This window comes from Shewanella algae (genome assembly GCF_009183365.2).
GTDB lineage: Bacteria > Pseudomonadota > Gammaproteobacteria > Enterobacterales > Shewanellaceae > Shewanella > Shewanella algae.
The window spans coordinates 906,374-1,021,716 of the sequence record NZ_CP068230.1 but is presented as its reverse complement, the minus strand read 5'-3'; the positions used below and the strand labels follow the sequence as shown (position 1 = coordinate 1,021,716).

Here is a 115,343-nt window from a genome sequence, read left to right as displayed (position 1 = left end):
TAGCGGTGGATGCATCATTGCAGCGCCTGGGCGTAGACTGTATCGATCTCTATCAAATCCACTGGCCCCACAGAAACTGTAACTTCTTCGGCGAACTCTTCTATGAGCAGCAGGAGCAGGAGTCGATGACCCCCATCCTGGATACCCTAGAAGCCTTGAGCGAAGTGATCCGCGCCGGCAAGGTGCGCTATATCGGGGTTTCCAACGAAACCCCATGGGGCCTGATGAAATACCTGCAACTGGCAGAAAAACATGGCCTGCCGCGAATTGTCAGCGTCCAGAACCCCTATAACCTGCTGAATCGCAGCTTTGAAGTGGGCATGAGTGAAATAAGCCACCGCGAAGAGTTACCACTGCTGGCCTACTCGCCATTGGCCTTCGGTACTCTCACAGGCAAGTATCTCGACAGTCAGTGGCCAGCAGGCGCCAGGTTGACCCTGTTCAAGCGCTTCGCCCGCTATACCGGCACCGAGTTGGCGCTTGAGGCCACCGAGGCCTACGTCAAGCTGGCCCAAAAATTCCACCTGAGCCCGGCACAGATGGCACTGGCATTCGTCAACTCCCGTCCCTTTGTGGGCAGCAATATCATAGGCGCCACCAATCTGGAGCAGTTAAAGGAGAACATTGCCGCCTCGCAGCTTAAGCTGAGTGATGAACTGCTCGGTGAAATCAACACGCTGTCGAGCCGATTTCGCCTGCCCTGTCCTTAAGGGCTGAGATATTTCGCCTTGCATTGGGCGCACAAATCCATAAAGATCTGTGCGCCCTTTTGATTGAAGATCCACAGCAATGAGCACTCCACAGTTGCGCGCCCAGTTTCCCGCGCTCACCCAGATGTTGGGGGATTATCCCCTGGTCTATCTCGACACGGCCGCCACCAGCCAAAAACCCCGGCGGGTGCTGGAAGCTATGGCGCGTTTTTACCGTGAAGATTGCGCCAATGTGCACAGAGCGGCCCATCAGCTTTCCGCCCGGGCGACCCAGGCCTACGAAGCTGTGCGTGATGCCTTGCAACATTTTATCCATGCCGCCCGGCGGGAAGAGATCATCTTCACCCACGGCACCACCGAAGCCATCAACCTGCTGGCCTGGGGCCTTGGCAAGCGCTTTGGCAAGGATGACCTCATTCTGGTCGACAGCTGCGCTCATCACGCCAATCTGCTGCCCTGGCAACAACTGGTCAAACGCAGTGGTGCCAGGCTGGAACCCATTCCGCTGGATAAAGATCTGCGCCTCGATAAGGCGGCCTTTAGTCTGCTGCTCCAGCAAAAGCCCAAATTGGTGGCCCTCAGCCATGTTTCCAATGTATTGGGTACGGTCAATGACATACAAGCCTTGTGTCAGGATATTCGCGCCGCCGGCGCCATCAGTGTGGTGGATGGTGCCCAGGCCGTCGCCCATCTGCAGTTGGATATGCAGCAACTGGGGTGCGACTTTTATGCTTTTTCCGGCCACAAGATGTATGGCCCCAGCGGCATAGGCGTACTCTGGGGCCGCTATGAATTGCTCGACACCTTGGAGCCACTGCTGACCGGCGGTGAGATGATAAAAACCGTCAGTTTCCAAGACAGTACATTTGGCGACTTGCCCAACCGCCTCGAGGCCGGCACCCCGCCGATAGCCGAGGTCATAGGTCTGGGAGAGGCCGTTGCCTTTCTCGAACAGCAGGACAGACAAGCCCTGGCACTTGCCGAACAAAAACTGCTGAACCAGCTGCAACAGGGGTTATCCGCCATTGCCGGGGTCGAACTTTACGCCGCCCACGGGGATAATCTGGGCGCCGTGGCCTTTAACCTCAAGGGTGAGCATCACCAGGATGTAGGCATACTGCTGGATCAACAAGGCATAGCGGTACGCTGCGGCCATCATTGTGCCATGCCACTGATGTCGCTGGTGGGTATCAAGGGCTGCTGCCGGGCCTCTGTGGGGATCTACACTGATGAGCAAGATATCAAACGTTTTCTCGATGCCCTGAGGGCAAGCGCCGAGCTACTGGGATATTGAACCATGACAGAAACACTCACTGCTGCCGACTTTATCCAATTTACCAAGCAAACCCAGGCGCCCCTGGCCAACTTATTTGAAGCCGTCTCCTCGGCCAATAATTGGCAGGACAGATACCGCCAGTTGATGCAAGGAGCCAGGCTGTTGCCGGCCCTGCCACCCGAGCTGCAAACAGAAGCCGCCCGGGTACGCGGCTGTGAAAGCGCCGCCTGGCTCTACCACTGCCAAGTCGAGGGCAAGCATCTGTTTATTGCCGACAGCGAGGCCCGTATCGTCAAGGGGCTGATTGCCTTGTTGCTGCATGCGGTGAATAACAGCGACAACCAAACCCTGGCGCAATTTGAGCCCAAGGCTTATCTCAAACAACTGGGTTTGGAGGGGCAACTGAGCCCATCCCGCAGCAACGGCCTCTATGCCCTGATAAGCAGAATCATCGAGCTCAGCCAGTGCTAATAGCATGCTGATTTTTTCAGCGCTTCAACTATCCAGCTCACATCGGAGAATAATTTTGCGGCCTGGTTGGCATTTTTCCAATTAAGCTTCACTTACCATCTGATTCCAGAGTCGGAGCGTAGCTCAGCCCGGTAGAGCGCTGTCTTCGGGAGGCAGGGGTCGCAAGTTCGAATCTTGTCGCTCCGACCAATCAAACCGCTACCCAAGCGGCACAAAGACTCAAGGGCAGGTTCATTGAACTTGCCCTTGTTGTTTCTGCTCCGTCACACTGCCACAACCATCATCAAGCCGGCCAGCAACAAACAAGTGCCGAGCACGTATTGCAGCTGCTTCTTGGCCAGCACTTTACAGGTTACCTCCCCCACCATGCTGAGGATCAATACTGTCGCGCCTATTCCCACCAGATAGCCCAAAAACAAATTGGAACCACTGAGGGTCCAGTCGGCCACGCCCAGATTGGCGCTGCCCAGGGTGTAGCCATGGGCGAATGCCAACATGGCGACCATGGCCGCGGCGATATGGGTAGCAAAACAGATATTACCGGCAATCAACATGCCGAGCACAAACATGGACAGGAGGACAAAGGACTTGCTGACGATAAGCGCCACCGAGGTTTGTGCCATCAGGGTACCGGCTAACATCACCAGCACAAACGAGAGCGGCACCGCCCACAAGGCTTTACCGCCAAGCTGCGCTGACCAGACACCGACGCCAACGGCCACCAGCAGACTGGCTACCAGCATCAGGGGGTTGAGTTGCATCACCTGCTCGGGAAAGCGTCCCACAACCCCCAGCGACAACAGCAGACTGGCGCCAATACCCAGGAACAGCCAAGATCTGCCAGCAAACAAGGACCGCATCATAAGCACCTCTCACTTGCCGAGTGACTACGCTTTAACCTTATACCTTACGGTAAAAAAATGCTTGACCTGGCACAAATTCCTGACAAAAAACCGACCTTTAATTGACTTGCATAACACAGACTCAGGACTTACTATCCTTGGGTCTTTAAATGTATTTTTGATTAATCCTATGTATTCCCCAATCGACTCATTGCTCATGCAACAGACTTGGTGGCGCAGCCCAAACCGGCGGTGTCAGGATTAAACATAGGTAAAATCATATCTTCCGGGCCGCCATAAGGCGGCCTTTGTGTATCTGTACGTCTTATGGCTCCGGCAATTTCAAGGAGAACAAGATGAAACAGATCATACTCACAGGCGACAGACCCACAGGCAAACTGCATATCGGCCACTATGTCGGTTCGCTCAGGCAAAGAGTCCAGGTTCAGGACGAATTCGATCAGAACGTAATGATCGCCGACTATCAGGCTTTGACCGACAACGGCCATAACCCGGCCAAGGTGACCGACAATATTCTCGAAGTCATGGCCGACTACCTGGCGGCCGGGTTGGATCCGGCCAAGACACGTTTTTGCCTGCAAAGCGCGCTACCGGCGCTGTCGGAACTCACCTGTATCTACTTGAACTTGGTGACGGTTGCCCGGCTTGAGCGCAATCCCACAGTCAAGGCGGAGATCCAGCAAAAAGGCTTTGAGCGCAGCCTTCCGGCGGGTTTTCTGGTCTACCCCGTCAGTCAGACCGCCGATATTACCGCCTTTCGCGCCACTCATGTGCCTGTGGGTGAAGATCAGTTGCCCATGCTGGAGCAAAGCAATGAAATCGTCCGTCGCTTCAACAATCTGGTGGGGGCTGAAGTGCTCAAGGAGTGTCAGGCAATTCTCAGTGACACAGGCCGCCTCCCAGGCCTCGACGGCAAGGCCAAGATGTCCAAATCCCTTGGCAACACCATAGAACTGGGAATGAGCAGTGACGAACTCAAGCAAGCGGTGTTTTCCATGTATACGGATCCCAACCATCTGAGGGTGGAAGATCCGGGCAGAGTCGAGGGCAATACGGTGTTCAGTTATCTCGATGCTTTCCACCCGGACAAGGCGCTGGTAGCCGAGCTCAAGGCCCATTATCGCCGAGGTGGCCTCGGGGACATGAAGTGCAAACGGATACTCAATGACTGCCTGCAGGAGTTACTCGCGCCCATGCGTGAACGGCGTAGTCAGGCTATGGCAGACAAGGGGCAACTGCTGGCGATACTGCAGCGGGGCACGGAAGAAGCCAGAGCCATCAGTGATGCTGTACTGCAAGATGTCAAAGCCGCCATGGGACTTAATCTATTTCGCTAACCAATGGGTCACTCAGCTGTACTAGCTCAACCCAAGGGGCCATAAGCCCGCCCCTTGGCTGAGCCTCTCGCAGCGCAATCGGTCGGACTTTTCGCTGGCCGGCATTGCCCGCCAAGATGCAACACACTGTCACTGTCTGAGTGACTAATCCCGGCATGACTATAGGGTTAAAATAACCAAGTACAGCGATATTCCCTCTGTAATACCCCTTAAGGCATTAAATCCGACTGGCTTGAACCAGCTGAACCTGACCACTTAGTTTACTTTTACCAGCAAATACAGTTTGGTTTGGCACAGGCTAACAATTCCATTTTTTAGAAAATTAACTCGCTTTTATTGCGATATTTTTTCTAATTTTACGGATTTAAACTGCCGACATTGATTCGAGAGGCAGAAACGAGATGAAACACTCACAGAGACTATTCCCCCTTCTGACACTCATGCTCAGCTTGATATTGCCGGGCTGTTTATTGCCGGGAGATGCCAACGCCGCCGAACAGGGCATGGCAATCAACTATATCCATGGCGAAGGCCAGGCCAACGGTATCAAACTGGCTTATCAGCTGTATCTGGATACCCTGAAACCTATCAGTGAAGATTTGGAACTGACCCTGGAAGCCAGTATCAACTTTTGGGAATACGGCGAGGATAACCAGCATGATGTCAATCATGTGCTGGCCATGTCACCCATATTGAGATACCCGCTGATGAGGGGGCAATGGCTGGACTTTTATCTCGAGGCCGGGATCGGCTTTGCCCTCTTGGATGACAGCCAATTTGCCGGTAAGGATGTCGGCTCACACTATCAGTTTGAAGACAGATTGGGCTTTGCCTTCAAATTTGGCCGTCAGCGCAAACAGACTGTCTCCATCACCTACCTGCATTATTCCAATGCCGGCCTCAGCAAGCCCAACCCAGGGCTCGACTTTGTCAACCTGGCCTACAGCTACCGTTTCTAACCCCCTTTTAGGGAGTCGGGCCAATCAATTTACCGGATGATTGGCCCGAAAATAGGTCCACTCTTCCACAATGCTGCCATTCGGCAGGTGACAATAGCCTACAGTGCCCTTTTGTTCCTGAACCAGCTCCAGCTTACCGCCGGATTCGACACAAAATACCGCTGCCGGATTAGGGCTTCCCACAGTATCTTTCAGACTCTCGGACTCGGTTTTTGCCGCCTCTTCAGAGCAGCCCGCCAACAGTAACAGAGTGCCCACAGTCATTACAGTTAATACTCGCATCTTAGCTCCTTACTCAGTCCCTTGGGCGCGCTCAATTGCCACCGCAGACTTTCCAGTATCAGCTCAAACAAACTCCAAGCTACAAGGAGATAGCAAGGTCTGCAAGCGAATGAGTCACTTATCCAAGTTAATGATTTGAAAGTTATGAATATTGTTAAAAGTAAACAGCAATTTTTGCCAGGCAGATCGTGATTTTTCCAATTTGATCAGGCTTGTTTTTTGGTGTTTGACAGTAAAGCGGGTAAAGTGTCGCGGTTATCACCTTTTTTGATACAAGGCATTAGCCTGCAATTGATAAAAGACCTACAAACATAATAATACAGACAAGGGAAGAGTATGAGCGACTCCAACTCCTGTGCGGGCAATGACCTGCGCGAAGTCAAGCAACTGGGGATGTGGGCTTCCATCGCCAGTTTAAGCTATATCTTCTGGCTGGTCGGCGGTATGGAACTGGTTGAACGTATCGCCTACTACGGCGTTAAGGCCAGTGCCGGACTCTATGCCAAGGCACCGGCTTCCGAAGGTGGCCTAGGTATCAGCCTCAGCGATTACGGTATCATTATTTCAGTCTGGGCCTTACTGCAGACCTTTGTGCCGGTATTTACCGGCGGGATCTCAGATAGGGTCGGCTACAAAGAGACCATCTTTGCCTCAACCATTATCAAGATCTGTGGCTACCTCTGTATGGCCTTCTTCCCCAGCTTCTGGGGCTTTTTGTTCGGCGCCATGTTGCTGGCGGCCGGTACCGGCATCTTCAAGCCCGGCATCCAGGGAACGCTGGTGCTGTCCACCAACCGTAACAACACCTCCATGGCCTGGGGTATCTTCTATCAGGTTGTGAATATCGGTGGCTTCCTTGGTCCCTTGGTGGCAGTGCATATGCGGCAGCTGTCCTGGGACAATGTGTTCTACGCCTGCGCCGCCATTATCTCGCTCAACTTCCTGTTCCTGCTGACGTACAAAGAGCCGGGTAAAGAGCAACGCCTGGAGCGGCAACGTAAGATCAAGTCCGGCGAACTCAAGCAGGAAATGCTTTGGAAAGATGCCTGGAGCGAGCTGAAAAAGCCGGTAGTCATTTACTATATGCTGGTGTTCTCCGGCTTCTGGTTCCTGTTCAACTCCCTGTTTGACGTGCTGCCTATTCATATCGCCGAATGGGTCGATACCAGCGTGATTGTCACCAGCCTGTTTGGCCCTGAAGGCACCAGTAATGGCATACTGCAATTCTGGCTCGGGCTGAACAACGAAGGCACCAAAGTCATGCCGGAAGGCATGCTCAACCTCAACGCGGGTCTGATTATGACCAGCTGCTTCCTGATAGCCGCCCTGACCGCCAAGTACCGTATCACCAGCGCCATGCTGGCCGGCTGTCTGCTGTCTATATTTGCCTTTGTGTTGATCGGTGCCACCCATGCGGCCTGGTTTATCGTGTTGGCAATCGCCATGTTCTCTCTCGGCGAAATGATGATAAGCCCAAAGAAGAACGAGTTTATGGGTAATATTGCCCCCGAAGGCAAGAAGGCCATGTACCTCGGCTTTGTGATGTTGCCACAGGGCATAGGCTGGGGCCTGGAAGGCTATTTCGGCCCCAAACTCTATGAAATCTTTGCCTCCAAAGAGATCTTCTCCCGTGAGATGCTGCTGGATAAGGGCATGTCACAGAAGGATGTGGCCGCCATTCCGCAGGGGGAGGCCTTTCATAAACTGGTTGAGTTCACCGGCCAAAGTGGCCGCGAGCTGACCGAGATCCTCTACCAGAGCCATAACATAGGCATGGCCTGGTACATCATAGGCGCCATAGGCACCATTTCCGCCGTCGGCATCTATATCTACGGTAAGTGGCTGCTGAGAATGCAGCAGGCCCAAGCCTGATTTGATACGCCACCTCAGGGTGGCGTTTTTATATATTGATTGTAAATGAGAGCTTGATCCCGCCAAGGGAACGGGCCAAAGTCTATGCTTAAAATAGCCATAAATAGAATGCAACTATTTGTATCCAAGGAAGTTTTATGCTTTTTAACCATCGTCTTCACCGGCAGATAGATTCATTGAAACAACGGCTCGAGGAACAGGGCCAGCAGCACCAGACGACACTGGAGCAATTGCAGTTGCAACTGGGGCAGCTCAAACAGGAAAGGGACCAGGCACTGGCGCAAAACCGCGACTTCGCCGCCATGCTGGCCTGCCAGAACCAGGGCGGACTCATGTTGCAATCGGTACGCGAGGCCATGGCCGAAGACGCCGGACGTCTGCTTGAGGAGCAAGGTAAGCTGGAGCAGCTCAACGCCCTGTTCGAGCAAACCCGCAGCGCCGTTGCCAGGCTGGGAGAGCGAGCCCATCTGCTCAGTTCACAGTCACAGCATAGTCTGGGGACAGTGGCGCAGCTGGATACCAGTACCCAAAGCATCAGCCAGTTTGTCAGCGCCATTCAGGGTATTTCGGCACAGACCAACCTGTTGGCGCTCAATGCAGCCATCGAAGCCGCACGCGCCGGAGAGGCTGGTCGCGGCTTTGCCGTGGTGGCCGATGAAGTCCGGCAGTTGGCGGCCAAGGCCAGTGACGCCAGCCAACAGATAGAGCAGTTGGTGCAGCAGATCATCACTCAGTCGGAAAGCATACGAACCCTGACAGATGACAACCAAGGCTGCGCCGATGAAGTGGCCAGCTCAGCGGTGCAGATAGACACAGTGGTCACTCAGGTATTGGCGCAATCGGCGCAGATGCAGCAGGTGATCAGCCATGCCGCGACTGTGTCTTTCCTCAACACCACCAAGCTGGATCATGCGGTATGGAAGCAGAATATCTATGAACTGCTGCAAAACCAGTGTTTTGATCAGCCGGTAAACAGCCACCATGACTGCCGTTTGGGTAAGTGGTACTACGAAGGACAAGGCGCCAGCCTCTATAGTTCACTCCCGGGTTTCCGCGAGTTGGAAGCGCCGCATGCATTGGTGCACGAGAGTGGCCGCCTGGCGCTGGAACACGCCGCAGCCGGCGACACCACAGAGCAGGTAATGGCGCTGCAACGGATGGAAGATGCCAGTATGCAGGTGGTGCAGGCCATAGATAGCATTATCGCCGCAGTTCAGTAGCCGTCAGTAAGCGACCGACTCCACCTCTTCCCGGGTCAACTCTCTGGCTTCGCCCTCGGCCAGAGAGTCATCCAGCACTATCTGAGCTATCTGGCTGCGATGCAGCGCCAGCACAGGGTTACGAAAGCGGCCGAACATGCGTTTTATCTGGTGATATTTGCCCTCAGTGAGTATCACATCGGCCTCATGGCTTGCCAAAATTCTCAGTTCGGCCGGCGCTGTGATGACGTTTTCAAACTCAAAGAAAAATCCGTCCCTGAAAGCCTCGATATAAGTGTCATCCAGCGGATTGGCCAGACGCACCCGATAACGCTTGGCTTTACTCGATGAAGGCAGGGTCAACGCCTGGGTCCAGCGGCTGTCATTACTGAGCAGCACCAGCCCGGTACTCTGCTTATCCAAGCGGCCGGCGATATGCAGCCCCGGCACCAATGCCGCCGGGGGCAGGCAGTCGAGTACGGTTTTATGCTCGGGATCTTGGGTGGCGCTCACTACTCCGGCAGGCTTGTTCAGCATCCAGTAGACAGGGTCTTGCCGCTGCAGCCATTGCTCATCGAGACGAATATGACTGAACTCATGGATAAGCCTGTCTGCGGCAAACACCTGCTCGTCATCGAGCCAAACCCGGCCATCGGCAAGCAATTGCCTGGCCTGTTTGCGGGGAATATTCAGCTGCCCGGCGAGAAACCTGTCCAGCCGCCCCCTCTTACTGCGCATCGTTTAAGGCGCCTTTAGCTTCAATCCGATAAGCACAGCGACGTGAACCATCCAGAATGTGTTCGCGGCGACTGACTTCCACCTCAGGCCCCAGCAGCTGCCGGAACAAAGCCAGCTCAGAGCGACAAAAGTTCTGGCAACTCGTGGCCGCCGCACAAATGGGGCAATGATTTTCCAGCAGCCAAAAGCCGGTACAGTCCGCTTCAATCTGCGCCATATAGCCTTCACGGCTTCGGATCTCTGCCAGGCATTCCAACTTATCGGCCAGGGAAGCGGCAGCGGCCATCTGGCTCGAATAGCTCTCGAGGCTCTGCTGCTCCCTGTGACTGATGAGTTTATCCAAGCCCTCGTCACCAAAGACCTGACGCACTGAAGTTATCAGTTGCAGGCTCAGCTCATCGTGACGGTCGGCAAACAGCGAGCGACTCTGCTCGGTCAGCGTCCAATAACGCGCAGGTCTGCCGCGGCCTTCGGCCCTGTCTTCAGTCCGCACCAGCCCCTCGGCTTCAAGGGCTTGCAGATGTTGACGTACCCCCATACTGGTCAGCCCCAGCTCTGCGGCCAGGCTCTGGGCCGTCTGGGCTCCGTTCAACTTGAGAATGTCGACTATCTTGTCTGTGGTCTTCATGGCACCTCCAGCGCTGATTATGCCCGGTTCAGGACGCCGCATCCAGAATAAATAAACTTTTTTATTTATTTTATCTTTACATTATTAAGTAAAGCACATACCTTATAAAACAATAAATAAACAAAAAGGTTTACTTAACATGAAATACCTAGTCGTCAGCGCCAGCCAACGTTTCCAATCCCAGAGTGCCAAGGTCGCAGAATTCATCACCCGGGAAATAAAGACCAAGCAACTCGCAGAGGCGGAGCATTTGGAGCTCTGCGGTTTCTATCTTCCCTTCTGGGATGGTGAGCAACGAAACAAGGGAGCCGACTGGCAACGGATAGAAGCCAAGGTGACAGCAGCCGATGCTCTGGTGCTTATCACTCCGGAATGGGGCGGCATGGCGACACCTTTGTTGAAGAACTTTCTGCTGATGTGTGACAGCCAACATACGGCCCATAAGCCTGTGCTGCTGGTTGCAGTTGTCTCAGGCATAAGCGGCGCCTATCCCATCAGTGAATTGAGAATGAACGCCATGAAAAACAACAAACTGGTGGCCGTTCCGGATCATTTGATCGTCCGCGATGTCGAGAAAATGCTCAACCCCGAATGCGACAGCATCCGCGATGCCAGATTAAGAGAAAGGATAGGTTATAGCCTGCATATGTTGGCCCAGTATGCAGCAGCACTGGCACAGATACGTTTTGCCCACAGGGACGCCCCCTTTCCCAAACAACAGGAATATTGCTACGGCATGTAAACAAAGGCCCAAACAGGCGTAAAAGGGACAAATATCAAGGAGAACGCAAATGATACAACTGGAACATCTGAACCTGGTGGTCGCAGACCTCCCCAAGACCCTGGATTTTTACCGCGCCGCCTTTCCTCACTGGCAGATCCGCTGCCAAGGAGAAGGAAGCTGGTATGGCAAGCCACGAAAATGGCTCCACTTCGGTGATGACTATCAATACCTGGCTTTCAGCGATAACGGTGAAGGCAATAACCGCGACTTGAGCGGTCATCAACCCGGGCTGGCCCACTTCGCCTTTGTCACTGCAGACATTGACGGGGTGATCAAGCGCCTGCTGGACGCAGGCTATAGCATAGATAAAGACGGTGCCGACGAGCCCTGGCGCCGCAATGTGTACTTTATCGACCCGGCCGGGTTTGAAGTGGAGTTTGTCCAGTACCTGAGCGACCTGCCAAAACAGCGCAATCGCCCAAGCTAAGGGCTGTCATAAATAACCTTACAGGCTCCCTCGCCTTCGCTCACTGGGTGGGGGAGCCGCCTTGATTCACTTCTTGGCAAACAGACTGTACAACCAGCCTAGGGTGACGGCACCTTGCCGTAAGACCGAATTCAAAGTAGACCGGCATAAAGACCCAAAAGCCGCTATTGACGGGCATTTCAAGAGCAAAAGGATCTGATGACGTGGCGCGGTATGGCTAGACTTATACGAAGCCAATATTAGACTTGGCCTCGAGGATAGAGTCATGAGTGTATTTACACGCTTGCTGGCCGTTTCGGACGACAGTAACAGAGGAAAACTGGCCCTGAGAAAAGCGGTGCAACTGGCCAATGCCAGCCATGCCGAGCTCACACTGCTCAGAGTCAAAACCCCTAAATATCAGGGTATTGGTCAGTGGCTACAACAAAAAGTGCATCCACAGCCCTTGGTTTCCCATCTAAGGGAAAAGCGTCCACATTACCCATCGAGGGAACTGAACCTTTGCTTGAAGCAGTGTCAGGCCAAGGATCTGCCAACCGCCATTCTCACCGAGCTAAAACAGGCGCATTACGATCTGCTGTTGGTAGAACATCACAGCTACTCAGCCCTGCAGTGTGAATTGGGTCATACAGATGACTGGCAACTGCTGCAACGGGTGTCCCTGCCGGTGATGTTTGTCAGCGACTCTCCCTGGGAGCAGCAAGGGTCGTTACTGGCGGCTTTGGAGCTGGATGAAGACACGGAAGATCATTCCCATTTCAATCACAGGTTGCTGCAACAGGCCTTTGATTTTGCCAGTTTGCTGCAACAAAGGCTGCATCTGCTCAACTGCTATCAGGAAGCGGACATCAGTATGGCCTTCGATAACCAGCAACCCGGCTGTCGCTCTCAGAAAGACAATCAGTGGCAAAAACTGCGGCAGGTCGCCAGGCCTTTGGCCTTGAGTGACGAGCAGTTGCATCTGGCCAGCGGCATGCCGGATCATGTGGTACCGGAGGCCGCCCACAAATGGCACAGCAACATAGTCATCATGGGCGCGGCAGAGCACAGAGGGTTGCTGAGCGAACTCAACGGCCACGCCTCTGAGCAGATGCTCAATCAACTACAGTGCGACGTGCTGGCCTTAAAGCCCAGTTGTCCCTTGCTGCATTGAATCACTTAAGCGGCCGCCCACCATCGAGTGACAGAGTGCGGCCCGTCATATAACGGCTGGTCATCAGATACTTCACGGCGGCCAGCATCTCCTGCTCGCCGCCCTCTTTGGGCAATAATGCCTTGGCAAGCGCCTTTTGCCGGTAGGCGCTATCATCCTGCTCATTGAACAGCATCAGTGCCGGCGCTATGCCGTTGACCTTGACGCCCGGCGCCAACTTGGCGGCAAATGACAGGGTCAAATTATCCAGCGCCGCCTTACTGGCGGCATAGGCTATGTGCTTCTTACTGCCCTTCTGCGCCACATAGTCGCTGATATGAATGATATCCCGGCTGCCTATCTCATCAGTTTCCAGTAGCGGCGCCAGTGCCAGATTCAACTGATAGGGCACGGAGGCGTGGATCTGCATCATGCTGTCAAAAACCTCTGCGGCATCTGTGTCAGGCCGCTCCGGCATCCAATCCGAGGCGTTGTGAATGATTGCCCGCAGAGACTCATGCTTGCTTTTTACATCGGCAATAAAGGCTTTGATCTCGCTATTTTGCAAGAGATCCACTTGATGCAACTCGGCGCCCGCGGCCTTGAGCTCGTCGATGGCGGCGTAATGGCTGCGATAGGTGCCGATGAGTGGATAGCCCTGAGCCATCAAGTCCCTGGCCATTGCCAGTCCCAGACGCTTTCCGACGCCGGTGATCAAAATAGGCTGCATGTGTTTTCCTTCCATTTGTCCGTCGCGCTATTGTTTCACGTTCGGCCGCACTCTGGCCAGTCTCGCCATCCGGGGACCAACAGCTGAGTATCACCTCTTGGAAACCCTATTGAAAATAGACAGATAATCTTGATTAATCGGCAAAATGCCAACCAGCTCGCATATTGGGATTTCAATGCCCTGAATACTTGAATATCGCTTCAGGCTTCAATAATATCGCAACATTAAATAATAACCATTCTCAACAAATTATATTTAACTACAAAGGTTACACCCATGCGTATCAATCAGTTAATCCTGTTGGCAGCCCTGTTTACCCCTCTGGCCTTTAGTGCCGACAGCAAGTTCGGCGAACCGGTCGATCTGAATATCTTCGTGCCCATTTCCACATTGATGGCATCGCCGAATGACTATGTGGGTAAGGAGCTCACGGTAGAAGGCACCATAGTCTCAGTGTGCAGCAAGCGGGGCTGCTGGATGGAACTGGCAACCGACGACAGCTTTGATCGATTGAGAGTCAAGGTTCGCGATGGCGAGATGGTCTTTCCCGTCAGTGCCCGTGGGCAAAAAGCCTATGCTACCGGAGCGTTAGAGGCAATTGAGCTGGATCTCGAACAGACCCGCGCTTATCTCGGGCATCAGGCCCAGCAACACAACAAGCCCTTCGATCCTGAGTCCGTAACTCAAGCAGTGACTTTCTATCAGTTGCATCCATACGGAGTCGAAATCCGTGATGCTGAGTAACAAGCTGCGCAAAAGGATCCGTTTATTGCACAGAGACATAGGGTATCTGTGCATAGGCATGACTCTGGTGTATGCCATTTCGGGGATTGCCGTCAATCACATCAATGACTGGAACCCCAACTACCAGATAACCCAGAGTGAGAGCCGTGTCGAAGGGTTGAATCCTTCACTGGGTAACAATGACATTCAAAGCCTGTTAAGCAGCCACTTTTCGCTGCAGGATAATATCCGCAGCGGTTATCGTGCCAGCGCCAATGAGTACCAAGTCTTTCTCAAAGATGGCAGCCAGCTGAGCGCTAACCTTATATCCGGCACAGTCTCAGCCGAGATAGTAAACAGCAGACCATTGCTGCAGGCTCTCAACTATCTGCATCTTAACCATGCCCGTGACGCCTGGACCTGGATTGCCGACATCTATGCCGCTATGCTACTGTTTTTGGCGCTATCGGCGCTGGTGATGTTGCGTAGTGGCAACCTGCTCAAGAGCCGCAAGACCTGGCTGACGCTCACAGGCGTCCTGCTGCCTTTGCTGTTCATTCTGCTGCGCTAACGCACTCTGAACAAAACGCTATCAGATAACAAAGAACCCGCTCATGGCCGGGTTCTTCTGTTTTCTGCCTCCTTGAAAGGCTTAGTGACCGAAACGGTATTCCACCCCCAGCCAATAGTTACGTCCCTCCTCGGGGAAGCCCTCACTATAGGCGTAGTTACGGTCAAACAGATTGTTGACCGAGGCATTAACACTCAGCCCCTGCCAGATGCGGTAGTCGAAGCGAATGCCGGTCACTCCGAAACCACTGGCGACCTGATTGCCATTTGAATTGCTGAGGCTGTCGCTGCGAGCTTCCTGACTCAGAATGATGTCCAGCTCCTCCAGCGGAGTCAGCTTAACCCAGGCAAAGAGTTGATGATCCGGCAGGCCGGTAACATCGAGCTGCTCATCCTCAACATCGGCGTGAATATAGCTGTAGCTCAGGCCAACACTGGCCCAATCGCTGAGATCACCATAAAGCCCCAGATCCAGCCCGCTGTAATCTACCCTGCCGCTGTTGCGGTTTTGGATAAGTGTCGGGGTGATGTTATGGGTCAAAATCGCATCGGACACCCGGTTATAGTAGACACTGCTGTCCAGTTGCCAGTTAGCGGCCAGAGTTGCCTGATAACTGAGCTCCAGGTTGGTCGCCCGCTCAGGCTCCAGATGCGGATTGACTATGGCGGTTTGGCCATAGGCGGGCCTGAAAGTGGTGTAGCGTTCTTTCAGCGTCGGAAAGCGGCTACGCTGGGATAGAGACAGTTGCAGTGTATCCAGGTTTGCCAATTCATAGCAGGCCATCACTTGCCAGTTGAAGGCGTGCTGCGAGTTGTCTTCATAGCGGGTCAGGCTGCCATCCTTTTCATGCTTGTAGCCTTCAAGGCTCTTGCGGGAGTCGTAGCTGATGCCCCCTACCAGATCCAGGTTATCTCTCAGTGCCCATTGATACTCCACTGCCGCCGATAGGGTTCTATCCTTGTACTTGTCAAACTCCCCGTCAGGCTCCCCTTGCTCCTTGTGCAGGTCTTCCTTCCAGTGAGCGGCAAACGACAAGATGTCGTCTTTGCGCATATCGATACTGAGCTGCAGGCCGGCACCATTGCTGGCATCGTCATAATGACTGTAGGGGCCTTTTTGTTGCTGCAGGTTTTCCAGGCTCTTGTATATCCTCAGGGTGTTTTCAAATTCATCGCGATAGAGGCGACTGTGCAGCACAACCCCAGGGCTGAACTCTGTATAGCCGCTGTAGTAAAAGCTCTGTTTGTCGTACTGCGGCCATTGCCAATAGGTAGGGCGAATATCGGCTTCTGTGCCGGCATAGGGCGGACTGTTCTTTTCCCCTTCCTGGCGGATATAGGTAAAGATGTACTCGTCTGTTTCATTGGGAGTCAGACCAAATTTGGCGGTACCGCGGCTATCGCTGTATGCCGAGTTGGCGCGTTTGCCGTCGCTGCCGGCGATCGGGTTGTCGTTGTCGTGGGACAGGCCAACAAAGTCTTTGTCCAGCTTGTTGCCGCTCAATTGGATAAAGCCCCAATCATTGCTGCCAGCCAGACTGGCATCCAGGCTATAACCGTTGTCCTCTCCGCGGGCCCAGCCTTGGGAGGCGCTCAGTTGTGCTTCAAAGCTCTTCTTGGGTCTGCGGGTCGTCAGGTTGATGGCACCGCCCATCATGTTCGGTCCCTGCAGCAAAGAGGCATAACCTTTAGAGACTTCCACCGAGGCCAGATCCGATGCCAGAAAACGCCCCAAGTCCAGATTGCCGTCATAAGGGATGTAAATCGGGATCCCATCAAAAAACAGCGGCACCTGTTTGCTGTCAAAGCCCCGAACCTTAACCTGAACCTCGTTACGACGACCGGATTTTTGCAGGCTGACCCCGGGAATAATATTCAGCGCCTCGGCCACGTTTTGCTTGTTCAGCATCTTGATGGTGTCTTGATTGACGCTGTGTTGATTGGCGGCAATTGGGCTACCCCAAACGCTGATCCTCTCGATTTTGGTGTCGGTTTTCTTCTCGGGCTCGGCACCACTGCCATTGGCAAATGCCAATGGCGAAACCAACATCAGCGGCAAAATAGGGTAATAACTCTTTCGTTTCATACTACAGACCTTCAACATAACATCGATATATAAACACCTATATATCGATACTTAAAAAATACCCGGATCCCTTGAGCAATCCGGGTATAAAAAACTCGACAATCGCCTCAGGCTAGAGCCACAGCGTCCCAATAAACCATGGCCCAACTGCGATCACCGGTTCGCAGCGGTTTACCCTGCTGCTTATGACGCTGATAATACTCCTGCAACCGCAGCTTTTCGGCGTCATCCAGAGGCCCCAGCGACCAGGCAACGTTGTCTTCAAACTGGGCGTAACTCTCGGCTTGGTTCATGCAACCACTGGACTCGATGAAGTCCACCTTGGGCTTAATGCCCATCTGCTGCAAAATATTCACCGCATACAGATAGTTCGGCAGAGTCACTAGCTTACGGCCTATGACCTGAATAATGGCGGGATCGATAAAGGTTGAGCTGACAGTATGAGTGGTATAAACCCGCTTGCGGGCCTGGCGATTGAGCTTTTCCAGGGCACTCTTGAGGCAGCCCACCAGAGTCGAGCGCGACGCCACTGCGATATCACACACGGGGATGTCGCTCCAATCATCTTCCCAGGCTCTTTGGATAAGAGTGACATTACTCAAGCCTTCCGCATCTGCGCGGCGCTTGGCCACTTCCAACATGCCGCTGCTGTAATCCAGGCCATAGACGGCACGCATCTTGTCGGCCAGCCCCAGACACACAGAGCCCGGGCCACACCCCATATCCAAAAGAGTGTCGCAATCACTCAAATCCATCAGCTTGAAAAAGCCCTCCAAGTAACTGTCCTTGGGTCTGGCGCAGTTCTCGGCCATCTTCTCGGCCCGTTTATCCCAGTGTTCGGCACTCTTGTGGCTACGTTCGGCCCTTTGCAGGTGCTCGCGGTACATGGCGGCAAAGTCCAGCTCTTCTATTATCATGAAATCACCTTGCTTAAGATTTAACCCTCAGCCGGCACCTCAAAGGTGCTCGGCAATCGCAGACTCACTGACGCCATAGAGCTGCGCCAGTCCTGATACCTGTAACTGCCCGGCCACTGCGCCTTGTCTCAGGCCATGACCGGGTTCCACCAAGGCCACGCTATCGGCCAACAGCTCGGCATGGCGTGGATGGTGAGTCGACATCAAGACTGCGATTCCCTGCTGTTTGAGTCGTTTAACCTGAGCCAGCAACTTGATTTGATTGCCGAAATCCAGGCTGGCGGCCGGTTCATCCATCACCAGCAATCTTGGAGATTGCAGCAAGGCCCTGGCAATCAACACCAGCTGGCGCTCGCCGCCGCTTATCTGATCCATGGCGCAATCGGCCAGGTGAGCTATATCCAGTTGTTTCAAGACCGCCAGCGCCCGCTTCTGCTCATTCGCGCCGGGCACGGCAAACAGTCCCAGCCGCGACTGGCAGCCCATGAGCACCATTTCCAACACCCGAAAGGAAAAACGGCTCAACTGTGCCTGTGGCACATAGGCCATCTGTTGTGCCAGCTCGCGCTGCGACCATTGATGAATTTGCCTGCCGGCTATCTTTATCTCACCGGCAAGCGGCACCAGCAAGCCAAGCAATGTTTTCAATAAGCTGGTCTTGCCGCTGCCATTACAGCCGAGCAAACAAACGATTTCAGCTTCCGGTAAGCAAAGCTCTACATTAGCCAGCAAAGGCTTACCGGCATAGCCCACTGTGACGCCTTGCATGCTGGCTATCATTGGCCACGGCCTCCGCCTCTTAACAGTAAAAACATAAAGAAAGGCGCGCCTATGCAGGCGGTCAAAATCCCCAGCGGCAGCTCAATCGGCGCCAGAGTGCGGGCTAGGGTGTCGGTCAGCAGCAACATAAAGGCGCCCAGCAGCATGGACATGGGCAACAGCCTTCTGAAATCGGCGCCCACCAGCATACGAGCGATATGCGGCACCACCAGCCCGAGCCAACCTATAATGCCGGCGATGGATACCGCCGCCGCAGTCAGCAGTGTGGCCGCCAGAATAAATATCAGCCGGGTTTTCGCTATGTTGAGCCCTAGGCTGCTGGCCTCATCGTCGGCCAGGCTTAACAGATTCATACGCCAGCGCAACAGCATTAACGGCACCAATCCCAGTATCATGGGCAGCAGGCTGGACTTGAGATCTTCCAGAGTGATATCCGACAACCCGCCCATCAGCCAGAAAGTAATGGAAGGCAGTTGGCTGTAGGGATCGGCCAACAATTTCATCAATGAAATACCTGCGCCGCACAAGGCGCCAATAGCTATGCCAACCAGAACCAAAGACAACACAGGATCGCCCTGACGACTGAGCCGCGCCAGCAGACAGACCAGAGCCACCACCAGCAAACCACCGAGAAAGGCAAACAGCTGGATGTTGTAAACCGATAAGTCCAGATAAATGCCCAATACGGCGCCCAGACCGGCCCCGGCAGAAACGCCCAGAATATCAGGTGATACCAGAGGGTTACGAAACATTCCCTGATAGGCGGCACCGCTTGCGGCCAGACCGGCTCCTATCATAAGCGCCGCCAAAATTCTGGGCAGCCGCAAATGCCAAAAGACACTGATACTCTTGCCGTCCAGGGCGGCCACATCGCCACCGATGGCATGCCAAAGCGCCTGCCCCTGCTGCGCCAGACTGAGAGGATACTGGCCACTGGCTGCGGCAAAACAGAGAATGCTGAGACAAATTCCGGTCGCCAGTGGGTATTTGATTCTGTCGTTCATTCGGGGCGCAGCAGATTGGCCGCCTGCTCCTCGCTAAGCTCACTGTGGTAAAAATCGCGGTAGAAATCCTTCACCAATGCTTGCTTGGCCTGCTCATCAGCGCCGGACAACAGCAACCTAAGGTAACTCATGCCCAACAGCCGGTTTATTCCCGGCGGCGAGTCAATCCAACCAAAGGGCTTGTTCGGCAACCAATAGACCCGCTTGTTGCGTACAGCCACCAGCGTGCCCCAGACAGGATCTTGGCGAATATGGCGGATAAAGGCGGGATCCTGGCTGATGATTAGCTCTGGCTCCCAGGCCATCAATTGCTCCAAAGAAACTTTGGCCAAACCGCGATAGTCTCCGGCCTTGGCTACATTCTTAAGCCCAAGCTGTTCTATGGCTTCGGTGTGAATGGAACCTGTGACCCCGGTTTCAAGACCCGTCGCACCGCGGCCGAAATAAAAAGAGATGGGCTCTTCCTGGCTAAGGCCAAACTCTCTGGCATCACTGAGTATTTCGGCCGTGCGCTGGGCAAGAAAATCTGCCCGTTCGTTAGCTCCCAGTACCTGCCCCAGTTTTCTCAATTGCGCCGGGGTGCCTGTGAGTGAACCATCGAGCAGCAGAAACGGCACGCCGCTGATGCGTTCCACCTTTTGCGCCATAGATAAGTAGTTTTGGCTGAGGTTGCCATAGTCGACGACAAGATCCGCATCCAGAGTCATCAGCTTTTCCAGCGAAAGGCTGGCATTGCGGCCCACCAAACGGCCCAGTCTCGGCTTTTGCCACAGGCTTAGAGCAAAGCCATGCTGTTGTAACAAGGCCGGCTTGAGGTGGGCATAACCGAGCAGCTTTTCCGGACTCAAGGCCAACAACAGCAGGTCCGCCGGCCCTCCGGCACTGACCACCCGCTTGATATCTGCAGCCGGCGGCAGCGCCAATTGTCCGTTTGAATTCGGCTCAGTCCCATAGGCCGGCACAGGATTGGCCAGCGCGGGGAAACAAACCAACAACCCAAGACTCAAGCCGGCCTTGATAACACTCCTTCTATCCAATCTTGTTTTTCCTCGCCGCCATTCGTTATATACAAAAATATATAACGCTTGAAATTACCTTTCTCCCCCCACTTTGGCAATGGATAGAGATCACAATTAAAAGATTTGCAACAGCAATTGCTTAAAGGCGATCAGCGACTGGCAGGATAGCGTTACTCCCAAGGCGAAAATTTACACAATAAATTTTTGGCCGCTTGCTCACTCCTGTTCTAAATTTTAAGCAGCCAAAAACTTTTGTGCTGTGTCACATCGAATGGAATTGGATGCTGTTTCTCTCAGCCGTTTGACAGGGAGTCAACCTATGCGCTTTACCACCAAAATCAAGCTTATCAGTCTGCTTATCGTGCTGGTTCCTTTAGTGCTGGCAACGGCATTGGTCAGTTGGCTCGCCAAAGATGAGCTCTATAATCAGGCCGAAGAAAGGCTGCTGGCCGTCAGAGAGATCAAAGAGCGCCAGCTCGATGCCATGTTTGCCAACTTCGGCAACAATCTGGATGCAATCGCGGCCGTGATCCAAAACAGTGAATCACTCAACAGTCTCAGCCAGTCCCGCCCCATGCTGGAAGCCCTCAACAAAGAGTTGGGCTTCTACGATATTTTCATCATCGAAGACTCAGGCTTGGTGAAAGACACTGTGACCCATGAAGCCGACTGGGGCAGTAACCTGCGAACCGGGCCTTATGCAGATTCAGGTCTTGGCCGTCTGTTCAGAAGCGCTATCAACAGCAACGGCGCAACTGTGATGGCCGATTTCAGCCCTTATGCCCCCTCGGGCAATGAAGCGGCAGCCTTTATCGGCAAGAGCATTCAATATCAGGGCCGCCCCTTGGTGGTTGCCGCCCAGCTCTCCATCGACAGGATCAATGGGGTGATGCAAATTCGCGAGGGTATGGGCCAAAGCGGTGAAACTTATCTGGTGGGTGCCGACAAGCGCATGCGCTCCGACTCTTTTCTCGACCCGGTCAATCGCACAGTCAAAGCCTCTTTTGCCGGTACAGTCAGGCAAAATGGCATAGATACCCAAGCGGTGGAACAGGCGCTCAAGGGTCAAAGCGGTGTCACGCAGCTCAAGGATTACAAAGGCAATCCAGTGGTTTCATCCTATGCTCCCATAGATGCCTTCGGGGTTCGTTGGGCGCTCTTAGCTGAAATCGATCAGGCCGAAGTCGCAGCACCGGCGCTGCATATGGTTTATGTCGGTGCCATGGTGTGCCTCGGCGCCATAGTGCTGGCACTGCTGGCAGCCAAGCTGGTCAGCAACTTTGTACTACGCCCCTTGGGAGGCGAGCCTGCCGACATGTGTCAGCTCACCTCAGTGATAGCATCCGGCGATCTCACCAGCACGCTGCAAGTAGCACAGAGCGACAGCCATCTAATGAGCTGGTTGGCCAGAATGCAGAGCAAGCTCAGGGAGATCATCGCCCAGCTCATAGGTATGGGACAGGAGCTGGAATCGGCAGCAGAGCAAAATTCAGCCGCCATCACCCAGGCCGATTGCAGCATTCAACTTCAGGCCAAGGAAACCGACATGCTGGCAACTGCGGTGGAAGAGATGAGCTATGCCGCCGCCGAAGTGGGCCAGAATACTGCCCACGCGGCCGATGAAGTGAACGCCTGTCAGGTCGCCAGTGAAACCTTGAGGCAAAACCTGGATCATACCCGCGCCAGTTTGGAAGTCACCCTCAACAACTTTGCCGAGATCCACAAAGAGGTTAACTCGTTGGAACAGGACAGCCAGAAAATAGGCACTGTGCTTGAAGTGATAGACAGCATTGCCGAGCAGACCAATCTGCTGGCGCTCAATGCTGCCATTGAGGCGGCCCGAGCCGGTGAACACGGTCGCGGTTTTGCCGTGGTTGCCGACGAGGTACGTCAGTTGGCGGTCAAGGTGCAGGAAGCCACCCAGGATATAGGCAATGTACTGCAAGGGATCCAGCGCCAATCCGGTTCTTTGGTCAGCCACAGCCAAACCTGCAGCGATGAAGCAGCCTCTACCGCCGAGAAAGCCGAAGGCATGCGTGAAGCGGTCGATGATATCAGTAACCGGCTACAGACACTCAAGTCCTTGATGAGCCAAACGGCTACGGCAGCCGAGGAACAAACGACGGTATCGGCAACCCTGGCCAAAGGGATTTCCGGCCTCAGTGCCGCGGCCGAGGAAAACAGCACCGCCATCAGCCAAGTGGCCATAAGCACCCGCAGCTTGCTGGGACTGGCGAATCAGCTTGGTGTCACCACAGCTCAGTTCAAGGTCTGAGGCAATTCAATCCACAGTATCGAGCAGTAACCCAGGTTTCTGCTCGATACTGTGAAATAGCCGCTATCTCTCTAGTTAAGGAAAGTGCGAAATAAGCCCCTTCTCTAAACCTGCCAATCTATTTCGGCTTGCTGCCACTGTTTCAGTTGCTGATTGATGGCCGAGAAATGGCCGCAGCCAAAGAAGCCACGATAGGCTGACAGAGGCGAAGGATGCGGGCCGCTTAAGATCTTGTGCTGCGGCGCCTTGATAAGCTTGCCTTTCTTAATGGCATGGCTGCCCCAGAGGACAAAAATAATCGGCTCTTCACGCTGATCCAGCAGTTGCAGCGCCCTGTCGGTGAAGGTTTCCCAGCCCGCCTTGGCATGGGAGTGCGCCTTGCCCTGCTCCACCGTCAGCACAGTGTTGAGCATCAAGACTCCTTGCTTGGCCCAGCTCAGCAGATTGCCATGATCCGGGATTGAGAATCCTGGGATGTCGGTCGCCAGTTCCTTATACATATTGACCAGCGAAGGTGGCGTCTTCACCCCGGGTTTAACCGAGAAACACAGGCCATGAGCCTGACCTGGGCCATGGTAAGGGTCCTGACCTATAAGTACCACTCTCACCTTGTCCAGTGGTGTCAGCTCAAAGGCGCTGAATACCTCGTCCTCAGGAGGAAAGATAGCCTTGCCGGCGGCGCGCTCCGCGGCAACAAACTCACTGAGTTGCTGGAAGTAAGGGGCCTGTTGTTCAGCGGCGATAAATGCCTGCCAGTCAGTGGGGAGCGCCATGGTGATAATCCTCTGTGTAAAAGAGGCCATAGCTTAAGAGTGCCGACTGCGGGATACAAGCGCCGAGTGTTGGCTCTGTGGCCTGGATTCAAAGGAACCTGAGTCGATTTTACAAGCCAACCTATTGAGGAGTAAGCCAAGATAACCCGCGGACACAGAATTGAGTGACAGCAACTGCAGCCACTGTTGAAGCGACTTTTTTCCCAAATGCCAGGATCTTGGCAAGCAAGCACGGGGATTCAGATCCCAATCGCCAATATTTTTCCTTGGCACAGCGCCTTTTTAGGTTAGAATCGGCCCTCAATCTTTGGCTTAGCAAGAGCGAATATAGTATGTCAGACGACAACAACCAAACCACCATATTCCAGTTAGCAGATCAGTTTATCGCCCTCGCCAATGAGCTGACCCAGCAAGAAGGCGACGTAGGTAAAGTCGGCACCGCCCTGAGATTTGCCGCCGCCCGCTTCAATGCTTTTGAAGCCGCTATCAAGTCTGCCGATCTGGGCGCCGAAAAAGCCAATGCTCTTGAGTGGTTTACCGCCGAATATCGCGACATGCTGGATGACAACCTGGAAGATCACATTGCCAACCCTCCAGTGGTCAACAGCGAAGAAGCTGCCGAACCGGCAGGCAACGCCGTGCAGCAATTCAAGATCTGAGTTTCCTGACAACTGCGGGGGCCTGTGTCCCCGCACTATTACACCATTTCGGCTTTCCCCTTCTCGGTCCCGTCAGCGCATCACCGTCTCTGTCCTTTCCTTTCTCCCGCGACACTTTCAAAATTTATTTGAATATCTGTCGATTACAGGCGTAAATAACAGCTGGGGTAACAGCAGGAAACAACTATCGGGAAGCACGTATGATACGAGCATTGCAGGACTTGAAAATATTCAGCGAAACCGCCAGACAGGGCAGCCTGTCGCGGGTGGCGCAACTGCTTGATCTGACTCCGGCCGCCACCAGCGCCGCCATCAAGCGCCTCGAAGCCCAACTCAACACTGTACTCTTTGTTCGCTCTACCCGCAGCCTGCGTCTGACACAGGAAGGTGAAATCTTTCTGCAGCACTGCAATGAAGCCCTGAATATTCTCGACGATGGTTTTCAGGCGATTCAACAAGGTCAGAGCCTGCTCAAGGGCAAGTTGCAGTTGTCATTGCCATCGGATCTCGGTCGCAACCGTTTGCTGCCGATATTGGATGAATTTATGGAACGCCACCCGCAGGTGAGTATCAGGGTGCAGATAAGTGATCGCCTGACGGATATCTACCGCCAACCCGTCGACATAGTGATCCGCTACGGGCTTCCGGCCGACTCGGCGCTTATCGCACTGCCGCTTTGCCGTCAAAATGACAGGGTGTTGTGCGCCTCTCCTGACTATATTGCCAGGTTCGGTGCGCCGGGCAGCCCAGAGGAACTGGCAAAGCACAACTGCCTGTGCTTTATGCTGGCCGATGCGACTCACAGCAGGTGGCATTTTCAGTCACAGTCGGACCAAATCACAGTGCAGGTCAAAGGCGATAGAGTCGCCGATGATGGCGAGTTGGTGCGGCGCTGGGCCGTGGCAGGCAAAGGCATAGCCTACAAGTCGCGGCTCGATATCAGCGAAGAGCTGAGAAACGGTCAACTGCTGCAACTCTGCCCCGAGTGGCGCGGTGAAGAAGCGCCACTCAATATGCTCTGCGCCGACAGACGTCAGCTCAGTCCTTTGGTTATCGCCCTCAGGGAACATCTCGAGCAGGCATTGCAGTCACAGCAGTGAATAGATCACCCGCCCGGCCAACAGGATAAGCACCAGGCCGCTGAGGCGGTCAATCCATTGCGCCTTTTCTCTCAACTTGGGCAACACCTTGGGTTGAGACAAGAGGAAGGCTATCAGGGTGTACCAGAGTCCATCCACCAGCATGGGGGTCAAGACTATGATGCCTCGTCCCAGTAGACTATCGGCGGCGGCGACAAACTGGCTGAACAAGGCCAGGAAAAACAGCAAAATTTTGGGGTTAAACAACGAAATGGCAATGCCGTCCCGGGCAGCTGTCAACATGCTCGTCGGCTTGCCGGCACTGAGTTTTTGCTGCATTCCACCCTTGGATTGCAGCGCCTGAACGCCTAGCCAGGCGAGATAGAGCGCCCCCAATATGGCGATGCCGTTAAACAGCAAAGGGGTGTGTTTCAGCACCACAGCCAAACCCAGCAGAGTGATAAAGGCGTAAACACCTATCCCCAAAGAATGCGCCCAGGCGCAGGTAATGCCCCGACTGCGCCCGCCTCCCAAGGTGTGACGCACCACCATGGCCAGGCTAGGCCCAGGTGACATGGCCCCCAGACACGAGATAGCCACCAGTCCCAACCAATCACTCCAATTCATTGTTCCCCCCTCAATGAAACACACCATTTTGCCCTGTCTTGTGCAAACAATTAGCCGCGAATAACAGACGCCATCCACAACAGGTTGGTCAATATACTCTATGATGCCAGCGCTTTCGAGCCGCCAATTTTCAATTAGTTTTAAGGCTTGCTCACTATACTGAGCGCCTATATAGCTCCCTAACCCCATTGAGGCCCGGATGATACTTACTCTCAGCATACTGGCTCTACTCAGCCTGATAGCGGTGATTGTGCTGCTGTTAATCAAAAAGCGTCGCGGCGCCAAGATCCCCATGGCGGTGATCCTGGTACTGGGGGGAATGGCTTTTTGTGTCGCCGCCGTGGTCAGCTTTGTGTATCGCGGTGAAGATTACGAGGCTTACCGGGAACTGCGCTGGCGGCCCCTAGACAGTCAATCAATCCCGGCCTTGGTGGCCGAAGGCAAGACTGTCTTTGTCGATGTGACGGCCGATTGGTGTCTTGTGTGTCAGGCCAACAAGGCCAATGTGCTCCATAGGGAGCAGATAGTCAGGGCACTGGCTGAGCCTAATATAGTGCTGATGCGCGGCGACCTCAGCACGCCCAATCCGGCTGTGGAAAGTTACCTGAGATCCCAAGGCGTTGTGGGAACCCCCTACAACCGCGTCCATGGCCCGGCTGTCCCCGAGGGGATCATGATGCCCAGTGTCCTGACGGTCAATGATCTGCTCAAGGTACTGGCTCATGTTCAAGCCAGCCAGTAAGGCACGATATATCGTGAATCTGTACTGACAAGCCCTGTAAGCGGCTCTATACTGGCGCAGTCATCAGTGCCGAAGGAGCCGCCCTTGTCTGACTCAAACAGCTTTTTACCCGAAAACCGCCTCTTGCTCAATGCCGTCAGTGAAGGCATTTATGGTTTTGATCTTAAAGGTAATGCCGTCTTTATCAACCCGGCCGCCGAGAAGATGACCGGCTGGAGCGCCGCCGAGCTATTGGGGCGCAAGATCCACGACTTTCACCACCACAGCCACGCCGATGGCAGTGTCTACCCCCACGAAGATTGCCCAATCTATCAGACGCTTAAAGATGGTAAAGCCAGAGAAATCACCACTGAGGTCTTCTGGCGCAAGGACGGCAGCTGCTTTCCCGTACACTATAGTTCCACGCCTGTGTGGCAGGACGGTAAGCTCAAGGGCGTAGTAGCGATATTTCGTGACATCAGCCTGCAAAAGCAGACTGAGTTGTCGCTGCGTCAGGCGCTGGAGCAGGTGCAGGCACTGTCGGAACAGCTGGCCTCGGAAAACTCCTGGCTGCAGGCCGAGCTGGAAGACAAGACGGGCACCCAGCAGATCGCCGGTAACAGCCCGATGATCCAAACCCTGCTCAAACAGCTGCGCCTGGTGGCCAATACCGACAGTACCGTATTGATCCAAGGGGAAAACGGCACAGGCAAGGAGCTGGTCGCCCGCCAGTTGCACCGACTCAGCAGCCGCAAAGACAAACCTATGATCTCGGTCAACTGCGCCGCCTTCTCTGCCGGGCTCTTGGAGAGTGAGCTGTTCGGCCATGAGAAAGGTGCCTTTACCGGCGCCAGCCAGCGGCGCAAGGGGCGCTTCGAACTGGCCCATAGAGGCACCCTGTTCCTTGATGAAGTGGCCGAGCTCAGTCTCGAGGCTCAGTCCAAGCTGCTGCGGGTTATTCAGGAGCAGGAGTTTGAACGCGTCGGCGGCAGTGACAGTATCAAGGTGGACATTCGGCTGATCGCCGCCACTCATCACGATCTGCAGCAGCGGGTGGAGCAAGGCCTGTTCCGGATGGATCTCTTCTACCGGCTCAATGTCTTTCCGCTCAAGGTTCCGGCACTGAGACAGCGGCGGGAAGATATTCCCGAGCTGGTACAACAACTGCTCAAGAGCCTGTCATTGAAACTGGGTAAACCGCTGGCGGGCGTTGATGGCGATAGTCTGCGGCGGATGATGCAATATCAATGGCCGGGGAATGTGCGTGAATTGCAAAACCTGCTGGAACGGGAAGCCATTCTTGCCCGTGAGCCGATACTGCATCTCGCTCCCTTGCCCAGCGATACGCCGCTGCCGGCCGTGGGTCAGACTCTGGCCGAAGTGGAAGCGGCCCATATCAAGGCGACACTGGACGCCTGCCAATGGCGAATATCCGGCCCAAGGGGCGCGGCGAGCAGTCTTGGAGTGCCCCCCAGCACCTTGAGATCGCGGATGCAAAAGCTGGGGATCCGCCGCCAGGGCAGTTGAAGCCGAGGCTGAAAACCAAAAACCACAAAAGTCACGATATATCGCCAACTCACGCTATGTCGTGATCTTTTCTTTATCCCAATGAAATAATATTAGATATGAATCAATAAGTTAAACATAAATTTTAACTGGCACGCCTCTTGCCATTGCCTAGCCGTGTGTCAGTCGTCATTCAGGAAGTAGCATGGTTCAACAGGCAAGACAGTCATCGGAAGCGATTCCGGTCACTTTTATCCCCTCCCCCCAAGACAAGAAAAGCAGCCACAAAGGCGGCAAAATCCACTTTCGTAGCCAACGCGGTTATTTTCAACGTTGGCGCAGCGGCCTCAACGCCCTGTTGATAGCCCTGTTTCTGTTACTGCCCTTTATCGACTGGCAGGGACGACAGGCCATCTGGTTCGATCTGGCCAATCAACAGTTTTACTTTTTTGGCAGCAGCCTCTGGCCCCAGGATTTTACCCTGTTGGCCTGGTTCTTTATCGCCGCCGCCTTTGCACTGTTTTTTGTGACCCTGTTTTGGGGCCGGGTCTGGTGTGGTTATCTCTGCCCGCAAACCGCCTGGACGTTCGGCTTTGCCTGGGTAGAAGAGAAGCTGGAAGGCAGCCGTAACCAGAGGATCAAGCTGGATGCCTCGCCCATGACGGTCAGTAAGGCCGGCAAGCGCGGCGGCAAACATCTGCTGTGGATTTTAATGTCTCTAATCACCGGCTGTGGCTTTATCGCCTACTTTGTACCGGCCAAGCAGCTGTATCCGGAGATTTTTACCTTCTCCGCCGGTTTTTGGGATAGCGCCTGGGTGTACTTTTTTGCCCTGTGTACCTATCTCAATGCCGGTTGGATGCGTGAGCAGATGTGCCTGCACTGCTGCCCTTACGCCAGATTCCAATCAGCTATGTTCGATTCCTTCACCAAGACAGTGACCTATGATGCCCAGCGGGGTGAGAGCCGTGGCCCAAGAAAGCGCAAGCAAGCCACAGAGCTTGGCGACTGTGTCGACTGTAATCTCTGCGTCGAGGTGTGTCCCACCGGGATAGATATTCGTAACGGCCTGCAATATGAGTGCATCAACTGTGGCGCCTGCGTCGATGCCTGCGATCAGACCATGAGCAAGTTTGGTTATCGCCCTGGGCTCATCTCCTATACCAGTGAAGAGTCGCTGACCGGGCAAACTCCGCCACTATGGCAGCGCAAACGCTTTATTGGCTATGGCGCCGCCTTGTTGCTCATACTCTGCACCATGGGGCTGGATATCTACTCGCGGGATCCTATCACGCTCAATGTGATCCGCGACCGCCAGAGCCTGTACCGGGAAACCCTGGATGACGGCATAGAAAACAGCTATCTGCTGAAAATACGCAATAAGACCCAGCAGGATAAGCACTACCAGATAGAGATCAGCGGCGCCCTGCCCTATAAGTTGTCGACCAATAGCGTTCACATCGCCGCCGGCGAGCAGTATGAATTGCCGCTGACCCTGACTGTGCCTGTGGCGCAAATCGACAACAACCGCAGCAATCTGCTGTTTAAAGTGACCGAGGCCGATGCACCAGATAATAGCGTCAGCCAGAAGTCGGTATTTTTTGCCCCTTGAGTTGCCTCAGGGCGGCGAAGTGTTTCACCCTGCTTCGCCGCCCGCTTTTTTATCCTTTGCTCTGCTGGGCAATCAGCCCCTGCAGTATGCTTTTCACCTTGCTCTGCTGGTAATCTCCCAGCAGAGAACCATCTTCGGTAAAGGCTTCGTGAGCCTTGGCAAGCGCCAACTGCTCGGGCAATACCTGCGCCCCCAGGTTGAACATCAGCTCGCGGACCGGGGTCAAGCCTCTGAGCCCTCCGAGTACTCCCGGGCTTGCCGCCATCAGGGCCACCCATTTACCGGCAAATACATTGCCCGCGGGCTGAGTTGCCGGGCGGGACAGCCAATCGATGGCATTTTTCAATGCCGCAGTTATGGAACCATTGTACTCGGGGCACACCAGCACCAGACAATCGCTCTGCAACAGCTTTCCCTTGAGTGCCACGGCAGCTTCGGGGGCGCCAAATTCGGCCTCGTCATCCTGATTGAGCAGGGGCATGGGAAACGCATTCAGTGTCAGCACCTCAGACTCCAGCCCCAGCTCGGCGGCCACGGCGGCGGCATAATGGGCTAGACGGGTGTTGAACGAGCCCTTTCTCAGGCTACCGGAAATAAACTTTATCCGCAGTTGCTGCATGTTTTTATCCTTAATTACAGTCGATTAACCCATTTATTGAACAGGATTTTTCATTCGCCACCATTGCCTTGGCCGTGCTTTGCCTCTAACCTGAATCCAGATCGTTGCAAAACTTTTTGGCGCTGCATTCAGCACAGCGCAGAAAGTCTCGGGGGAGACAGGGGCCAGAGTTAATATCAGGGCTAAATAAGCATTCAAAACCAAATAACAATAACAAATCCCAAAGGAAAAGGTGATGACAAGAGTGATACAGAATCAGGTATACGATAGCCAGACTCAGTTGGATTTTTCCCGCTATGACTCTCTTGCAGATATGATAGTCAGTAGTTGTGAGCGTTACGGCGACAAGAGCGCCTTTGCCTGCCTCGGCAAGGCCATCAGCTTTCGGGAACTGGAGAGGGACTCACGCGCCTTTGCCGCTTTCCTGCAACACAACACCCAGTTGCAAGTCGGCGATCGCATCGCCATCCAGCTACCCAATATCAGCCAGTTCGTTATTGCTGCCTATGGCGCAATTCGCGCAGGCCTGGTGCTGGTGAATACCAACCCCCTGTATACCGAGCGGGAATTGATCCATCAGTTCAAGGACTCCGGCGCCAAGGCGCTGGTGGTACTGTCAGATCTCTTGCCCATTCTGGCCAAGGTCGTTGCCAGCACCCCGATTGAAACTGTGATTTCCACCCACCCGCTGGATCTTATCGAGCCGCAAATTCAGCCCAGAACCGGCCTGAAAAATATCGAATTCACCAAGGTCCTTGAGCTGGGACGTCAGCTGGAATTCAGTGAAGTAAAGCTGACTCTGGACGATTTGGTGGCGCTGCAATACACGGGCGGTACCACAGGCCTTTCCAAGGGGGCCATGCTCAGCCACAGAAATCTGATTGCCAACGCCCTGCAATGTGAATCCCGTATCGGCGCCAACCTGGTACAGGGGGAAGAGATCTTCGTCGCCCCGCTACCCATCTACCATATTTACGCCTTTTTGGTGAATCTGGTGCTTTACTTCGAGCGCGGCGCTCTGACAGTACTTATTCCCAACCCGAGGGACATAGCCTCGCTGATCAAGACCTTGGCCAAATATCCCTTTACCGGATTTGCCGGGCTTAACACCCTTTTTGTCGGTCTGTGCCACCAGCAAGCCTTCCGTGAACTGGACTTCTCCCATCTGAAGATCACTATTTCAGGCGGTACCGCCCTCACCGAAGCGGCAGCCAAACTCTGGCAACAAACCACAGGCTGCACCATATCTGAGGGCTATGGCCTGAGTGAAACCTCGCCGGTTATCTCCCTCAACGCGCCGGGACTGGAACGTCTGGGCAGCATAGGCAAACCGGTTATCGAGACTCAAGTGCAAATTCTCGATGGCAATGACCAGCCCCTGCCACCGGGTCAAGCCGGTGAACTGGCGGTGCGCGGCCCTCAGGTGATGAGTGGTTACTGGCAAAAGCCCGATGAAACTGCGGCTGTGATGACAGAGGATGGCTTCTTCAAGACAGGAGATATCGCCATTGAGAGTGAAGATGGCTATCACAGCATAGTGGATCGCAAGAAAGATCTGATTATCGTTTCCGGCTTCAATGTTTACCCCAACGAAGTCGAAAACGTGCTGGCTCGCTGTGAGTTGGTACTTGAATGCGCGGTTATCGGTGTTGAAGATGAGCGCAGCGGTGAAGCCGTCAAGGCGGTAATAGTGCTCAAACCTGAGGTCGATGCCGCCAAGGCTCAAGCAGCCATAGAAGCACACTGCCGAGCGGAGCTCGCGGCCTACAAGGTGCCCAAGGTGATAGAGTTTGTCGCCCAACTGCCCAAGAGCACGGTCGGCAAGATACTCAGGCGTGAACTGCGCAAATAAGTCAGATAAAAATGCCGCTTAACAGCGGCATTTTTATTGTCAAAGCTTTTGACTTTCAGCGCCCTACTGACGAAAGAAGTCAAGCAGATGACTGAGGGCACAGATGGCGTGTACTACCAAAAAGCCAATAAAACCGTGGGCCAGATGTTTGTGCCAGCCTCGCCAGAACAGCGCATCACTGGAGCCTTGGGTCAAATACCAGAGCAGGCCGGTCAGGGCCACACCCAGCAGCAGCAACATCCCCAGCCCTTCTATCAGGCTGAACAGCCCCTTGCCTCCGGCGACCGGTAACTTGCCTTTGAACAAGCCGCCGATATCGGCGCCTATCTGACGCCAATCACCGATAAACAGGCTGAAATACTGGCGCCAGCGGCCCGAGGTGCAGTTGCTCACAAGAAATGTCAGCGACAAAGGTACGCACAGGAGCCCGAGATAAACATGGCTCAGATCCCAGAAGCCGGCACCGGCCCTGATGCTGCGGATCATCATCAGACTGCCACTGCCCAGCACCAGAAACAGGCACAAGAGGATTAACAACAAGTGTTGATGGGCACTATAGAAGCGCCAAAGACGTTGCAACAGAGCCATTTCAGCCTCGCTTTAACCCGCCCTGGAGATCAGAGTTTGCGCCGCCAATTGCTCGGCAAATTCCTGCACCTTGCCCCAATCTGTGTATTCGATGCAGGTATTGGGATCGGTCGGCCCCTTGGTGATCCACATGATGAAACGTATGATATTTCTGTCCATGGCCCCGTAGCCCTGGTAGTCCAGATTGCCGCCGAACACAGCCAGTTGCTTGGGCTTCCATTCAGTCTTGGCAAGAAACGCCTGCATGTAAGGGTTGGTTTCAGGGGTATTTTTTTCCGGCTTGCGCGCCACCAGACTCACGGAAAAGAAACCATTGGCCTTGCTTTCCAACTGCTGCTGATGTTGGCGGATATAGTCGAATACGGCGGGATTGTGTTTGCCGTGACGAATACTGGCTCCAATGGCAACCCGATCAAAATCGGCCAGATCCGGCGCATCATCAATCGCCGCCATGGTCACTTGCTGCCCCAGAGCGCCAAGTTGCTTTGCCATAACGTCACAGATCTTGCGGGTCTGACCATGCACGCTGGAATACAGCAGAAGAGTCTTGCTCACCTTAACCCCTAGTAGTTCAATCTCTTAGTACTGGTGTCATCTTAGGTGATCCATTAGCTTATTTACATGAAACAGATCACGGCCAAAGGGCGAAACGCTGTCCAAGCCGCGGAAATACCGGGTAGTTCACAAAAAATAACCGCTGTGGGAACCTTTGAGTAACCGCCCCTCAAGAAGCCGCTATGGCAGTGGAACCCTGGCGCTACAGTGGCTTTACAGGCGGATAATCTTTTTCAACAAAGTTTTCTGGTTATCTCCAGGTTCAGGCATTAGCATAAGCTGATACTCCCCAGCCATGTTCGAAACAAGATGCAGCAACCAACCCGCAATCCCCAGGCCTTGCTACTGTGGATGACCTTTGTCATGTCCTTGGTATTTGCCGTCTGGCAGGCCCTGCTGAACAACTTTGTTATTGAAAGAGCACAATTTACCGGCGCCGAAATAGGCATGCTGCAAAGCCTCAGGGAGGTTCCCGGGTTTCTGGCCTTTAGCGCCATTTTTGTGCTGCTGTTGATCAAGGAACAGGCCTTCGCCCTGTTGTCGCTGGCGCTGCTATGTATCGGGGTGGGCATTACCGGTTTCTTTCCCCAGGTATTGGGGCTCTATCTGACGACCATTTTAATGTCGGTCGGCTTTCACTACTTTGAAACCATCAATCAATCCCTGACCCTGCAATGGGTCGACAAGTCCCAGACAGCCGGTTTTATGGGAAAGGCCATGTCATGGCGCGCCGCGGCCGCCCTGGGAGGTTACGGCAGCATATGGTTGGTGATGACAGTATTCAAGCTGGACTATGTCTGGATGTACAGCCTCATAGGCGCCTTGGGGCTTTTGATGGTGATCACTCTCTACTGCTATTTCCCCAGGTTCGATACCGGCGAAGTTCAGCACAAGAAAATCATCCTCAGAAAACGCTACTGGCTCTATTACCTACTGACCTTTTTCTCGGGAGCCAGACGGCAAATCTTCATGGTGTTCGCCGGCTTTATGATGGTGGAGAAGTTCGGTTACAGCGTCAGTGAGATCACGGCTCTGTTTCTGATCAACTATGTAGTCAATCTGCTGTTTGCCCCGGCCATAGGTCGCTTTATCGGCCGCATAGGAGAAAGGCACGCCCTGACCCTGGAATATATCGGTCTGGTGCTGCTGTTTATCAGTTATGCCCTGGTGGAGGACGGCCACATGGCAGCGGCGCTCTATGTGATAGACCATCTGCTGTTTGCCATGGCGATTGCCATCAAGACCTATTTCCAAAAAATTGCCGATCCCAAAGACATTGCCGCCACCATGTCGGTCAGTTTTACCATCAATCATATCGCGGCCGTGGTGATCCCGGTATTGCTCGGAGTGCTCTGGCTCAGTTCACCGGCGGCAGTGTTTTATATCGGTGCCGGACTCGCCGCCTGTTCGCTGTTGCTGGCACGCCTGGTGCCCAAGGACCCGGCCCCCGGACGCGAACTCAGTTGGCACAAGGCCCTCGTTACAGAAACCCAACAGCAGGAAGCCGGCTGAATTACTGGACAACTAACTGAAAATTATGCATAAAGAAGCACAGTTTTCGCGAGAAGATAATCAAGATGGCAGAGGAAAAACTCCCCAGAGAAATAGAGGAACCCGGTCAGGCATCGGCCCGCAAGAAGGCACTGCGCCTCGGGCGCCTGCTGGGACTCGCCTCTGAGCAGGACTATAAACCCGCCAATGCCAGCGTCGCCGAACGGGCGGCCTTTCGCATCGACAAACAACAAGCCCAGTACCAACGCAACCTGGAAAACATCTACGCCATGGCACTGAGCTATACCCCGTCCGATGTGACCGGGGTGGAGCTGGATCCCGACTGGGTACATCAATTCTTCCAAATGGCCGAGCAGATCCACAATCGCAAGATGCAAGATCTATGGGCTCGGATACTCTCAAGTGAAATCATCAATCCAGGCAATTTCAGCCTGCGTACCCTGGCAACCCTGAAACAGTTGACCTTGAGAGAGGCACACATACTGGAAAAAGCGCTGGGAATGGCGGTCAAGGTCAACAATGAGAGCCGACTCAAGCTTATCAGTGGTTACAGAGTCAGCGGCGGCATAGGCCAGTATTTTCGTAAACACAGCGCGGTCAACCTGGGGTTGTCGCAATTCGGCATGCCCTACTCAAGCATACTCACCCTGGTGGACGGCGGCATACTGCACAGGGGCGAGTTCGAGACCGGCATATTGGACAGCAAGAGCTCGCTGCAACTGCAGATCCAACAGCAACACCTGAAGCTGACCCCAAAATCAGGCCACCTGCTGTTCAGCTACTACCGCTTTACCCCAGTGGGCGATGAACTGGCACTCTTGGTGCGTCCAAGGGAAGACGAAGCCTATATCAATGCGCTGAAGGCCTTGTTTACCAAAGACTTCAGCATCAGTTAGGCATCAACTGAGCCTCAGGCGCTGGCCTGTAATCGCGTCGACGGGATCACTTCCAAGGCAGAAAGGTAATCCAGCAATGCCTGCACCTGGGTATTGAGATCGCCCTTGCTGGTATCTATGGTCAACTCGGCAGCCAGCGGCTCTTCGTAGGGCGCCGAAATTCCGGTAAAGTCACGGATTTCCCCCTTACGCGCCTTCTGATACAAGCCCTTGGGATCGCGGGCCTCACACACAGCCAGTGGCGTGGAAACATGCACTTCGATAAAACGCCCCGCGGCAAACCGGCAGCGAATGGCATCACGCTCGGCCCGGGTCGGCGAGATAAAGGCCGACAGTACCAGCAAACCGGCATCCACCATCAGGTGCGCCACTTCGCCCACTCTTCGCAGGTTTTCATCCCTATCGGCGGCGCTGAAGCCGAGATCTTTGCAAAGACCATGACGCACATTGTCGCCATCGAGCAGATAGGTATGAAACCCCGCCTCGAACAGTGCCCGCTCCAGGGCGCCTGCCAGGGTCGACTTGCCGGCGCCGGACAGCCCGGTGAACCAGAGCAGCACAGGTTGTTGGCCCTTCTGGGCTGCCCTGGCCGCCTGATCGACAGCATGCTGATGCCAAACGATATCGGCATTGGGCTGGGTAGAATTCTTCATCGTCACTCCTTAAAGACCCGCATCAAAGGGGAACAGCATGGGCACCAGAAACAGAACTATCGCCGAGTAAAGCAGCGACAGCGGCAGCCCCAAGCGCACAAAATCAATAAAGCGGTAATTACCGGCGTTGAACACCATCAGATTGGTTTGGTAGCCATAGGGCGAAATAAAGCTGGCGCTGGCACCAAACACCACTGCCAGAATAAAGGGCCGACTGTCGACCCCGAAGCTGGTCGCAATCGCATAGGCCACGGGAAAAGCCAAGGCCGCCGCCGCGTTATTGGTTATGAGTTCGGTCAACAGCAAGGTCAACAAATAAACCCCGACAAAGGCGCCAAAGACCCCAAAGCCGGAAAAGGCGCCGAGCAGAGTATCGGCCATCCCTTTGGCCAAGCCGGTATCCAACATCAGATTGGCCAGACTCAGGGCGCTGCCGACAATCAACACCAGCTCCAGCGGGAACCGCCGTTTGAGCTCGCCCAGGGTCACCGCACCTATCGCCAGATAACTGAGCAACAAGAGCACCAGCCCCTTGGCCAGCGGCAGCCAGCCCAGCAGACTGGCAGCTATGGTGAGCACAAAGCCCGCCAGCACCCACTGACTGCGGCGACTGTCCAGCCTGACACTCAAGTCCAGGCCGCTGACGGCGGCAAAGTCGGTACTGAGACGCGGATTACGGCCAAAGCCATCGCCCGGAGTCAACAGCAACACATCTCCGGCCTGCAGCACTATGTCGCCCAAGCCGCCCTTGAGTGGATGATGGCCGCGGCGAATCGCCATTACGGCGGCATCAAACTGCTCCCGAAATCGCGAGGCCTTGAGCGAAGAGCCCACCAAAGCCGAAGACGGCGCCAGCACGGCTTCCACCAGATTCTGGCCCCTGGCCTGCTGCTTGCCGAACCACTCCAAACCATCGAATTGATGCAGCAACTCCACCGACTCCACCGCGCCGCTGAAGCGCAGCACATCCCCCGCGGCCAGCACGAGTTGCGGCGGCACAGGGCAGATGCGAATGCCGCTGCGCTCGAGCTCCGCCAGATAGAGCTTTTTCAGGGCCCTGAGTCTGTTGTCCTGCACGCTGCGGCCCACCAGGGTTGAGCCGGGCAGCACTTTGGCTTCCAACAGATAGGGCAGACTTTCATCGCCGTGTTGCTCATCGCCATCGGGCAACAGGTGTGACAGCAATACCAAAAGCGCGATACCGGCCACCACCACGGCCAGGCCAATCAAGGAAAACTCAAAAAAGCCCAGGGGTTTCAGCCCGGCGTTTTCAACAAAGGAGTTCACTATCAGGTTGGTCGAGGTGCCAATCAGGGTCAGGGTGCCGCCCAAAATTGCCGCGTAGGATAAGGGCAGCAATAACTTGGCCGGTGCATGCTGCTGATTGCGACGCACCACGCCAATCAGCGAGGCCACCACTGCAGTATTGTTGGTGAAAGACGACAGCAACGCAGTGGAAAACCCCAGCTTGGCCATGGTCAGCCCCAAGGAGCCTGAGCCTATGACCTGGCTGAGCCTACCGAGCAAGGGCGTCTTCTCCAGTGCCGTGGTTGCCAGCACCAGAAGCACCAGAGTCACCAGACTGGCGTTGGTAAAACTGCCCAGCAGCGACTCAAGCTCCAGCATACCCAAGAGGTAACTGAGCAGCGCCGCTATGGTAAACAGCATGGCCGGTGATGCCAGACCACTGACGAGTCCGGCCACCAGCGCGAGCAGTATTAACCCCAGGATCCAGGTTTCAGACAATTCAGTCTCCCCGAGCGCGGATATCCAGCGCCTGCCAATGGGGGAAATGCTTGCGGATCAAGGCATTGAGTTCCAATTCAAACTCACTGAAATGGGTCGTTTTTTCAGTTTCCTCAAGCGCCTGCTGCACCATACCGGCACCGACAGTGACATTGCTGATGCGATCGATAAAGATAAAACCGCCGGTATCGCGATTGTCACTATAGGCATCGAACACCACGGCCTCACTCAGCTCCAGCTCAACCAGGGCTATGGTGTTGAGGCTCAGCTCGGCAACACTGTCCTGTGCCAGGGTATTCACATCTATGCTGTGCAGTATGCGGCTGACACTGGCTGGCACCTTTTTGGTTCCCAGCTTGATGTTGTACTGCTTGCCGGGTGTCAGCGGCTGCTCGTGCATCCACACCACCTTGGCCAGCAGCCGGTTGGAAACGCCCACAGGGCTCTCCGCCGGCACTATCACATCGCCGCGGCTGATATCAATCTCATCACTCAGGGTCAGGGTCAGTGCCTGGCCGGCATAGCCCTGCTTGAGCTCACCATCGAAGGTGACAATCGAGGCGATAGTCGACTCTTTCCCCGAAGGCAGCACCTTGACCCTCTGGCCAACTTGCAGACTGCCGGAGGCCAAAGTACCGGCAAAACCGCGGAAGTCCAGGTTGGGACGGCTGACATACTGCACCGGGAAGCGGGCATCAAAGGCGTGGTTAAAGCCGGTCACAGGCGCACTCTCCAGCATGGCAAGCAAGGTTTCGCCCTGATACCAAGGGGTGCGCGCCGAGCGGTTCACCAGGTTGTCGCCATCGAGGGCCGACAGCGGTACAAAGTGGATATCGTCCAACTGCAACTGGCCGGCAAACGCCAGATAGTCGGCCTTGATCGCCTCGAAACGCTCCTCACTGAAATCCAGCAGATCCATCTTATTGACGGCCACGATGAACTGCTTGATCCCCAAGAGAGAGCAGATAAAGCTGTGTCTGCGGGTCTGGGTCTGCACCCCGTAGCGACCGTCGATCAGAATAATCGCCAGATCGCAGTTGGAAGCGCCGGTCGCCATATTGCGGGTGTACTGCTCATGCCCGGGAGTGTCGGCAATGATGAACTTGCGTTTCTCGGTAGAGAAGTAACGATAGGCCACATCTATGGTGATCCCCTGCTCGCGCTCGGCCTGCAGGCCATCCACCAGCAAAGCCAGATCCACGGCTTCGCCCGTGGTGCCATGGCTTTTAGAATCCTTGTGCAGTGCCGCCAGTTGATCTTCATAGATCTGGGCGCTGTCGTGCAGCAAACGGCCTATCAGTGTTGACTTGCCATCATCCACGGAACCACAGGTCAGAAACTTCAAAAGCGATTTATTCTGCTGATTTTCAAGATATTGCTCTATACCCAGCTCATTGACTTGTTGTGCAACCGACATTAGAAATACCCCTCACGCTTTTTCTTTTCCATCGACCCGGACGAATCCCTGTCGATGACCCGTCCCTGACGCTCACTGGAGCGGGACAGCAACATCTCTTCGATAATCTCTGCCAGCGTCGCGGCACTGGACTCTATGGCGCCGGTCAGGGGATAACACCCCAGAGTGCGAAAACGCACCCGGCGATACTCGGGCACTTCGCCTTCATTGAGCGGCATCCGCTCGTCATCAACCATGATCAGGCTGCCATCGCGCTCCACCACCGGGCGCTGCTCGGCAAAATAGAGCGGTACTATGTCAATGTTTTCCTGATAGATGTATTGCCAGATATCCAACTCGGTCCAGTTGGAAAGCGGGAAGACCCTGATGCTCTCCCCCTTGTTGACCTGACCGTTATAGGTGTGCCACAGCTCGGGGCGCTGGTTCTTGGGATCCCAGCGGTGATGGCGATCGCGAAAGGAATAGACACGCTCCTTGGCGCGGGACTTCTCCTCGTCGCGGCGGGCGCCGCCAAAGGCGGCATCGAAACCGTATTTATCCAGGGCCTGTTTCAGGCCTTCGGTCTTCATCACGTCTGTGTGCTTGGCCGAGCCGAAGGTAAAGGGATTCATGCCCATCGCCAGGCCTTGCGGGTTCTTGTGCACCAGAAGCTCGAAGCCGTACTTCTTGGCCGCCTGATCACGAAAACGTATCATCTCGCGAAACTTCCAGTCGGTATCCACATGCAGCAAGGGGAATGGGATCTTGCCCGGATAGAAGGCCTTGCGCGCCAGATGCAACAGCACGGAAGAATCCTTGCCGATGGAGTACAACATCACCGGGTTGTCGAATTCGGCGGCAACTTCGCGAAAGATCTGGATGCTCTCGGCTTCCAACTGTTCAAGGTGACTCAACACTGGCCCTGACATCTTATTTCTCCAATTGATTCAAAGTGCTGTAGCAGCATCATGTTGTAGTTGCAGGTCATTATTTGCCGCCTCGGGTTCAAACCAGCTGAGGCTGTCTGCCAGAGCGACGACTTCGCCTATGATCATCAGCGCCGGCATCACTACCCGCGGGTCCTGAGCCAGGGTTTGCAACTGCTCCAGAGTGCCGATAACAAGCTGCTGCTGTCTGGTCGTGGCCTTGGATACTATGGCCACCGGCGTCTGCGGGCTGCGACCATGGGCAATCAGTTGTTGCTGAATGAGCCCGGCATTGAGGATCCCCATGTACACCACCAGGGTGTTGGCCGGGTTGGCATAGCCTTGCCAATCCATGGGGCGGTTTTGCAGCTGGCAATGACCGGTAATAAAGCTGACCCCTTGGGCAAAATCCCTGTGGGTCAAGGGAATACCCGCATAGGCGGCGGTACCGCTGGCGGCCGTGATGCCAGGCACCACTTCGAAGGCGACGCCGGCCTGTGCCAGAGTCTGCAACTCCTCGCCGCCGCGACCGAAGATAAAGGGATCGCCCCCTTTGAGCCTGACCACGGTTTGGCGGGTAAAAGCCTTGGTCAGCAACAAACGGTTGATTTCACTCTGAGAAGCACTGTGCTCACCGGCCCGTTTGCCCACGGCGATGCGCTCGGCACCTTCGGGGATCAGCGCCAGGATCTCGGGACTGACCAAGGCATCGAACAGCACCACATCGGCGCGCTGCAGCAGGTGCCAGGCCTTGACGGTCAATAGCTCAGGATCGCCGGGACCGGCTCCAAGCAGATAAACTTTGCCCTTGGCCCGCTTGCCGGGCAGTGTCAGTAATTCCATGCGCTATTCCCCATCTTGCTGATGTAAGCAATATAGCGGCTAGTTATATTCCACTATAAATAGAGAATCATTAGTTGTTATTACTTTTAGATATATAGAAAGGAATCGCGGTAACAAGAAAGCGCCCGGAGACTGAGAAATCTGTCAATAAAAAACATTACTTTTTATTTTCAATAGATTACAAAATCAAAGTGGAAGTGGATTGCTGAAATTTCCTATTGTCTACTGCCGCTTTTGGCACTAACTTATGGCAAAAAATTATAGTTTTATCTCGGTGACAACGGCTTGGGATGGGAATGTGCACAGTAAAGCCGGGATGTTACACTCTCAAGCCAAAGCAACTGCCGGGCACTCCATCAAGCCTCAGAGACAACAGGGAAGAATATGTATACCAAAATCCGTTCCAGCCTCAGCGGCCTGACCTTGGCCCTGGCAATACTGCCGACCAGCCAACTCTATGCCGCCGAAGACAGCAAGCCTTCACTGGTCGATCAGAGGGTAAAAGAGGAATTGGAAACCTCAGAGCGGCCCTTTGTGATCACTCCACACAAGGTCAACTATATACTGCCGGTCACCTATAACCCGTCACCCAATATGACTCCCTTTGCGGCGGAAGCGGCTGAAGAGGGTTATACCCTGGACGAATATGAAGCCAAGTTTCAGATAAGCTTTAAATTCCCGCTGATGTACAACGTGTTTGGCGACAATGGTTACCTGTTTTTCGCCTATACCAACCAATCCTGGTGGCAGGTATACAACAAGGATATCTCCTCGCCGTTTCGGGAAACCAACCACGAACCCGAACTCTTTATGCTGTTCAACAACGACTGGAAAATAGCCGGCTTCACCAACTCCTTCTGGGGCTTTGGCGCCGTGCATCAATCCAATGGCAAGTCAGGCGATCTCTCCCGCAGTTGGAACCGCATTTACGGCACCATGGTGTTCGACAAGGGCCCTATAGCGCTGGCGGCCAAGGTGTGGTGGCGGATCCCGGAAAGTGAAAAAGAATATGAGGGCGATCCCCGTGGCGACGACAACCCGGATATCAGTGATTACCTCGGCCACTTCGAGCTGACAGGTGTCTACGGCATAGACGACCACAGATTCAGCCTGATGTTGCGTAACAATCTGCAAAGCCCCAACCGCGGCGCAGTGGAATTTACCTGGAGTTACCCCATCTTGGGTAACCTGCGTCTGTATGCACAATACTTCAATGGCTACGGCGAAAGCCTTATCGACTATAACGCCCATAACCAGCGTATAGGCATAGGTGTCGCCATCAACGATATTCTTTGAGCCGCCAAGAACAAACTCGATGACTGCCTCTGCGCCATCTCTTGGTTCAGAGGCTGATATCAGGGAGTGATATGAAGCCGGGATTCCGTGAAGTGGTTAGCTGTTTTATTCTCCTGCTGCTGATTTCCAGTCTGCAGTTGGGACGATTCCTGCTACCGGAACCACCGAAAAAAGAGCAGCTTAGCCAGAGGCAAATGAAGGCCGATCTGACTGTGCTGCTCAAACAATTGCAGCAGCATTCGGCCTTTATGGTGCTGGATCCGGACATTGAATCCCGGCTCGAGAAACGGCTGCAACGGCTGAAACAGGAATACCGAGACAGCATTGCCATCAACCGTTTTACCGCCGAAGTCAACAAGCTGCTGGGAGAGTTGAAAGACCCGGGCATTCGACTCAGCCAAGCGGCGCTGCCTTCCGGCGTCTTGCCCCTCAGGCTCAGGCCCATGGAAGACAAGTGGCTGGCCCTCAATGACAGAGACGAGCCCCTTCAAAGTGACACGCCTTTTATCAGCCATATCGACGGCCTACCCATCAGCCATTGGCAGAAGATTGCCAATCGCTTCCTGCCACCGGAGCAGCAAAATAGCGTGCAGATGCAGATGCCCTGGCTGCAACAGCTGGATCTGCTAAGGCGGGAGATGGGACTCAGGGTCAAAGAAGAGGTGCTGCTGACTCTCTATGGCGCCGATCTCCAGCCGCAAAATATAGAGATGAAAGTACCGCTGCAGTTTCGCAGTGCCCCTTTGTCCATTCTGGCCAGCTGGCAACAATTGGCGCCTGACACAGCCCTGTTTAGCCTGACGGATCTCAACGCAATAGAGACAGATCCTCAGCTGCAACAAGATCTGCTGCGCGCGATGAGCAATCACACCCTGGTACTGGATTTGCGCCACGCCCGAGGCTTCAGCGACAGCCTGCTGCAATTTCTCGGCAACTATCACAATGGGCTCAGCAGCCAACCTCTGGGCTATGGCCGCTACCGCCGCTCACCGCAGCTACGGCGCGACTTTCTGCGGCCACTGCACTTTGAGCCGCTCGCCCAATTCGCGCCGTTTCCGCCGGTGCGGGCCGCGCTGGACAACCAGCCCCTGCCCAGCCTGAGTAACTGGTATGCCCGCCCTATCCCCAAGCTGGCTGCTGCGCCTGTGCCTGACTCGGGACGCCTGGTACTGCTTATTGGCCCGGATTGCCGCCAGGAGTGTGAATGGATTGCCTATGCAGCCAAACGTTGGCGCAGGGCGCTGTTGGTCGGCGAGCCGACCCGTGGCGATCTGGGGCGTTTGCATCATTTCACCCTGCCAGCCAGTGGCCTGCAACTGAGTATCAGCGCCTCGCTTGGCTATGACGGCTATGGCCAGTTGCTTTCCGGCATCGGCACAGAGCCGGATCTGCAACTGCCAACAGATGAACCCTTGCAATGGCAGGGATTGCTGTCTCTCATCTCTCCGGAGCAAAGCCTGCAGCATTCTGCAGAAGGGCAACCCGAGAACACTCAGGCAAAAGACACTCAAGCAGAGAGCACTCAAGTAGAGGACCATCAATCAGAAAAAGATCAGCAGTAACAAGCCCAGCAGGGATAAAAGCCTGCGGGAGATTGAGTCAAAGAGGATTGAAGCAAGGAAGAAACAATTCCCGGATAGCCCCATGAAAGGGTGATCGGGCTATCCGGGACACGGAGAGTGCTTTGAAGCTGCGCCAGCAAGCCAATCAAAGCTCGGGGTCACTCGCGACCGACTGCTGAAAAACCTGGGCAACCGATGCCATAAGGGCGAGCCGTCTTGATGTGTATTGCCGACTTCACTGCCTGCCGCTAAGCCGATGTTTCATAAAAACACCCGATACAGAATGGCATATCACACTTTCCCCAGCGGGAACTTTGGATTATAAACCAGAAAAACATCCTGTGCATAACCCTGTGAACAAATATGTACTAAAGTATGAGTTCCGATTACCCAGAGGCACTAACAATCGGAATTGCCAAGGCTAATGCCCCAAGATGACCACAAGATGACAATCCTTCCAACTTGTCCACAGGCAGAAAAAAGCCACTGATGACAGCGGCCACAAATCAGATCTCGTAGTGCAATCCACATTCGCGTTTTAGCCCGTTGAAACGTGTCTCTTCTTCCGTCATCCCCAGTTCCAGGGGCTTGCTCGAATGGGTATCACCCACAGAGACATAACCCTGCTCCCAGAGGGGGTGATAGGGCAAGTCATAGCGCTTGAGATACTCATGCACCTGTTTGTTGTTCCACTCAATAATCGGCAGCATCTTGTAGCGCTTGCCGTGGATGGCCAAAATCGGCAACCCTTCCCGGGTCGATGCCTGGGAACGGCGCAAACCGGCAAACCAGGTGCCAACTTCCAGCTCAGCCAGTGCCCGCTGCATCGGTTCCACCTTGTTGATGCGGTTGTATTGCTCCAGCCCCTCAAGCCCCTGCTGCCAAAGCTTACCGAATCTGGCCTCCTGCCAGGCGGTACTCGTCTCGGCCCGATAGACTTTGAGATTGAGTCCGAGCCGCTCTGTCAGTTGATCGATAAAACGGTAGGTCTCGGGAAACAGGTAGCCGGTGTCGGTCAAGATCACTTGCGTGTCTTGCTGCACCGAATTCACCAGATGCAGCATCACTGCCGCCTGAATACCAAAGCTGGACGACAAGGCATGGCTCCCGGGCAGATAGGCCAGGGCCCATTGGATCCGCGCCTCGGCACTCAATCCGTCAAGATAGCCATTGATGGCAGCCAGGGCGCTTTGCTGCTCAGCGGCCGGCGCATCCAGCAAGGCCAGCAGCGCCTCGGCGCTGTGCAATAAACTTGTGGTATCAGCCATGAAAGTCCCTCGCTGCGTCCAATACAGGTTTTACTATTCCGGTGCGCACCGTGAAATCACCGAAACTCTCGCCGGTTTCGCGCTCGGCGGCATAGCGACCAAACAGGGCATCGAGCTCGCTGAGGATTTCGGCTTCCTGAATATTCTCACGGTACATCTTGTTCAATCGGGTGCCTTCGAAGCTGGCGCCCAGATACATGTTGTAGCGCCCGGGAGCCTTGCCCACAAAACCGATTTCGGCGGCAAAGGGGCGGGCACAGCCGTTGGGGCAGCCCGTCATGCGCACTACTATCGCCTGCTCGCTTATGGCGTGCTTGGCCTGCAGCGCATCCACATGGTCGATAAACTCAGGGAAATAACGCTCGGCTTCGGCCATGGCCAGGGCGCAGGTCGGCAGCGCCACACAGGCGATAGAATGGCCACGGGTTGCGGTGATCACCTGCCCCATCAGGCCATGCTTACGCGCCAGCGCTTCGATTTCAGCCTTATCCTCATCCGCCACTTTGGCGATGATGATGTTCTGGTTGGAAGTCATCCGAAAATCGCCCTTATGTATCTTGGCGATTTCCCGAAGCCCAGTCTGCAACAATTTACCCTGGGTATCCTTCACCCGGCCACCTTCGATAAACAGGGTCAGATGCCAGTGGTTGTCTATGCCTTTAACCCAACCGTATCTGTCGCCGCGATCCCCTATGACCACCTCACGCTTGGGGGCGAACTTAACCCCGGCGCGCTTCTCAACCTCGGCCTTAAAGGCCTCAAAGCCGTGATCCACTATGGTGTATTTGAGACGCGAGCGTTTACGATTGCTGCGGTTACCCCAATCGCGCTGTACCGTCATCACGGCCTCGGCAAACTTAATGGTGTCCTCGGCCTTGATAAAACCAAAGTCATCGGCCAGCCGCGGGAAGGTTTCCACTTCGCCATGGGTCGACCCCATACCGCCACCGGCCACCAGATTGAAGCCCACCAGCTCCCCCTCTTGCACCACGGCAATAAAACCCAGGTCATTGGTGTAAACATCCACGTCGTTGTCCGGTGGCACAGCTACCGCCATCTTAAACTTACGCGGCAGGTAGGTCTTGCCGTACACAGGCTCGACCTTGGCCGGTTGCTCGTCCTCTGTGCTGAGCAGCTTCTCCTCATCGAGCCAAATTTCGGCATAGGCACGGGTGTGCGGCAGCAGATGATCCGACAACTTCTTGGCCCAGAAATAAGCCTGCTGATGCAGCTTGGACTCTACCGGGTTGGGGTTACACATGACGTTGCGGTTCACATCACCACAGGCGGCAATTGAGTCCAGCGCTTCCCGGTCCAGCCCCTGAATAATGGTTTTCAGGTTGCGCTTGGGGATACCGTGGTACTGGAATGTCTGCCGGGTCGTCAAACGTATGCTGTTGGAGCTGGTCAGCTCCGAGGCTATCTTGTCCACGCCCAACCACTGCTCTGGAGTACAGACACCACCAGGCACCCGGGCCCGCAGCATAAAGCTGTACAGCGGCTCGAGCTTCTGCTCCTTACGTTCGTTGCGCAGATCCCTGTCGTCCTGCTGATAGAAACCGTGAAACTTGATCAACTGCTGATCGTCGTCGCTGAAGGCGCCTGTCACTTCCGTGCCCAGACCCTCACGTATGGTGCCGCGCAGATAGTCACTGTCGGTCTTGATATGCTCGTTGGCGGATAATTTCTGCTCACTCATGGCCTTATCTCTTTATTCCTAGGTTCTTCAGCTCAGTAGACATCTTTCTGGTAACGCTTGGCGCTGCGCAGTTCATCGAGAAACACTTCGGCCGCCTCGCTCGTCAAACCGCCTTGCTCCATGGCCACTTCAAGCAGTGCCTGGTGCACATCTTTGGCCATTCGCTCGGCATCGCCGCACAGGTAGATATGAGCCCCGCGCTCAAGCCACTGCCACAGCTCTTTGGCCTGTTGTTTAATCTTGTGCTGAACATAGACTTTCTCCGCTTGATCCCGGGAGAAGGCCAGCGAGATCCGGCTCAGGGCGCCACTCTTGAGGTACTGTTGCCACTCGGTCTGATAGAGAAAATCCTGCTCGAAATGGGGATTACCGAAGAACAGCCAGCTGTCGCCGGCCACGCCCTCGGCCACTCTTTGTTGCATGAAGGCCCGAAATGGCGCGACACCGGTTCCCGGGCCTATCATGATCACTGGCGTCTGTGGGTCTTCGGGCAGGCGGAAGTGCTTGTTGGGTTCCACATACACCCGCACCTGAGCCCCCTCCTCGGCCCGGGCCAGGAAGTGAGAAGCGGCGCCGAAACGGCGTTGGCCATCACGCTCCTCTTCCACCAGCGCCACAGTGAGATGCACTTCGGACTCCACTTCACTCTGACTCGAGGCGATGGAGTAAAGCCTTGGGGTAATGGGGCGAAGCTTGTCCAACAGAGCCTGGGCCGAATCCAGCTTGGCGTCATTGAGAGGATAACGTTTCACCAGGTCCACCAGTTGGTGGCTGAGAATAAACCGCCGGGTCTGCTCCTTGTCTTGGCTAATAGTAAGCAGCTCGTCGCTCTGTACGGTTTCGGCCCAAAACTGCACCAGACCTGGATAGAGTTGGGTCAGCTCTTTGTGCTCAATCAAGGCATCACGCAACCCCACAGACTCGGCGCCAAGCTGAACCCGGGTATCCGGCTCCAGCGCCAGCGCCTCGAGAATTTCGGCCACCAGAGCCTCATCGTTATGGAAATAGACCCCCAGCGCATCACCCGCCTGATAGCTGATGGCCGACTCGCCCAAATCGATTTCCAGATGACGGATATCCTTGAGTGAATCGCGGCCCGTCAGTTTCTGGCTGACTATCACTTCGGCGCTGTAGGGGTTTTGCTTGTCATACTCCAGGCCGGTATTGCTATTGATACCTGCATTGGCGGCATTGATAGACACTACATTGGTCGCAGCGCCATCGGCCACCTGCAACAGAGGCTTAACCCGCTCGAGGAGTTCGGTTTGCCAGTTGTCGCTCTGTGACTGATAGTCCACATCACAGTCCACTCTCGGCAGTAAAGGCTTGGCCCCGAGGGCACTCAAGCGGGCATCGAAGTCTTTGCCTGTCTGGCAGAAAAACTCATAGGAGGAATCCCCCAGAGAGAGAACCGCATACTGAAGCTTATCCAGCTTGGGGGCGCGTTTGGAGCCGAGAAACTTGTGCAGCTCAATGGCATCATCGGGGGCTTCACCTTCACCATGGGTACTCACTATGGCCACCAGCAGGGTTTCCTGCTTGAGGTTACGGACATTGTATTCGCCCATAGATGCCAGGTTAACGCCATAGCCCAGACTCTGAGCCTTGGCGGCCAACGCCTTGGCGATACCCCGGCCATTGCCCGTCTGACTGCCATAGAGTATGGTCAGAGTTTGCCCGCTCTGGCTTTGGGGGGGAGCGCCCTCCTGCCCCTGAGCGCTGGCGGCCAGATAACCACTGACCCATGCCAGCTGCAGCGGGCTGAGCTCGGCGGTGAGTTGTTTAAGCTTATCCACTTGTGGCGCTGATAGTGGCGAAGCCAGTGAAGAGAGTTCTTTCAGTAACATTGAGACGGCCCGGTGACAGAGTAATGTCAGCAAGCTTAGCCCCGCCATCGAAAAGCAAAAAAGAATAATATTTAATTTTTTATATCAATAAGGAATATGCATGGTATAAAAATTAAGCTACAAAAGTGTGGCCTGGCGCAAAGAATTTGCTCTGACCAGTGGAGAAACACACCACATGAAGAATATGAGCTTGTTTCCATTGAAAGACTTGCGACAATGCCAAAAGCACGCTAGGTGCCATGAAGGGAATATCTGTACCCCACACCCAGGATTTCATTCATGAGCGGGCTTGGTTCCTGAGAAGATTTCAGGAAGTCCCCAATGGAAGGGAAAGACCAGTCCCCGAGTCCAGGTCAACAGACTTGCATTCTTTCACTCTGCCATCGGAGTTTTGGCGGGGTGAATTTTGTTTATCAACCATCAGGGAATAGTCATGCAGATTGGAATACCGAGAGAGAGTCTCGCCGGTGAAACCCGGGTCGCTGCGACCCCGGCAACGGTAGAGCAACTTAAAAAACTCGGCTTTGAAGTGACAGTGGAAGCAGACGCGGGTGCGCTGTCCAGCTTCAGTGATGCCGCCTTCGAAGCCGCCGGTGCCAGTGTGGTACCGAATGTATGGCAGGCCGACTTGATCTTTAAGGTCAACGCGCCAACCGAAGATGAAATCAGCCAAATCAAAGATGGTGCCACCCTGATAAGTTTTATCTGGCCGGCCCAGAATCCTGAATTGGTGGAAAAGCTGTCACAACGCAACATCAACGTGATGGCGATGGACATGGTGCCGCGGATCTCCCGTGCACAGTCCCTCGACGCCCTCTCCTCCATGGCCAATATCGGCGGTTATCGCGCCGTGGTGGAAGCGGCCCACGAGTTTGGCCGCTTCTTTACCGGCCAAATCACTGCCGCAGGTAAAGTCCCACCGGCCAAGGTGCTGGTGATAGGTGCCGGGGTTGCCGGTCTTGCCGCCATTGGTGCCGCCGGTTCATTGGGCGCCATAGTACGCGCCTTCGATACCCGTCTGGAAGTGGCCGAGCAGATCGAGTCCATGGGCGGTGAGTTCCTTAAGCTGGACTTCGGCGGGGAAGACGGCTCTTCCAGCGATGGCTATGCCAAAGTGATGTCTGATGAATTCATCAAGGCTGAAATGGCGCTGTTCGCCGAGCAAGCCAAGGAAGTGGATATCATCATCACCACCGCACTTATTCCAGGCAAGCCTGCGCCCAAGCTCATCACCAAAGAGATGGTCGACTCCATGAAGCCGGGCTCAGTGATTGTGGACCTGGCAGCCGCCACCGGAGGCAACTGCGAATACACCCAAAGCGGCGAACTCTTTGTGACCGACAATGGCGTTAAAGTCATAGGTTACACAGATCTGCCAGGGCGTTTGCCGGCACAGTCCTCCCAGCTTTACGGCACCAACCTGGTGAACCTGATGAAGCTGATGTGCAAGGAGAAAGACGGCAACGCCAACATAGACTTCGAAGACGTGGTGATGCGCAACATGACGGTCGTCAAGGCCGGTGAAGTCACCTTCCCGCCACCACAGATCTCTGTGACCGCGGCGCCCAAGAAACCGGCTGCCAAAGTCGAGCCGAAAAAGGCTGAAGAGAAAGCGCCATCCAAGCTCAAGTATATTTTGGGCGCTCTGGGTGTGGCCGCCTTCGGTGCCGTAGCCTCGGTAGCTCCGGCTGAGTTCCTGTCGCACTTTACTGTATTCGTGCTCGCCTGTGTGGTGGGTTACTACGTGGTTTGGAACGTGACTCATGCGCTGCATACGCCATTGATGTCCGTCACCAACGCTATTTCCGGCATTATTGTGGTAGGTGCACTGCTGCAGGTTGGCCAGGGCTCAGCCCTGATGACCGCACTGGCATTTATCGCCGTGCTGATTGCCAGTATCAACATCTTTGGTGGCTTTACCGTCACCCAGCGCATGCTGAAGATGTTCCGTAAGGATTAAGGGGGTATATCGTGTCTCAAGGACTGGTAACAGCAGCCTATATCATAGCGGCCCTGTTCTTCATCTTAAGCCTCGCCGGCTTATCGAAGCAGGAGTCTGCAAAAAATGGAAACCTGTTTGGGATCATAGGGATGTCGATCGCTTTGATCGCTACCATACTGAATCCCGAAACCAATGGTGTTCACTGGATCATTCTCGCCATGGTGATAGGCGGTGCCATAGGTATTCGTCTGGCGCTCAAGGTTGAGATGACAGAAATGCCTGAGCTGGTCGCCATTCTCCACAGCTTTGTGGGTATGGCCGCCGTATTGGTGGGTTTCAACTCTTTCCTCGGCCTGCACCCACAGGCGATGAACGAAGTAATAGTCACTGTCGGTAATGACCTCAATGCCACTCTGGAAGCCGCCAGGGCAGCCATAGAGCAAGCCGCCGCCTCGGCAGCGCATGAACCCATGACGGGTGCCATGCTCAACATCCACCTGGTGGAAGTCTTCTTGGGGATCTTCATCGGTGCCGTGACCTTCACCGGCTCTGTGGTGGCATTCGGCAAGCTCAGAGGCATTATCTCCTCCAAGCCGATGATGTTACCTCATCGCCACAAGCTCAACCTGCTGGCGGTTGTGGTATCCCTGCTGCTGATGATTTACTTCGTCAACGTAGGTGGCAGCATCTGGCCTCTGCTTATCATGACACTGATAGCCTTTGCCTTTGGCTGGCACCTGGTAGCCAGCATAGGCGGCGCCGACATGCCGGTTGTGGTATCCATGCTCAACTCCTACTCTGGCTGGGCGGCCGCAGCGGCGGGCTTTATGTTGTCCAACGACCTGCTGATCGTCACAGGTGCCCTGGTGGGTTCTTCCGGTGCCATCCTGTCTTACATCATGTGTAAGGCGATGAACCGTTCCTTTATCTCTGTGATTGCCGGCGGTTTCGGTACCGATGGCGCCGTTTCCAGCGGTGATGAAGAGATGGGCGAATACCGTGAAACCACAGCCGAGGATGTGGCCGAGCTGCTGAAAAACTCCAGCTCAGTGATCATCACCCCCGGATACGGCATGGCGGTAGCCCAGGCACAGTATCCCGTGGCCGAGATCACCCAGAAACTGCGTAATCTGGGAGTTAAGGTGCGCTTCGGTATCCACCCGGTTGCCGGACGTCTGCCGGGCCATATGAACGTGCTGTTGGCCGAGGCCAAAGTGCCTTATGACATAGTGCTGGAGATGGACGAGATCAATGATGATTTCGAAGACACAGATACAGTACTGGTGATAGGTGCCAACGACACGGTTAACCCGGCGGCCACTGAAGATCCTTCCAGCCCAATCGCCGGCATGCCGGTACTGGAAGTGTGGAAGGCCCGCAATGTCATCGGCTTCAAACGCTCGATGAACACAGGTTATGCCGGGGTGCAGAACCCACTGTTCTTCAAAGACAACACCCAGATGTTGTTCGGCGATGCCAAGGCCAGCGTAGAAGCGATTTTGAAATCACTCTAAGCGGCCTATCGCAGCTACAGCCGATGCAAAGAGCTCTTGCCTACAGATACTAGATAAACTTTAGTGGGTTATTGAAATGCAACAAAAAGCGGGCTAAATGCCCGCTTTTTGTATTGAAACAATATCAATTGTTTTGAGTTTCTGATTCTTCGATATCCCAAGTATGCTTAGTAAGTGCTTTATTTTGGCAATGTGGACAAAATTGAAATAACTAATGAATATAGTGAATTACCTGCAACACCATAAAAGGCATTTTCAGCAAGTGTTTTTAAGCTCATTGCCTTACTATTATCAGTTACGTACTTTCTAACATCATCTTCGATTCGCTGACGAGCCTCATCAGGTATATTTTCTTTCAAGTTAATTTCTAATAGATGTATTAAATTCCGAGGTAATTCATCTTGATTCGACAACTGCAATGAAAGGTGTTCTTGAGATTGCGTTAAGCTACTGCCTATAACACGCTGAAGTTCATACATTTGCTCTTCTAATGATATAACCCTGTTTTTATAGCTGTTATTTTCACTCTGATAAAGAGTCAATAATCTTTCATTATGCTTAAGTTCCATAACCGCCATATCTAACTTCATTTGCAATCTTTCCACATCTAAATTTGATTTTAAAACTTCACTCGGAACTTTTTTACCAACAACTACCAAACCGAATTCATACAGCGACTTTTCAATTTTTTCGACATCTCCAGATGCTGTTTCTACAATTAAGCACACTTTATTCTCTGTTTGCTCAATACTAACTTTAGCTTCTATCCCTGAATACTTTTGATGAAGAAACTCGTTGAAATATGACAGTATAGACAACCCAGCACTAGCTTGATGAGGAGTAAATGTTATTGACTTAGAAAGTTTAATAAAATCGAAATTATTGTCTTGAATAGTCTTGTCAATTGGTAACTCAGGCAACCCTGTAATAATTGCTGTAACTCCCATTGTATCAGTCATATCAGGATCTATTACTGCGCCAACGACAACTGTTGCGTTTTCCGCAAAAAACTGTTTAGCAGTATTCCCAACAATTTCGAACTCCTCTATAGACATATCCATACCAGCAGTAATATTAATCAAGACTCCTTTAGCACTTGAAAGTTCGTAATGCTGTAATGCCGGAGATTCTAATAAATTCATAACTGCTAGTTCCGCTCGCTCTTCACCGCGTTGCAATGAATATCCAACAGTGCTTAATCCCATATTAGTAAATATAGTTTTTACATCATTGAAGTCTACATTTATTAAACCTGGTCGCAGAACAAGGTTGACCAATCCTTTAATTAGGGCACTAAAATGGTTATTGGAATCATAAAACAGTTCATTAATATCATTTAACGAATTATTTTTTAAATTAAACTCTAAAAAGCGATCGTTTTCGATACATACTAAAGCATCTATGTGCTTTGATAATGACAGGTATGCCTGTTGAGACCTCAGTTTCTTGCTACGACCTTCAAATGTAAAAGGAAATGAAAATAATCCCACGCACAAAACACCAAGCTTTTTGGCTATCCTAGCTACGTGCTGAGAAACTAGACTACCAGTTTCCCCACCTAAACCTGCCACTAAAAAAATGACATCTATGTTAGAAATTCTATCCTTTATTCCACATTCTAAAAAATGAATATGTTCATTTAGTAAAATTGATTCACTGTGTTCATTTGAATAACTATTTAAAGCTTCTTTTGACGAATGAATATATAGTTTATTAACTTCAGGAGGTATAACCTCCTCCCCCATGTCATTGACTATTTTGCAACCCACACTCCCCACACCAACAACTATGGCTGATAGTTTGTCAAGTGGCTCATCCATTATATGAAACACTGTCTTTCTCCCTTACTTAACTTAGAAATTTCGAGTTAGAACTTATAAGGATATAGTTATGATGATTTGTATCTATACCTAAGTCTTATTTTTAACCACATTAGCACAAGTAACTGTATTTAGTAGTTAAAAACATTACAACTGAACAAGGCGACATAGATTAATGAGTAGCCGCGTGTCGCCCAATATGTTTACTCACTCGTTCACCGCAAGTGATAGATAGCCATGAAGCATGCCTTTAAATCCACTAGTCATTCAACCAAAAGCTAAAAAAGCGTAATCAACCATCATTTAGCGATGCCAAGGCCAGCGTAGAAGCGATTTTGAAATCACTCTAAGCGGCCTATCGCAGCTACAGCATGACTAACAGAGGGAGCCTGATGGCTCCCTCTTCTTTTGTCTTGTGCTTGCCTCTGCCAGTGGTCGTGCCTATAGCCACTTTCCTCCAGGAGTTTATTCAGGTACAAAATTAAAAAACAACCAAGGATGAACCATGAAACTCAGGCTGCCGCTGCTGGCTTTATTGCCGGCACTTCTTTTAAGTTCAGTCGCCCTGGCCAAGCCAGAGCCTTTGCTCTATGGCTACAGTGATACTCTGGCATCCAAGGTCTACCAAAGCGAGCGGCGCTGGATGCTGTCCTTGCCGGAGCGCTACCATGCCACCCAAGACAGTGGTCGCCGTTATCCCGTGCTCTATATCGTCGATGCCGACTTCCAATTCCGCCATGTCTCCGCTGCAGTCAATAACCTCGCCAGAATGGGCAAGATACCGCCCATGATAGTAGTGGGTATCGCCATGCAGGGGCAAAAAGACTACCTCTACTCCACCACCTGGCCATCGGCTGAGGGCGCAGACTTTGGCGGCAGCGACAAAATGCTCGCCCACCTGCAACAGGAACTCGTGCCCTATATCGACAAACACTACCGCACCTCGGGCCACAATGCCCTTGCCGGTTATTCTCTGGGGGGCTTGCTAAGCCTGCAGATGATGTTGCAATCCAGGAGTCCTTTCAGTGCTTTTCTCGCCATGAGTCCCAGCATCTGGTACGACAATATGGCGCTGCTTGAGCGGGCCGCTCCTTGGCTGAAACAGCCTAGGCAGACATCGGCCTACCCCAGGCTTTTTCTCTCTCTGGCCAACGAGCAAGGCATGGGGGTGGATGAATTCAGAAAACTGCTCGCTGAGCAGGCGTCCGAATGGCACTTCGACTACCGTTTCTTTCCCTCAGAGACGCACTACAGCACCGCCATGCCGGCGCTGCTTGCCGGGCTGGAAAGCCTGACGCCAGGTTACTTTACCGATGTTGGCCTCTTGCTGCAGCTTGGCGATTATGAAGCGGTAATGGCGCACTTTGAGGCCAAGAAAACACTTTGGAGCGGCTTTCATTTCGACTGGCTGCAGGCCTACACCTTGGGAAAGTACCTCTATTACAGTGAGCAGAAATCAAAGATGGCCGAAGTGCTCGCCCTGGCCAAGAAGCAGTTTCCAGAGGATCTTGCAGAGCTGAGTGCCGGCTTTGCCAAAGTGCTCAACAACCGGGGCGAGTTTAAGCTGGCCAAGGAACTCTTGCTGATGACCTCAAAAGCGGGCGCAACCCAGGCTGATTGGCAGCAACAACTGAGCCTGGCACTGGCGGCTGAAGGCGACAGCCTTGGGGCAAAAGCAGCTCATGCCAAGGCGCTGGAGCTGGCCGAAGCCTATCAACTGGAAAGCTGGGAATGGTGGGAACTGCAGTAATAGGCCCGGCGCGCCAAGGCGACCGGACCTTTATCGATCAAAATATTGGAAACAGCGCCGAAATCAGGCTATCTGCTGAACCAAGCCATGACTGGTGTTTATCTGCCGCAGAATATTCAGCAGATTGCCGCCCTTGTCTTCCCTCAACTGGCCGACATTCAAACGGTGGCTGATATCGGCCAGGCTCAACAATCCGCGGATCTGATGGGTCTGGGTATCGACCACAGCAAAATAGTTCTCGCGGCTGTGACGCAGGCTCTGCAACACATCGGCGACACTGGCGTTGGCAACCTCATCATAGGCCAGTGCCTGCAGTTGCTCTCTTGGCAGCATCAAATCAAATACCGTCCAGGAGGAAGGTTGATGGGCCTTGTCGACAAGCTTGAGCAGATTGTCCGGCGCCAACAGCTCCTGGGTGATAATACCCAGCATTTCATGACGGGCATTAATGACAAAGTGCAATGCGCTGTGTTCACTCTGCATCAGGGCTGAGGCATCAGGCGCCGGCATATCGGCGCTGATGACCATACGCGCACTGTGGCTGAAGTCCATCATGGCCTCTAAGGCATTGTCATAAGGGTTGAGTTGATTGGCTAAAGCAGAGGCTTGCAGCCTGTCGTTGCTGGCAATCGCAAAAGGATGAAGTGTTTTCATATTGTTACCTCACTTGGAAACTGGGTTGCCGGGCTTCGCATTAGTGCGAACCCGAAAGACGGTTTTCAAATGAGGTCTAATGGCGGTGCGCGGGTCTGTGCCTGAGGAAATACATGCAGTGCATGGGATTGCAATGACTCCAGCGACGGCAAGCGCAGTACCAACTCGGCCGAAGGCGCCAGATGAGTAGATTTCTGTTTCGGAAGCGTCGGCTCCTGAGAATCTGTCAGCGTCTTGAGGAACAGGCCTTGGGAATTATCTCCCTGCACCGCCAGAGGTATTGAGGCTGAAACCGGTACCAGAGAAACCTGCTGAGAATGGGCCTTAGGGATAGCAGCAAGAGTGCCCGTCAGCAAAATACTGACCAGCAATAATGCAAACCACCTCTCGATTCGGCTCATCTGTGATCCAGATCTCAAAACACCCATTTGCCGACAATAACACTGCCTTGGAAAAAAGCGCAATATTTTTCAGCGGTAAAAAATAAACCCCGCTCAGAGAACTGACCGGGGTTTATTAGAGAAGGCCGACTTCGACAGGCCCCGGCATGCCTTCAGTCGGATGCCTTGAACGCCAATTGCTGTGCAAGCCACTCTCTGCATCAGAGAGTGCCACGAGGGCTTATTCGCACCTTACCTACGAACCTAACTGAAACTCAGCGACGGATCTTCACCTCTGGCTCATTAAGCATCGCCAGCAAGGGATTTTGCTGCATCACTCTGGATTTGAGGCCAAACCCCAGGATAAGTCCCATGGCAAAGCCACCGATATGAGCCCAGTAAGCCACGCCTTCACCGGCCATCATCAAACCAACCACGTTGAATACCAGCCAGATGGCAAAGAAAGCCATAGGCGACAGCTTCTTCTGGTAGATAACAAACATAAAGGTCAGGCTGGCATGACGGAACCACAATAGATACATGCCGAACAGGCCGGCAATGGCGCCACTGGCACCCACCATAGGGATATTGGAGCCGGGATCGGCAATAATCTGCACCGCCGCAGCCGCCAGGCCACAAAGCAGATAAAGCCCAAGGAATCTCATGCGTCCCAAGGCGTCTTCCAGATTGTCGCCAACCACATAGAGGAAGTACATATTGCCCGCCAGGTGGATCCAGTCGCCGTGAAGGAACATATGGCTGAACAGGGTCCATACATGGCTGCCGTGCAACACCTCATCGGCCCGCAGGGCAAAGTTGGCAAATACGGTGTCAGCTATGTCCAAGTCTGTGCCATAAGCGGCAAAGATCATGATATTGAGTGCCAGCAGCAGGTAGGTGATGGCGGGTTGTGAACGGGTTTTGAGATTAAACTCCACCGGCATTTGCGACAAAAACTGAAACAGCCAGGTCTTCACACTGATCTTGCCATTCAGCTCGGCCAGTAGCCCTTGCAGCCTTGGGGATTGCACCACCTTATCCCTTTCATCCTTGTCGACCCAAACCCCACTGCAACTGTGGCAGACATCCAGCTCTATCTGATAGCCGTCCATCAGATGGTATCTGTGCATCTGTTCTTCACAGTGCATACACTGGCGCTTGGAAAGCCCGAGGTGCGGCCCCAGCGACTCCTCGATGCGCACATGATCGTTGCCATTGTCGGCTGTTGACAGCGCACCGTTAAGCTCGCCGTTGTCAAACCAGATGCCTTCACATTGATTGCAGCTGTCCACCTGCTCACCGTAAAGCTCAAAGGTGCGCATCGACTCGCTGTGACACCCGGGACATTTTAAACTCATGGATTATTCCTCTGTGATATTCACATCCATGCCACTACGCTGCAACTCAAGCTCCATACGCTGGAAACTCAGTTGCAGCTTAGGCAGAGTATCGGCCGAAATCTTCCCTACCAAGGCTCTTAACTTGGTTGTACCGACACCGCGGCTCAACTCTTGCTTTTCCATTTTTTCAATCAGCTGGGCAGATTCAATTCTGAACCTGCGGATAGCGGTCAGGATCTCAGCCGGTGTTTCCAGTGCATTGGCCGAGTAATACATGTTTTGCCAGACAAAATCGCTAAGCTGGGGATGCAATGACCGCAAGTCCAGCGGTCTGAGTTTATCTATGTCCGCCATATAGGCTTCCAGCGTCTGCAAGTTATCCCGCACTTCGTCATACAAGGCACGTTGTAGATGATAGTTGTTCTGGGTATTGACCAGAGAATCAAACTTAATCGCCTGTGACAGCCCCTGCTGCGCCGCCAGATAAACGCCCAAAACCGTTGCCAGCACCATCAACAGCTGGCTCACCCAGAAGCTGGTTTTCACCAGCTCACTATTGTCAAAATGAATTTTACGGCCGTTTGATACCGGCTCAGATTTCCTTTCCATAGCAACTCCCAATGATGGTATTTAACCTGTCATTGTGAGTCCGGGAAACTCAGTTATCCGTCGGCCGATTCCCAAGCAACAACCGGAGTTGTCAGTTTACATCCATACCGGCACGTTTCAGTTCGTCGGCCATCTTCTTATAGCTCTGCTCCAACTTGGGCAAGGTCTTGGTTTCGACCTCTTCAATCAGCACTCTCAGTTGTTTGGTACCAAAGCTTGGGCCATAGAACTTACGTTCAATTTTGCCGACAATATCTTCAGAGCCCATGTAGAAACGACGGGCACCGGAGAGGATATCGCTGGGGGTTTCCAGGGTGTAGGCAGAATACTTCATGTTTTGCCAGACAAAGTCCGCCATAACTGGATGATATTCTTTGATATTATAAGGTTTTTCTTTCTCTATTCGCTCAGCATACTCTGTCATTACAGTGACATTGTCTTTCAGCTCTTCATAGAGAGAATGTTGCAGATGATAGTTGTTCTGCATATTGGTCAGGCTATCAAACTTAATCGCCTGTGACAGACCTTCCTGCGCCGCCAAATAAACCCCGGCAACAGTGGCGATAATCATAAAAATTTGGCTGACCCAAAAGCTGGTTTTTACCAACTCCTGATTATCAAATCTGATCTTTTTGGCGCCGCGACGCTGGCTCTGCTCTTGATTGACTTCCATTTCGATACCTCTGTGGAACTGACTGAATTTTCAAGGCCGCCATCATACAGAAGGCCACTGCAACGAGCCAGTCCCATGGGCCATTTTTACCGCTCAGATCTCAACCAATATTCACAGTGCCACCGCCCACCAGAGTACCGCCGCAGTCAACCGCATCGCCGGTTCTGGCGGCGGGTGTCCCATCGATAAAAACACTGCCCGAACCCGCGGCAATGGTACGAGGGTGCGGCGGATGTTTGGGCTTGTCGTGGGGGGCCAATGAATCGCCCTGACGTGCCAGCGGAATACCATCCACCTTGACCGTGGAAGAGGCCGAAGTCACCGGCGTGGGTGGAAACCCATCATGATCTGTCCCTATATCGCCCAACTTAACGGCATTACCCATAACTGACTCCTTAATACCTTGATTAACGTCCGCAAAATTCATCTGCCCATTGCTGCACCCTGGCAAGCTCTGTATCTGTCAACTGCAGCCTGGCTGCCAAGGGTGCCAACTCGCCGCTCGATGATGCAGCCACTCTGGCCAGCACCCATAATTCAGACTCTCTTGGACTCAGGCCCTTGGCGGCGGCTTCCTCCCAGGCCAGAGTTACCGCCTGCGGCAAGCTGTAATAGAGTTCACTGCTATCCAGCAGCGGCTTGGCATCGAGCCATAAACGGCTGAGCCAGCGTTGTTGCTGCCGACTAAGCGGCGTTTGTGGGCTCAAGGGGCGCTCGGGCTTATCGGCCCAGCAGCGGCTATCGCTCACCAACGCCGGTTCTTGCTCCATTCCCGGGCCACTTTGGCGCATCGACTCCAGCCTCTCAGGGCGGACAGGCAGCAAAGGCTCTGCGGATGCGGCATTTTTGCGCCTCTGCCCTTCAATGGCCAGCATATACTGGCGATAATCCCTGTCGCTTGTATCGAGTGTCATGGGGCCAAACTGAGCCTGGGCCTGACGCAGGTACTGATAACGGCCGCAAACCGCGAGCCACACCTTGGCTTCGCCGCCCGGCAACAAGCCAAATAAAATGCCGGTTTGACAAGCTTTACCACTGTCATTATCGCCGGTTGCCGCGGCCAACATCTGCCGCTGCAACTCATCAGGCAAGCGGAAACTCAGTTCATAGACCCGCTCTTCAGTGAGCGCCAGATAGCGGATAAATATCTCTTCCGGCGGCTGAACATAGGCATCGGCGTTATAAAAACTGCTGATGCAGTTGAAACAAAAATCCAGTGTCCAGGGATCCAGCCCGCCGGAGGCATTGGCCTTATGGGTCTTGAGGTCCGGGATCCGCCGAAAGCCGGTATGCACCGAAGTCCAGTCCTGCTTACTGTTGAGGCCATAGACAGTCGGCACAGGATTGCCCATGGGCATGACTTCATAATAAAAAGGCGCCACTATCTCTATATCCCAGGGAATACCTTCGCTCTGAGATGCGGCTCTGGCGCTCATGCTGCCTCCCGAGCAGGCAAACAGAAAGCCGCTCATCAGCAATAACAACAGGCGAAGTACTGTGGCAAACCCCATAGGCATACTATTTCCCTTTTACGGCCGGGTGCACGGCGCGAGCATTGCCGTCGTTGGGGATATAAGGCACGATGAAACCACCGGCGACCGATACCACATCGGCGCTGTGGTGAATAAAGTGTGGCCTCAGTGCCCGCCTGAAAGATTCATCGCCAAGCAGCGGGTGCAGTTGCCCCTGCGTCGCCTGCTGCAATACCTCTTCGCAAATAGCGGCGAATGAACGGCCAAGCAGGTTAAAGTGACTGTTGAGATCTTCCACCTTGTAGCTGCTGTCCGAACTCCATTTCTGCTCGAAGGCACCATCATCAAAGTTCACACCGCTGAACTTGGCCAAACCGGCCATCAATCTTAGATACAGGCGTGACAGATCCCCTTCAACAATCCGCGTCATGGTCAGCTTCACCGTTACCCTCTCTTCCGGCTCCCTGTTCTTGTTGCCCTGCAATACAGGCCTGACCACATAATCGATACTCAAGTCCGAGGTCTGACACCAGTTCATGGTGACCAAACGATCGATTTCCCGCAGCACCTTTTTACCTGCATCTGAGGCCATCACCTTGGCGGTCAATGCCGGATCGTCCCCTTGACCAAAGGCCACCGGGCTATTGCTGCTGACGGCGTTTTTCGGCAAGCGGCTGTGATAGGCGGCAACCAGCTTGGTCTCGGTAAACAGCGGGTTGTAGGACTGCACCTTGCCATCGAAAAACTGGCGTGAATAGTAGCCACCGCCAAGATCCGAGTGTGCCCCGGGCAATACAGCCTCAAAGAAGGGGGCCGTTGGGTTTCGAGAGGCGTTGTTGAGGCTATTGAGCGAGAAGTTATACCTGAACTCATCCCTTGGATTGGCAGTGAGATGCACCACCTTCTTCACCCGCTTGGGATCCAGCCAGAGCTTCACATCCCCATTATGTTCATCATGGGGATCTATGCCGTCCCACAGGGTCGCAATTGCGGCGACGGTATCGTAAATACCGACGAAGTGGATCTGACAATGCTCATTGTTTTGCCAGTCCATATCCGAGCGCAGCGGTACATCGCTGCAATGCTTCGCCAGCGCGGCCTGGAACAGGTTATCTTTTTCCCTGAGCACCATGTTGGCGCAATGACGTGCCGCCGCTGCACCACGACTGAAACCAAAGAGATCAAACTCAAACTTACCTACGCCATCATACTGGTTGGCAAGGCGGCCCCACTGCGACTTGAGCTTGTTCTGACAGACATCATTCAATGCCTGCTCCACCCGAGACTCAACACCGTTATCCCCGCGTCCGGCTGCCACCCCGGCAAAGGCATCATCATCATCTATACCGTTAGCCGGCTCTTCCAGAGACGTACCTATCCCTTTGACATACAAGCCAAACTGCAAAAGGCCCGCGCCATAGAGTTGATTGGCGTAAAGCCACTCAAGTTTCTGCACATTGGTGTATTCATTGGTGGCACTGAGATTCTCCATCGCCTTGGGCATGGGTGCCTGACACTGAGCCGCCAGTTCAAGGGCCTGCTCCTGTGACTCCACCGAGAAGCGGTTCATACAGTAATGCGCCGCCCGCTCCTGCTGTTGCCGGCCCCAATCAACGTTATAGGTGTTGTTGGCTGTGCCATCGAAAAACAGCCCCATACGCACGGTTAACCATTTGAATGCCTGGATCTCCACCACATAGGCGTTGCGGCTGAGCAGCTCTATCGCACCACTCTTGCCTTTCCCGGCTTGATGGCGCTCGGCCACGGCTGCTGTAGGCGGCTGTTGCCAAAAATCACCAACCGTTGCCTGCAAATGCTGTTTAACCGTATTGTTGAAGCCCTTGGCCGCCTTAACATATTCAGGCACGGCGGAGGTTTCGGCAGCATTCAGGGGACGCCTGGACATCACAGCCTTGAGCCAGCTGTCGGTATCAAAAGTCAGCGTCACCGCCCCCGGCGCCAAGCAGGTGATCAGTTGCGGCCCCCCCGTCAACTTGAGCTGTCGACTGTTGCCGGCGGCATCGGTAACAGTGGCTGTTAACCCAGATAAGGGCTGATTGCTTTCATCACGAAAGTCGATTTCAATCCAGTCGGTTAAGGTTTCACAGGGGATAGTGTGCTGACTCATGCATGCTCCATCCATTTAGCCAAATTCAAAAAGTCCTGTTGATTCAATCTCATTCCTTGGGCGATCGCCGGCATCGGATAGCTGACACTGCGCCCCAGACGCGCGGCAGCAAACACAGGGATATCCTCTTCATCCACCCCTTGTTCACGACCCCGAAGAATCGCCGCCTTAATGATCTCCCGCCGCTTGGGTTGCTGACTCATCAAGGGATGCAACTCTCGCCATAACTGGCGCTCAACAATATAGATATGGCGCTGGATGTCACTTTGTCCGGCCAGATGCTCGGGTTTCATCTGCCACCAGATATCCGCATGCTCGGTATAACCGGGCTCGCCCGGGTGCTGCACTACAATGCTGCTATGCTGGGCCTTAACGAGGCTGGCGGGATCAAGATGCTGCGCCTCATCCATAGGGTCGTCGCTGTTGCCGCTTGGCAGCGGCTTGCCGACAAAGCTCAAACGGGTTATCGGCCCCAGAAAAGCCCCCAACTCAACTTGGCTCAAGCGCGGCAGCATAGGTTGCAGCACTCTGGGGTCATAGAAGCGGAATACCACTCGCTCACCATCACATGCCGCCAGCAACAGACTCTTCAAGTGGGCAAGCAGTTGCGGCCTGGGCAAATGACTCTCCAGCGCCAGAATAGGGCAATCGGCAAATGGCGCTTGCTGCAACAATTCCGGCCGTGCCGGCACCAACCATGGCCCCTTATCCTTATGGGACTCGAGCAAGGTGCCCTGAAACAAAGGCACGGCATCCACGCCGCCCTGTTGATAATAAGCGGGCAGCAGCTTTTCATTGGCCAGGGAATTAAGCAGCCAATAGCCTAATTCACTCAGGGTGTCATTCCGTTGCACAAACATTTCCACTCCTTGATAACCAAAGCCGCGCGGCGACTCCGGCAGCAATCAATCCTTGGCTTCAACCAGCTTGCCATCTTGCAAGCGGTAATCTGTGGTAACCAGCAAAGCCTTATCCGCATTTGTATCTCTGCTGCTGATGACTCTGATCCTTGGCTCTCCGGCGGATGTGTACTGCAGTTCTATTCCATCTCTATCCGATACCAAGTCATCGGAAGGCAGTCGCCGCAGCAGATTGCCCTCGAGCCGATAAACATTCATCAGGGTCTGATGCCCGCCTGCCTTGTATCTAAGCAGAATCTCAACTTGTCCATCTCCGTCGAGATCAACCGCTTGCAATTGGGGGGTATGGCCTGTGAAACCGTCGATGATCCGCGGATAACCCTGGCGATTATATTGCGTCAGATAAAGCTCCGCGGTGGGCATGCGATCGCCTTCGCTATCGGCAAACCAGAGGGCGGAGACATCCACTCTGGCGATAGTCTGCAACTCAAACGTTAAACTCGCCTCCGCTGACTTCTGGGAAAAACCGTTTTCTGCTGTTGTTGCCCAAGCCGGAATCGCACCGCAACACAGCAACACCCAAGCTAATACCAACTGCCTCATTATTTGTCTGCCTTACCGGTGATACGCCACCAGTCCTGTTCAAATTTCTCCACTGTGCCTTTGCCAAGCACAGTGTTGTAGTATTGCTTCCAATATTTGGCTACCGCCTTGATATCCTGACCATCAGGGAAGGCCTCTCCGGTTCTGAATCTGGCTCTGGCATAGTGCACGTAAGCCATGGCGGTGGCGTATTCATCATTGTTGCGCAGCTCGGATAGTCTGTCATCCGAGCCTTGCAGTGCCGAAACCTTCTTCGCCAATTTCGACTTATACTTCAGGAAGTTGTCCCAGATATCATTGTGGGTCGCCGGTTCCATCTGGTACAGCCCCTTGGCGGGTCCGTTACCCATCTGATCTCTCATGGTCAGATGGCTCTCATGAGCAGCCGTCCCCAGCAATAGAATTTCGGCATCTTCATCGACCACATCGAGTTTTGCCAGCGTTGGCCGGATCACTTCACGGCGAAAACGCTCGGCTTCAGTTTCTTCTGTCTGTGGCTGGGTCTCAGCTTGTTGACTATCTGCGGCGCCGGGCGCCACTGCAGAAGCCGCTCCGCCACTGGCCGCAGTGTCTGCTGTTTCTGCCGTATCGGCTTCAGCTGAAGTCTCAGCAGCGCTTTGCGCCTGAGCTTGAGGCTGAGATTGAACCTCCTCTTCGGTCAGCGGGCACACCTGCACCGCAGGCGCGGCGAACTCCTCGGCAACCAACAGCGCAGATAGGGGAACACTTCCCCCCTGAGGCAATATTGCCTGTTCAACCGCGCCGGGTAACACAGGTGCCAAACCGCTGAAACCACTGGCACTGCCTGGGCTGCCCCCTGAGTTGAGGTTGATCCCTGGGCCGGAAAGATGCACCCCGGCCGGATCGACCTTGACAAAACTGCCACCGGCCTTAAGCGTTACTTCGGCACCGGACTCGATCACTATCTTGGCACCGGCTTTCAGTTGAATTTCCGGCCCGGCCTGCAGCAGGTATTTGTCTGCAACCTTGATCTGTTGGCTGCCATCCACTATCAGGCTCTTGTCGCCGGTTACCTGCTGGCGGGACTCGCCCAACACCGTCAGGTGCTCGTTGCCGCCAATGCGGCTGCGCCTTTCATTGTCCACATCCAGGTGGTTGTCGTGCTTGATATGCTCGTGTCTGTCATTCTCGGTCAGTAGGTTCAGGTCTTTCTGCGCGTGCAGGTAAATCTCCTCTTCCCCCGCTTCATCCTCAAACCTCAGCTCGTTGCTGCCCTCGCCCTTGTGGCTCTGGGTCTTCAGCACCGTGCGGGTCTTGTGGGCCGGCAGCGCGTAAGGCACCTGGTTCACTGCATGGAAGGCCCGGCCGGTGATGATGGGTTGGTCCGGGTCGCCGTCCAAAAACGACACTATCACTTCATGCCCTATCCGCGGCAGTGCCATAAAGCCATACTGACCACCGGCCCAGCCCTGGCTGACCCGTATCCAACAACTGCCGTGCTCGTCCCCCCTGGCATATCTGTCCCAGGGGAATTGCACCTTCACCCGGCCGTATTCGTCACAAAATATCTCTTCATCCTTCGGCCCCACCACGGTCGCTATCTGCGGCCCCGCCATCTGTGGTTTGGTCTTCGGCTCCGCTTGCCATTGCATGGAGGATGGCACCGCCACTATCTCGTTACTGTAAGTCGTGCCGCGGCTGCTGTTGTCCTCTTCCGCCGCATTGCCCTGCTCGCCTGTGTGGCTGACCCCTACTATCACCCATTCGCGGTTAAGGCTCGCATCCGGGTGTTCGCTCAGGGCAAACTTCTGCCCGCTCAACGCCTGCAGTTGGTCACTCTTGAGCAGCAGCTGTTCGCTCTCCCGTCTCAGTCCCGCCAGGCGCACCTTGCTGAACAGTTTGCCGTCGGCATCGTCCTTGTAGCGCCCCGGGTAGTCGAAGTGTTCATAGCCGCTCTGTTGCCAGTCTGCATCCTCTGTGCTCGGTTGCAGGAAGCTGTAGGCCGGTTTGCGGAAGCTGTAGTCCTTGAGGGTGGCACCACTCTCGGCCCGACTGTGGCGGTATTCGGCGCTGCGGACACTCGCCTGCTCGGCGCGTCCTCCCGCCAGGGCGTTGTAAGGGTAGCTGTGGGGGCTCAGGCTCAGTTTGTCCAGTGCATCGCACAGCACCAGGGTATGTTTGTCGCTGCTGTGCTCGAAGTAGTAGAACAGTCCCGCTTCGCGGGTCAGGCGTTCGAAGAAGTCAAAGTCGCTCTCGCCATACTGCACGCAGTATTCCCGTTTGCGGCTTTCATGGCGCGGGTCACAGCGAAAGGCGTAGTCGGTAATGCCCATTTCGCCGAACAGCACCGCGATGATGTCGGTCAGGCTCTTTTCCTGGAAGATGCGGCTGTTGTGCCGCAGCTGCAGGCGGCTCAGGGCCGGCTCCAGTCTCAGCCGGTAGCGGGTCTGTCTATGGCCGCTATCGCCGCGGCCAAAGCGGCTTACTATGCCGTGCAGTTCTCGCTGGCATTCGCCGTCCTGCCACCAGCTCAGTACCCCGCTCTGGTCAACCAAGTCGCTCGCCTTGATATCGTCCCGGCGACTCAGCAACTCAAGCTCAACCACATAAGGACTCGACACCGATTCTTTCAGCTTAAACGACAGCACCGACAGGCTATCCTCTGCCAAACTGCCCGCCTTGAATCCAAAACGCATGCCGCTCCCTTGATGACTCATCTTCGCTGTCCTTATTGTCCCTGTCCTTTCGCGGTACTCTTGCTGTCTGAGCTCTTGCTGTCTGAGCCCGGCTTCCCTTGTTTTAGGGGAAGGCGTTGAGCTCCGCTCGCTGAGTGCCCTTTTGCTCTTGGTTTAAATGCTCTTGGTTTAAATGCGATTGACTCGAATGTCTGTTGAATGTCCGTTTAGCCGAATGGCACCAAAAGCCATTGGCCTGCTCTCTGGCTCTCCATCAACCGTTTACACTGTCAGTTGACGTCCCCGCCAGAAAACACCCCAATGGCAAACAGCCACCGCAAGGCGGTGGCTGACACACACTATCAGGCTTCGATGGGCTTGCGCCAGTCATCTGCACCTGAAGTACCGGCACTTACGTGGTCCCAGTCTATCTTGCGATAGGCCATTGACACCTCAACCAATTGGGTGAAATCCGCCTTGTTCGGGTCCTGGCAGTGTGGCATGTGGCAGTTGATGTCCACTATCGTCGCACCTTCAAGCTTGGTGGTGAAGAAGTGCTCCTGCTTGCCCTCGATAGAGGTGCGGTACCACTTCAGTTCAACCTTGTTCAGCTTCTCACCGGATGACAGCGAGTTGTACATCAAAGGCACCGCCTTGTTCAGCGCCACGGTGAACTTGAACGGCTTGTGCACCCGTTGACCCGAAGGCATACCTGACTGTGGGTCGGTCGGCACTGTCACCACATGGTTGAATTCCTGAACCAGCATCTCGTCTTCATGACCTTCCACAAAGATGTCGCCCACTGACTCGGCCGTAAACGCGCCTGCGGTGATGTTGCCCTGGGTTTGACCTTCGATGGAGATATAACATGGTGTTGGCATGGTTAATTCCTTTTACTGTTGAATGAGTGATAAAACCTCATCACCCAATGCCAGAAGCATGCCAAATCGTAAGCTGCTGTTTTACAACAACATCCAAACCAACCCCCACTCTCCGGGCAATTTCTTGCCCAAACCCAGGCAATTTTTTGCTCGCCGGGCAAGTTTTTGCCCGAAGAGAGTTGCCCGAAAGAGTGGCCTGAAGGAATGTCCCAAGGAATAAGCGGAAGTCGACTGGCTTTAAGAGCATTCCTGTAAAAGTCTTAGAGAAGGTGTGAATAAGCCCTGGTGGCGTTCACTTTTACAATTTGGGATAGCTCTGGGGTAAATTAGCTCGTCGTCATAGCCCTAGGCGGCTGGTTTGACAAAATCCCCCAGAGAGCCTCCGGCTTGGTAGTGCGCGGTGATTTCCGCTTTTAAGCGAACCAGCTCAGCGCTGGGCTGGGCCCATTCACTTTCAGGCAACGGCTGAGACCAGGCCTCCAGTGCTTCGGTGGGTTTAAAGGTGGCAAGGTTTTGGGTCCACTCTGATACCCAATAGGGAAACTTCCACAGGCAAAACACATTCACCAGATAAAACCATACCATGCCCGCATAGGAAGTACTGTGCAGACCCCACTCCATCCAAAACAGGTTTTTCGGCCCTATCTTAAAGTGTTCGTGCAGCAACTTGCGATGCTCATCAAAGCTGTGTCTATCTTCCGGTTGCGCCGCTGAGGCCCAATATTCCGGTGCTTCATCCATATAACAGCGCATAGTCTCCCAGGAGAGCTGCGCCGAGGCCACTGTGGCAACCGGCCGGGTAAGCACCCAGTAGTTGTCGCCATGGGGCAAGGCCATCCCAAAAGTGACGTTAGTCATCACATTGGTGCCGGTGGCGCCCTTATGCATGGCGACCCAGGACACCACCTCCTCCCAGGGAATAAACTGCGGCTGCTTGCTGCCCTCGGGGTAGTAGCACACCTCACGCCGCTGGCGGTTAAACCTCAGCGGCCGCTGGCGGGCGGCTTTCAGCGATGTGCTGATGATGGCATAGCCGCCTAAACAGAGGGCTGCTGATGACATAATAATGGTGAATGGTAACCCCTCAATCACAGATTCAACAAAGTAATGCCATAACGAAGCCTGCCCGTCATAGATAATGTAATCCCTACGCGCTATCAACAAGCTGGTAGCTATTTGCACAAAAAGAAAAAAGCTTATACAGCCTGTATACAACTGCACCTGAAAGGCCTTGCCATGACTGGCTCCGCCTATGTCCATATAGACATCATTGATTTCCAGTACCTCGCCCGAGGGACCAAGTGCCGATGAGTCCATGGCCGAAGGCAGGGGTTTGGGGGAGAAAAACAGCGCCTCGCCTAGGGGAAAGGGGCGCAGCTCCCCCGCATAAGGGGGAGTGGCATTAAGATCTAAGCTGGCTGATGTTTGGCTCATAATTGACTCTTTGCCTATTGACGCACTTTCGAATGGAAAATAGGAGGATTACCGTTCAAGGAAGGCACTCAAAACAACCACAAGAAAAATCTCACATCAGTAAATTTCGAGTGGTTCATTGAGCACCTTAGCTTCAGGAAGTTTATTTATCATCAATTGTTTTACTTGGTCAAAATTTTCTTCTGTACAGAATACGATCGCACCTCGACTAAGATCTTTGCTGTATATATCTATTATCCTACGACTTTCACAAATATTAATTATACTTAATTGGCTAGCAGCCTCTAAGCCTTTCTCATGCCAGAATACTGGAATGTAATGAGCATATTCAGGTTCACCATTGGGAAAGGGATAGAAACTTAACAAGGCTAACCCTCCCGCCCCAGCCAACAGCAATGGATTGACCATCAAGGCGATAGGGATCACCAAGAGTGCGATGCCTCTTAAGATAAAGAGAAATGACTCCGGCACCTCATTTTTATAACGCCATCTGGGGTAGATTTTTACTTCGTCCCTTAGAATACCGGACTCAGTGATTTTATAAGCCACGCTGTGGTATTGACTCCTGGAGACATAATACAAAAACATAACCATTGAAAACATGAGAGCAACCATCATAAATACGGCTTTCAGTGATTCATAACTAGGAGGTGTACTGCTCATCAAGTTACCAAAAAGAAAAATGCCCCCAGGAATCCCACAAAAGACCCCTAACACTTTCAAGTGATGCACTAATGGGGAGTCCTTCCAAAAAAAGCTCGCGGCATAGTCCACTGAAAAAGTGCCGGTTCCTGCTCCAGTTTATCAATTTCTGCTTGCGGGAAATCCCCCTCCTCAACATAAGGATAATACTTAATATAATCTGGCCGCTTAATTAACAGACTCAAACCATTACCCTATTAAAAATCTCTAATACCAATCGCTTATGACTATGCTGAATGTAGTTGGGTCTTTTTACTAATTGGCTCATCATTCGTCCAACTTAATTTAAGTAATAACTCAAATCGACAACTCCTCTTTAACCACCTTGGCCTCTGGTAACTTCTTCAGTACAAACGCTTTAACTTCCTCATAGTTTTCTTTGGTGCAAAATATCGCACCGCCATTACGCCAATTTAAACTTCTGACATGAATAATGCGTCTTCGCGGACTAAGATTAATTATACTCAGTCTTTCTTCATCAGAAATTCCATTCTCGTGCCAAAAAATTGGAATATAGTGAGCCTTTTCAGGTTCAGAAGGCTCTACCTTTTTAAAACTCAATAACGCCAGGCCGCCGACACCCACCAATAAAAATGGGTGTATAACCAGAGCTATCGGCACAAGGATAAGAGTCATAACTCTCAGAACCCACATCAAAACTTCCGGGTTAATGGCGCCATAACCCCACCTTGGACACAGTTTAACCTCATCCCTTAAAAAGCCCGATTCGGTGATCTTATATGCTACATGGTGATATTGAAGCCGAGTGAAATAATAAATTATCAATAAAATCGAAGAAAGGAAAACGCCAATACCGATAACTGAATTCCAATCATCAGGTTGTGGATTTTCTGATGCTAGATTTATCAATGAAAAAAACAACATAGGGATACCTGCGAAAATCCCCCAAATCATTAAAATCGATGCCAAACCACTAAATCGATGAAAAAAAGCCCTTGGCATAGTCCACTGAAAGATTGCGGGTTCATCTTCAAGCTTGGCAATATCAGCTTGTGTGAAAAGCCCATTCTCGAGACCATACTTGCTATACTGGATATAGTTTGGTCTTTTTACTAATTGGCTCATCATTCGTCCAAATCAATTGAAAATTCACTTTAAATGGATAATTCTTCTTGAACTATTTTTGCCTTTGGCAACTTTCCTAAAACAAATTCTTTCACATCATTATAATTCTCTTTCGTGCATAATATCGCTGCTCCATTAGACCAATCTTTGCTCCTGACATGAATAATTCTTCGGCTATCACAAATATTAATTATACTTAACTCGCTAGCAGCCTCTAAACCTTTCTGATGCCAGAATACTGGAATGTAATGAGCGTATTCAGGCTCGCCCTTGGGGAATGGGTAAAAACTTAGCAAGGCTAACCCTCCCGCCCCAGCCAACAGCAATGGATTGACCATCAAGGCGATAGGGATCACCAAGAGTGCGACGCCTCTTAAGACAAAGAGAAATGACTCCGGCACTTCATTTTTATAGCGCCACTTAGGGTAAGTTTTCACTTTATCCCTTAGAATACCGGACTCAGTGATTTTATAGGCCACACTGTGATATTGGCTTCTGGTTATGTTATAGAAAAATAACAGTATAGAAAACATAAACATGAACAGAACAAACAAGGACTCGATTAATTCATAGTCAACGCCCTTATCGCCAACTATACCAATAAACAGGAAGAAACCCACAGGTATACCACATAAGAGACCAACAGCTTTCAAATGATGTACTAATGGGGAATCCTTCCAAAAAAAAGTCCGTGCCATAGTCCATTGAAACAATGCCGGTTCCTGCTCCAGTTTATCAATATCTGCCTGTGGGAAAGCGCCCTCTTCAACGTAAGGGTAGTACTCAATGTAATCTGGGCGCTTAATTAACAGACTCAAACTATTACCCTATTAAAAAATCGATTATGGCTATACTGAATGTAGTTGGGTCTTTTTGCCAATTAGCTCATCATTCGTCCAACTTAATTTAAGTAATAACTCAAATCGACTTATCTTCAATCACCTTAGCCTCAGGTAATTTCTTCAACACAAATGCTTTAACTTCCTCATAATTTTTTTTGGTGCAAAATATTGCGCCACCTTTCGTAAGATCTGCACTTGTGATATCAATAATTCTTCTTCGTGGGTTTAGATTAACTATGCTCAACTTTTTCTCATTCGCAACTCCAGATTTATGCCATAAGTTTGGAATATAGTGGGCCTTTTCAGGCTCAGAAGGCTCTACCTTTTTAAAGCTCAATAATGCCAGACCGCCGACACCCACCAATAAAAATGGGTGTATAACCAGAGCTATCGGTACAAGGATAAGAGTCATAACTCGCAGAACCCACATCAAACCTTCCGGGTTGATGGCGCGATACCCCCACCTTGGACAGAGTTTAACCTCATCCCTTAAAAAACCCGACTCGGTGATCTTATATGCTACATGGTGATATTGAAGCCGAGTGAAATAATAAATTATCAATAAAATCGAAGAAAGGAAAACGCCAATACCAATAACTGAATTCCAATCATCAGGTTGTGGATTTTCTGATGCTAGATTTATCAATGAAAAAAACAACATAGGGATACCCGCGAAAATCCCCCAGATCATTAAAATCGATGCCGAACCACTAAACCGATGAAAAAAAGCCCTTGGCATAGTCCACTGAAAGATGGCCGGTTCGTCTTCAAGCTTGGTAATATCGGCTTGGGTAAACCAGCCTCTTTCCAAGCCGTCCTGACTATACTGAATATAATCTGGCCTGTCGACCAGTTGACTCTTTTTATTCCCTTGTCCCACTCAATTCTCCTTGCTACTAGCCCTAAAAGATAATACCTGTAACTTCATTTGGTTCAGGGAAAGTAAACCTTGCTTCTTCCTCCTGTAGCTTACCCCAAACACCTAAAATTTGGCTTAAACTTTTAGGTTGTAACTTGTAGTGCCAAGTTTTATCTATGTTACGTTGTCTTGGGCGGCTAATATTCAACCATAGCTCTGACTGCGACTTTAATGGATTTTCAAATAATTCAGCCGGAGTTAAAGGTACATACATCAACCAGTATTGACTATTGTTTTCTACAATATAGCTATCATCCATCTCATCCCAGGTCTCAGGAAAGCCATTTTCAATGAGATTTCTGACTGCCTCTGGGGTAACGGCTATTGCTTCCATTCCGTCCCAACCAGAATTGGTAATTTGAGTCGCTCCCCAAAGAGTATATTCATGATAGACTTCCGCCAATTCAATATGAGTCCCTGCTGTTGGCAGATTGAACAGTAGCCAGCAGCCGGATACCGTTTCGCGGTTTAATAGCTGGTTTGGAATACTGGATTTTTCCAAGATAGCGGCCAGTTTCGATGAGCAAGAGGGCTGCATATAAACCGCAGGCTTTAGCAATATATCTTGCAGATGTTGGAATGCCTCGTGGGGGGCATCTTGCCACAGTGGAGAGGAACCAAAATCACTATGATCCAACCATTTGTCAATATCGTCGCGCGAAAAAAAGATAAATGCAATGGAAGATAACAGGTAAGCCACACCGGCAATTGCCAGTATTGGAAGGATAAGCGGTGAACCAGCAACAAAGCCGAAGGCTGCTAGAGCTTGAATCGCCATGCCGCCAAGACTGACTGCAAGTGAGGCTTCTTGGACCCATTTCAGCGATCTTTCCACAGCATTCAAATCTGCCGGATTCTCGCCCCAAAGCCCCAACTCCTGGCCAATCTGAGCTATTTCATAAGCATTTGCTACTGCTGAGGCAACACCTAACGAAAGAGCTGCCATACGGAAACTACTCAATACCTTGGCAAATTCAATGCCATGAACACCAGTAGCCTGCTTAAAAGAGAGTTTAAATAGAGGAACAACCCTGTCTTTAACTAAATATGTCGCTTTATAGATGCTCTTCTCTCCAGATGCCGTCACTGTTTGCTTGATCTTGGTAAGCAGAGGATCATACCAAATAGCCGCGATACCAAAGGCAACAAGATACCCTGTATTGTAAATCAGTGTATGAAGCTTTTTACTTTCAGCATCGGAACTGTCGAACTTAAAGGAGCCCCAAGAGTACTTCTCTGGCATAGGTGTATATAGTAAGTTGATATACCCAAGTAAAATAGCCGTTCTGCCCAAGGTAATGTGACTTGCCAGCTTTTTGCCTTTATCCAGATAGCCTTTTATCCCTTCAGAGAGTTGGCGTCGGCTTTCCAGTGTCACCGCCTGTTGCTTGGCAGCAGCCCAATAGGGCTTCTCTTCTACAAGCAGTTGAAATGCTTCTTCTGCCTCGGAGATTTCACCGGTTACTTTTTGCAGTTTGTTTCTAAATTCTTTACCTTTGCCTGCAGCTCTTCTGACTGCCTTCTTTCGTCCCTGCTTATAAGTTTTCTTATTTTTCTTTTGTTTCCTTTTGGCGTCCTTAGTCTTTTTATCAGCATTGCCAATTTCTTTTTTCAGATTGCTTTCTTGTTTTTTCAAGCCCCCTACTTTTCCTTCCAAAACAGAAAGCTTTTCCTGATAAGCCTGAAAAGCTTTTTCATAGTCAGAAAGCTCTTCAGTTTTCAGTGGAATATCTTCAACAAAAGAGTTAATCAGCAGTGATTGCAACATTAAGCTGGTTGAATGGGTAGAGATCCCCTTTTCCCCCCGAAACAGAGGGAAAATGGCTTCCAGTACATGCGACCAACCTTGGGAGGTTTTATCGGCAAAGGCTTGTCGCATTGCATCCAACGTCTTGTGGACATCTTGATGCAAATCGGTAGCCCATTTGTGCTCTATCAACGGCAACTCATTAAATGCCGCTTTAACCTCGTTCATCCTTAATACTGCGTTGTTACTTACTGAAACTCCGGTTGCCGACAACAAAGCCGCCGGTTTTTGCAGGTGTCCGTTGAGCTCTTGGTGCAATAAGGGGTCAAAACCGCTCGTGGTCAGGGCAATCAACGCCTGGGGCTTGGAAGCACTCGAAAACGCACTGGCAAGAATGTCTCTTTTTGCATCATCAAGAAACATCACCAGCAACTGTAGACTGTCGCTCATCCAAGTTGTTAAGCCCTCTTGATGGCTGGGATGATGACAATCTGCTCCTAATACTCTGGCATCGGCCTGGATATGAAAGTGGCAATCAAACAGCTCATCCACCCTAGGCCCAATCTCTTCCATTAATGCGCTATCATGCTGCAAGTGTTTTGTCAGAAAACTTTCCGCTTTCTGCATATTGGCATATTTACGCCTATCTCTTTCAGCCTCCCAACGAGGCAAATCCAGATTCCAGGCCGAGCCATATTCGGCAGCAAGTTCTTGTTCAAGCTTCAAGAATTCATCAGGTGATACAATGCCTTTTGCTCCTTGAGCGGCATAGATCCTAAGCTGATCTTCATATCTGTTTACGGCTTCCCGATAATCAGTCAGTTTATCCAGATAACGGTTGATTGCCAGTTCATTCCCTCTGACTTTTGGCGGCAACTTATCATTGTGTAGCCATCCATCCTCACCGAGCATATCAAGACCGCCACAAATCTGAACTACCGCTTTGGCATTCATCCGGCGATACATTTCATCCTCATTAAACTCATGCATCTGTCCGGATAGATAAAAGGTTTGAGAGGCGATATCACAGATATCCGACCAAATATCATCCAGTGCGACCATCAGGGCCGAGTCTTTATCGCTTATAGGGCCTAGGTAGGTAGTCAGGGGCTGAACCGGCTTACCGCTGAGCGTTTCATCTCCCTCCCCTCTGTCTTGCAGGGAAGGAACCGCCATAGGGAACTTGGCCTCGCCGGCAATATCGGCAACCTGGCTCAACACCTTGATTGGGGCAGTATGGGGCTCTGCCATAGTGCAGCAAAATCCGGGCAATGACAGCTTGCGCCCCCAGCGACGCTGGGCTTCGCCATTACTGCGATAATGCTCCAACATAGGCCAGGAACACCTTAGCTGGCTGAACATCAGATACAGCTCAGAGCCGCGGTTATATTCCAGATAGACTTTAGGCTCCAGCGCTGTACCGCGCTCGCTGAGCGGTTTGTCGGCCTCGTTGTCGCCAAACTGGTAACGGATCAGCTGAGGTCCCCTGACTTCATATTCGTGCAGGGTCTTTTCGGTTTGGTTCCAGACATAAAGCCAGCCGTCGGTAAGCTGACGCAGGGTGTAGCTATTACATTTGAGCTGTTTGCTGAAGTAGCCACCGGGGAAGTTACCTTCTGAAGGCAAGTTGTGCTTGGGGCAAGGCTCCGGCACCAACTGGAATTCATCCAAGGCATAACGCACAGGCACGATTTTGACGGTTTGCGCCTTGAGTGGGCAAGTTGCCAGTAAAGAACCGGCTTTAGTATCCGACTCTTGAGTGGCCTTATCGTTGGCATCCTGTTGTTGTCTATCCGCCGACATGAGTAACTCCTTGTAACGCATTGGCTCTTTGTTGATTTAACTGCTTGGCCAAATCTGCGGCTTGTGCCAAAGCCGCAGATCTGTCACTTCCCCGGGTTTGCATCAGGTTAATAATGCCGGCGTACTCTGATTGAGAGACGGGTTCATCGCTAGCCTGGTGCTGATCAAGCAAAGCCCCGGAAGCACTGCTTGCCTGATTGCCGATAAGATTCTTTTCAAAGTCGGCACCGAGGTAACCCAAAATATTGCCGTAAAGAAAAATGTCCCGCTCCGATTCCCACCCCTGCGCGGCGGCGCGCTCGGCAATAGCCAAGGTTCCCGCCAGGGAAACCGAACCGAACTCATCGGCAAAGAAGTACCTCAAATGCTGCTGCAGCCTAAGACCAAATTGCTGCCAGCAGACCTGCTGCATCACCTTGAGGTGGTCATCGGTCAATTGAAAACGCTGAGTTACCTCACTGGACTGAGCCGACTGAGGCACTCGGCAGTGCCAGTGTTCAGCAATAGTGTCATACACCCATACCCGACCGAATATACCCGCCGGGAACAGTGCTTCCAGCGGCAGTTGCGCCGCCATAAAGCCCGCCAGCACTCTGGGATCCTGATAGCGAAATAATACCTGGTGGCCCAGCGGATGTTGCTGCAAAGGTAGTTGCTGAAAATAGCGCAACAATTCAGCACTGGAGGAAGTTGACTCAAACAGCCAGACACTGTCCCGGTAGCAAAGCTGTTGCTCCAACCAATCCAACAACTGACTGTCGGCTGGACATTGCAGCAGCAAGGGTTGAATATCGCCGAGAGACTCGAACTGAGTCCCTTGATACAGGGGTAGCATAAAGACGCGGTTGTCCAACTGATACAGGGTTTGCGCCAGGTTTCGGTGCAAACAGGCATCCCAAAGCAGATACAGCTGCCCCTTGAGTCCAGCGAGATCAGGTAGGGGCATCTTCTTCCTCCGGCTGCTCACAAATTTCGCACACACCTTTAGCCGTACTGGCAGCCAGCAGCAGAGTGCCACTCTGCTGGGATGGATTGGGCAAAATCACTTTTTCGCCTTGGGGCAACTCGGCAGCGGCCACTTCACCCGGAAGTTCCGGTGCCTTGCCGGCAAAGCCGCTGCCTGAGCCTGGACTGCCGCCCGAGTTGAGATTAACTGCCGCGCCGCCCAGGTGCACCCCGGCCGGATCGACCTTGACGAAGCTGCCACCGGCACTGATGCTGATCTCGGCGCCGGCATCGAGCACAATTTTCCCCAATGACTTGAGATGAACTTCACTGCCCACTTCGAGCGCTTCTTTGGCGGCGACTTTCTGCTGATAGCTGCCATCCACTATCAAGCTCTTGTCGCCTGTTACCTGCTGACGGGACTCGCCCAACACCGTCAGGTGGTCGTTGCCGCCGATGCGGCTGCGCCTTTCATTGTCCACATCCAGGTGGCTGTCGTGCTTGATATGCTCGTGTCTGTCATTCTCGGTCAGTAGGTTCAGGTCTTTCTGCGCATGCAGGTAAATCTCCTCTTCACCCGCTTCATCCTCAAACCTCAGCTCGTTGCTGCCCTCGCCCTTGTGGCTCTGGGTCTTCAGCACAGTGCGGGTCTTGTGGGCCGGCAGCGCGTAAGGCACCTGGTTCACCGCATGGTAGGCCCGGCCGGTGATGATGGGTTGGTCCGGGTCGCCGTCCAGAAACGACACTATCACTTCATGCCCTATCCGCGGCAGTGCCATAAAGCCATACTGACCACCGGCCCAGCCCTGGCTGACCCGTATCCAGCAGCTGCCGTGCTCGTCACCCTTGGCATATCTGTCCCAGGGGAACTGCACCTTCACCCGGCCGTATTCGTCACAAAATATCTCTTCATCCTTCGGCCCCACCACGGTCGCTATCTGCGGCCCCGCCATCTGTGGTTTGGCCTTCGGCTCCGCTTGCCATTGCATGGAGGAAGGCACCGCCACTATCTCGTTACTGTAAGTCGTGCCGCGGCTGCTGTTGTCCTCTTCCGCCGCATTGCCCTGCTCGCCTGTGTGGCTGACCCCCACTATTACCCATTCGCGATTAAGGCTCGCATCCGGGTGTTCGCTCAGGGCAAACTTCTGCCCGCTCAACGCCTGCAGTTGGTCACTCTTGAGCAGCAGCTGCTCGCTCTCCCGTCGCAGTCCCGCCAGGCGCACCTTGCTGAACAGTTTGCCGTCGGCATCGTCCTTGTAGCGCCCCGGGTAGTCGAAGTGTTCATAGCCGCTCTGTTGCCAGTCTGCATCCTCTGTGCTCGGTTGCAGGAAGCTGTAGGCCGGTTTGCGGAAGCTGTAGTCCTTGAGGGTGGCCCCGCTCTCGGCACGGTGGTGGCGGTATTCGGCGCTGCGGACACTCGCCTGCTCGGCGCGTCCACCCGCCAGGGCGTTGTAAGGATAGCTGTGGGGGCTCAGGCTCAGTTTGTCCAGCGCATCGCACAGCACCAGGGTGTGTTTGTCGCTGCTGTGCTCGAAGTAGTAGAACAGCCCCGCTTCGCGGGTCAGGCGCTCGAAGAAGTCAAAGTCGCTCTCGCCATACTGCACGCAGTATTCCCGTTTGCGGCTTTCATGGCGCGGGTCACAGCGAAAGGCGTAGTCGGTAATGCCCATTTCGCCGAACAGTACCGCGATGATGTCGGTCAGGCTCTTTTCCTGGAAGATGCGGCTGTTGCGCCGCAGCTGCAGGCGGCTCAGGGCCGGCTCCAGCCTCAGTCGGTAGCGGGTCTGTCTGTGGCCGCTGTCGCCGCGGCCAAAGCGGCTTACTATGCCGTGTAATTCTCGTTGGCATTCGCCGTCCTGCCACCAACTCAGTACCCCGCTCTGGTCCACCAAGTCGCTCGCCTTGATATCGTCCCGGCGACTCAGCAACTCAAGCTCAACCACATAAGGACTCGACAGCGATTCTTTCAGCTTGAACGACAGCACCGACAGGCTATCCTCTGCCAAACTGCCCGCCTTGAATCCAAAACGCATGCCGCTCCCTTGATGACTCATCTTCGCTGTCCTTATTGTCCCTGTCCTTTCGCGGTACTCTTGCTGCTTAGGCTTGTTGCTCAGGATTGTTACTTAAGCTACTGCCTGGCTTGCCTCAGCCCTGAACTTCTGTTGGGCTTGCTCGCTGTCGCCGAGTGCCGTTTTGCTCTTGGTCTAAATGCGATTGACTCGAATGTCTGTTGAATGTTCGTTTAGCCGAATTGCACCAAAAGCCATTGGCCTGCTCACTGGCTCTCAATCAACCGTTTACACTGTCAGTTGACGTCCCCGCCAGAAAACACCCCAATGGCAAACAGCCACCGCAAGGCGGTGGCTGACACACACTATCAGGCTTCGATGGGCTTGCGCCAGTCATCCGCTCCTGAAGTACCGGCACTCACGTGGTCCCAGTCTATCTTGCGATAGGCCATTGACACCTCAACCAATTGAGTGAAATCTGCCTTGTTCGGGTCCTGGCAGTGTGGCATGTGGCAGTTGATGTCCACTATCGTCGCACCTTCAAGCTTGGTGGTGAAGAAGTGTTCCTGCTTGCCCTCAATAGAGGTGCGGTACCACTTCAGCTCAACCTTGTTCAGCTTCTCACCGGATGACAGCGAGTTGTACATCAAAGGCACCGCCTTGTTCAGCGCCACGGTGAACTTGAACGGCTTGTGCACCCGCTGACCCGAAGGCATACCTGACTGTGGGTCGGTCGGCACTGTCACCACATGGTTGAATTCCTGAACCAGCATCTCGTCTTCATGACCTTCCACAAAGATGTCGCCCACTGACTCGGCCGTAAACGCGCCTGCGGTGATGTTGCCCTGGGTTTGACCTTCGATGGAGATATAACATGGTGTTGGCATGGTTAATTCCTTTTACTGTTGAATGAGTGATAAAACCTCATCACCCAATGCCAGAAGCATGCCAAATCGTAACCCACTGTTTTACAACAACATCCAAACCCACTCCCACTCACCGGGCAATTTCTTGCCCCAACCCGGGCAATTTTTTGCTCGCCGGGCAACTTCTTGCCCGAAGAGAGTTGCCTGAAAGAGTGGCCAAAAGCCGCCAAAGGCCAGAGTTCAAGAGCGAACACAAAGGCGGCCAAACGGGGGAATTCTTGTATTACATAACAACATCTTGAACATCGGCCGCATCTTGGACATTAGTTCTATCTGAACCCGCCGCCATTGGCGCCTTATCCGAGTCAGGAGCGGTTTGGACTGCCGGGTCATTTGTAACGCCAGAAGCCTGAGTGAGCCCCAAACTCTGGGCCAACAAAGTGCGCTTGATCAGCAGGGATTTCAGTTGCCTGTCCAGCAGTGTCAGCTCCTGAGCTGCCCGCTCATTTTGCTGTTGCTTGAGCAGCTCATCGATGAAGTAGGCTCTGGCCAACACGGGGGACAGGCTGCTGGCATACTCGGCCATATCCCGTGACTGACGCTGCAGCGCACTGAGTTTGTTGGCATCAAGCCCCTGCCATTGCTGTAACTCTTTGCTTAAGTTGGCCGCTCGGGTGCGACTGGCGGCAAAACGCTGGAAATACTTGTCCAGCTCCAACAGATAATCTACCTGCTCGGGATAAACATATGGCTCATCGTTGGCCAAAGGTGCAGCGCCAAATAGCTGATCTATCTTCTGCCACAGCGGCAATGCCGTTTCAGTCGGCAACTGGGTCACCTGCTCGGGTGGCTTGGGCGCAAATCGCTCAGGCCAGAACTTCTGCCCTATGGTCAGCCCCAAAGGTTCGGCAAAGTGTCCCGCCGTCAATGCCAGCAGCAAGAGGATTAGTCCCAGCGGCCAACTCAGCCCCTTGTAATTAGCCTGCTGCTGAGCACTTGTGGCAACAGCGGGTCGCTTGGCCGGTTGTTTAACGCCATCAATCTTGTCGAAGATTTGAAAGCCGAGCGCATCCAGGTTTGGCATCTGCTTGGGTTGACGCGCCTGCATCAGCTCAAACAGCTGCTGACAGGCATATTCACACCGATACCACTCACGGATATTGCCTTCAGTAGCTTGCATATCCTTGAGCTCCGGCAATAACTTGCCTATGGCCCAGTTCAGTATTTCGGCGCACTTTTCCGGGCTGATAGTGCCCATCTCTTTCGAGTGCGCCAACACGGTTAACAGTAACTCCAGCCCGGATGCCAAACCGGCAATGCCGCGGGTCTTGGCCGCAGCTACCGAAAAGTAGCTGGCCGCCAGTAGATCCACCCCATCTGTCATCGCCAGAGTGGCAGCAAGATCATAGACCTTTTCCCAATCCGTCCCACCACTGAAGGGAGATTGGCGCCGGTTGATCTCACTACGCATCTGCTGATAGCGGTTATCTTCCCGAAGCTGAGCCGGTGCTGCGGTCATTCTGAACCATCCGGCATTCACTGTTGTTTGCTGTATCAACTTGGTACACCTCAAATTCCATTAAGTTGAGTCCCACAGGGGAATTGGGCTTCCAAGCTGTGGAAGCCCGGCGGCTCAGTAGAGTGTTTTAGGCAACTGATAGTTGCTGAGCAGATTTGAGGTAAAGGGATTACTGTTGTCTGCCGTGTGGATCCGATAGGAGATATCGCCCTTATCCACATTGAACTGGTAATCCACACTGGTCGAGCTGGAGCCGGTGATCCTGGCGCTGTCGAGCAACCTGAAGAATGCCCATGGGCCTTCGTAGCTCAAGGAACGCGGTGACATATTCACTTCGCTTGGCACCAAAGTCAGCTTACTCTCGGCCGTTTCCCGCAAGGTGTTGGGCCATACCAATTCGATGGCGCGACGTGGACCATGGGTGTATTCCACGTACTGGCCATCGACGTTGATGACACTACGACGCTTGTTGGGGCTCATCTGCAGTGGCTCCAGGGTGAACTGTACGTCCAGGTTGCCCTTGAGGTTGAAGAAGGCGGTCTGGATCTGTTTTGCCTGCTCTATCGCCTGCAAGACCTCTTTACGGATCAGGCCGGTTTCACTGCCTGCCAACTGGTTGAGCTGATCCATGTTTTCTTCCAGGAACATCCGCATCTGCTGATCATAGAAGGTATTCAACGTGCCGTGCGGGCCGAAGAAACGTTCAAAATCGGCAATCGACACCTGTTTAGTGGCCTTGGGATTGAAGGGATAACGGGATGCCAGATTCTGCTGGAACTCCATATACACTTCGTTGTACCAACGCACCTCAAGATGCTTGATAGCACTCTGCAGTACAACCTTCCAGCTCTCCTTGGCCAACTTGGACACCATAGAGTCCAGCGGCTTGGGCAGGCCATCGGAAATACGTTCCAGCGCGTAAACAGGGTCGGCGTCGTTAAGCTTGAGCCTTTCCTGAGCCGCCTTCAGTGCCGCCTTGCCCACATCCGGGGAGTTTTGGATCCCGCGCAGATAAGCGTGCAAGCGCACCACGGCTTCCATCACTTCATCCAGATAAGCCGGCTTACCGTCCTGGGACTTGAGCATCTGGTTCAATTCGACAAAGTCACCGTCTATAGTCGAGGCGATACGATACTGAGGCGACTTGAGCAGCGCCTGACGGGCCTGATCATCATCCGGCATATCCGGGAACAGCTGGGTATTGCTGCCCAGCGTTTCCAGCAGGCGCGACAGCGGCTTGTTGCTCATGGCCACATTATCCAGTACCAACACCGCCTGGTTGATGTCTTCGAAATTCTTCAGTTCAAAACCATTCAGCGCCCGGCGCCAGCTGGCGTTATAGTCGGCCAGATATTGGGCCACTATCTTGTTGCGCAGCGCCGTCTTGTCGGCATCGCTGAAGTCTGTGCTGTGAGCCTGGCCGAGTACCCAGCTGTCAATCAACGCCAGCTCGGCAACTGAATCAGATCTCGGGATAAAGAAGCGCTCAAAACCTTGTTTGGTGAGTATTTTCGGGATCTTGAAGATCTCAGGATCCTGCGCAGCTATCTGGGAGTCAAACACCAATTCATTGGCCGGGCCAACGGTCAAACGCAGATCCAGCGGTGCCCCCAACTGAGATACCGAAGAGGACTTGAGGTATCTGTATACCCGCTGTTCTATCGGCAGCAGACTCAGCTCATTCTGGGCCTGGGCCACCATGGTATCGAATGGCTTGAGCACAGTCTCGGCGTCCGGATTGGACTCCAGCCGTGCATGCTGCAAGTCTGTGTGCAACAAGGCGTAATCCAGATGCTCCATCAGTTGGGTCTGCAGTTCACGATTGCCTTCATAGGCCTTCTGCCAAACATCGGCAAAGTATTCGCGAACAAAGCTGTCGCGGCGGCCACTCTTATCGGCCAGCATTCTGAATACCCGCAATACCGCCAGCTTTTCATCACTGCCTTCTGGCGCATCGGCCAGATCCCGCGCCACTTGCCGGAGCAGTATCGGCAGATAACGATAGGACAGCAGGTTCAGATAGGTCTCTTCTACCTTGGGTCCTATGGTGTGCCCCTGGTAGAGGCCGAGATCTGAGATTAACCTCGGCTTGTCACGGAAGAAACCAAACTCCAGGGTAGCCGCCCGAATGGTGTTCAGTGGCGGGATCACGTTGCGGGCCAGCGGATCAAAGTTGGTGTTATCGATAAGCTCGTTGTATTCATTCACCTTACTCAGCACGGCATCGGCCTGAGCGCTGTTGAGCAGGTAGTATCTGTGCCAGCTGCCAATCAAGAGCACAGAGGCGATGGAGCAGGCCACAAAGGACAGCGCCATGATGCGGCGTTTTTGCTTGGCCACCTTGAAGTTGTCCGAAGCCAGACCCGCTTCCGGATATATGATGCGGGTAAAAAGCGAACGGGTGAAATAGGGAGTAGAGTTTTCACTGCGCTGGGCACTGTTGACCGACTCACTCAGGCCATAACGGCGGGAAGCGCCATCCACATAGGCATCTGTCGGCACCCCTTGCTGGTAAACAGAGGTCATATAAACCCCGCGCACCAGTGCCGAGGTCGAGAACTGATCGCTTGCCAACGCATCGACGAAAAACTCACGCAGCACCTTGTGGGCACCGGCAATCTGACGTGAGAAGCTGTAGATGGCCGAGCGTTCTTCCTTGTCGCGGCACTGCAGCAGCGCCCTTGGCAGGCCGGCATTGATGCGCTGAATAAAGTCTTGCCAATCCTGATCAAACTCATTGAGCCAGCTGTCGAGATCGTTGACCGAATTCAGGGAGAAGGTGAAACCGAGGATCTCATCCCGCTGCGCCTGGGTGAAATGGCGGAAGAAGGGCTCGAATCCCAGCAGCAGATCCAGTTTGGTCAGGGTGATATACACGGGCAGACGAGTTGACAGGGTTTCCATCAGCTCGCGCAATCTGGCACGCAACAAGTGGGCGTAGGCCTTGCGTTCGGCCACAGGATCGCTGACCAGGCTGGCCATATCCAGCGCCAACACCACCCCGTTCAGGGGGCGGCGACTGCGGGTGCGCTCCAGCCACTCGACAAAGTGCAACCACAGGCGGCGCTCTGTCTCGCCATCCGGGCTGGTTACCGAAGGCTTCTGGGTCAACAGCTCACCGTCCGGGTCAATCAGTACGGCATCGTCACCTATCCACCAGTCAAAAGAGAAAGGGTTTTCAGACTTCTTGCCCGAAGCACGCATAACGGAAGAGAAAACAAACTTCTGCCCGGAGCGGTTAATCAGGCTGGTCTTACCGGCGTTTTCCACCCCAAGCACCAGGAACCAAGGCAAGGCGTACAGGTAGTTACGGGTGTTGAGGCTTTCTTTCATGCCCACCATCACCTCGTTGAGTTCCTGCTCCTGGCGTTCCACCAGGATCTTCACCGGGTCTTCCTTGAGCTGCTGCTCCCTGACCTTCAAGGCGCCGATACGCAGCAGACGACGCCACTGCACCCAGCCCCAAATAGTAAAGCAGGACAGGGAGAAGATGGTGCTGGCTATAATTCGGGCCGTTGTCGATGCCAACGGTTTCTCACCGTCCAGCTCCAGCCAGGGGCCCGCCCACCAAATCGCCACATTGACCAGAACGAAGATAGCCACCAGCAAAATGGGCAGCGCCGACTTCAGTTCCGGCAGCAGTTTCCTCAAAAAGGATTTGATCATCGACCACATATACATTTCCCTGTACCTAACTCAGATTGACTTTTTGTTGTAAACGAGACATCAGACCCGGCTCCCAATCCGCCAGACTGGTGTCCGTGGCCTGGCCAAGCAGCACTTGGTACTCCACCTCTGCCATAGCCCCTAACTGGTGTTTGTCTTTCAAATCGGCCCCCAGCAGCCGCAGATAGAACTTGTCCCTCGGCTCAGTGGCCTTGTGCAGTTTTTCGTTGAGCGCCGCAAATGCCAACGACAACCCGCCACTGGCGGCCAGTTCCCAAATTTCCTGCTCGTAACTGTTGCCTTCGGCCGAGCCTGAACCCTGCTGCTCGCTGCCGTTGAGCCAACTGCGGGTTTCTTTGGAAACAAAAGGCACGCCGCCTTTGAATGACATATCCAAAAGCGCAGGCAGACGTTCAACAAAGGCCGCCGTCTCTTCCAGAATCGCCTGAGCCCAGGCCGGCTGCCCCAAGGTCTGTGCCAATTGGGCACTGAGACAGTGACCGTCAATCCAGAAAGGACTCAGGCTAAGGCTCTGCTCTATGCGCCTGAGCAGCGCCAGATCCGGACTCTTGGCCAACTGGCTGCGATACTCGGCCACTCTGTCGACAGAGATAGGCATCAGGCTGGTTTCGCCCTTGGCATTGGCATTTTCCGGCGCCGAGGTCACACTGAACCAGATGGCAAAGCGTCTAAGCCTGAGGCCAAGCGCCATGCCCGCCGGATTCTCGGCGATAAAGTCTGCCACCTTGAGCAGAGCTTGCTTGGTAGCCTTGTCACTGCTGTTGTCTATCTCCAGCCTGGGCATATCCCTGCTTTCACTGCTGCGGCTTTCACCGGAGCTGGATTCCTGCGCGGGTTTGGGCTTGTTGGCAGGCTCACTGCTGAAACGGCGCTTGAGCTTGGCCTCCAGGGCCTGCAGTTCATCCACAGGCAACTCTTTGGCGGCCGCGGTATCACATAGAGCCTTGAGAGACTGCAGCAATACCGACTTGGTGTCGGGATCGCAAAAATCGGTATCCAGCCCTTCGGCTGCTTTCAGGGTTCGCTGCACTATTTGGGCGAAAAACTTGCGCCTGGGCAACACGCCTCTGGGGCCCGGCGCCGGATGGCAAGTCTCCCAGAAGGAGGCCATAAAACGCTCCAGCAGTGCCAGCGAACAGGAGAAACGCTCCAAACTGCACTGATGCTGCAGGCACTGCAGCAAATAGGTGAGCAGTTTTAAATCCTTGCTCTTGGTTTCCAGCAACTTTAAGGCCGCACTCTCCACCTCGTGCCATTGCACTTCGGAATGCGAAAGCGACCCCACCTTCATCATCTGGCCTTCCACATAGTCAAACAGCACATCATCGCTGAGGCGCTCTCCTATGGGATTGGCCTCACTGATGGGGCGGCTGACTTTATCCAGGTATTGATTCAGATCCATCTATCACCACCTGCAAGATTGACGCAGTGGCTTGAGCGCACTGCCAAGTTCTCGGGTATCAAACTGCAAGCCGTCTATCGCCTTGTTGGCCGAACGCAGGCGCACATCGTCGCCGCGGATCAGGGCTTTCATCACCTGAATGGCCGGCAGGCCGCGGCCGGTGCGGAAGATATAGCCGGTATCATCACTGAGCCAGCGCTGCGACTGCTGCTCGACGCCGTTGATCTGCAGCCCTACCTGGGCCCAGCCATCTTCCAGCGCCGTGGGCAACATCAGTTCGACCCGGCTAATATCGTCGATGCAGCTGAGCATAAGTACCGGACGCGGTGGCAAGGCGCCTATAGCAGGCGCGGTCAACCAGAGATCTTCTACGGCATCCGCTTGATGCCCGGCAATAAAGGCCATGCCCTGTTGACGATTTTTCTCGGACGCCATGGCGACCTGAAACGCCTCGGGATAAGGGCTGCTGTCAGTGGTTTGCTGCGGCACCACGGTTGCCACCGGAGTGTTGAACAGCTCATCGAAACAAGCCAGTCGCTCCAGTCTGGAAGGGATTTGGGTACAAGCCTCTGCCTTGGCCACTGTGTCGTCCGAGGCCTGAGCCGAAGCGGCCAGCCCCCACAGGCATAAAAATATAACGCCTTGAATCCTTGACATTATTCGTTAATCTCCAACTTCTGGCATTTGTGGGAAAAGGTGCGTTTCGGCATTCCCAGACTGACAGCCGCCTTGGCTCTGTCACCGTTGCAGGCCTTCAATCTGGCGCTGATCACCGCCCGCTCAAACTGAGCTACCGCCAGCCTGAGATCGGAAATGGCCTCAAACTCCTGCCCCTCTTCGCTGGGTAATTGCGGCTTGGGCATTTCCGAATCCGTCGCCGGCAAAGACGCAGTATCTATCTCGACACCGTCGGCAGTGAGGGCGCAGGCATAATCCAGCATATTGCGCAGCTCGCGGACATTGCCCGGGTAGCCGTGGTTCTTCAGCCGATTGAGGGCGCTAAAGCGGATGCCGGGGATCTGTCGCTGCTGACTCTGATTGAACAGTGCAATAAAGTGCGCCGCCAAATCGGGGATATCCTCGAGCCGCTCCCTGAGCGCCGGTAGCTGCAGTGGAAACTGGCACAAGCGGTAGAAGAGATCGCGACGGAACTCACCACTGTGGATCTGCTCCTTGAGGTTCACATGGGTAGCGGCCACCAAGCGAAAATCGGCGTAGATCTCCTTGTTGCCTCCCAGTGCCCGGTAGTGCCCAGTTTCCAGTACCCGCAGTAACTTGGACTGCAGATTCAAAGGCATATCACCGATTTCATCTAAAAACAGCGTGCCCTGGTGCGCCTGGGCTATCAGCCCCTGCTTATCCTTGTCGGCACCGGAAAAAGCCCCCTTGGCATAACCGAACAGCTCGGACTCCAGCAGGTTTTCCGGTATTGCGGCGCAGTTGATCGCCACGAAAGGTTTGCCGCTGCGCTCAGAAAAGTCGTGTATCGCCCGGGCCACCAGTTCTTTGCCCGTCCCCGTTTCGCCCTGCACCAACACAGACAACTGTGAGGCCGCGCCGCGCACTATCTCCTGCCTGAGCTGACTCATGGCCTGACTGTCGCCCACCAGGTTCTTGCCAAGTTGTTGCATGGCATCATGTTGTTGCTGCTGGCGACGCAGTTCATCGAGCGAGCTCGACAGCTGAGACTGATCTGAATTCTGCCGCAACAACTTATCCAGCAACTGCCAGTGGCGCATAAACACGGCGGCATATTGCTGCCAGTCCTGACGGACAAGCAGACCACTGCCCTGTTGCTCGGCCAGACGCAGACAGAGGATAGCCCGCACATGACCCTCATGGCTCAGCGGGAAAAGCAGCAGTGCCTGCTCCTTGCCGACCCGATCGCACAGGCTGACAAAGCCGCTGTGCTCCTGCCAGTAGGCGAGCCGGGCCTTGTTCAGCAGCATGGCTTCGCCTGTCTGCAACACATGGGCAAACGGATGACGAAAGTCGGTAACCGCCAAACAAAGCGCCTGCAATGAGATCCCTTCACACAGGCCAAGGCAGGACAGTGGCTTGAGTTCCCGACCATCGAAGCCCGGCGCCAGAAACAGATGGTTATCCAGCCCCAGCTCCAATGCCAAAGTATCGAGAAACTGCTGCAACAGCCCATCAAACTGCTGGCATTCCAGCAATTTTGCCGCCTGTTCCAACCACTGCTCAGTCACCACTATCGCGCCTCTCCGAAGAACTCACCGTCACGGCAGCCCAGATGGATCTCACTGACCTCCTCTTTGGCCGCCAGCTTGTTGAGCAGCGACAGCGATAAGGGCGGCAGTACCTGGCCGTCTATGATGGCTTCCAGCATACGGGCGCCGTTTTCACTGCGGGTCGCGCGGCGCATGATTTCATCCACCAGAGTCTCGTCACAATGCACCTTGGCCTTGTAACGCTCCAGCAAACGCTGCTCCAGCGACGCCAGCTTGTAGTGAATGATCTCCTTGAGCACCTCTTCACCCAGCGGCAGATAGGGCACTATCTCCATTCGCGCCAGCAGCGCAGGCTTGAAGAAGGCCGCCAGCTCAGGGTAAAGCTTGTCGTCCAGCAGCTCTGGCTGGGCGCTGTAGTCCACTATCGTCTGATAGCCCAGGTTGGAGGTCAGGAAAAACAGCACATTCTGGCAGTCAATCAACCGGCCTTCGCCATCGGCCAATTCGCCCTTATCGAACGCCTGATAAAAGAGGTTCAGCACATCCGGATGCGCCTTTTCCACCTCATCGAGCAGCACTATGGAGTAAGGCATCTTGCGGATGGACTCGGTCAGAATACCGCCCTCACCGAAACCGACATACCCGGGAGGCGAGCCTATCAGCCTGGAGACAGTGTGCTTCTCCTGATATTCGGACATATTGATAGTGGTCAGGAATTGCTTGCCGCCGTAGAGCTGCTCGGCAATCTGTACCACGGTTTCTGTCTTGCCGACGCCACTTGGGCCCACCAGCAGGAAGGCGCCCTTGGGACGTCCGGCGCGGCGCAGGTCTGCCCTGGCGGTGAGCATATTCTTGTGCAGGCGTGCAATGGCCACATCCTGCCCTTTGAGGCTATGCCCCAAGAGCTCAGGCAGATGGGTTATCTTGTGCAGCTCATCGCCACTCATTTGCGATACCGGCACGCCGGTCCAGTCGGAGATGACTGCCGCTATCTGGGCCTCATCCACCTGAGGGTATATGAGGCGTTGATCGCCACTGATGGCTTCGAGTGATTCTTCGGCCTGTTGCAGCTCCAGCCGCAGCCCTTCGAGCTCTGCTTCATCGTCACAATCAAGAATGGCGCGTCTCAGGGCCACTACTTGAGTGACTCCCGCCTGTTGCTGCTGCCACAGGGATTCCAGCTCGGCATACTCACTGTCGGCTTCTTCCTGGGCTTGGTGCAGATGATTCAGGCGCTCTTCATCAACCGGATGACCGAGTTTTTTCTGGCGCTCCAGCAGTTCGGTTTCCATATGGCGCTGATGGCGCAAGTTATCCAATGCCGCCAAACGCTTGGGGGTACTGCTGAGATTAATGGCGATTCGGGCACAGGCGGTATCCAGCACATCGATGGCCTTGTCGGGCAACTGACGGCCGGAGATATAGCGCGCCGACAGATAAGCCGCCGAGCGCAGGGCGCAGTCCTGGATCAATACATTGTGGGAAGACTCATAGACCCCGTGCAGGCCACGGAGAATATTCACCGCCTGTTCGACACTGGGCTCATCGAGTTTCACCAGTTGGAAACGGCGACTCAGCGCCGGGTCTTTCTCGAAATACTTCTTGTACTCTTTCCAGGTGGTGGCGCCTATGGTGCGCAGCTCACCGCGGGCCAGAGCCGGTTTAAGCAGGTTGGCCGCATCACCGCCGCCTTCCTGATTACCGGCGCCTATCATGGTATGGGCTTCATCGATAAAGAGTATGATGGGGTCGGCCGACTGTTTGACCTCTTCAATAATCGACTTCAGGCGCTTTTCAAACTCGCCCTTAACCGCGGCGCCGGCCTGCAACAGACCAAGATCCAGCGACAACAGCTGCACCCCCTTGAGCGCATCCGGCACCCGGCCGTCACAAATACGCAGCGCCAAACCTTCCACCACCGCACTCTTGCCCACACCGGCATCACCAACCACTATCGGGTTGTTCTTGCGGCGGCGACTTAAGATGTCGATCATCAGGTTGATCTCATCATCCCGGCACAATACAGGATCCAGCTCGCCTTTGCGGGCCAACTCGGTAAAGTTGCTGGTGTATTTGGCCAGCGACGATTGGGCCTCATTCAGTACCGGTGCGCCGCGTTCGGCCTTGACCGTTTGCGATTCGGATGAAGCCTGGGTCAGGGTATTGAATTCCCGTCTCAGGGTTTCGCGATTAATGCTGCCAAGCAGAGTGGCGAGATCCCTTGGCAGGTAACGCTCGGCCTGCATCAGTGCGGCGGCGAAGATGGCGCCGGATCTCAGTTCCGTCTGGCCAAGTTCGGTGCTTGAAAGCAGCCAGGCATCCTGCAGCAGCTCGACCAGCAGCGGTGAAAATGCCGGATAGGTTTCCAGGCTCTCTTCCCTTGGCAGGGTTTCACCGGCAATTTGCCTTACCTGCTCGGCATCGACTTCGGCGGCCTTGAGCAGCAGACGCACATCACCCAGCGGATTGTCCAGCAGACAAGTCAGCAGGTGCATAAAGGTCACTTCCGGGTTCTGACGGGCAATACAGAGTGATGCCGCCTCTTCCATGGCGAGTTTGGTCACGGCATTGAGCTTGCCGATCAAGGTAGTGAGTTCAATTCGGATCATCACAGCTTCCTCAATTCAGGATCTGATACAGTTGCTTGAGCACGCCCGAGGACTTGTTCGCCAGGGACAGGGAATAAAACAGAAAGACTATGGTCAGCATCAGGCCGAAACCGGCAAAGACTGTCCAAATAGGCATCTGGCGCCCAAGGCGATAACGGGTGTTGACCACATGCTCTGTGGCCCCGGTCAGCAGTTCCGGTTCTTCTTCCCGGAGGTGGCGCAGGGTTTCATAGAGGCGATTGACTATCTTGTCGAACTCCTCACGGCCGTTGGCCACCACCTTGTAGCGCCCTTCGAAACCCAGGCAGAAACACAGGTAGATAAACTCCAGCAGTTCACGATATTTGCTCGGTTCGGTTTCCAGACGCTGCAGGATGCCAAACACCTTCTCCCCGCCCCAGGTTTCATTGTGAAAACGGGTCAGCAGCGAATGTTCGGCCCAGGCACTGTCGGCGCCCCAGGGGGTATTCATCACGGCTTCATCGATAAAGGAACAAAGCACATAGCGATAGGCCAGCACTTCGGCGCGATCATAGCCCGCCTCGGTGAGCTCGGCCTCGATGGCCATGATGTCATCCACAGTGTTGTGATAGAGCTTTTCCACATCATCCAAGATGGCCAGCTTGCGTACCCGCAACACCATGCCGATAAGAGGAGATGCCGCATCGATAAGTGCATTGAGGCTGTCACCACGCAGTTGAAACCAATACTCTTTATCGGCATTCATGTTCTGCGCTTCGTCATAGAGCAGCTCTTCGACCTGCTCAGGCGATATAGGCTGTTTTTCTGCTTTGATATCCATTTCTTAGCTCCTGATAGCCCAGAATTGCAGTTCGAGTTCCGGGAAGTCCCCCGCCACGTGGAAGGCAAAACCGCTGGAATTCACCAGCATCTCCCAAGCCCGGCTGGAACGCTCCAGCTGGAAGTAGGTGTAACCCGCGTGGTAAGGCAACTGCCTTGGGGCCACCGGCAGCGGAGACAGAGGCACACCCGGCAGCTGCAGCGAAATGAGCTCGCGGATCTTCTCCACCGAGGCGATCTTGGTCTGCTGGATAAACAGTTTCTTGAGTTCGTCCAGCGGCATTCTGGCGCGCACTGCCAGAATGAAGTCGGCCTGTTTCAACAGATCCGGATCCTGCACCGGCGCCACCATGAGGCCATACTTGCGTTTGTGCAGCTGCAGCGATACCGCCTTGGGCTCGAGCACTATGCTGAGAGACTGACGCAGAGTCGACATTACCTGAGTGAAGGCCGATACCGGCATATCGTGGTCATAGGCGGCAAACGCCGGTGCCATGCGGCTGTCATCGGTAAAGGTGAACAGCTCACCACAAACACTGACCAGAGCCTGATACAGGGTTTCCGGATGCAGGGTCCGCGACAGGGACTGGTGCTGCAACACAGGCTGCATGCGGTTGAGAGATTGCAGCAACATGAAATCGGCCACATCTGCCACCCCGCCCTGGCTCGGCGAGCCCAGGCGCTGGGCGATATTGCGGGCCCGCTCGCGCATCAGACCGGCCATCTCTCCGAGGAAACGGTGCAAAATCGGCACGGCGCTGACATTGTAATGGCAGGGAATAAAGTTGGGATCCAGCACCACACTGCCATCTGGACGCTTTTCCAGAATGCGGGCGATGGCCAGCGAGCTGTAGGCGCTGCGATCTTCCTTCTCCAGCATCAATCTGAGCCTGACCGGGCTGACATCAATGGCGGTAAAGTCGCCCTGATGGGTGTGAATGTCCCGCACCTCGTGACGCCGATTGAGATAACGTCCGGCGCCCTGCTCGTCCTGGGCCACTTCGGTAATTGAATCACTGCGCAGCGACAGCGCCAGGTAAACAATCTGGTTGGCCAGTGAGCTGTCGGCCACTTCCAGTGCGTCCGGCAATACATCTTCCTGAGGGATGTTGAACACAGTGCCATCCGGCATTACGCCACGGGCACGCTGAATCGCAATGCGACCAAAGCTGAGATACTCGGGGTTGAGTTCAAGCTCGGTGATCCCATAGAGATAACCGCTGACCGCATTGAGCCTGGCGTCAGTGAGGTATTCCTGATAACGCTGCTGCTGTTGGAAGTGCTGAGGCTTGATAAACAGCCCTTCACTCCATATCACTCTGTTTCTTGAAGACATTGTTATTCCACTTTATCCAGTACTATGTCCTGCTCACTGAAAAACATCAGCAGGTGATATTCACGGCCCATGGGTTTGATCTTGACGACCTTCTTCCATTGGGCGACCTCGGGATCACTGAAATGCGCCATGATGCCTATGTATCTGGTGTCCTCATCGACAGCGAAATGGTCGATAAACTTGAACTGTCCCGGCAGCAGGGTGTAGTCACTGTGGTCGATATAATTGGAGCCGAGCGCCTCTTTGTAATCCGCCTTAAGCGAGTCAAAGTCGGCGGCCAGAAACTTGGAGTCATCTTCCAGCTCGTACACCACCAGCTCCAGCGGCGTGGCATCGCCGGCCGCATTGGGGTTGACCTTATCGAGCGCATACATGCTGTAGGTCAGTTGTGTCGGCAGGTCTTTGGCCTCTCCCACTGGAATGGAAGGGTCCCACAGTACCTGCGCCGTTTTCTTGGTGGCATTCCATGCCGAGCTGCAAGCGGCCAGCTGAAGCAAACAAAGCCCGATTAAACCCCAACGTAGTTCACTTAAGCGGAGCTGCCTTGTGATTAACAGGATATCGGGTCTTTGATATTTTTACCGCCCTGGGCCGATTTGGCTTAGGGCGTTTGTCTATAAAAAGGATGGACAAGTCTCCTCGCAGACTGTTTAGACGCTTCGGCGTATTACCTGGTGACACCGCTTTGCTCATGACTTTGAGCTGACTTGCGATGAACTGACAAGCGTACTTAAAGCTAATTTCATTGGGCATTCGACCATGCTCTACTGCCGCTTGGCTCGCTTCTCGTCTCACCAAGTTATAACCAAGCAGCAGCCCCCATAACTCTTGATAGACAAGTTCGACTGTCTTACTCCTCAGCACTAACGCATTGTGTTGCATCGAACTTTTTATGTCTCGATACCCTAATTCAATTTCCCATCGCTCGTGGTAAAGCGCCGCGACGGCTCCCGCATCGTACTGCTCTCTGGGAAGAGACGTAAATACGGTTTTTGGCTTACCTTGTACCTGATAAGTCACGGCTCTCACTTGCCATGTTTCAGGTAGGTTAGGATTTTTCTTGCGTGCTTGTGGAGAGACTTTCATTTCGACTCGCATGTCGTCACTCTCTTCATCGTCCAGCAGGGTGTATTTCACCCCTTTCTTCGCCGGTAACAACCAATGTCTGTTAGCACCACTATTTTGGAGAGAAAGAAGCAAGTCTGCTCCATAAAAACCCTTATCCAATAAGGTCACGGAATTATCCGGTAAGGAGTCAATAAAGGGCATAGCAAGAGGAATTTCGCCTCGACGATAAGGGCTTATAGCGGCATCGACAATGACATGAGAGCGAACATTCATCATGGTCACCACCCTTAATACTGGATGAGGCGTCTGTCTGTCGCTGGATGTATTACCCGATCCAAAATGGTCTCTTAGCTCCGGTGTGTCAGCGGTTCGAAAAAGCGCACCATCCACAGCAAAGACTTGCAAACCTTGCCATGTATCCTCAGGGTAACGCTCTAACCCCCACCTATGGCTGCATTGCCTAAACAACCATTCTGGGGCTGCTTTGCCAAGGCGTTGCCTCGCTTGCGTTAAAGCACTTTTTGCTAACAGCTCCTCATTAGCCAACCCCTCGGCACAGACATTCATTCGCCGTGCAACTTCGGCAATCGGTTCGTTGCGGAAAAACGCCATTCCAACAATAAGCCAAAGAACCATATCACTCGGTAAGCGACGTCGACGAATCGTCGCTTTATCGGAAAGTGTTACCGCTTTAGCAATCCACTCGTCAGGAATATGCTCGGAGAAGGTGGTTAGCTGAGCGACATCAACAGGACTCTCTTCAAGAAAGTCGGCAAAGCAGTTTTGAATAGACATAAAAAATCGGAAACCTACAAACAGGTTTCCGATTGTCTCTCATCAGGAGGATCGGTCAACCGATCCTTATCTGATCTACGTTGCGATTAAACCCAGCCTTATCAGTCCCATCAGAATTCCCTTTGCAGTTCCCTGAGTTTCTTGTCATAGGCCTGTTCAAACACTTCCCAGAAGAGTTTACGGAAGCCCTGTTGACGGGATGACGTCAGCTCCTGGTAGTAGTTCTCATACATTTCCCAGGCCCAGTTATCACCTGGGTTGAGCGCCGACTCGCTCACCTTGCGGTATTGGCTGAAGCGCCTCAGCAAGGTGTCGGGTGAGAAAGACTTGAGGATGTAGTTGAGCGCCTCTGTGATGGCGTGCTGTACCGCTTCATTGTGGTGCCCAATGGAATTCAGACTCTCGCTGATGGCGGCCGCCGGAGACAGATGCACCGGGCTCTTGTTGTCATCAAACAGAGTGCGGACGGTTTCCTGATAATCCAGCCCCAGACGCAGCGGGTTATCTTCGATGGGCTGCAGGTTCTTGTTGATCAGATCATAACGGCTGCTTTGCGCATCCTGATGCAGTGACAGCAGGCCTTTAATGGCGGCCTGCAAAGCAGCGCCCATTTCAATGGCCAGTGCCTGCTGGGTGCCTGTGTCGTTCATATCACCCAACTGTACCCCTAAGCCGCGCAGCATAGGGCCGGTGGCGATATGGGTGCCTTCATCGGCGGGCCAATCATTGCCCAGGCCGTTTTTGACTTCAGATTCCAGTAAGTCCAGTGCATTCTCGTCCATAATATTGTCCATTTTCGCTCGTTTGTTCAGATGAATAGCCGAACCGGTATCGAAGTCCGTGTCGGCCTGGGCAGTAAAATTCTTGCCTTGCCAGTAGAGTTCCTTGGCCAGCAGGGATTCGGCGTTTTCCTGCTCTTTGGTCACAGATTCCTGGTCAAATTCAACGCTTTTGACCGCGGCCTGTTGTTGCCTGTCCAGTGCCAGTAAAGGGTCATCCAGGCTGGCATCGGTTTCTTCCTCTTCTTCGGCGGTTTCCGCCTGAATAAGTGAACCGTTCTCAGACTTGAACCATTCAGAAAGCTGGCCGGTTACCGGGTCGTCTGCCTGCTCGCTGTCGAGCAGCGTCACCCGTACTTTGTAGGGGCCAATGGCGATATGATCGTTCTCATTCAGCCGGGCTTTGCGATCCCGCCCAAGCTCCACGGTGGAGCCGTTGAGAAACACCCGACCGCAGAGATCTTCAATACAGAAATGACCGTCCAACCAGAGGATGCGACAGAAGTAGTCGCCTATGGTGCGCTCCCTGTCCCTGAGCACCCATTCGCAACCTGGGCCGGCGCCTATCAGGCCGCCGTCCTTGTTCATTCTTGTGTGGGGCACCAGGCCTGACTCCAACAACTGGGAGTTCACCACATTCAACGCAATCAAATTACTCAAGAGGCCAACCTCCCTTTATTGCCTGATTTGAATCAATACGCTCTTGCGCGTGCTATCGCCCTTGCCGAGGAAAGAGGACCATCCCAATTGGCCGCCCTTTTCTTCCCCCAGTTGCAGCAGCGGGGCTTCATCTTCCCTGAGCGTCAGCTCAAGGTCATAGGCCATCTGTTCCCGCAGGATCACTTCTATCACCTTGCAAAGTGGCTGGAACTCCCGCCCGGATGGCAGAAAATCGCGAAAACGCTCTAACGACAGCTCTTCCATACAGAGCACAAACTTGCCGCAAAGATCGCCGACCCGCTCCCCGAGCATGGTGTCTTCCCCCAGCCTGGAATTGGCCATCCCCAAACGGCAACGCTGGGACTCGGGGATCTCCACCTGTCGCAGTTGCCATTGGCGAATGCTCACCTGGGGCAGGTCGAAACAGTGCGCCACTATGCCGGCAACCGCCTGGGGCGAGCGGCTGCGACCGGCGAGCATGCCGGCGTAGGCCAGCATCTTGCACCAGTTGATTGGCGTGTCGCCGCGGATATCCTCGTTGGCCAGTCCCACCAGGGCGTAGACCTGGGCTGAAAAGCTGTCGCTGGCATCGTCCTGAAAACGCACGTAATAACGGTATTTGCGCCACAGGCGATACAACAAGGAAATCAATCTGTTATTAAAGAAATCCAGAAAGTTGCGCCGAATGCCGTCTTCATCGTCGAGCAGCATATCCAGCAGGTAACTGGGCAGCGGCGACTGGGCGCCATTGAGACCGAGAAAACAGGTCTCCAGCCGCAGGCGCCCATCCCCCAGAGACTCGAGCATGGAGATATCCGCCGGCGCAAATCCAAGGCTTGGATTGGCGCTAAACTGCAACTCACCGGCCAGTTCCCACTGGGCATCTTCCGGATCTCTGTCTTCCAGTTGGTGCAATAACTCCACCAACTGGAAAAAACTGTACTCACGGTAGTCCTGCGGCAGCCTGCTGCCACCCGGCTCCGGAAAGGTTATATCAGCGGTTGTTGACCGCTCTGGATATCCCATGTGTACCTTTCCTTGTTATGAGCATTGATAACCACCAACTCATGAAACGAGTTGATGCTGGCGTAGAGGGCAAAAAAGTGGTTCAGCACAGTGCCGAACAGGTAAAGGTCACCCTCGGAGCCGAAATACTGTTGGTCGAGTACCAGCTCTGTCTTGAGGCCGCGAACCGGCAATCCCCTGACAATTCTTTCGGTCGGCCCGGACTGAATACTGCTGATGCCGTCGAGTCGCATCCGGGTGACCCGCTCGGCTTGTCTGTCGACCAACGCCTTGAAGTCATAGGCGCGGATGATGGAACAGATGGCATCACGGGACAGCAGTGACAGATAGTTGAGCGACAAGTTGGAGATCAGGGTCCACAGCAAACTGCCATCGAGCACAGGTCGCAAAGGGTGGCTGGGCTCGGTGATATTGCTGAAACGGGCAAAGCTTGGCGATGTATCTGTGGCGACGCAGATGTCGCCCTTGCCCAACTTGGTCGGCAGTTGCCGGTTGGAGCAGGTCAGTGTCACCGACACGGCTTCTGTCATGTCCAGGCACTGGGTTTCGTCGCTGCGCACAAATGAGAGGCAATGATCCAGGCCGTCGTTGCGCATGCTGTCGCGCACCCGCATCCGGTAATAAAGCGCGGTGCGATTACGGGCGCGCTCCACTTCATGTTGGAAACTCTCAAACGGCGAATAGATCCGCTGTTGGCCGCGCATTCTGCCCTCATTGGAATCCAGCCAACCCTGCACCTTGTCGACACTGAAGATTTCAAAGTGAGATGGATGGCGACTGGAGGGCACAATCGGGTATTCGACCCGCTTGCCGTTGAGATCGATAGGATCGGCGTCGTGCTCAAACAGGTTGATAGCCGGGACACAGTAAAGCAGGAAAGTATCCTGACGCACATGCACGTCGGCAGGCAACGTCTTGGAAAAAGTGAGTTTGAGGCTGAAGTCACCCTTGAGATATTCGGGGATACACTTGGCGATTCCCTTGATATCGAAGAAATGAAACGCCTCGGGGAATGTCAGGTACTCCTGCAGGATCCGATACCCTTCATAGACGTTTTTCGGATAGGGCAAGATACCGCTGCCGGCCTCAAATCCTACTGACGCAAAGCTGCTGTGCGGCAAGCGATAACTGCCATGGGCGCCGACAATTTCGATAGAGTCCAGATAATGATTCAACCAAAGATACAGCATCTGGGCACTGTAGCTTTGGCCTCCCAGATAAAACCTGAGGCTTTCCAGCCCCATTTCAAGCAGGGAAAGGTCGCTGTTGTTATCAAAATCCAATTGAATAATAGAGGCTTCCCGGGAATGGGAAGCATCTATATGACGGATTTGCACCGGATAAACATCAACAGGACGACAGGTACGAAAATGGCAGATCTGCCCTTCGACCGGATGACTGTCCAGCATACAACCGGCCGCAATCTCCTGCCTGTGGGTGATCCCCTTCTCATGCGGATAGAAGCGCATGATGGTATGACTGGGAATCGGCCTGAGATAGTTGGGCCACAGCATGCTGATCATCGAGTGAGTAAACTCGGGGAATTCATCGTCAATCTTTTCCCTGAGTCGACCGGTCAGAAAAGCAAAGCCCTCGAGCAAACGCTCGATATCGGGATCAGTGTGGTTACCGTGAAGATAACGCGCCAACTGCGGATGGATATCCGAAAATTCCCGCCCCTGCTCTCTCAAGAAAGCAAGTTCATCCCTGAAGTATTTGTCCTGAGGCACTGCTAAACCACTCTGTATCTGCGACTGTTATCCAATAACAAATCGATCTTCAACTTATCCTTGTTGGAAGCCACTCTGATGCTGCCGTAGATGTGGAACCTGAGGTTCATCGGATTGCCCTCATCGAACAACACACTGACATCAATATCTGTCAGCCTGGGTTCAAAGCGGCTCAGGCAAGCCTTGATTCCGTTACGCATCCTCAGGCCAAGATCCACACTGCCGGAACTGGCATCATTGAAATCGAACAGTCCCAGTTCAGGACAGCTCTGGCTTTCTCCAATGCGGGTATTGAGAATATGTGAAACATTACGTTTGATGGAATCGACGACAGCATCCAAGCTGCTGTCGCCATATCCACTTTGGCGTTCGGCTCCCAAGCGTTCAAAGAAGCCAACACCAAAAGTTCCGGAGAAATCATCGTTCAACAACGTGATTACTCCTGATCCAAACGTCCTACCAGCGACAGTTCAAAGTTGGCACCCATGTACTTGAAGTGCGGACGCACAGCCATGGAAACCTGATACCAACCTGGATCGCCCTGAACATCCATCACCTCAACCTTGGCGGCACGCAAAGGACGACGGCTACGAACATCTGCCGGTGGGTTTTCCTGATCGGCGACATACTGTTTGATCCAGTTGTTCAGCTCGCGCTCCAGATCCTGACGCTCTTTCCAGGAACCTATCTGCTCACGCTGCAACACCTTGATGTAGTGTGCCAGGCGGTTGATGATCATCATGTAAGGGATCTGGGTACCCAACTTATAGTTGGTCTCGGCTTCCTTGCCTTCCTTGGTGTTGGGGAACACCTTGGGCTTTTGAATCGAGTTGGCAGAGAAGAAGGCCGCATTGTCACTGCCCTTACGCATAGTCAGGCTGATAAAGCCTTCATCGGCCAGTTCAAATTCCTTACGGTCGGTGATCAAGACTTCAGTCGGGATCTTGGACTGCAAAGCGCCCATGGATTCAAACACGTGTACCGGCAGATCTTCCACCGCACCACCACTCTGTGGGCCAATGATGTTAGGACACCAGCGATACTTGGCGAAGCTCTCGGTCAAACGGGTAGCCAGAGCAAACGCTGTATTACCCCAGAGGTAATCTTCGTGGCTGGCGCTGACATTTTCACGATAGTTAAAGCTGCGAACCGGGTTATCGATTGGGTCATAAGGCACACGCAGCAGGAAGCGAGGCGCCGTCAGACCTATGTAGCGAGCATCTTCAGACTCACGCAGCCCACGCCACTTGGTGTACTTGGGGCTTTCGAAAGTAGACTTGAGATCCTTGAGATTCGGCAGTTCTTCAAACGAGTCGACACCGAAGAATTCAGGCGCAACTGAAGACAGGAATGGCGCATGAGCCATGGCCCCAACAGCACCAACGTACTGCAGCAGCTTCATATCCTGAGTCGAAGGGGTGAAGGCATAGTTACCGACGATAGCGCCAACAGGCTCACCACCGAATTGGCCGTAACCGGCAGAATAAACATGCTTGTACAGACCAGACTGAGCAGTTTCCGGTGAAAATTCAAAATCATCCAGCAGCTCGTCTTTGGTGACGTGCAGCAATTCAATTTTGATATTCTCACGGAAATCGGTTCTGTCAACCAACAGCTTGAGGCTGCGCCAGGCTGATTCTATCTGCTGCACCTTTTCATTGTGCAGAATGGCATCCATCTGCTGGCTGATCTTCTTGTCCAGCTCAACCAACATCTTATCGACCAGAGCCTTGTTGACCGGCTCGGCAGTGTTGTCTGTCTCCAGAATGTTACCGATGAAAGCAGCAACACCACGGCGAGCAATGTCATAGCCTTCATCCACCGGCGCCATCCGGGTTTGTGCCATTATCTGATCGAGCAGAGTTGCATTGGCACTTTGGGAAGCGCCTGATGTTTGATTTTGAACATCCATGAATTTTGATTCCTCAATTACACTTGTGTCTATATCCGAGACATAATCCACAGCCTATCTCCATAACGGCTTATATTGGCTTGAATTATTGTTCCATCTGCTGCAATTCACTCAGCAGCTTTTCTCTAGACTCTTCCGTTGCAATTAATTCCTGCAACTTGGCTCTGAAGGCAGGAATATTTCCCAATGGTCCCTTAAGTGCAACCAAAGCTTCACGAAGTTCGATTAACTTTTGAATTTCAGGAACCTGCTCACCGATAGAATCAGGTGAGAAATCTTTGAGGGAATCGAATTTAAGATCAACAGACAACTCAGCACCATCTTCATCTGTCAATTTATTGTCAACTGTCGCAGAAATTGACAGATTGGCTTCTTTCATAACGGATTCAAAATTAGATTTATCAACTTGAACCGTCTTACGCTCTTCCAATTGAGAGTCTTCAGGATGACCCTTAAAATCACCTAAAACCAACAACTTAAGAGGAAGTTCCATTTCACTCTGTTGATCACCCGTAGAGGGAACATATTTGATGTTAATACGTTCCTTCGGAGCGACTGAACCATCTTTCGCCATGAGATTATCTCCATATAAGATCTTTTACGACTGGTAAGTCCATTTCAAAAGCAGACCTAACTTACAAGCCCAACAAGTTATAGTCAATCGGCGTTTCAGACCTTAGTATAATAGGCGCAACTACATTTATTTAACAAAGGAAACAATAATATTAAAACACATAATACTTTAGTAGGGTGCATATTATCCCAAAAGGCTAAATTTAAGAACATTAGATAATCAAAACTACTTTTTTATAGAGATGGCATGCCATTAAAAAGTCAGTTTCAAATGCAAAAAGTAAGAGATCTCTTACAGTGAATAAAGAAAGATCCTTGGCCTATTCTGCAAAAGCGGGAAAAAACCAAGACCTAAGTATTAGCGTTTGTTAAATTACAGTAACCGGTCAAAAACCAAGCCAGAGACCAGAGACTAGAGAGCAGAGAGTCACCAAGGAAGCAAAGGACCATTAAGGAAGCTACCTATGGGTCCCATACGCGCTCTATATAGGTAAACAGAAGTGTGTGCGAGGCGAGCTCGCCGCGAATGCTACAAACAGTGACCACTTTTCTTTGCCCATTGTTTCCTGCTTTGGCACATCATTCTAGCTGCCCGGCATCTTGGATGGCGGCAGAGGTTCCAAACCTATTCGATACAAGCTAGAAAAGTGTTATCTCTAAGCATCCTCGACAAGGAAGTGAGTGGTGCCAGGGATCCCCAAAAAATCAGCACCTTTTCGCTGGATCTGGAGTGACTTCTTTAAACAGGTAAATGCTGCAGGAAGGCCCGAATGGTTAGGGACTCCTTCAAGGCCAAGAGTTCCTTATTTGCAGGGATAATGGAATGGACCCATCCCCTTTTAACCGGCCTCGCAATGGGCCACGATGAAGTTGTTGAAAGTCATCTGGAAAGAGGATGGGTCCACTATGAAGATTACAACCATCGGTTTGGATATCGCAAAGTTGGTGTTCCACGCTGTTGCGGTCAACAAAGCAGGTAAGCTGGTGCGCAAGAAAATGCTTAAACGAAAAGAAGTACTCGGTTTTTTCGCTAAGTTGGAACCTTGCCTGGTCGCGATTGAAGCCTGTGGTGGCGCTCACTATTGGAACAGGGAAATTACTGCCCTTGGTCATCAGGTTAAGTTGATCCCTCCTCAATATGTCATTCCCTATCGGCAGGGAAATAAAAATGACTACAACGATGCCCTTGCCATAGCGGAGGCGGCTCAGCGACCAAACATGCGCTTCGTGCCCGCCAAATCTATCGAACAACAAGATGTGCAGATGTTGCACAGGGTTCGTGAGCGACTCACACAGCAAACCACCGCCTTGGTGAATCAGGTTCGAGGCATGTTGGCCGAATATGGCATCGTGCTGGCAAAGGGAAAAACGGCCTTTCGCAGTCAATTGCCCGACATTTTGGAAGACGGTGAGAATGCACTCACAGCCAAAGGTCGAGCGATTTTCCATGGACTGTATAATGAGTTTGTCGAACTTGAGAACAGGCTGAAAGGGTGTGAAAAGCAGGTATTGCAGGAAAATGCTGATAATCCTATCTGCCAACGATTAGGCACCGTCTTGGGGGTTGGTCCTGTCACTGCGACGGCATTTTATGCCGCTGTTGGGGAGGGGAAGGCATTTCACAATGGCCGCCATTTTTCAGCTTGGTGCGGTCTGGTGCCCAGGCAGCACAGCAGTGGCGGCAAGGATAATCTGCAGGGGATCAGTAAGCGAGGCAATGCCTATCTACGAACCTTGTTCATTCATGGTGCCAGGTCCATTTTGCGTCACTGCGAGCACAAAACCGATAAGCTCAGCCTATGGGCGAAGGCCCTCGTGGAGCGTCGAGGCTTTAATCGCGCCTGCGTTGCAGTAGCCAACAAGCTTGCCAGAATTGCCTGGGTCATAGCGGCCAAAGAAGAAACGTATCGGCCGGCGACATGAAGCTTATAAATCAGGTTGTGAAGTAAGATAATGCCAACCTATCACCAAGTTGCGGTGACAATTGATTTGATGATGAGACAGTCAGACTGTTCTACTTAAAACCTGTTGAATCCATAGGCTCATCGTGAAGCCGCAGGGATGATGAGGAAAGTAGAAGCACATATCCATCAGGGCCAGAGATTTAACTCAGTAACAGGCCGAATATATGGGTGCAATGAACTCTTCTCAAATTGAAATCAAATGTCTTGCAAACGGGATGGGTCCATATATGGGTTGCGAAGATCCCTGCTGAGATATAACTACATCAGCAGAGATCTTGTCTTGCCTGGTCTGGTCGTATCCATGCTCTTGCTAGTGATAGGCTTCCACATCGTAAATTGCATCGATATAAATAACCGGCGTTATTTCTGAGATGATTTTTTCGGCTTGTTCTTTAGCAGCTGAAACTTCAGCTTCACTTACAGGTGCGCCCCCCTTATCAAGGCTTTTTATAATCATAAAGTCGACATTACTTTCTCTATAATACTTTTCAGCGGCATATATATAGGATAAAGCGACCAGCATTTCATCTCGATTCGTTCCTTTCGGCCACTCTTTCCTATTCACGTGAATAATTGAACGTGAGGAGTTAAAACCTAAATGAAATGCTCTTTTAGCATAATAATTGGCCATTTCAAAGCCGATAACTTTATAAAAAATACCCGCCAGCATATCCATTGCCGGTGCAAAGTTATCGTTAGCCGCCATTTTGAGTAGAGTCACTACCTTAGCTGTATCGGCTTCACTGAGTTTACCAGCCTCGTAAGCTAGACCATAATCGAATGCCAGACTTACCATAGGGGCATAATACTTCTGCTTAGCCGCTTCTGCCGCCCTGTCGGCATCCATGGAGGCTGCATAGCGACTCAGTACATCATCGGGATTGGCTTGCAAGCGCTGCCGGAAAGCTTCCCGCGCCTTGTCCACCCAGGCATCGTCGCAGTATTGATCTAAATACCACTCACAGTTTTGCAGGGTTTCTCCCGCCGGTACCAAACGCCGCATCGCATAGGGGTTTCCAGCCATAGCAGCCTCATGGATCCATTTGTCTCCACCAGACAGAACACTGAGTCGTAAGACTGTCATGCCATACCATAACATGGCATCACTGTTGCCTGCCTCAGCCAGCGGCAAGAGTGCCTCTGCGGCCAAATCCTTTCTCAGCGACTGCAACTCATATAGACCTTTGAATAAAGGATCACCGGGCTTGACCAAGCTACTGGCATAGATATCCGGATTGGGCTGACTCTCGGCTGCCAAGGCCAGTAACTCGTCATTATCAATAATCGCAGCATGGGGGCTGGGTTGTGTACTCTGGCCGCCATATAGCCACAGCCCGAGCAAGCATATCGATAACACCAGTGTTCCGATTGTTCGCAATGAAACACTAAAAGCAACTAATTTAAACTTAACCGTTTGTTGTCTCATCTACAGATAATAGGATTAATAATAATTATAATAACGATGATCGAATAACTCATCAATATATACAACAGGGGTTATTTTCTCAATAATTTTTTTCGCTTCTTCCTTGGCATTAAACAATTCAGCTTTCACAAATGGCTTTTCGATTTTACTGACATCATCTTTTAAAAATCGTAAAATCGCATCATCACCAAAATAATCATTCGCAACATATGCATAAGGAAGTGCACGTACAAGATATTCTCGATCAGATGTCTTATTAAACATCTCCTTATTTCTAAAATATATTGAGCTAGTAGAATCACTTCCGAGCAGCATAGCCTTTTCAGCCCAGAATATTGATTTACCATAACCAATCGTATCAACAAAAGCACGCATAGCAAGCATATTCATAGCAGGGACAAAGTTATTGTTTGCTGCCAAGGTTAATAGCTGTGCTAACTTTCTATTTTCTTCAACTGTACGGACATTACTTCTATGGGTGTCCATATACTCGACTACCAAATCCGTTAACGGTGCATAATACTTATTCCTAGCTGCCTCAGCAGCTCTATCCAATGCCTTTGAGGCAGCATAACGAGCCTGCACATCTGTCGGATTATTTTTTACTCTTTCTTCAAAGGCTTGCTGCGCTTTATCTGCCCAACTCCGGTCACAGAAACCCACCAAGTAAAAGTGACAGATATTCTCTTCATCTTTAGTGGGAACAAGTTTTTTCATCGCATAGGGATTACCCAGCTTAGCTGACCGCTCTATCATACTCGGCGCATCAGAACTGAGTATATTCAACCCCAAAGATGCCAAACCATACCAATACATTCCCTTTGAATTATCGCTACTGGCAAAGGCGGCCAGCTCACTACTGGCCGCCTGATACTGAAGTCGTTGCAACTTATAGAGTCCTGAAAATAAGGGGTTGTCGGGTTTAATCACGCTGCTGGCGTAAATGTCCGGATTAGGCTGACTCTTGGCTGCAAGTGCCAAGAGCTCCTTATTTTCAAGAATGGGTTGATGCGAATAGCTAAGATCTCTGTTGATATATAAGTAGATAACAACGGCCAAGAGAGCAGAAAACGTGGCTACCGCCAGCAACAGTAACCCGGCCCGCTTCTTCTTTTCAGAGATTTTTTCGAACCTTTCTATAATTGTGCCCACAGTCGCATCCATGCTTACCTCTGCTAGTGATAGACTTCCACATCGTAAATTGCATCGATATAAATAACCGGCGTTATTTCTGAGATGATCTTTTCAGCCTTTTTTTTGGCAACTGAAATTTCCTCATCGGTCACTGGCGTCCCCCCCTTATTGATATCATCTATAATGATAAAGTCTATATTTCTTTTCCTGTAATACTTTTCAGCAGCATATATATAGGATAAAGCAACCAGCATTTCATCCCGATTCGTTCCTTTAAGCCACTCTTTAGTATTCACGTGGATAATGGCATTTAAGGAGTTAAAACCTAAATGAAATGCTCTTTTGGCATAATAATTAGCCATCTCAAAGCCGATAACTTTATAGAAAATACCTGCCAGTATGTCCATTGCCGGTGCAAAGTTATCATTGGCCGCCATTTTGAGTAGAGTCACCACCTTGGCTGCATCGGCTTCGTTGAGTTCACCAGCCTCATAAGCCCGGCCATATTTATGCGCCTGGCTAACCATAGGGGCATAATACTTCTGCTTGGCCGCTTCTGCCGCCCTGTCGGCATTCATGGAGGCTGCATAACGACTCAGTACATCATCGGGGTTGGCTTGCAAGCGCTGTAGGAAAGCTTCCCGCGCCTTGTCTGCCCAGGCGTCGTCGCAGTATTGGCCTAAATACCACTCACAATTTTGCAGGGTTTCTCCCGCCGGTACCAAGCGCCGCATCGCATAGGGATTTCCTTGCTGAGCCGCTTTGTTAATCCACTCTACAGCTGAAGCAGTACCGTATACACCGGCGCCCATATTGGTCAGTCCATACCATAACATGGCACCTATGTTCCCTTCCTCAGCCATCTTACCGAAAACCTCAACGGCAATATCATCCTTACCCTCCTGCAACGCCTTTAAACCGGCAAACAAAGAATCACCGGGTTTGACCAAACTACTGGCATAGATGTCCGGATTGGGCTGGCTCTCGGCAGCCAAAGCCAGTAACTCATCATTTTCAATAATCGCAGCATGTTGGCTGGGTTGTGTACTCTGGCCGCCATATAGCGATAACCCGAGCAAGCATATCAATAACACCAATGCTGCAATGATTAATTTATGGGTTTTATTAAATTTTGATCTTTGAATCTGCACCATCAAAGCAAGCCCTCTATTTTCTTTGTTCTGGAAGGGGCAGGTAGGGTATCCAACTCAGTCAGACTCCAAGTTCTTTGCTTGAACTTGCCATCTCGCCCGCGTTCAAGCCTGGCCAAGTTTTCTGCCTCGATGACGGATTCTTGCAGAGTCTGGTATTTTTGGCTATCGGGATCGACTATTTTGGCATCGACCATGGCCTGTAACCCTTCGGGGGTTAAATAACAGCCATAGGCACTCTTACGCTTTGGTTTGCCATCACGACCAATCCCTGGCTCATCCCATTCGTTGGAATACCAACACATCCCACTACACAGCAGACCAATATATTTATTAAACTCACCTTGAACGACCTTTATATCCTGTTCGTCTATTTGGCCATCAATCTTGGAGAAAAAGTGAGCTAACTTTAACCAGTTATCTAGTACTCTTTGCCAACGCCTGAGATAAGAGGCCGCCTCCTGGCCCTCCTTCACTCCCATTAACTCCAGCGCCTTGGTAAATTGGCGGCGGCGCAATACAACCTCCCTTGTATCGTCTCCCGGTTGCAGTTGCTGCATAATAAACAACAATGCTTCAGCTTGAGTGCCACTACTCTTGCCCCCAGGCATTGCAATCAAGGCATCAAAGAGCGGCGCCAAAGATTCTGGAGGTAGATTAAGCAACCAACTCTGCATTTTTTTCTGCTTGTCCACCTTCAAAATATTTTTAGCGATGATAGGCGCATAATCTTCCTGAGTCGACTTATGCAGCCAATCTGCGTAAACCCTTGGAGGGAATAGTAATATATCGGCCAGACTGAGCCCTGTGGCGATTGCCAAGGTCAATCTTTGGTTGAGTATATAAAAAAGCTTGGAGTCTTCATCGTCAAAGACGGCCAGGCGACTAAAGCCACTCTGCTTTAGCATGTTCAACAAACAGCCAACAAAAAGATCTGTACTGAAAGGGTCGATTGCAATATTCAAGCTGCCCTTTACCCCAGGGCCACAAACGACCTTGGCGCCGACGACCAAGAAGAAACAACCCGCGTCATAGCCCAAACGAAATGTCCCTTCAACACCAATACCTATCCCTGCAGCGCCGCCGGCAGTTATTGAACCGAGCTTTCGCCACTGATTGGTGTTTAATTGCCCCTTATCTTGCTTCGTCTCTTTCGCTTCCTTCTCTTGCGTCTTATCAAGAACATCGGAAGACATTGGGGGTTTCCAATGAACTTCTCCTGTTACCGTGCCGCCGACTTCTGCACCGGCAAACAGTTCCGCAGTGGCTCCGGCCTGGGCGGCCCCTTCTATAACATTCTCAGGCCCCTCGGCCTTTATTTTCGAACGATTATAACCCGATGGCCGAAACGCCGAGCCTTTAACACCTACATCATTTCCATCTGCACTGGGACCTATGCTGATGTTTGTAGCCAAATTCAAACTGGCTGCTATAAGGCCGTATGTGGTTACCTGTAGCCAAAAACAAATTTCACCGGCTTGATACAGTTGCTTGACTTCATTACCTGACTTGCGTGCAATATAGGGAAAATCAAGCTGTAACCCTTTCACTGGCATGGGGTTATAAGGCACATAAGCGTTCCCGGGAGCCTTATTTCCCAAGGGGAACCAGGCACTGAAACCCAATTGTGCTCTGGCCAGATCCAGAGATAGATTAAGCGCAGTGTCTCCACTGAGTCTTTTGGCTACTTCAGAACCTTGGATAGCCAACCCCGGAGCCGTTAAAGAACTGCTTGCCGATGAGGTGAAACGCATAAGTTGGGCATCAGCGGAAACAGTATAGCCATCCATACTGGTGTTGGATTGGTAGGCCCAATCCTTGCCCAGTAAAGAATGCTCATTTTGAAAATGAATCAAGGACATATCGAGAGAAAGTTGTTTATTCTCAGAAATTTGATTCATAAACTTCTTGTATGCATCTTTAGGCAGTCGGACTTTTGTCTGTTTGACTGTCTCGACCACATCCTTGGGAAATTGGTTCAGCGTAGGTTCTTTCTGCTGCGCTTCAACCGCATTTAATTCGTCACGCTCCTCCTTGGATTCAACCGCTTTGGTTGAGGCTGATAAGGCCACCCGCTGAGAAATGTCTTTAACATGCCCCTTACCTGAACTAACCAGGTGCTTTTCCGAGGATGCGGGTAGCAACCAAGATGGGGTTCTGAGGTAGAAAGGGGTACCTTCATCTCCTTCTGAGAGCAGATAACATTCAACAACCCTGAGATCATTGTTATCAGGCAGATTCATTATCATGCCCGGGTGTTTTACGGCAGGTCTCCAGTCTTCAAAATTCCAAAGCACTGAATAGGATTTCTTGTTGACTTTCTTACTGATATTGCTCACATCGCCCTTTTGAGCTCTGGAGTTTGCAAGCGTCTTCCAGTAATCCATTCGAACTTTACAGGCCTTCTTGATTAACAAGGGTTTTTCAAAGAAATCCGGAATGGATTCCAGTTTTATCTGCCGTAGGTCTTTAACTTGCTTCTCCCAAAAAGCATCCAGCTTAATATCCAGAGCTACCGTATCCCAATAGCCCCACTGAAAACCGCCACTCTCCATGAAAGCCTTGAGCCAGACATAGTCATCCGATTGCTCAAAATGCTTTTGTTTTCGATCCTTCTGTAACAGCTCAAAAAGAAGTTCTACCTGTTCATTATTCAGTTCATCATCGCCAAAAAATGATGAACGCCGAACATTCACAACAGCATTATATTTTTTTGAATACTGCCTATATGAAGAAAACATCTCTTTATATAGATTATTATTATTCAGCTCTTCTAATGTAAGACATTGTTCCTTGAGGACCATACCGGAAAGATTAAACATCAAAAGATTCCAGTAAAAACCATATTTCCTAGTATCATAGCCTAAAGAACCACTAAGATTACTTAATTTAGACCAGGAAGTTTCTGACTCATTAAAAATATCATCATACTGAAAAAACTCTTCTCCCCAGAAATAATTAACTGTTTTAGCAGCCTCACTATCACTTTGAGAAGTTAATGACTTATACTCAAATCCCAAAGTGCGTTTCAGACTGCTAACATAGAGACCTACATTCTTCTCTTTATCACTGGTAAAATAATCCAAATTTTCATCATAAATAAACTTAGTGCCATCATCGGTTTCCCAACCATTGGCCTGTTTTTTGGCTTTATCTTCCAGCTTTTTGCATTCAGCCAACACATATTCTTTCAGTTCTAATTCAATTTTCTTTCTGGCCTCGCCCAAGACATATTGGATATTCAAGCTATCCAAAGAGCCTGATGGGTAATGATTAGCCGCTCTTACGCGCAGCTCAACCTCACTCTTGATAAAGGAATGTTTAGCCAGCAACTCAAAGCCTACGCTGCGAGCATAATCATCCAACTCATTAAGTTCAGCTTTTACCCAGAGTCCCAGCCCTTGGGTCCATTTGAGCAACCATAATGTTTTGTACCTTTCTTTATCTGCCGCATCAGAAAGAAATATCTCATACGGTAAATAGTCATAACGAGAGAGCAACCCAAGCTCATTGAGCTTTTGCAGCATCTTTTCATTAAAGTCGGGCGCATTGATATCCATGTCACTGAGTTGCAAATGCTGTCTTTCTTGCTTGAGTCTTTCTAACGCTTCAGAGGTCAGAGCATACCAATAGCGCTTCCCATCCTTTGGATGATTTGGCACATAGAGTACGTCTTCATACTCCACATAGGCACCTTCACAGGTTGTAATTCCTTTTCCACAGGCCCCATCCTCTGGAGGCGTAACGGTAGGCAGATGCTTGTTGACGTCAATTGGTACGACTTCATACTTCCAACTGATGAATTTATTCTGCAGCTCCAGAGTATTCATGTTCGCCAATTCGGCATAATCCATTTTGTGATAGTCGGCCAACATTCTCAGGCATTCATCCTGGACGTTTTGGCAGGCCCTAAGTGCCAAGTTATCTTTATGATTCATTTAACTAAATCCATTTACTAAAAACCGCTGAATTAAAGCTATAGCTTTCAACGGCTTTGGGTGTGTGTTTCAGAGACCTGATTTCGCCCTGCTGGGAGACCCACCAAAGCGCCGAGACCGGCCCCAGAAGGGTGTCCCTATCATCGGCATCCAGTTCAGAGTACAAGGGGTCCAGCGTTTGATTGCTGTAATATCTGAAGATGGTCTGGCGCCCCAGGATCCTGGGCTGTAACAGGGCCAGCAAGTGTTGTTTCAGTGTGTCGAACGCCCCGGTCTGGCTGGCAAAAATCACCGCCGAGCTGCGCCAGAGGGAGTCATTTTGCCATATGGACAACAGGCTGCTGTCGTGGCGCAAACGAAAGATGACCGGGCTCTGTGGCATCAGGTAGGCAAATGGACTATTGATGAAGAGATCGGCCAATTCGGGAGCCGCTTCATGTTGATAAGCCAGCTGCATCACCTTGGGATAACGAATTTTGTCGGTCAGCATCCAATACTCGACACCGGCCAATTCAGGCAGTAACTCACTCATGGCCCATTACCCCTTGTGCTTCAAGCAAGGGCAATCTTCCAGAGGACAACTGCCATCGGTTTGCTTTTGGCACAAGCGAGCCACGGCGACATTGTTGTAGGAGAGCATTTCCATGCTGGCGGGAGCCAATTGCAGAGGTAAGGGATTAGGAAGCTCGGCAGCGGCCACTTCTCCCGGAAGCTCCGGCGCTTTGCCGCTATAACCACTGCCTGATGCTGCGCCGCCGCCGGCATTAAGGTTGATCCCTGGGCCGGAAAGATGCACCCCGGCCGGGTCCACTTTGACAAAACTGCCACCGGCTTTGACTGTGATTTCAGAGGAAGACTCCAACACCACCTTTTGCCCCGCCTTGATATGAATTTCATCACCGGTTTCATTGACCCACACGGAGCCGGCTTTTAGATGTAAGCTGCCATCCACTATCAGGCTCTTGTCGCCCGTGACCTGCTGACGGGACTCGCCCAACACCGTCAGGTGGTCGTTGCCGCCGATGCGGCTGCGCCTTTCATTGTCCACATCCAGGTGGTTGTCGTGCTTGATATGCTCGTGCCTGTCATTCTCGGTCAGTAAGTTCAGGTCTTTCTGCGCATGCAGGTAAATCTCCTCTTCCCCCGCTTCATCCTCAAACCTCAGCTCATTGCTGCCCTCGCCCTTGTGGCTCTGGGTCTTCAGCACAGTGCGGGTCTTGTGGGCCGGCAGCGCGTAAGGCACCTGGTTCACCGCATGGAAGGCCCGGCCGGTGATGATGGGTTGGTCCGGGTCGCCGTCCAGAAACGACACTATCACTTCATGCCCTATCCGCGGCAGTGCCATAAAGCCATACTGACCACCGGCCCAGCCCTGGCTGACCCGTATCCAGCAACTGCCGTGCTCGTCACCCCTGGCATATCTGTCCCAGGGGAACTGCACCTTCACCCGGCCGTATTCGTCACAAAATATCTCTTCATCCTTCGGCCCCACCACGGTCGCTATCTGCGGCCCCGCCATCTGTGGTTTGGCTTTCGGCTCCGCCTGCCATTGCATGGAGGATGGCACCGCCACTATCTCGTTACTGTAAGTCGTGCCGCGGCTGTTGTTGTCCTCTTCCGCCGCATTGCCCTGCTCGCCTGTGTGGCTGACAGCCACTATTACCCATTCGCGATTAAGGCTCGCATCCGGGTGTTCGCTCAGGGCAAACTTCTGCCCGCTCAACGCCTGCAGTTGGTCACTCTTGAGCAGCAGCTGTTCGCTCTCCCGTCTCAGTCCCGCCAGGCGCACCTTGCTGAACAGTTTGCCGTCGGCATCGTCCTTGTAGCGCCCCGGGTAGTCGAAGTGTTCATAGCCGCTCTGTTGCCAGTCTGCATCCTCTGTGCTCGGTTGCAGGAAGCTGTAGGCCGGTTTGCGGAAGCTGTAGTCCTTGAGGGTGGCCCCGCTCTCGGCACGGCGGTGGCGGTATTCGGCGCTGCGGACACTCGCCTGCTCGGCGCGTCCTCCCGCCAGGGCGTTGTAAGGGTAGCTGTGGGGGCTCAGGCTCAGTTTGTCCAGTGCATCGCACAGCACCAGGGTATGTTTGTCGCTGCTGTGCTCGAAGTAGTAGAACAGTCCCGCTTCGCGGGTCAGGCGTTCGAAGAAGTCAAAGTCGCTCTCGCCATACTGCACGCAGTATTCCCGTTTGCGGCTTTCATGGCGCGGGTCACAGCGAAAGGCGTAATCGGTAATGCCCATTTCACCGAACAGTACCGCGATGATGTCGGTCAGGCTCTTTTCCTGGAAGATGCGGCTGTTGCGCCGCAGTTGCAGGCGGCTCAGGGCCGGCTCCAGTCTCAGCCGGTAGCGGGTCTGTCTATGGCCGCTGTCGCCGCGGCCAAAGCGGCTTACTATGCCGTGCAATTCTCGCTGGCATTCGCCGTCCTGCCACCAACTCAGTACCCCGCTCTGGTCCACCAAGTCGCTCGCCTTTATATCGTCCCGGCGACTCAGCAACTCAAGCTCTACCACATAAGGACTCGACAGCGATTCTTTCAGCTTGAACGACAGCACCGACAGGCTATCCTCTGCCAAACTGCCCGCCTTGAATCCAAAACGCATGCCGCTCCCTTGATGACTCATCTTCGCTGTCCTTATTGTCCCTGTCCTTTCGCGGTACTCTTGCTGTCTGAGCTCTTGCTGTCTGAGCCCCGGCTTCCCTTGTTTTAGGGGAAGGCGTTGAGCTCCGCTCGCTGAGTGCCGTTTTGCTCTTGGTTTAAATGCGATTGACTCGAATGTCTGTTGAATGTCCGTTTAGCCGAATTGCACCAAAAGCCATTGGCCTGCTCTCTGGCTCTCAATCAACCGTTTACACTGTCAGTTGACGTCCCCGCCAGAAAACACCCCAATGGCAAACAGCCACCGCAAGGCGGTGGCTGACACACACTATCAGGCTTCGATGGGCTTGCGCCAGTCATCCGCACCTGAAGTACCGGCACTCACGTGGTCCCAGTCTATCTTGCGATAGG

95 protein-coding genes and 1 tRNA gene (2 of these 96 running past the window's edge) are annotated in these 115,343 nt (G+C 52.9%); 28 read left to right on the top strand and 68 right to left on the bottom strand.

The genetic code is table 11. The features are described 5' to 3' along the window. From E1N14_RS04575 to E1N14_RS04560, 4 genes are all read left to right on the top strand, one after another. Window positions 1-710 carry the 3' portion of an NADP(H)-dependent aldo-keto reductase gene (locus E1N14_RS04575; protein ID WP_062793426.1) on the top strand. It extends 331 nt beyond the left edge of the window, so only the last 710 of its 1,041 coding nucleotides appear in the window; its start codon lies off the left edge, out of view; it ends in the stop codon at window positions 708-710. 79 nt (window positions 711-789) lie between these two features. Continuing rightward, window positions 790-2,004, top strand: coding sequence for an aminotransferase class V-fold PLP-dependent enzyme (locus E1N14_RS04570; RefSeq protein ID WP_025010006.1), 1,215 nt, complete (start codon window positions 790-792; stop codon window positions 2,002-2,004). Between the two features lie 3 nt (window positions 2,005-2,007). Then, window positions 2,008-2,457, top strand: a complete 450-nt coding sequence (locus tag E1N14_RS04565) for a SufE family protein (protein ID WP_025010005.1) — start codon at window positions 2,008-2,010, stop codon at window positions 2,455-2,457. 112 nt (window positions 2,458-2,569) lie between these two features. Beyond that, window positions 2,570-2,646: transfer RNA gene (locus tag E1N14_RS04560), tRNA-Pro, on the top strand. A gap of 74 nt (window positions 2,647-2,720) precedes the next feature. On the opposite strand, the gene E1N14_RS04555 is transcribed toward E1N14_RS04560, so the two are convergent. Next, complete coding sequence (locus tag E1N14_RS04555) at window positions 2,721-3,320, bottom strand: HupE/UreJ family protein (protein ID WP_025010004.1); 600 nt, start codon at window positions 3,318-3,320, stop codon at window positions 2,721-2,723. A 335-nt stretch (window positions 3,321-3,655) separates the two neighbouring features. On the opposite strand from E1N14_RS04555, the gene trpS reads away from it, so the two are divergent. Together trpS and E1N14_RS04545 are read left to right on the top strand one after the other, a co-directional pair. After that, on the top strand, window positions 3,656-4,657 hold the full coding sequence (gene trpS / locus E1N14_RS04550) for a tryptophan--tRNA ligase (RefSeq protein ID WP_025010003.1): 1,002 nt from the start codon (window positions 3,656-3,658) through the stop codon (window positions 4,655-4,657). A 401-nt stretch (window positions 4,658-5,058) separates the two neighbouring features. Next, window positions 5,059-5,616 (top strand): acyloxyacyl hydrolase, encoded by a 558-nt coding sequence (locus tag E1N14_RS04545; protein ID WP_081782896.1) that lies wholly within the window; start codon window positions 5,059-5,061, stop codon window positions 5,614-5,616. 24 nt (window positions 5,617-5,640) lie between these two features. Here the strand turns inward: E1N14_RS04545 and E1N14_RS04540 are convergent, their stop codons facing one another. Next, the gene (locus tag E1N14_RS04540; protein ID WP_025010001.1) at window positions 5,641-5,898 is read right to left on the bottom strand and encodes a putative hemolysin; all 258 of its coding nucleotides are present in this window, start codon (window positions 5,896-5,898) and stop codon (window positions 5,641-5,643) included. Window positions 5,899-6,234: 336 nt separating this feature from the next. Between E1N14_RS04540 and E1N14_RS04535 the strand changes: the two genes are divergently transcribed. Both E1N14_RS04535 and E1N14_RS04530 read left to right on the top strand, forming a co-directional pair. Further along, window positions 6,235-7,770 carry an MFS transporter gene (locus E1N14_RS04535; protein ID WP_028780202.1) on the top strand — a complete coding sequence of 512 codons (1,536 nt, stop codon included), beginning with the start codon at window positions 6,235-6,237 and terminating at the stop codon, window positions 7,768-7,770. A 137-nt stretch (window positions 7,771-7,907) separates the two neighbouring features. Beyond that, a complete protein-coding gene (locus E1N14_RS04530; protein ID WP_062793428.1) occupies window positions 7,908-8,990 on the top strand; it encodes a methyl-accepting chemotaxis protein in 1,083 nt (360 codons plus the stop codon). 3 nt (window positions 8,991-8,993) lie between these two features. Here the strand turns inward: E1N14_RS04530 and E1N14_RS04525 are convergent, their stop codons facing one another. Together E1N14_RS04525 and E1N14_RS04520 are read right to left on the bottom strand one after the other, a co-directional pair. Continuing rightward, a complete protein-coding gene (locus E1N14_RS04525; RefSeq protein ID WP_025010000.1) occupies window positions 8,994-9,707 on the bottom strand; it encodes a 16S rRNA pseudouridine(516) synthase in 714 nt (237 codons plus the stop codon). Beyond that, window positions 9,697-10,335, bottom strand: coding sequence for a helix-turn-helix transcriptional regulator (locus E1N14_RS04520; RefSeq protein ID WP_028780204.1), 639 nt, complete (start codon window positions 10,333-10,335; stop codon window positions 9,697-9,699). The genes E1N14_RS04525 and E1N14_RS04520 overlap by 11 nt, the downstream gene beginning before the upstream one ends. Window positions 10,336-10,474: 139 nt before the next feature. Here E1N14_RS04520 and E1N14_RS04515 point away from each other — a divergent pair, with 139 nt between their 5' ends. From E1N14_RS04515 to E1N14_RS04505, 3 genes are all read left to right on the top strand, one after another. Next, window positions 10,475-11,077, top strand: a complete 603-nt coding sequence (locus E1N14_RS04515; RefSeq protein WP_062793429.1) for an NADPH-dependent FMN reductase — start codon at window positions 10,475-10,477, stop codon at window positions 11,075-11,077. 49 nt (window positions 11,078-11,126) lie between these two features. Next, window positions 11,127-11,546 (top strand): VOC family protein, encoded by a 420-nt coding sequence (locus tag E1N14_RS04510; protein ID WP_025009999.1) that lies wholly within the window; start codon window positions 11,127-11,129, stop codon window positions 11,544-11,546. 265 nt (window positions 11,547-11,811) lie between these two features. Next, window positions 11,812-12,699 carry a universal stress protein gene (locus tag E1N14_RS04505; protein ID WP_062793430.1) on the top strand — a complete coding sequence of 296 codons (888 nt, stop codon included), beginning with the start codon at window positions 11,812-11,814 and terminating at the stop codon, window positions 12,697-12,699. A gap of 1 nt (window position 12,700) precedes the next feature. On the opposite strand, the gene folM is transcribed toward E1N14_RS04505, so the two are convergent. After that, on the bottom strand, window positions 12,701-13,408 hold the full coding sequence (gene folM, locus E1N14_RS04500; RefSeq protein ID WP_208125566.1) for a dihydromonapterin reductase: 708 nt from the start codon (window positions 13,406-13,408) through the stop codon (window positions 12,701-12,703). A gap of 276 nt (window positions 13,409-13,684) precedes the next feature. Here folM and E1N14_RS04495 point away from each other — a divergent pair, with 276 nt between their 5' ends. Both E1N14_RS04495 and E1N14_RS04490 read left to right on the top strand, forming a co-directional pair. Further along, the gene (locus E1N14_RS04495; RefSeq protein WP_025009997.1) at window positions 13,685-14,152 is read left to right on the top strand and encodes a DUF4920 domain-containing protein; all 468 of its coding nucleotides are present in this window, start codon (window positions 13,685-13,687) and stop codon (window positions 14,150-14,152) included. Then, window positions 14,142-14,702, top strand: coding sequence for a PepSY-associated TM helix domain-containing protein (locus tag E1N14_RS04490; RefSeq protein ID WP_062793432.1), 561 nt, complete (start codon window positions 14,142-14,144; stop codon window positions 14,700-14,702). The genes E1N14_RS04495 and E1N14_RS04490 overlap by 11 nt, the downstream gene beginning before the upstream one ends. 81 nt (window positions 14,703-14,783) lie before the next feature. Here E1N14_RS04490 and E1N14_RS04485 read toward each other — a convergent pair whose 3' ends face one another. From E1N14_RS04485 to E1N14_RS04465, 5 genes are all read right to left on the bottom strand, one after another. Continuing rightward, window positions 14,784-16,787 (bottom strand): TonB-dependent receptor plug domain-containing protein, encoded by a 2,004-nt coding sequence (locus E1N14_RS04485; RefSeq protein WP_062793433.1) that lies wholly within the window; start codon window positions 16,785-16,787, stop codon window positions 14,784-14,786. A gap of 107 nt (window positions 16,788-16,894) precedes the next feature. Further along, on the bottom strand, window positions 16,895-17,704 hold the full coding sequence (locus E1N14_RS04480; RefSeq protein WP_025009994.1) for a class I SAM-dependent methyltransferase: 810 nt from the start codon (window positions 17,702-17,704) through the stop codon (window positions 16,895-16,897). 39 nt (window positions 17,705-17,743) lie between these two features. Continuing rightward, window positions 17,744-18,484 (bottom strand): ABC transporter ATP-binding protein, encoded by a 741-nt coding sequence (locus E1N14_RS04475; protein WP_037436757.1) that lies wholly within the window; start codon window positions 18,482-18,484, stop codon window positions 17,744-17,746. Then, the gene (locus tag E1N14_RS04470; RefSeq protein ID WP_025009993.1) at window positions 18,481-19,488 is read right to left on the bottom strand and encodes a FecCD family ABC transporter permease; all 1,008 of its coding nucleotides are present in this window, start codon (window positions 19,486-19,488) and stop codon (window positions 18,481-18,483) included. Before E1N14_RS04470 ends, E1N14_RS04475 begins: the two co-directional genes overlap by 4 nt. Continuing rightward, entirely contained in the window at window positions 19,485-20,525 is a 1,041-nt protein-coding gene (locus tag E1N14_RS04465; protein WP_025009992.1) for an ABC transporter substrate-binding protein, read from the bottom strand. The genes E1N14_RS04470 and E1N14_RS04465 overlap by 4 nt, the downstream gene beginning before the upstream one ends. A 301-nt stretch (window positions 20,526-20,826) precedes the next feature. Here E1N14_RS04465 and E1N14_RS04460 point away from each other — a divergent pair, with 301 nt between their 5' ends. Further along, window positions 20,827-22,782 (top strand): methyl-accepting chemotaxis protein, encoded by a 1,956-nt coding sequence (locus E1N14_RS04460; RefSeq protein ID WP_062793434.1) that lies wholly within the window; start codon window positions 20,827-20,829, stop codon window positions 22,780-22,782. Window positions 22,783-22,886: 104 nt separating this feature from the next. Here the strand turns inward: E1N14_RS04460 and ung are convergent, their stop codons facing one another. Continuing rightward, complete coding sequence (ung, locus tag E1N14_RS04455; RefSeq protein ID WP_025009991.1) at window positions 22,887-23,555, bottom strand: uracil-DNA glycosylase; 669 nt, start codon at window positions 23,553-23,555, stop codon at window positions 22,887-22,889. A gap of 332 nt (window positions 23,556-23,887) precedes the next feature. On the opposite strand from ung, the gene E1N14_RS04450 reads away from it, so the two are divergent. Together E1N14_RS04450 and E1N14_RS04445 are read left to right on the top strand one after the other, a co-directional pair. After that, window positions 23,888-24,214, top strand: a complete 327-nt coding sequence (locus E1N14_RS04450) for a DUF3144 domain-containing protein (protein WP_025009990.1) — start codon at window positions 23,888-23,890, stop codon at window positions 24,212-24,214. A 200-nt stretch (window positions 24,215-24,414) separates the two neighbouring features. Next, entirely contained in the window at window positions 24,415-25,314 is a 900-nt protein-coding gene (locus E1N14_RS04445; RefSeq protein ID WP_210736193.1) for a LysR family transcriptional regulator, read from the top strand. On the opposite strand, the gene E1N14_RS04440 is transcribed toward E1N14_RS04445, so the two are convergent. Further along, window positions 25,303-25,920 (bottom strand): LysE family translocator, encoded by a 618-nt coding sequence (locus tag E1N14_RS04440; protein ID WP_025009988.1) that lies wholly within the window; start codon window positions 25,918-25,920, stop codon window positions 25,303-25,305. The two genes, E1N14_RS04445 and E1N14_RS04440, sit on opposite strands and share 12 nt — an antisense overlap. A 199-nt stretch (window positions 25,921-26,119) precedes the next feature. Here E1N14_RS04440 and E1N14_RS04435 point away from each other — a divergent pair, with 199 nt between their 5' ends. The 3 genes from E1N14_RS04435 to ccoG all read left to right on the top strand — a co-directional run bounded on the left by E1N14_RS04435 (window position 26,120) and on the right by ccoG (window position 29,759). Next, the gene (locus E1N14_RS04435) at window positions 26,120-26,662 is read left to right on the top strand and encodes a thioredoxin family protein (RefSeq protein ID WP_037436755.1); all 543 of its coding nucleotides are present in this window, start codon (window positions 26,120-26,122) and stop codon (window positions 26,660-26,662) included. Between the two features lie 51 nt (window positions 26,663-26,713). Continuing rightward, window positions 26,714-28,168, top strand: coding sequence for a sigma-54 interaction domain-containing protein (locus E1N14_RS04430; RefSeq protein ID WP_051541455.1), 1,455 nt, complete (start codon window positions 26,714-26,716; stop codon window positions 28,166-28,168). 184 nt (window positions 28,169-28,352) lie between these two features. Beyond that, complete coding sequence (ccoG, locus tag E1N14_RS04425) at window positions 28,353-29,759, top strand: cytochrome c oxidase accessory protein CcoG (protein ID WP_062793435.1); 1,407 nt, start codon at window positions 28,353-28,355, stop codon at window positions 29,757-29,759. Between the two features lie 49 nt (window positions 29,760-29,808). Here ccoG and E1N14_RS04420 read toward each other — a convergent pair whose 3' ends face one another. Next, window positions 29,809-30,378 (bottom strand): NADPH-dependent FMN reductase, encoded by a 570-nt coding sequence (locus tag E1N14_RS04420; RefSeq protein WP_025009985.1) that lies wholly within the window; start codon window positions 30,376-30,378, stop codon window positions 29,809-29,811. A 235-nt stretch (window positions 30,379-30,613) separates the two neighbouring features. On the opposite strand from E1N14_RS04420, the gene E1N14_RS04415 reads away from it, so the two are divergent. Continuing rightward, window positions 30,614-32,230, top strand: coding sequence for an AMP-binding protein (locus tag E1N14_RS04415; protein WP_025009984.1), 1,617 nt, complete (start codon window positions 30,614-30,616; stop codon window positions 32,228-32,230). 63 nt (window positions 32,231-32,293) lie between these two features. Here E1N14_RS04415 and E1N14_RS04410 read toward each other — a convergent pair whose 3' ends face one another. Beyond that, window positions 32,294-32,818 (bottom strand): cytochrome b/b6 domain-containing protein, encoded by a 525-nt coding sequence (locus E1N14_RS04410; protein ID WP_025009983.1) that lies wholly within the window; start codon window positions 32,816-32,818, stop codon window positions 32,294-32,296. 12 nt (window positions 32,819-32,830) lie between these two features. After that, window positions 32,831-33,373, bottom strand: a complete 543-nt coding sequence (gene hemG / locus E1N14_RS04405) for a menaquinone-dependent protoporphyrinogen IX dehydrogenase (protein ID WP_025009982.1) — start codon at window positions 33,371-33,373, stop codon at window positions 32,831-32,833. A gap of 309 nt (window positions 33,374-33,682) precedes the next feature. Between hemG and E1N14_RS04400 the strand changes: the two genes are divergently transcribed. Continuing rightward, window positions 33,683-34,885, top strand: a complete 1,203-nt coding sequence (locus E1N14_RS04400; protein ID WP_025009981.1) for an MFS transporter — start codon at window positions 33,683-33,685, stop codon at window positions 34,883-34,885. A 65-nt stretch (window positions 34,886-34,950) separates the two neighbouring features. Then, complete coding sequence (locus tag E1N14_RS04395) at window positions 34,951-35,781, top strand: TIGR03899 family protein (RefSeq protein WP_037436752.1); 831 nt, start codon at window positions 34,951-34,953, stop codon at window positions 35,779-35,781. Window positions 35,782-35,795: 14 nt separating this feature from the next. Here the strand turns inward: E1N14_RS04395 and cysC are convergent, their stop codons facing one another. Genes cysC through cobA form a run of 5 tightly spaced genes read right to left on the bottom strand, consistent with a single transcriptional unit; the run spans window position 35,796 to window position 41,345 of the window. Next, window positions 35,796-36,434 carry an adenylyl-sulfate kinase gene (gene cysC, locus E1N14_RS04390; RefSeq protein ID WP_025009979.1) on the bottom strand — a complete coding sequence of 213 codons (639 nt, stop codon included), beginning with the start codon at window positions 36,432-36,434 and terminating at the stop codon, window positions 35,796-35,798. Between the two features lie 9 nt (window positions 36,435-36,443). After that, on the bottom strand, window positions 36,444-38,180 hold the full coding sequence (locus tag E1N14_RS04385; protein WP_025009978.1) for an SLC13 family permease: 1,737 nt from the start codon (window positions 38,178-38,180) through the stop codon (window positions 36,444-36,446). Window position 38,181: 1 nt separating this feature from the next. Then, the gene (gene cysN / locus E1N14_RS04380) at window positions 38,182-39,597 is read right to left on the bottom strand and encodes a sulfate adenylyltransferase subunit CysN (RefSeq protein ID WP_025009977.1); all 1,416 of its coding nucleotides are present in this window, start codon (window positions 39,595-39,597) and stop codon (window positions 38,182-38,184) included. Continuing rightward, entirely contained in the window at window positions 39,597-40,505 is a 909-nt protein-coding gene (gene cysD, locus E1N14_RS04375) for a sulfate adenylyltransferase subunit CysD (RefSeq protein WP_025009976.1), read from the bottom strand. Before cysD ends, cysN begins: the two co-directional genes overlap by 1 nt. Window positions 40,506-40,523: 18 nt before the next feature. Continuing rightward, a complete protein-coding gene (gene cobA / locus E1N14_RS04370; protein WP_025009975.1) occupies window positions 40,524-41,345 on the bottom strand; it encodes a uroporphyrinogen-III C-methyltransferase in 822 nt (273 codons plus the stop codon). Between the two features lie 384 nt (window positions 41,346-41,729). Between cobA and E1N14_RS04365 the strand changes: the two genes are divergently transcribed. Both E1N14_RS04365 and E1N14_RS04360 read left to right on the top strand, forming a co-directional pair. Next, complete coding sequence (locus E1N14_RS04365) at window positions 41,730-42,641, top strand: phospholipase A (RefSeq protein WP_037436750.1); 912 nt, start codon at window positions 41,730-41,732, stop codon at window positions 42,639-42,641. Between the two features lie 71 nt (window positions 42,642-42,712). After that, window positions 42,713-44,203, top strand: coding sequence for a S41 family peptidase (locus E1N14_RS04360; RefSeq protein WP_062793436.1), 1,491 nt, complete (start codon window positions 42,713-42,715; stop codon window positions 44,201-44,203). 506 nt (window positions 44,204-44,709) lie between these two features. Here the strand turns inward: E1N14_RS04360 and E1N14_RS04355 are convergent. From E1N14_RS04355 to E1N14_RS04345, 3 genes are read right to left on the bottom strand one after another with little or no spacing between them, the layout of a single operon-like run. Next, window positions 44,710-45,471 (bottom strand): phosphoadenylyl-sulfate reductase, encoded by a 762-nt coding sequence (locus tag E1N14_RS04355; RefSeq protein ID WP_037436747.1) that lies wholly within the window; start codon window positions 45,469-45,471, stop codon window positions 44,710-44,712. Beyond that, complete coding sequence (gene cysI, locus E1N14_RS04350) at window positions 45,464-47,170, bottom strand: assimilatory sulfite reductase (NADPH) hemoprotein subunit (protein WP_025009972.1); 1,707 nt, start codon at window positions 47,168-47,170, stop codon at window positions 45,464-45,466. Before cysI ends, E1N14_RS04355 begins: the two co-directional genes overlap by 8 nt. Window positions 47,171-47,202: 32 nt before the next feature. Further along, window positions 47,203-49,017, bottom strand: a complete 1,815-nt coding sequence (locus E1N14_RS04345) for an assimilatory sulfite reductase (NADPH) flavoprotein subunit (protein ID WP_025009971.1) — start codon at window positions 49,015-49,017, stop codon at window positions 47,203-47,205. Window positions 49,018-49,450: 433 nt separating this feature from the next. Between E1N14_RS04345 and pntA the strand changes: the two genes are divergently transcribed. Together pntA and pntB are read left to right on the top strand one after the other, a co-directional pair. Beyond that, the gene (gene pntA, locus E1N14_RS04340; RefSeq protein ID WP_062793971.1) at window positions 49,451-50,977 is read left to right on the top strand and encodes a Re/Si-specific NAD(P)(+) transhydrogenase subunit alpha; all 1,527 of its coding nucleotides are present in this window, start codon (window positions 49,451-49,453) and stop codon (window positions 50,975-50,977) included. An 11-nt stretch (window positions 50,978-50,988) separates the two neighbouring features. Next, window positions 50,989-52,473: a Re/Si-specific NAD(P)(+) transhydrogenase subunit beta gene (pntB, locus tag E1N14_RS04335; RefSeq protein ID WP_025009970.1), complete on the top strand. Its 1,485-nt coding sequence runs from the start codon at window positions 50,989-50,991 to the stop codon at window positions 52,471-52,473. A 179-nt stretch (window positions 52,474-52,652) separates the two neighbouring features. Here the strand turns inward: pntB and E1N14_RS04330 are convergent, their stop codons facing one another. After that, on the bottom strand, window positions 52,653-54,305 hold the full coding sequence (locus E1N14_RS04330) for a cell division protein FtsZ (RefSeq protein WP_025009969.1): 1,653 nt from the start codon (window positions 54,303-54,305) through the stop codon (window positions 52,653-52,655). A 493-nt stretch (window positions 54,306-54,798) separates the two neighbouring features. Here E1N14_RS04330 and E1N14_RS04325 point away from each other — a divergent pair, with 493 nt between their 5' ends. Next, window positions 54,799-56,043: an alpha/beta hydrolase gene (locus E1N14_RS04325; RefSeq protein WP_025009968.1), complete on the top strand. Its 1,245-nt coding sequence runs from the start codon at window positions 54,799-54,801 to the stop codon at window positions 56,041-56,043. Between the two features lie 63 nt (window positions 56,044-56,106). Here E1N14_RS04325 and E1N14_RS04320 read toward each other — a convergent pair whose 3' ends face one another. The 37 genes from E1N14_RS04320 to tssB form a co-directional block, all read right to left on the bottom strand. Then, window positions 56,107-56,697: a CBS domain-containing protein gene (locus tag E1N14_RS04320; RefSeq protein WP_025886897.1), complete on the bottom strand. Its 591-nt coding sequence runs from the start codon at window positions 56,695-56,697 to the stop codon at window positions 56,107-56,109. A 65-nt stretch (window positions 56,698-56,762) separates the two neighbouring features. Beyond that, on the bottom strand, window positions 56,763-57,098 hold the full coding sequence (locus tag E1N14_RS04315; protein WP_025009965.1) for a hypothetical protein: 336 nt from the start codon (window positions 57,096-57,098) through the stop codon (window positions 56,763-56,765). A 254-nt stretch (window positions 57,099-57,352) separates the two neighbouring features. Then, window positions 57,353-58,435, bottom strand: a complete 1,083-nt coding sequence (locus E1N14_RS04310; RefSeq protein WP_025886895.1) for a rhomboid family intramembrane serine protease — start codon at window positions 58,433-58,435, stop codon at window positions 57,353-57,355. A gap of 3 nt (window positions 58,436-58,438) precedes the next feature. After that, entirely contained in the window at window positions 58,439-59,026 is a 588-nt protein-coding gene (locus E1N14_RS04305; RefSeq protein ID WP_025009964.1) for a hypothetical protein, read from the bottom strand. Window positions 59,027-59,117: 91 nt separating this feature from the next. Continuing rightward, complete coding sequence (locus tag E1N14_RS04300; RefSeq protein ID WP_025009963.1) at window positions 59,118-59,699, bottom strand: hypothetical protein; 582 nt, start codon at window positions 59,697-59,699, stop codon at window positions 59,118-59,120. Window positions 59,700-59,799: 100 nt separating this feature from the next. After that, window positions 59,800-60,084 carry a type VI secretion system PAAR protein gene (locus E1N14_RS04295; RefSeq protein ID WP_025009962.1) on the bottom strand — a complete coding sequence of 95 codons (285 nt, stop codon included), beginning with the start codon at window positions 60,082-60,084 and terminating at the stop codon, window positions 59,800-59,802. A 22-nt stretch (window positions 60,085-60,106) separates the two neighbouring features. Further along, entirely contained in the window at window positions 60,107-61,216 is a 1,110-nt protein-coding gene (locus tag E1N14_RS04290; protein WP_062793972.1) for a DUF2931 family protein, read from the bottom strand. 1 nt (window position 61,217) lies between these two features. Further along, entirely contained in the window at window positions 61,218-63,299 is a 2,082-nt protein-coding gene (locus tag E1N14_RS04285; protein WP_062793973.1) for a phospholipase effector Tle1 domain-containing protein, read from the bottom strand. Further along, entirely contained in the window at window positions 63,296-64,159 is an 864-nt protein-coding gene (locus E1N14_RS04280) for a DUF4123 domain-containing protein (RefSeq protein ID WP_152134864.1), read from the bottom strand. The genes E1N14_RS04285 and E1N14_RS04280 overlap by 4 nt, the downstream gene beginning before the upstream one ends. 45 nt (window positions 64,160-64,204) lie before the next feature. Beyond that, the gene (locus E1N14_RS04275) at window positions 64,205-64,762 is read right to left on the bottom strand and encodes a hypothetical protein (RefSeq protein WP_025009957.1); all 558 of its coding nucleotides are present in this window, start codon (window positions 64,760-64,762) and stop codon (window positions 64,205-64,207) included. Next, on the bottom strand, window positions 64,762-67,440 hold the full coding sequence (locus E1N14_RS04270; protein WP_208155360.1) for a type VI secretion system Vgr family protein: 2,679 nt from the start codon (window positions 67,438-67,440) through the stop codon (window positions 64,762-64,764). The genes E1N14_RS04275 and E1N14_RS04270 overlap by 1 nt, the downstream gene beginning before the upstream one ends. Before the next feature lie 320 nt (window positions 67,441-67,760). Then, entirely contained in the window at window positions 67,761-68,279 is a 519-nt protein-coding gene (locus E1N14_RS04265) for an Hcp family type VI secretion system effector (RefSeq protein WP_025890191.1), read from the bottom strand. Between the two features lie 345 nt (window positions 68,280-68,624). Then, window positions 68,625-69,713: a hypothetical protein gene (locus E1N14_RS04260; protein ID WP_025012153.1), complete on the bottom strand. Its 1,089-nt coding sequence runs from the start codon at window positions 69,711-69,713 to the stop codon at window positions 68,625-68,627. Window positions 69,714-69,809: 96 nt separating this feature from the next. Then, entirely contained in the window at window positions 69,810-70,445 is a 636-nt protein-coding gene (locus E1N14_RS04255; RefSeq protein ID WP_152134863.1) for a hypothetical protein, read from the bottom strand. A 267-nt stretch (window positions 70,446-70,712) separates the two neighbouring features. Beyond that, window positions 70,713-71,504, bottom strand: coding sequence for a hypothetical protein (locus E1N14_RS04250; protein WP_062793999.1), 792 nt, complete (start codon window positions 71,502-71,504; stop codon window positions 70,713-70,715). Between the two features lie 26 nt (window positions 71,505-71,530). Then, window positions 71,531-72,319 (bottom strand): hypothetical protein, encoded by a 789-nt coding sequence (locus tag E1N14_RS04245; protein ID WP_025012160.1) that lies wholly within the window; start codon window positions 72,317-72,319, stop codon window positions 71,531-71,533. Window positions 72,320-72,419: 100 nt separating this feature from the next. After that, window positions 72,420-73,223 carry a hypothetical protein gene (locus tag E1N14_RS04240; RefSeq protein ID WP_062793998.1) on the bottom strand — a complete coding sequence of 268 codons (804 nt, stop codon included), beginning with the start codon at window positions 73,221-73,223 and terminating at the stop codon, window positions 72,420-72,422. Between the two features lie 22 nt (window positions 73,224-73,245). Then, window positions 73,246-76,812 (bottom strand): toxin VasX, encoded by a 3,567-nt coding sequence (locus E1N14_RS04235; protein WP_062793997.1) that lies wholly within the window; start codon window positions 76,810-76,812, stop codon window positions 73,246-73,248. Continuing rightward, window positions 76,799-77,758, bottom strand: coding sequence for a DUF4123 domain-containing protein (locus E1N14_RS04230; protein WP_025012107.1), 960 nt, complete (start codon window positions 77,756-77,758; stop codon window positions 76,799-76,801). Before E1N14_RS04230 ends, E1N14_RS04235 begins: the two co-directional genes overlap by 14 nt. Next, window positions 77,745-79,811, bottom strand: a complete 2,067-nt coding sequence (locus E1N14_RS04225; protein ID WP_152134861.1) for a type VI secretion system Vgr family protein — start codon at window positions 79,809-79,811, stop codon at window positions 77,745-77,747. The genes E1N14_RS04230 and E1N14_RS04225 overlap by 14 nt, the downstream gene beginning before the upstream one ends. 326 nt (window positions 79,812-80,137) lie before the next feature. After that, window positions 80,138-80,656 carry an Hcp family type VI secretion system effector gene (locus E1N14_RS04220; protein WP_025890191.1) on the bottom strand — a complete coding sequence of 173 codons (519 nt, stop codon included), beginning with the start codon at window positions 80,654-80,656 and terminating at the stop codon, window positions 80,138-80,140. Window positions 80,657-80,918: 262 nt separating this feature from the next. Beyond that, the gene (locus E1N14_RS04215) at window positions 80,919-82,193 is read right to left on the bottom strand and encodes a type VI secretion system ImpA family N-terminal domain-containing protein (RefSeq protein ID WP_152134877.1); all 1,275 of its coding nucleotides are present in this window, start codon (window positions 82,191-82,193) and stop codon (window positions 80,919-80,921) included. 75 nt (window positions 82,194-82,268) lie between these two features. Beyond that, the gene (gene tssM, locus E1N14_RS04210) at window positions 82,269-85,829 is read right to left on the bottom strand and encodes a type VI secretion system membrane subunit TssM (protein WP_037437600.1); all 3,561 of its coding nucleotides are present in this window, start codon (window positions 85,827-85,829) and stop codon (window positions 82,269-82,271) included. 16 nt (window positions 85,830-85,845) lie between these two features. Further along, the gene (gene tssA, locus E1N14_RS04205) at window positions 85,846-87,243 is read right to left on the bottom strand and encodes a type VI secretion system protein TssA (RefSeq protein ID WP_025012073.1); all 1,398 of its coding nucleotides are present in this window, start codon (window positions 87,241-87,243) and stop codon (window positions 85,846-85,848) included. A 3-nt stretch (window positions 87,244-87,246) separates the two neighbouring features. After that, window positions 87,247-87,900 (bottom strand): type VI secretion system-associated protein VasI, encoded by a 654-nt coding sequence (vasI, locus tag E1N14_RS04200; RefSeq protein ID WP_025012072.1) that lies wholly within the window; start codon window positions 87,898-87,900, stop codon window positions 87,247-87,249. Next, a complete protein-coding gene (locus E1N14_RS04195; RefSeq protein ID WP_025012071.1) occupies window positions 87,900-89,456 on the bottom strand; it encodes a sigma-54 interaction domain-containing protein in 1,557 nt (518 codons plus the stop codon). The genes vasI and E1N14_RS04195 overlap by 1 nt, the downstream gene beginning before the upstream one ends. Then, window positions 89,456-92,044, bottom strand: a complete 2,589-nt coding sequence (gene tssH / locus E1N14_RS04190) for a type VI secretion system ATPase TssH (RefSeq protein ID WP_062793985.1) — start codon at window positions 92,042-92,044, stop codon at window positions 89,456-89,458. The genes E1N14_RS04195 and tssH overlap by 1 nt, the downstream gene beginning before the upstream one ends. 10 nt (window positions 92,045-92,054) lie before the next feature. Beyond that, window positions 92,055-92,846, bottom strand: a complete 792-nt coding sequence (gene icmH, locus E1N14_RS04185) for a type IVB secretion system protein IcmH/DotU (RefSeq protein ID WP_028781258.1) — start codon at window positions 92,844-92,846, stop codon at window positions 92,055-92,057. 3 nt (window positions 92,847-92,849) lie between these two features. Beyond that, window positions 92,850-94,181, bottom strand: a complete 1,332-nt coding sequence (gene tssK, locus E1N14_RS04180) for a type VI secretion system baseplate subunit TssK (protein ID WP_025889987.1) — start codon at window positions 94,179-94,181, stop codon at window positions 92,850-92,852. Window positions 94,182-94,183: 2 nt separating this feature from the next. Next, a complete protein-coding gene (gene tssJ / locus E1N14_RS04175; RefSeq protein WP_247600994.1) occupies window positions 94,184-94,678 on the bottom strand; it encodes a type VI secretion system lipoprotein TssJ in 495 nt (164 codons plus the stop codon). 28 nt (window positions 94,679-94,706) lie between these two features. Next, the gene (locus E1N14_RS04170) at window positions 94,707-96,044 is read right to left on the bottom strand and encodes an IS4 family transposase (protein ID WP_062794030.1); all 1,338 of its coding nucleotides are present in this window, start codon (window positions 96,042-96,044) and stop codon (window positions 94,707-94,709) included. A 110-nt stretch (window positions 96,045-96,154) separates the two neighbouring features. Further along, window positions 96,155-97,483: a type VI secretion system-associated FHA domain protein TagH gene (gene tagH / locus E1N14_RS04165; protein WP_062794014.1), complete on the bottom strand. Its 1,329-nt coding sequence runs from the start codon at window positions 97,481-97,483 to the stop codon at window positions 96,155-96,157. Window positions 97,484-97,498: 15 nt separating this feature from the next. After that, window positions 97,499-98,509, bottom strand: a complete 1,011-nt coding sequence (gene tssG, locus E1N14_RS04160; RefSeq protein WP_051547222.1) for a type VI secretion system baseplate subunit TssG — start codon at window positions 98,507-98,509, stop codon at window positions 97,499-97,501. Continuing rightward, on the bottom strand, window positions 98,473-100,239 hold the full coding sequence (gene tssF, locus E1N14_RS04155) for a type VI secretion system baseplate subunit TssF (protein ID WP_025889991.1): 1,767 nt from the start codon (window positions 100,237-100,239) through the stop codon (window positions 98,473-98,475). The genes tssG and tssF overlap by 37 nt, the downstream gene beginning before the upstream one ends. A gap of 2 nt (window positions 100,240-100,241) precedes the next feature. Next, window positions 100,242-100,670 (bottom strand): type VI secretion system baseplate subunit TssE, encoded by a 429-nt coding sequence (tssE, locus tag E1N14_RS04150; RefSeq protein ID WP_051472870.1) that lies wholly within the window; start codon window positions 100,668-100,670, stop codon window positions 100,242-100,244. A gap of 5 nt (window positions 100,671-100,675) precedes the next feature. Continuing rightward, complete coding sequence (gene tssC / locus E1N14_RS04145) at window positions 100,676-102,151, bottom strand: type VI secretion system contractile sheath large subunit (protein ID WP_025889984.1); 1,476 nt, start codon at window positions 102,149-102,151, stop codon at window positions 100,676-100,678. An 85-nt stretch (window positions 102,152-102,236) separates the two neighbouring features. Further along, entirely contained in the window at window positions 102,237-102,725 is a 489-nt protein-coding gene (gene tssB, locus E1N14_RS04140; RefSeq protein WP_025012103.1) for a type VI secretion system contractile sheath small subunit, read from the bottom strand. A gap of 905 nt (window positions 102,726-103,630) precedes the next feature. Here tssB and E1N14_RS04135 point away from each other — a divergent pair. Further along, a complete protein-coding gene (locus tag E1N14_RS04135) occupies window positions 103,631-104,647 on the top strand; it encodes an IS110 family RNA-guided transposase (protein ID WP_025012161.1) in 1,017 nt (338 codons plus the stop codon). 351 nt (window positions 104,648-104,998) lie between these two features. Here the strand turns inward: E1N14_RS04135 and E1N14_RS04130 are convergent, their stop codons facing one another. The 7 genes from E1N14_RS04130 to E1N14_RS04100 form a co-directional block, all read right to left on the bottom strand. Then, window positions 104,999-106,114, bottom strand: a complete 1,116-nt coding sequence (locus E1N14_RS04130; RefSeq protein ID WP_152134876.1) for an SEL1-like repeat protein — start codon at window positions 106,112-106,114, stop codon at window positions 104,999-105,001. 15 nt (window positions 106,115-106,129) lie between these two features. Next, window positions 106,130-107,278: a hypothetical protein gene (locus E1N14_RS04125; protein WP_025012101.1), complete on the bottom strand. Its 1,149-nt coding sequence runs from the start codon at window positions 107,276-107,278 to the stop codon at window positions 106,130-106,132. 11 nt (window positions 107,279-107,289) lie between these two features. Beyond that, window positions 107,290-108,402: a sel1 repeat family protein gene (locus E1N14_RS04120; RefSeq protein WP_062794011.1), complete on the bottom strand. Its 1,113-nt coding sequence runs from the start codon at window positions 108,400-108,402 to the stop codon at window positions 107,290-107,292. Further along, on the bottom strand, window positions 108,402-112,337 hold the full coding sequence (locus E1N14_RS04115) for a hypothetical protein (protein ID WP_152134875.1): 3,936 nt from the start codon (window positions 112,335-112,337) through the stop codon (window positions 108,402-108,404). Before E1N14_RS04115 ends, E1N14_RS04120 begins: the two co-directional genes overlap by 1 nt. Window positions 112,338-112,341: 4 nt before the next feature. Then, window positions 112,342-112,869, bottom strand: a complete 528-nt coding sequence (locus tag E1N14_RS04110; RefSeq protein ID WP_025012096.1) for a DUF4123 domain-containing protein — start codon at window positions 112,867-112,869, stop codon at window positions 112,342-112,344. 6 nt (window positions 112,870-112,875) lie between these two features. Then, window positions 112,876-114,957 carry a type VI secretion system Vgr family protein gene (locus tag E1N14_RS04105; RefSeq protein ID WP_168429410.1) on the bottom strand — a complete coding sequence of 694 codons (2,082 nt, stop codon included), beginning with the start codon at window positions 114,955-114,957 and terminating at the stop codon, window positions 112,876-112,878. Window positions 114,958-115,263: 306 nt separating this feature from the next. Next, on the bottom strand, window positions 115,264-115,343 hold the 3' end of the coding sequence (locus E1N14_RS04100) for an Hcp family type VI secretion system effector (RefSeq protein WP_025890191.1). The gene runs 439 nt beyond the window's last position; only the last 80 of its 519 coding nucleotides appear in the window; its start codon lies off the right edge, out of view; the stop codon is at window positions 115,264-115,266.

Bases quoted from the DNA above. Each gene is read 5' to 3' on its own strand.
- E1N14_RS04570 (WP_025010006.1), top strand. From the start codon at position 790: ATGAGCACTCCACAGTTGCGCGCCCAGTTTCCCGCGCTCACCCAGATG.
- E1N14_RS04565 (WP_025010005.1), top strand. From the start codon at position 2,008: ATGACAGAAACACTCACTGCTGCCGACTTTATCCAATTTACCAAGCAA.
- E1N14_RS04555 (WP_025010004.1), bottom strand. From the start codon at position 3,320: ATGATGCGGTCCTTGTTTGCTGGCAGATCTTGGCTGTTCCTGGGTATT.
- trpS (WP_025010003.1), top strand. From the start codon at position 3,656: ATGAAACAGATCATACTCACAGGCGACAGACCCACAGGCAAACTGCAT.
- E1N14_RS04545 (WP_081782896.1), top strand. From the start codon at position 5,059: ATGAAACACTCACAGAGACTATTCCCCCTTCTGACACTCATGCTCAGC.
- E1N14_RS04540 (WP_025010001.1), bottom strand. From the start codon at position 5,898: ATGCGAGTATTAACTGTAATGACTGTGGGCACTCTGTTACTGTTGGCG.
- E1N14_RS04535 (WP_028780202.1), top strand. From the start codon at position 6,235: ATGAGCGACTCCAACTCCTGTGCGGGCAATGACCTGCGCGAAGTCAAG.
- E1N14_RS04530 (WP_062793428.1), top strand. From the start codon at position 7,908: ATGCTTTTTAACCATCGTCTTCACCGGCAGATAGATTCATTGAAACAA.
- E1N14_RS04525 (WP_025010000.1), bottom strand. From the start codon at position 9,707: ATGCGCAGTAAGAGGGGGCGGCTGGACAGGTTTCTCGCCGGGCAGCTG.
- E1N14_RS04520 (WP_028780204.1), bottom strand. From the start codon at position 10,335: ATGAAGACCACAGACAAGATAGTCGACATTCTCAAGTTGAACGGAGCC.
- E1N14_RS04515 (WP_062793429.1), top strand. From the start codon at position 10,475: ATGAAATACCTAGTCGTCAGCGCCAGCCAACGTTTCCAATCCCAGAGT.
- E1N14_RS04510 (WP_025009999.1), top strand. From the start codon at position 11,127: ATGATACAACTGGAACATCTGAACCTGGTGGTCGCAGACCTCCCCAAG.
- E1N14_RS04505 (WP_062793430.1), top strand. From the start codon at position 11,812: ATGAGTGTATTTACACGCTTGCTGGCCGTTTCGGACGACAGTAACAGA.
- folM (WP_208125566.1), bottom strand. From the start codon at position 13,408: ATGCAGCCTATTTTGATCACCGGCGTCGGAAAGCGTCTGGGACTGGCA.
- E1N14_RS04495 (WP_025009997.1), top strand. From the start codon at position 13,685: ATGCGTATCAATCAGTTAATCCTGTTGGCAGCCCTGTTTACCCCTCTG.
- E1N14_RS04490 (WP_062793432.1), top strand. From the start codon at position 14,142: ATGCTGAGTAACAAGCTGCGCAAAAGGATCCGTTTATTGCACAGAGAC.
- E1N14_RS04485 (WP_062793433.1), bottom strand. From the start codon at position 16,787: ATGAAACGAAAGAGTTATTACCCTATTTTGCCGCTGATGTTGGTTTCG.
- E1N14_RS04480 (WP_025009994.1), bottom strand. From the start codon at position 17,704: ATGATAATAGAAGAGCTGGACTTTGCCGCCATGTACCGCGAGCACCTG.
- E1N14_RS04475 (WP_037436757.1), bottom strand. From the start codon at position 18,484: ATGATAGCCAGCATGCAAGGCGTCACAGTGGGCTATGCCGGTAAGCCT.
- E1N14_RS04470 (WP_025009993.1), bottom strand. From the start codon at position 19,488: ATGAACGACAGAATCAAATACCCACTGGCGACCGGAATTTGTCTCAGC.
- E1N14_RS04460 (WP_062793434.1), top strand. From the start codon at position 20,827: ATGCGCTTTACCACCAAAATCAAGCTTATCAGTCTGCTTATCGTGCTG.
- ung (WP_025009991.1), bottom strand. From the start codon at position 23,555: ATGGCGCTCCCCACTGACTGGCAGGCATTTATCGCCGCTGAACAACAG.
- E1N14_RS04450 (WP_025009990.1), top strand. From the start codon at position 23,888: ATGTCAGACGACAACAACCAAACCACCATATTCCAGTTAGCAGATCAG.
- E1N14_RS04445 (WP_210736193.1), top strand. From the start codon at position 24,415: ATGATACGAGCATTGCAGGACTTGAAAATATTCAGCGAAACCGCCAGA.
- E1N14_RS04440 (WP_025009988.1), bottom strand. From the start codon at position 25,920: ATGAATTGGAGTGATTGGTTGGGACTGGTGGCTATCTCGTGTCTGGGG.
- E1N14_RS04435 (WP_037436755.1), top strand. From the start codon at position 26,120: ATGATACTTACTCTCAGCATACTGGCTCTACTCAGCCTGATAGCGGTG.
- ccoG (WP_062793435.1), top strand. From the start codon at position 28,353: ATGGTTCAACAGGCAAGACAGTCATCGGAAGCGATTCCGGTCACTTTT.
- E1N14_RS04420 (WP_025009985.1), bottom strand. From the start codon at position 30,378: ATGCAGCAACTGCGGATAAAGTTTATTTCCGGTAGCCTGAGAAAGGGC.
- E1N14_RS04415 (WP_025009984.1), top strand. From the start codon at position 30,614: ATGACAAGAGTGATACAGAATCAGGTATACGATAGCCAGACTCAGTTG.
- E1N14_RS04410 (WP_025009983.1), bottom strand. From the start codon at position 32,818: ATGGCTCTGTTGCAACGTCTTTGGCGCTTCTATAGTGCCCATCAACAC.
- E1N14_RS04400 (WP_025009981.1), top strand. From the start codon at position 33,683: ATGCAGCAACCAACCCGCAATCCCCAGGCCTTGCTACTGTGGATGACC.
- E1N14_RS04395 (WP_037436752.1), top strand. From the start codon at position 34,951: ATGGCAGAGGAAAAACTCCCCAGAGAAATAGAGGAACCCGGTCAGGCA.
- cysC (WP_025009979.1), bottom strand. From the start codon at position 36,434: ATGAAGAATTCTACCCAGCCCAATGCCGATATCGTTTGGCATCAGCAT.
- cysN (WP_025009977.1), bottom strand. From the start codon at position 39,597: ATGTCGGTTGCACAACAAGTCAATGAGCTGGGTATAGAGCAATATCTT.
- cysD (WP_025009976.1), bottom strand. From the start codon at position 40,505: ATGTCAGGGCCAGTGTTGAGTCACCTTGAACAGTTGGAAGCCGAGAGC.
- cobA (WP_025009975.1), bottom strand. From the start codon at position 41,345: ATGGAATTACTGACACTGCCCGGCAAGCGGGCCAAGGGCAAAGTTTAT.
- E1N14_RS04365 (WP_037436750.1), top strand. From the start codon at position 41,730: ATGTATACCAAAATCCGTTCCAGCCTCAGCGGCCTGACCTTGGCCCTG.
- E1N14_RS04360 (WP_062793436.1), top strand. From the start codon at position 42,713: ATGAAGCCGGGATTCCGTGAAGTGGTTAGCTGTTTTATTCTCCTGCTG.
- E1N14_RS04355 (WP_037436747.1), bottom strand. From the start codon at position 45,471: ATGGCTGATACCACAAGTTTATTGCACAGCGCCGAGGCGCTGCTGGCC.
- cysI (WP_025009972.1), bottom strand. From the start codon at position 47,170: ATGAGTGAGCAGAAATTATCCGCCAACGAGCATATCAAGACCGACAGT.
- E1N14_RS04345 (WP_025009971.1), bottom strand. From the start codon at position 49,017: ATGTTACTGAAAGAACTCTCTTCACTGGCTTCGCCACTATCAGCGCCA.
- pntA (WP_062793971.1), top strand. From the start codon at position 49,451: ATGCAGATTGGAATACCGAGAGAGAGTCTCGCCGGTGAAACCCGGGTC.
- E1N14_RS04325 (WP_025009968.1), top strand. From the start codon at position 54,799: ATGAAACTCAGGCTGCCGCTGCTGGCTTTATTGCCGGCACTTCTTTTA.
- E1N14_RS04320 (WP_025886897.1), bottom strand. From the start codon at position 56,697: ATGAAAACACTTCATCCTTTTGCGATTGCCAGCAACGACAGGCTGCAA.
- E1N14_RS04315 (WP_025009965.1), bottom strand. From the start codon at position 57,098: ATGAGCCGAATCGAGAGGTGGTTTGCATTATTGCTGGTCAGTATTTTG.
- E1N14_RS04310 (WP_025886895.1), bottom strand. From the start codon at position 58,435: ATGAGTTTAAAATGTCCCGGGTGTCACAGCGAGTCGATGCGCACCTTT.
- E1N14_RS04305 (WP_025009964.1), bottom strand. From the start codon at position 59,026: ATGGAAAGGAAATCTGAGCCGGTATCAAACGGCCGTAAAATTCATTTT.
- E1N14_RS04300 (WP_025009963.1), bottom strand. From the start codon at position 59,699: ATGGAAGTCAATCAAGAGCAGAGCCAGCGTCGCGGCGCCAAAAAGATC.
- E1N14_RS04295 (WP_025009962.1), bottom strand. From the start codon at position 60,084: ATGGGTAATGCCGTTAAGTTGGGCGATATAGGGACAGATCATGATGGG.
- E1N14_RS04290 (WP_062793972.1), bottom strand. From the start codon at position 61,216: ATGCCTATGGGGTTTGCCACAGTACTTCGCCTGTTGTTATTGCTGATG.
- E1N14_RS04285 (WP_062793973.1), bottom strand. From the start codon at position 63,299: ATGAGTCAGCACACTATCCCCTGTGAAACCTTAACCGACTGGATTGAA.
- E1N14_RS04280 (WP_152134864.1), bottom strand. From the start codon at position 64,159: ATGTTTGTGCAACGGAATGACACCCTGAGTGAATTAGGCTATTGGCTG.
- E1N14_RS04275 (WP_025009957.1), bottom strand. From the start codon at position 64,762: ATGAGGCAGTTGGTATTAGCTTGGGTGTTGCTGTGTTGCGGTGCGATT.
- E1N14_RS04270 (WP_208155360.1), bottom strand. From the start codon at position 67,440: ATGAGTCATCAAGGGAGCGGCATGCGTTTTGGATTCAAGGCGGGCAGT.
- E1N14_RS04265 (WP_025890191.1), bottom strand. From the start codon at position 68,279: ATGCCAACACCATGTTATATCTCCATCGAAGGTCAAACCCAGGGCAAC.
- E1N14_RS04260 (WP_025012153.1), bottom strand. From the start codon at position 69,713: ATGAGCCAAACATCAGCCAGCTTAGATCTTAATGCCACTCCCCCTTAT.
- E1N14_RS04250 (WP_062793999.1), bottom strand. From the start codon at position 71,504: ATGATGAGCCAATTAGTAAAAAGACCAAACTATATCCAGTATAGCAAG.
- E1N14_RS04235 (WP_062793997.1), bottom strand. From the start codon at position 76,812: ATGTCGGCGGATAGACAACAACAGGATGCCAACGATAAGGCCACTCAA.
- E1N14_RS04230 (WP_025012107.1), bottom strand. From the start codon at position 77,758: ATGCCCCTACCTGATCTCGCTGGACTCAAGGGGCAGCTGTATCTGCTT.
- E1N14_RS04225 (WP_152134861.1), bottom strand. From the start codon at position 79,811: ATGAGTCATCAAGGGAGCGGCATGCGTTTTGGATTCAAGGCGGGCAGT.
- E1N14_RS04220 (WP_025890191.1), bottom strand. From the start codon at position 80,656: ATGCCAACACCATGTTATATCTCCATCGAAGGTCAAACCCAGGGCAAC.
- tssM (WP_037437600.1), bottom strand. From the start codon at position 85,829: ATGTGGTCGATGATCAAATCCTTTTTGAGGAAACTGCTGCCGGAACTG.
- tssA (WP_025012073.1), bottom strand. From the start codon at position 87,243: ATGGATCTGAATCAATACCTGGATAAAGTCAGCCGCCCCATCAGTGAG.
- vasI (WP_025012072.1), bottom strand. From the start codon at position 87,900: ATGTCAAGGATTCAAGGCGTTATATTTTTATGCCTGTGGGGGCTGGCC.
- tssH (WP_062793985.1), bottom strand. From the start codon at position 92,044: ATGATCCGAATTGAACTCACTACCTTGATCGGCAAGCTCAATGCCGTG.
- icmH (WP_028781258.1), bottom strand. From the start codon at position 92,846: ATGGATATCAAAGCAGAAAAACAGCCTATATCGCCTGAGCAGGTCGAA.
- tssK (WP_025889987.1), bottom strand. From the start codon at position 94,181: ATGTCTTCAAGAAACAGAGTGATATGGAGTGAAGGGCTGTTTATCAAG.
- E1N14_RS04170 (WP_062794030.1), bottom strand. From the start codon at position 96,044: ATGTCTATTCAAAACTGCTTTGCCGACTTTCTTGAAGAGAGTCCTGTT.
- tssG (WP_051547222.1), bottom strand. From the start codon at position 98,509: ATGGGATATCCAGAGCGGTCAACAACCGCTGATATAACCTTTCCGGAG.
- tssC (WP_025889984.1), bottom strand. From the start codon at position 102,151: ATGGATGTTCAAAATCAAACATCAGGCGCTTCCCAAAGTGCCAATGCA.
- tssB (WP_025012103.1), bottom strand. From the start codon at position 102,725: ATGGCGAAAGATGGTTCAGTCGCTCCGAAGGAACGTATTAACATCAAA.
- E1N14_RS04135 (WP_025012161.1), top strand. From the start codon at position 103,631: ATGAAGATTACAACCATCGGTTTGGATATCGCAAAGTTGGTGTTCCAC.
- E1N14_RS04130 (WP_152134876.1), bottom strand. From the start codon at position 106,114: ATGAGACAACAAACGGTTAAGTTTAAATTAGTTGCTTTTAGTGTTTCA.
- E1N14_RS04125 (WP_025012101.1), bottom strand. From the start codon at position 107,278: ATGGATGCGACTGTGGGCACAATTATAGAAAGGTTCGAAAAAATCTCT.
- E1N14_RS04120 (WP_062794011.1), bottom strand. From the start codon at position 108,402: ATGGTGCAGATTCAAAGATCAAAATTTAATAAAACCCATAAATTAATC.
- E1N14_RS04115 (WP_152134875.1), bottom strand. From the start codon at position 112,337: ATGAATCATAAAGATAACTTGGCACTTAGGGCCTGCCAAAACGTCCAG.
- E1N14_RS04110 (WP_025012096.1), bottom strand. From the start codon at position 112,869: ATGAGTGAGTTACTGCCTGAATTGGCCGGTGTCGAGTATTGGATGCTG.
- E1N14_RS04105 (WP_168429410.1), bottom strand. From the start codon at position 114,957: ATGAGTCATCAAGGGAGCGGCATGCGTTTTGGATTCAAGGCGGGCAGT.